At 58.1% G+C, this 90262-nt stretch carries 82 protein-coding genes, 2 tRNA genes and 6 pseudogenes (1 of these 90 only partly in view); 54 read left to right on the top strand and 36 right to left on the bottom strand.

The genetic code is table 11. The annotated features are described in order from the left end of the window. Positions 1 to 96: transposase domain-containing protein (locus F8N96_RS19800; protein WP_150799222.1), on the top strand; the 96-nt coding region annotated here is incomplete at its 5' end. A 456-nt stretch (positions 97 to 552) separates the two neighbouring features. On the opposite strand, the gene F8N96_RS19795 is transcribed toward F8N96_RS19800, so the two are convergent. Further along, the gene (locus F8N96_RS19795; RefSeq protein ID WP_150799221.1) at positions 553 to 1608 is read right to left on the bottom strand and encodes an AraC family transcriptional regulator; all 1056 of its coding nucleotides are present in this window, start codon (positions 1606 to 1608) and stop codon (positions 553 to 555) included. A gap of 32 nt (positions 1609 to 1640) precedes the next feature. Here F8N96_RS19795 and F8N96_RS35085 point away from each other — a divergent pair, with 32 nt between their 5' ends. The 3 genes from F8N96_RS35085 to F8N96_RS19775 all read left to right on the top strand — a co-directional run bounded on the left by F8N96_RS35085 (position 1641) and on the right by F8N96_RS19775 (position 3336). After that, positions 1641 to 2261, top strand: a complete 621-nt coding sequence (locus tag F8N96_RS35085; RefSeq protein ID WP_191635373.1) for a hypothetical protein — start codon at positions 1641 to 1643, stop codon at positions 2259 to 2261. 220 nt (positions 2262 to 2481) lie between these two features. Next, a complete protein-coding gene (locus tag F8N96_RS19780; protein ID WP_150799219.1) occupies positions 2482 to 2790 on the top strand; it encodes a hypothetical protein in 309 nt (102 codons plus the stop codon). 306 nt (positions 2791 to 3096) lie between these two features. After that, positions 3097 to 3336 (top strand): hypothetical protein, encoded by a 240-nt coding sequence (locus F8N96_RS19775; protein ID WP_150799218.1) that lies wholly within the window; start codon positions 3097 to 3099, stop codon positions 3334 to 3336. Between the two features lie 391 nt (positions 3337 to 3727). On the opposite strand, the gene F8N96_RS19765 is transcribed toward F8N96_RS19775, so the two are convergent. After that, positions 3728 to 4549, bottom strand: coding sequence for a DUF1206 domain-containing protein (locus tag F8N96_RS19765; protein WP_150799216.1), 822 nt, complete (start codon positions 4547 to 4549; stop codon positions 3728 to 3730). A 411-nt stretch (positions 4550 to 4960) separates the two neighbouring features. Between F8N96_RS19765 and F8N96_RS19760 the strand changes: the two are divergent. Then, positions 4961 to 5656, top strand: a pseudogene (locus F8N96_RS19760) (transposase); the annotation flags it as partial. A gap of 536 nt (positions 5657 to 6192) precedes the next feature. On the opposite strand, the pseudogene yejK reads toward F8N96_RS19760, so the two are convergent. After that, positions 6193 to 7199 (bottom strand): annotated as a pseudogene (gene yejK / locus F8N96_RS19755) (nucleoid-associated protein YejK). Between the two features lie 109 nt (positions 7200 to 7308). Between yejK and F8N96_RS19750 the strand changes: the two are divergent. Further along, entirely contained in the window at positions 7309 to 8064 is a 756-nt protein-coding gene (locus tag F8N96_RS19750; RefSeq protein ID WP_150799215.1) for a DUF4145 domain-containing protein, read from the top strand. Here F8N96_RS19750 and F8N96_RS19745 read toward each other — a convergent pair whose 3' ends face one another. After that, positions 8065 to 8328 carry a hypothetical protein gene (locus tag F8N96_RS19745; protein ID WP_412071817.1) on the bottom strand — a complete coding sequence of 88 codons (264 nt, stop codon included), beginning with the start codon at positions 8326 to 8328 and terminating at the stop codon, positions 8065 to 8067. It lies immediately after the preceding gene. 305 nt (positions 8329 to 8633) lie between these two features. Between F8N96_RS19745 and F8N96_RS19740 the strand changes: the two genes are divergently transcribed. After that, entirely contained in the window at positions 8634 to 8777 is a 144-nt protein-coding gene (locus F8N96_RS19740; protein WP_224794112.1) for a hypothetical protein, read from the top strand. A gap of 1095 nt (positions 8778 to 9872) precedes the next feature. On the opposite strand, the gene F8N96_RS19735 is transcribed toward F8N96_RS19740, so the two are convergent. Beyond that, positions 9873 to 10232: a DUF6124 family protein gene (locus tag F8N96_RS19735; RefSeq protein ID WP_150799214.1), complete on the bottom strand. Its 360-nt coding sequence runs from the start codon at positions 10230 to 10232 to the stop codon at positions 9873 to 9875. Between the two features lie 496 nt (positions 10233 to 10728). Between F8N96_RS19735 and F8N96_RS35465 the strand changes: the two genes are divergently transcribed. The 3 genes from F8N96_RS35465 to F8N96_RS35455 are packed head-to-tail and all read left to right on the top strand — an operon-like array spanning position 10729 to position 11744. After that, positions 10729 to 11313, top strand: coding sequence for an IS110 family transposase (locus F8N96_RS35465; protein WP_224789542.1), 585 nt, complete (start codon positions 10729 to 10731; stop codon positions 11311 to 11313). Next, a complete protein-coding gene (locus tag F8N96_RS35790) occupies positions 11267 to 11599 on the top strand; it encodes an IS110 family transposase (protein WP_224794111.1) in 333 nt (110 codons plus the stop codon). The genes F8N96_RS35465 and F8N96_RS35790 overlap by 47 nt, the downstream gene beginning before the upstream one ends. Continuing rightward, on the top strand, positions 11502 to 11744 hold the full coding sequence (locus F8N96_RS35455; protein WP_224789550.1) for a hypothetical protein: 243 nt from the start codon (positions 11502 to 11504) through the stop codon (positions 11742 to 11744). The genes F8N96_RS35790 and F8N96_RS35455 overlap by 98 nt, the downstream gene beginning before the upstream one ends. A gap of 606 nt (positions 11745 to 12350) precedes the next feature. Here the strand turns inward: F8N96_RS35455 and F8N96_RS19725 are convergent. Then, a complete protein-coding gene (locus F8N96_RS19725; protein WP_150799213.1) occupies positions 12351 to 13115 on the bottom strand; it encodes a hypothetical protein in 765 nt (254 codons plus the stop codon). 1035 nt (positions 13116 to 14150) lie between these two features. Between F8N96_RS19725 and F8N96_RS19720 the strand changes: the two genes are divergently transcribed. Beyond that, positions 14151 to 14225, top strand: a tRNA-Gln gene (locus F8N96_RS19720). A gap of 325 nt (positions 14226 to 14550) precedes the next feature. On the opposite strand, the gene F8N96_RS19710 is transcribed toward F8N96_RS19720, so the two are convergent. Further along, positions 14551 to 14727 (bottom strand): DUF3606 domain-containing protein, encoded by a 177-nt coding sequence (locus tag F8N96_RS19710; RefSeq protein ID WP_150799212.1) that lies wholly within the window; start codon positions 14725 to 14727, stop codon positions 14551 to 14553. A 592-nt stretch (positions 14728 to 15319) separates the two neighbouring features. Between F8N96_RS19710 and F8N96_RS19705 the strand changes: the two genes are divergently transcribed. The 7 genes from F8N96_RS19705 to F8N96_RS19675 all read left to right on the top strand — a co-directional run bounded on the left by F8N96_RS19705 (position 15320) and on the right by F8N96_RS19675 (position 24490). After that, the gene (locus tag F8N96_RS19705; RefSeq protein WP_150799211.1) at positions 15320 to 16009 is read left to right on the top strand and encodes an SGNH/GDSL hydrolase family protein; all 690 of its coding nucleotides are present in this window, start codon (positions 15320 to 15322) and stop codon (positions 16007 to 16009) included. Positions 16010 to 16279: 270 nt separating this feature from the next. Next, entirely contained in the window at positions 16280 to 19279 is a 3000-nt protein-coding gene (locus F8N96_RS19700) for a xanthine dehydrogenase family protein molybdopterin-binding subunit (protein ID WP_150799210.1), read from the top strand. Next, a complete protein-coding gene (locus F8N96_RS19695; RefSeq protein ID WP_150799209.1) occupies positions 19276 to 20082 on the top strand; it encodes an FAD binding domain-containing protein in 807 nt (268 codons plus the stop codon). Before F8N96_RS19700 ends, F8N96_RS19695 begins: the two co-directional genes overlap by 4 nt. 2 nt (positions 20083 to 20084) lie before the next feature. Then, a complete protein-coding gene (locus F8N96_RS19690; protein ID WP_150799208.1) occupies positions 20085 to 20585 on the top strand; it encodes a (2Fe-2S)-binding protein in 501 nt (166 codons plus the stop codon). 5 nt (positions 20586 to 20590) lie between these two features. Then, positions 20591 to 22129: an AMP-binding protein gene (locus F8N96_RS19685; protein ID WP_150799207.1), complete on the top strand. Its 1539-nt coding sequence runs from the start codon at positions 20591 to 20593 to the stop codon at positions 22127 to 22129. A 19-nt stretch (positions 22130 to 22148) separates the two neighbouring features. Beyond that, positions 22149 to 22952 (top strand): enoyl-CoA hydratase/isomerase family protein, encoded by an 804-nt coding sequence (locus F8N96_RS19680; protein WP_150799206.1) that lies wholly within the window; start codon positions 22149 to 22151, stop codon positions 22950 to 22952. A 185-nt stretch (positions 22953 to 23137) separates the two neighbouring features. Next, entirely contained in the window at positions 23138 to 24490 is a 1353-nt protein-coding gene (locus F8N96_RS19675) for an MFS transporter (protein WP_150799205.1), read from the top strand. Here F8N96_RS19675 and F8N96_RS19670 read toward each other — a convergent pair. Then, the gene (locus tag F8N96_RS19670) at positions 24483 to 25268 is read right to left on the bottom strand and encodes an alpha/beta fold hydrolase (protein WP_150799204.1); all 786 of its coding nucleotides are present in this window, start codon (positions 25266 to 25268) and stop codon (positions 24483 to 24485) included. The two genes, F8N96_RS19675 and F8N96_RS19670, sit on opposite strands and share 8 nt — an antisense overlap. A gap of 88 nt (positions 25269 to 25356) precedes the next feature. Here F8N96_RS19670 and F8N96_RS19665 point away from each other — a divergent pair, with 88 nt between their 5' ends. The 7 genes and pseudogenes from F8N96_RS19665 to F8N96_RS19635 all read left to right on the top strand — a co-directional run bounded on the left by F8N96_RS19665 (position 25357) and on the right by F8N96_RS19635 (position 32614). Continuing rightward, positions 25357 to 26328, top strand: coding sequence for an XdhC family protein (locus tag F8N96_RS19665; RefSeq protein WP_150799203.1), 972 nt, complete (start codon positions 25357 to 25359; stop codon positions 26326 to 26328). Positions 26329 to 26517: 189 nt separating this feature from the next. Next, positions 26518 to 27372 (top strand): helix-turn-helix transcriptional regulator, encoded by an 855-nt coding sequence (locus tag F8N96_RS19660; protein WP_150799202.1) that lies wholly within the window; start codon positions 26518 to 26520, stop codon positions 27370 to 27372. Between the two features lie 347 nt (positions 27373 to 27719). Then, complete coding sequence (locus F8N96_RS19655; RefSeq protein WP_150799201.1) at positions 27720 to 28499, top strand: ABC transporter ATP-binding protein; 780 nt, start codon at positions 27720 to 27722, stop codon at positions 28497 to 28499. Position 28500: 1 nt separating this feature from the next. Further along, positions 28501 to 29211, top strand: a complete 711-nt coding sequence (locus F8N96_RS19650) for an ABC transporter ATP-binding protein (protein ID WP_150799200.1) — start codon at positions 28501 to 28503, stop codon at positions 29209 to 29211. 173 nt (positions 29212 to 29384) lie between these two features. Continuing rightward, complete coding sequence (locus F8N96_RS19645; protein ID WP_150799199.1) at positions 29385 to 30272, top strand: branched-chain amino acid ABC transporter permease; 888 nt, start codon at positions 29385 to 29387, stop codon at positions 30270 to 30272. 1 nt (position 30273) lies between these two features. Further along, a pseudogene (locus tag F8N96_RS19640) lies at positions 30274 to 31170 on the top strand (branched-chain amino acid ABC transporter permease); the annotation flags it as partial. 217 nt (positions 31171 to 31387) lie between these two features. Next, on the top strand, positions 31388 to 32614 hold the full coding sequence (locus F8N96_RS19635; RefSeq protein WP_150799197.1) for an ABC transporter substrate-binding protein: 1227 nt from the start codon (positions 31388 to 31390) through the stop codon (positions 32612 to 32614). Positions 32615 to 32914: 300 nt separating this feature from the next. Here the strand turns inward: F8N96_RS19635 and F8N96_RS19630 are convergent, their stop codons facing one another. Then, positions 32915 to 33817 (bottom strand): LysR substrate-binding domain-containing protein, encoded by a 903-nt coding sequence (locus tag F8N96_RS19630; protein ID WP_150799196.1) that lies wholly within the window; start codon positions 33815 to 33817, stop codon positions 32915 to 32917. Between the two features lie 109 nt (positions 33818 to 33926). On the opposite strand from F8N96_RS19630, the gene F8N96_RS19625 reads away from it, so the two are divergent. From F8N96_RS19625 to F8N96_RS19590, 8 genes are all read left to right on the top strand, one after another. Then, positions 33927 to 35111: a glycoside hydrolase family 88 protein gene (locus tag F8N96_RS19625; protein ID WP_224794110.1), complete on the top strand. Its 1185-nt coding sequence runs from the start codon at positions 33927 to 33929 to the stop codon at positions 35109 to 35111. 29 nt (positions 35112 to 35140) lie between these two features. Continuing rightward, the gene (locus F8N96_RS19620) at positions 35141 to 35581 is read left to right on the top strand and encodes a MaoC family dehydratase (RefSeq protein WP_150799195.1); all 441 of its coding nucleotides are present in this window, start codon (positions 35141 to 35143) and stop codon (positions 35579 to 35581) included. 36 nt (positions 35582 to 35617) lie between these two features. Further along, positions 35618 to 37186, top strand: a complete 1569-nt coding sequence (locus F8N96_RS19615) for an acyl CoA:acetate/3-ketoacid CoA transferase (RefSeq protein ID WP_150799194.1) — start codon at positions 35618 to 35620, stop codon at positions 37184 to 37186. Positions 37187 to 37227: 41 nt separating this feature from the next. Continuing rightward, positions 37228 to 38355, top strand: a complete 1128-nt coding sequence (locus tag F8N96_RS19610) for an iron-containing alcohol dehydrogenase (protein WP_150799193.1) — start codon at positions 37228 to 37230, stop codon at positions 38353 to 38355. Further along, on the top strand, positions 38355 to 39488 hold the full coding sequence (locus F8N96_RS19605; protein WP_224789544.1) for an acyl-CoA dehydrogenase family protein: 1134 nt from the start codon (positions 38355 to 38357) through the stop codon (positions 39486 to 39488). The genes F8N96_RS19610 and F8N96_RS19605 overlap by 1 nt, the downstream gene beginning before the upstream one ends. A 69-nt stretch (positions 39489 to 39557) precedes the next feature. Further along, positions 39558 to 41216, top strand: coding sequence for an acyl-CoA synthetase (locus tag F8N96_RS19600; protein WP_150799192.1), 1659 nt, complete (start codon positions 39558 to 39560; stop codon positions 41214 to 41216). 178 nt (positions 41217 to 41394) lie between these two features. Then, the gene (locus F8N96_RS19595) at positions 41395 to 42663 is read left to right on the top strand and encodes an OprD family porin (RefSeq protein WP_150799191.1); all 1269 of its coding nucleotides are present in this window, start codon (positions 41395 to 41397) and stop codon (positions 42661 to 42663) included. A gap of 375 nt (positions 42664 to 43038) precedes the next feature. Further along, positions 43039 to 43113: transfer RNA gene (locus tag F8N96_RS19590), tRNA-Gln, on the top strand. 290 nt (positions 43114 to 43403) lie between these two features. On the opposite strand, the gene F8N96_RS35700 is transcribed toward F8N96_RS19590, so the two are convergent. Next, positions 43404 to 43529, bottom strand: coding sequence for a hypothetical protein (locus tag F8N96_RS35700; RefSeq protein WP_263596456.1), 126 nt, complete (start codon positions 43527 to 43529; stop codon positions 43404 to 43406). A gap of 102 nt (positions 43530 to 43631) precedes the next feature. Here F8N96_RS35700 and F8N96_RS35695 point away from each other — a divergent pair, with 102 nt between their 5' ends. Further along, positions 43632 to 43763, top strand: coding sequence for a hypothetical protein (locus tag F8N96_RS35695; protein ID WP_263596455.1), 132 nt, complete (start codon positions 43632 to 43634; stop codon positions 43761 to 43763). A 102-nt stretch (positions 43764 to 43865) separates the two neighbouring features. Here the strand turns inward: F8N96_RS35695 and F8N96_RS19585 are convergent, their stop codons facing one another. The 4 genes from F8N96_RS19585 to F8N96_RS19570 all read right to left on the bottom strand — a co-directional run bounded on the left by F8N96_RS19585 (position 43866) and on the right by F8N96_RS19570 (position 47898). Then, a complete protein-coding gene (locus F8N96_RS19585) occupies positions 43866 to 44888 on the bottom strand; it encodes a transketolase family protein (protein ID WP_150799190.1) in 1023 nt (340 codons plus the stop codon). Beyond that, positions 44885 to 45733, bottom strand: a complete 849-nt coding sequence (locus F8N96_RS19580; protein ID WP_150799189.1) for a transketolase — start codon at positions 45731 to 45733, stop codon at positions 44885 to 44887. Before F8N96_RS19580 ends, F8N96_RS19585 begins: the two co-directional genes overlap by 4 nt. 16 nt (positions 45734 to 45749) lie before the next feature. Further along, a complete protein-coding gene (locus tag F8N96_RS19575) occupies positions 45750 to 47048 on the bottom strand; it encodes an MFS transporter (RefSeq protein ID WP_150799188.1) in 1299 nt (432 codons plus the stop codon). Between the two features lie 100 nt (positions 47049 to 47148). Then, complete coding sequence (locus tag F8N96_RS19570) at positions 47149 to 47898, bottom strand: SDR family NAD(P)-dependent oxidoreductase (RefSeq protein ID WP_150799187.1); 750 nt, start codon at positions 47896 to 47898, stop codon at positions 47149 to 47151. A 198-nt stretch (positions 47899 to 48096) separates the two neighbouring features. On the opposite strand from F8N96_RS19570, the gene F8N96_RS19565 reads away from it, so the two are divergent. From F8N96_RS19565 to F8N96_RS19555, 3 genes are all read left to right on the top strand, one after another. Next, a complete protein-coding gene (locus F8N96_RS19565) occupies positions 48097 to 49011 on the top strand; it encodes a LysR substrate-binding domain-containing protein (RefSeq protein WP_150799233.1) in 915 nt (304 codons plus the stop codon). Between the two features lie 159 nt (positions 49012 to 49170). Then, on the top strand, positions 49171 to 49311 hold the full coding sequence (locus F8N96_RS35080; protein WP_191630767.1) for a hypothetical protein: 141 nt from the start codon (positions 49171 to 49173) through the stop codon (positions 49309 to 49311). Between the two features lie 417 nt (positions 49312 to 49728). Then, on the top strand, positions 49729 to 50118 hold the full coding sequence (locus F8N96_RS19555; RefSeq protein ID WP_224789545.1) for a hypothetical protein: 390 nt from the start codon (positions 49729 to 49731) through the stop codon (positions 50116 to 50118). A 72-nt stretch (positions 50119 to 50190) separates the two neighbouring features. On the opposite strand, the gene F8N96_RS19550 is transcribed toward F8N96_RS19555, so the two are convergent. After that, positions 50191 to 50889 carry an SOS response-associated peptidase family protein gene (locus F8N96_RS19550; protein ID WP_150799185.1) on the bottom strand — a complete coding sequence of 233 codons (699 nt, stop codon included), beginning with the start codon at positions 50887 to 50889 and terminating at the stop codon, positions 50191 to 50193. A gap of 180 nt (positions 50890 to 51069) precedes the next feature. Here F8N96_RS19550 and F8N96_RS19545 point away from each other — a divergent pair, with 180 nt between their 5' ends. Then, a complete protein-coding gene (locus F8N96_RS19545) occupies positions 51070 to 52074 on the top strand; it encodes an ArsJ-associated glyceraldehyde-3-phosphate dehydrogenase (protein ID WP_150799184.1) in 1005 nt (334 codons plus the stop codon). Positions 52075 to 52083: 9 nt separating this feature from the next. Further along, on the top strand, positions 52084 to 53304 hold the full coding sequence (gene arsJ / locus F8N96_RS19540; RefSeq protein WP_150799183.1) for an organoarsenical effux MFS transporter ArsJ: 1221 nt from the start codon (positions 52084 to 52086) through the stop codon (positions 53302 to 53304). A 182-nt stretch (positions 53305 to 53486) separates the two neighbouring features. On the opposite strand, the gene pcaG is transcribed toward arsJ, so the two are convergent. The 6 genes and pseudogenes from pcaG to F8N96_RS19510 all read right to left on the bottom strand — a co-directional run bounded on the left by pcaG (position 53487) and on the right by F8N96_RS19510 (position 58844). Continuing rightward, positions 53487 to 54089 carry a protocatechuate 3,4-dioxygenase subunit alpha gene (gene pcaG, locus F8N96_RS19535; RefSeq protein WP_150799182.1) on the bottom strand — a complete coding sequence of 201 codons (603 nt, stop codon included), beginning with the start codon at positions 54087 to 54089 and terminating at the stop codon, positions 53487 to 53489. Positions 54090 to 54101: 12 nt separating this feature from the next. After that, positions 54102 to 54821: a protocatechuate 3,4-dioxygenase subunit beta gene (pcaH, locus tag F8N96_RS19530; RefSeq protein ID WP_150799181.1), complete on the bottom strand. Its 720-nt coding sequence runs from the start codon at positions 54819 to 54821 to the stop codon at positions 54102 to 54104. Positions 54822 to 54946: 125 nt separating this feature from the next. Then, positions 54947 to 55876: a pca operon transcription factor PcaQ gene (pcaQ, locus tag F8N96_RS19525; protein WP_150799180.1), complete on the bottom strand. Its 930-nt coding sequence runs from the start codon at positions 55874 to 55876 to the stop codon at positions 54947 to 54949. Between the two features lie 100 nt (positions 55877 to 55976). After that, positions 55977 to 56090, bottom strand: a pseudogene (locus F8N96_RS19520) (copper resistance protein CopC); the annotation flags it as partial. Positions 56091 to 56179: 89 nt separating this feature from the next. After that, positions 56180 to 57067 (bottom strand): copper resistance protein B, encoded by an 888-nt coding sequence (locus F8N96_RS19515; RefSeq protein ID WP_150799179.1) that lies wholly within the window; start codon positions 57065 to 57067, stop codon positions 56180 to 56182. A 10-nt stretch (positions 57068 to 57077) separates the two neighbouring features. Further along, positions 57078 to 58844 carry a copper resistance system multicopper oxidase gene (locus F8N96_RS19510; protein ID WP_150799178.1) on the bottom strand — a complete coding sequence of 589 codons (1767 nt, stop codon included), beginning with the start codon at positions 58842 to 58844 and terminating at the stop codon, positions 57078 to 57080. Between the two features lie 379 nt (positions 58845 to 59223). Here F8N96_RS19510 and F8N96_RS19505 point away from each other — a divergent pair, with 379 nt between their 5' ends. Beyond that, complete coding sequence (locus F8N96_RS19505) at positions 59224 to 60480, top strand: gallate dioxygenase (RefSeq protein WP_150799177.1); 1257 nt, start codon at positions 59224 to 59226, stop codon at positions 60478 to 60480. Here the strand turns inward: F8N96_RS19505 and F8N96_RS19500 are convergent. After that, the gene (locus F8N96_RS19500; protein ID WP_150799176.1) at positions 60452 to 61684 is read right to left on the bottom strand and encodes a LysR family transcriptional regulator; all 1233 of its coding nucleotides are present in this window, start codon (positions 61682 to 61684) and stop codon (positions 60452 to 60454) included. The genes F8N96_RS19505 and F8N96_RS19500 overlap by 29 nt on opposite strands. 135 nt (positions 61685 to 61819) lie before the next feature. Here F8N96_RS19500 and galB point away from each other — a divergent pair, with 135 nt between their 5' ends. Genes galB through F8N96_RS19485 form a run of 3 tightly spaced genes read left to right on the top strand, consistent with a single transcriptional unit; the run spans position 61820 to position 64364 of the window. Beyond that, positions 61820 to 62557, top strand: a complete 738-nt coding sequence (galB, locus tag F8N96_RS19495) for a 4-oxalmesaconate hydratase (protein ID WP_150799175.1) — start codon at positions 61820 to 61822, stop codon at positions 62555 to 62557. Further along, positions 62554 to 63267 (top strand): 4-carboxy-4-hydroxy-2-oxoadipate aldolase/oxaloacetate decarboxylase, encoded by a 714-nt coding sequence (locus tag F8N96_RS19490; protein WP_150799174.1) that lies wholly within the window; start codon positions 62554 to 62556, stop codon positions 63265 to 63267. Before galB ends, F8N96_RS19490 begins: the two co-directional genes overlap by 4 nt. A gap of 2 nt (positions 63268 to 63269) precedes the next feature. Further along, positions 63270 to 64364, top strand: coding sequence for a 4-oxalomesaconate tautomerase (locus F8N96_RS19485; protein WP_150799173.1), 1095 nt, complete (start codon positions 63270 to 63272; stop codon positions 64362 to 64364). A gap of 206 nt (positions 64365 to 64570) precedes the next feature. Here F8N96_RS19485 and hxsA read toward each other — a convergent pair whose 3' ends face one another. The 13 genes and pseudogenes from hxsA to F8N96_RS19410 all read right to left on the bottom strand — a co-directional run bounded on the left by hxsA (position 64571) and on the right by F8N96_RS19410 (position 76301). Then, the gene (gene hxsA / locus F8N96_RS19480) at positions 64571 to 65200 is read right to left on the bottom strand and encodes a His-Xaa-Ser repeat protein HxsA (RefSeq protein WP_150799172.1); all 630 of its coding nucleotides are present in this window, start codon (positions 65198 to 65200) and stop codon (positions 64571 to 64573) included. After that, a pseudogene (locus F8N96_RS19475) lies at positions 65187 to 65666 on the bottom strand (His-Xaa-Ser system radical SAM maturase HxsC); the annotation flags it as partial. The gene hxsA and the pseudogene F8N96_RS19475, both read right to left, overlap by 14 nt. After that, a pseudogene (locus tag F8N96_RS19470) lies at positions 65651 to 66289 on the bottom strand (His-Xaa-Ser system radical SAM maturase HxsB); the annotation flags it as partial. The pseudogenes F8N96_RS19475 and F8N96_RS19470, both read right to left, overlap by 16 nt. Positions 66290 to 66454: 165 nt before the next feature. Beyond that, entirely contained in the window at positions 66455 to 66760 is a 306-nt protein-coding gene (locus tag F8N96_RS19465; RefSeq protein ID WP_150799171.1) for a His-Xaa-Ser system protein HxsD, read from the bottom strand. A 486-nt stretch (positions 66761 to 67246) separates the two neighbouring features. Further along, positions 67247 to 67516 (bottom strand): DUF2934 domain-containing protein, encoded by a 270-nt coding sequence (locus F8N96_RS19455; protein WP_224789546.1) that lies wholly within the window; start codon positions 67514 to 67516, stop codon positions 67247 to 67249. A 144-nt stretch (positions 67517 to 67660) separates the two neighbouring features. Continuing rightward, positions 67661 to 68407: a glycosyltransferase family 25 protein gene (locus F8N96_RS19450; RefSeq protein WP_150799169.1), complete on the bottom strand. Its 747-nt coding sequence runs from the start codon at positions 68405 to 68407 to the stop codon at positions 67661 to 67663. 51 nt (positions 68408 to 68458) lie between these two features. Then, positions 68459 to 68935, bottom strand: a complete 477-nt coding sequence (locus F8N96_RS19445) for a MarR family winged helix-turn-helix transcriptional regulator (protein WP_150799168.1) — start codon at positions 68933 to 68935, stop codon at positions 68459 to 68461. A gap of 277 nt (positions 68936 to 69212) precedes the next feature. After that, positions 69213 to 69962, bottom strand: a complete 750-nt coding sequence (locus F8N96_RS19440; protein WP_263596454.1) for a class II aldolase/adducin family protein — start codon at positions 69960 to 69962, stop codon at positions 69213 to 69215. 38 nt (positions 69963 to 70000) lie between these two features. Next, complete coding sequence (locus tag F8N96_RS19435; RefSeq protein ID WP_150799166.1) at positions 70001 to 70987, bottom strand: ketopantoate reductase family protein; 987 nt, start codon at positions 70985 to 70987, stop codon at positions 70001 to 70003. 428 nt (positions 70988 to 71415) lie between these two features. After that, positions 71416 to 72210, bottom strand: coding sequence for an ABC transporter ATP-binding protein (locus F8N96_RS19425; protein WP_191635372.1), 795 nt, complete (start codon positions 72208 to 72210; stop codon positions 71416 to 71418). Continuing rightward, entirely contained in the window at positions 72207 to 74009 is a 1803-nt protein-coding gene (locus F8N96_RS19420; RefSeq protein ID WP_150799164.1) for an ABC transporter permease subunit, read from the bottom strand. Before F8N96_RS19420 ends, F8N96_RS19425 begins: the two co-directional genes overlap by 4 nt. Next, entirely contained in the window at positions 74006 to 75043 is a 1038-nt protein-coding gene (locus tag F8N96_RS19415) for a branched-chain amino acid ABC transporter permease (protein WP_138965554.1), read from the bottom strand. Before F8N96_RS19415 ends, F8N96_RS19420 begins: the two co-directional genes overlap by 4 nt. A gap of 106 nt (positions 75044 to 75149) precedes the next feature. Further along, positions 75150 to 76301, bottom strand: a complete 1152-nt coding sequence (locus tag F8N96_RS19410) for an ABC transporter substrate-binding protein (protein WP_150799163.1) — start codon at positions 76299 to 76301, stop codon at positions 75150 to 75152. Positions 76302 to 77092: 791 nt separating this feature from the next. Between F8N96_RS19410 and F8N96_RS19405 the strand changes: the two genes are divergently transcribed. The 11 genes from F8N96_RS19405 to F8N96_RS19355 all read left to right on the top strand — a co-directional run bounded on the left by F8N96_RS19405 (position 77093) and on the right by F8N96_RS19355 (position 87342). Then, positions 77093 to 78205 carry an amidase gene (locus F8N96_RS19405; protein WP_150799162.1) on the top strand — a complete coding sequence of 371 codons (1113 nt, stop codon included), beginning with the start codon at positions 77093 to 77095 and terminating at the stop codon, positions 78203 to 78205. 26 nt (positions 78206 to 78231) lie between these two features. Continuing rightward, positions 78232 to 79404 carry an acyl-CoA dehydrogenase family protein gene (locus F8N96_RS19400; RefSeq protein ID WP_150799161.1) on the top strand — a complete coding sequence of 391 codons (1173 nt, stop codon included), beginning with the start codon at positions 78232 to 78234 and terminating at the stop codon, positions 79402 to 79404. Between the two features lie 26 nt (positions 79405 to 79430). Next, positions 79431 to 79790 (top strand): IacB protein, encoded by a 360-nt coding sequence (locus F8N96_RS19395; RefSeq protein ID WP_138965562.1) that lies wholly within the window; start codon positions 79431 to 79433, stop codon positions 79788 to 79790. 16 nt (positions 79791 to 79806) lie between these two features. Then, positions 79807 to 80367, top strand: coding sequence for a nuclear transport factor 2 family protein (locus F8N96_RS19390; RefSeq protein ID WP_150799160.1), 561 nt, complete (start codon positions 79807 to 79809; stop codon positions 80365 to 80367). 64 nt (positions 80368 to 80431) lie between these two features. Then, positions 80432 to 81706, top strand: a complete 1275-nt coding sequence (locus F8N96_RS19385; RefSeq protein ID WP_150799159.1) for an aromatic ring-hydroxylating oxygenase subunit alpha — start codon at positions 80432 to 80434, stop codon at positions 81704 to 81706. A gap of 19 nt (positions 81707 to 81725) precedes the next feature. Beyond that, the gene (locus F8N96_RS19380) at positions 81726 to 82202 is read left to right on the top strand and encodes an aromatic-ring-hydroxylating dioxygenase subunit beta (RefSeq protein WP_150799230.1); all 477 of its coding nucleotides are present in this window, start codon (positions 81726 to 81728) and stop codon (positions 82200 to 82202) included. 10 nt (positions 82203 to 82212) lie between these two features. Then, positions 82213 to 82953, top strand: a complete 741-nt coding sequence (locus F8N96_RS19375; protein WP_150799158.1) for an SDR family NAD(P)-dependent oxidoreductase — start codon at positions 82213 to 82215, stop codon at positions 82951 to 82953. A 78-nt stretch (positions 82954 to 83031) separates the two neighbouring features. Continuing rightward, on the top strand, positions 83032 to 83991 hold the full coding sequence (locus F8N96_RS19370; protein ID WP_150799157.1) for a PDR/VanB family oxidoreductase: 960 nt from the start codon (positions 83032 to 83034) through the stop codon (positions 83989 to 83991). Between the two features lie 19 nt (positions 83992 to 84010). Then, positions 84011 to 84511 carry a flavin reductase gene (locus tag F8N96_RS19365; protein WP_150799156.1) on the top strand — a complete coding sequence of 167 codons (501 nt, stop codon included), beginning with the start codon at positions 84011 to 84013 and terminating at the stop codon, positions 84509 to 84511. Positions 84512 to 84737: 226 nt separating this feature from the next. Beyond that, a complete protein-coding gene (locus F8N96_RS19360) occupies positions 84738 to 86015 on the top strand; it encodes an OprD family porin (protein ID WP_150799155.1) in 1278 nt (425 codons plus the stop codon). Positions 86016 to 86160: 145 nt separating this feature from the next. Continuing rightward, complete coding sequence (locus tag F8N96_RS19355; RefSeq protein WP_150799154.1) at positions 86161 to 87342, top strand: alpha-hydroxy acid oxidase; 1182 nt, start codon at positions 86161 to 86163, stop codon at positions 87340 to 87342. A gap of 1897 nt (positions 87343 to 89239) precedes the next feature. Here F8N96_RS19355 and F8N96_RS19350 read toward each other — a convergent pair. Beyond that, on the bottom strand, positions 89240 to 90262 hold the 3' portion of the coding sequence (locus tag F8N96_RS19350; RefSeq protein WP_150799153.1) for a GTP-binding protein. Its footprint extends 201 nt past the window's final position; the window shows 1023 of its 1224 coding nt (coding positions 202–1224); its start codon lies beyond the right edge, outside the window; its stop codon occupies positions 89240 to 89242.

The following is a 90262-nucleotide window of genomic DNA, read 5'->3' as shown; positions in this document are numbered from 1 at the left end:
CCGTATGCTTACTTGAAGGATGTTCTTACACGCCTGCCGACGCAGCGTGCGAGTGAGATAACCGAGCTGTTGCCGCACAGGTGGGCGCCCGTTTAATCACACAAGGTGTGTTGGGCGGACGCTTACTGTAAAACTGCGACAGTAGGCTTTAATCTATACGACAACGAGAAAAAGCTGCGGCTGCAGACTACTTATCAGACCCGAGCAGAGGCGGAGTATGTGTGCCAGCGGCACAACATGGAACGGCTTCAAATCATCCATTCAGAACGGGAGGCGCAGTTCTGTCGATTGGCGCCCAATCGGGTTTCATAGACCCGTTCCCGAGCCGAAGAATGGAGTAGCTGGGACGGGGCTCGATGATTATCCTGGCTTAAAAGAAGCAGGCACCCCCACCTAATCAATGGTGATTTTCCCGATACCTACGCGCATGTGTACGAAAAAACCTGACGTGAATACTGCAAAGACTGGCCTTGGAGTTTCCGGCCAGATGACTTGGCCTTGGCTAAACCAAAATGAGCACCAAGGCGTTCATCCCACGGCATAATACCTCCCTTAACGGGCTAGAAGAATCTTGTTTCCCTTGGCCTCGAGCGATTCTTGACAGGCTCGATACTGGCCGGGCGTCATGCCGAACCAACGCAGGCAAGCCTTGTGAAAACTGCTGTGGTCGTGGAAGCCGAGCAGGTAGGTCACGTGTTGCATATTGAAATGGGAATGGCGCAGATAAAAGTCTGCCAGTTGCTGACGCATATGGTTCAGGATATTCGTGAACTGCGTGCCTGCCTTCTCCAGCGCCCGCTGCAACGTTCGTTTGCTGATGCTCAGCGCGGCTGCAATCGATTCCATATTACATTGCCCCTGTGGTTGCGCCTGGCTCAGGCGTTCGGCAATCAGCGCACGAATCCTGCACACCACCGTAGAGTCATTCAGCAGGTCGAGCTGACCGTTGGCATAGCTTTCATGGAGCTTGGCCAATGCTTCGTTGGCCATGCGCAACGGACGCAGTAGCTCCTCGCCGTCGAACAGGATGCTGTCATAGGCTGCCCCGAAACGCAGCTCGCAGCCAAACAGCTGTTGATGCTCATGGATGTCTTTCGGTTGGGGATAGCTGAACTCCACACTCAGTGGTCTCAGCGATTTGCTACCACTCAGCCAGCGGTAGACACCCAGCAGGGCTGCGAGGCTGGCATCGGTGTACTGGCGGGGCTTGATCGAGCCGCGTTGATGGTGATCGAACGTGGCCAGGCGGTAATGCTGTTGTTCCTGGACAACCAACATGGTGAAACCTGTGCCGATCAACGGGCTGAAATGAGTCAGTCGTTCGAATGCATTTTTCAGGTTCGAACTGGACATCATGGTATAGCCGACGATCTGAAACATGCCTGGATGGAAATGCTCGGCCGATCTCAAACCGATGTTTGGATCGCCGGACGCCTGGGCCGCCAGATCCAGCAGGCGGTAGATAGTGCTTCGTTCGCAAAATGATCCCGGTATGGCTGCGAGCTGCCTATCAAGCCCAGACTCCTGGCACAGACGGTCAACATCCAATCCTTGCGCCGAAAGCATTTTCATCAGCACGCAGGCATAACCTGCACTCATTCTATACATAACGATTCATCTCCCTGTTGAATCCGCCATCCATGGCTATTCAAGGCGTCCTTAAGTTATCGGAAATGCTGGATGTGCGGGGGAAGCTGGTATTTCGTCATCAACGATCGCAGGTGCTCAATGGCATCATCATATTTAAGATCGGCATGCCGTCGCTTTTCCTGGTACTGGCTGAAAGCGCTCGTGTCCAGGTAGGGCCGATCAAGAATATCCAGCGCGGCGCAGCGCAAGCTTTGTGCTTCGCTGAAAAGCTGGTGGTTACGTTCAAGAGCCTGGTTGAGACAGGCTATGGGTTGATGAGACTTTCGTGTGTCGTTCATTGCAGAACCCTTTTGATCGATCTGTTTTTATTTTTTCAGCTCAACCTGCTATGTCACGTTGGCAGGCCGGCTCGGGTCAGTAACGTCACCACACCGCTAGAATATTTCACGGCAATTATTGCCAGCAAACCTTCCTATGGCGATGTCGTTGGGCAAATCGGCTCTCGCGACGAGCTGATGGCTGAAATAGAGTTCAGGCCCTTAGGTAGTTTTTGCTCTGTTGAAAGTCATAGGGTCAGTGCCCCATTTCTTCTATCAGCAATCGTAGCTGAAATTGCGCTGCAGGCAGGTTTCGAAGGAGACATCGAATGTCAAAAATGCACCATGTGGTGATCACCCTGACGATGATGACCTGCCTATGTGAATTATTTGTGTAACGGAGAATCGGGCAGGCGATGCTGCTGTAGGAAAAAAATACGCCTTACGGGATCGACTCGAACGAGGCCGACCTTCCGCTGAGTGTTGGATCTCAAATATTGAGCCTTCACACTTAATGGCGCTCCGATCTGTTTTGCTGGGCCCCCACCTCTGCGCTGAGCATTTGATTCCGGGTATGTTCGTGCTTTTGGACAAGGGAGAGATACTCATCAACGTCTTCCTGCGTCCGATGCTCCTGCCCCAAGAGCGACTCGCTCAAAAAATTGAATCGCATGGATTCCTCGAGCGTCAGGCCAGTAAAGACTTCGTTGCCCTGATGGTCTTCGCTGAGGGCTCGTATTTTCCTGAGGTACGCACGCTGCATGTCCGTGAGCACAAGCATTTGGATCTCCTGTCAATTGCCACTGCGGAGCTGTGCCGCAATGCGCAGAGTTGCTCACCCGATCATTTTGAGGGCCTTTTGTATGGGGTCGGCCGCGCTTGAAAGTTCCACCAGGATTTCATCGGTGCAGAGGCGCGTATCCGAACGGGACTTGCAACGGCGAATGGCTTGTTTCTGGCTGCCTCTGTCGGGCATCCACGCACAATCGTAGACAACTTTTGGAACCTTTACTGAACGTAGGGGTGAGATGTTGCGCAGGCGCTTGATAGAAAACGATGCATTCACCTTTTTAAGGTGCTGCCTGCCCCCTAAAGGTCGCTCGTGCTTCTCATCGGAAACTACTGAAGATTGTTTGCTGTGGTGGCCAATTGCCGCTAATAGTGATGAAGGCTTGGAGAGGGCGTCTAAATGACTGCGAGATTTGTTGTTGTTCCTGCGATCCCAACAGAAACTGGCTGGATGCGTAACGGGGCGCGTTACTACTGCCAGACCGCATCGATAGGCTTCAACCTCTATGACAATGAGGAAAAGCTACGGCTGAAGCCAACCTATCAGACCCGAGAAGAAGTTGAGCGTGAGTGCCAGCGGGTTAACCTGGAGCGGTTACAAAGCGTCCTGTCAGAGAGCGGATCCATTCCGATCCTCTAGACGTTCACCAATGCCAGACGGTTACTCGACGTTAGGGCGACCAGCAGATCAGCGGGGGTTAAGCGGTGCGGTAACGTACTCTCGTTTTCCGTGGATGCTCAGCATTCAATAATGCGCAAACAGCCTCTGCATCAGCCCTGACTTCGAATACGCCATGCTTGCTAGCTGAGCCTCCCTCGACGAGACAATTTATGACAGCGCGTCGTGCTTTCCCCGTGAGAAGGACGGCGCATCGGTGAGTTAGGGCTTCGCATTTCTTCATTACAAAGAATGTCTATCAGAGGTTGTTAAAAAGGCTCCAGCTGCTCACGCTCCCAAGGAAGCGCCATAGCGCTGCCAGCTTTCAAGAGACCCGACACACCCCTCAGGCAACCTGCAGTCCACGCCTTGATCAGTGGCCTGTGCTCGGCATTCCAGGCACATCCATGTTGATCTTGCGCCAAGCCGCTTCGGAAAAGCTGTAAACCGAAAAGGCTATCATCCCCAAGGCCATCACCATCAAAATCAAACCTCCCGCCGGTAGATTCTGGAGAGCATCGAGGGCCTCCTTCATGCCTGGCGGATTCATGGCTTTGTAATTCGAGCCGCTGATCATCAGCAGCAGGGCGATCTCGATAAAGACGACACCACGGGCGATCAGACCGAATTGAGAAACCGGACGGACGTACCGCATAACGTCTTCGTCCGCTTCAAAGTATTGCTCAAATGTGGCTTTCCACCCCTTGATGATGTGAGCAATGCCTACGCCAAGTGGTACGAGTGCGACGAGGTACACCAGTAAATTTGAGTGTTCCCAGGACAATAGATGCGCCAGTAAATCCTTGGTTTGCTCACCTCCGGAATTGCCCGAGCTTCTGATGCCAGTGATGAGCAGGCCCAAAGCAAAAAACGCCAGCGCGCCGTTGACTACACCACCCGCCAACAAACCTGCACGGATTACCAACCCCTTCATTTCTTTACCGTGATGATCAACGTCGCGTATTGCCTGCAACACTCGCCAAGCGGCGAAGGCGAGCAGACCAGCCACCACCAGTCCGACCAAAACGTAACCGAACGGCTGGCTCAGCAACGCTTCCAAGCTCCGGTGACTATCCTTCGGTTTCGTCGAGTCGATAGCCGCCAGCAGAGCGAAAATACCTATGATCAGATAAAGAGCGCCTCGAGCGGCATATCCACCTCGTGCGACTACGACAAGGCTTTGTTGCACGGACATAGGATCTAATTCCAAAGAAGTTATACAGGAGCAGACCTATCTAGTCGGGAGGGGTTCGATTGCAGGTGGCGCGATTCTCAAGCCATCGACAGGCATGAGGCCGTGATCGATTCAACCGTTTCGATCTGTCGGATGGGCTTTATCAGTCGAAGGGCACGAAACACGTCCTGCGATACCATGCGAACCTTCAGCATCTGCGCTACCTCATCTGCTTGGCTTGTTCGATTGAAAACATCGTTCCTCCTGTAGTCGAGGCATTTTGGCGCTCGCGTTGCCAAACCTCGACTCTCAAGAGATGCGACAGGATTTGGAAAAAGAAGAAATGCTTTCACCTTTCCTTTCGTAATCGAGCGGCGGGCAGCATCGGCCCGAGCTGATAATACCCAGCCACCCCTGGTACGGAAGTTCGGCATGGACGCAGGGTTGGTCAAGGGCGAAGACTTCGCCGTGGACGCCAGCATCATCAAAGCGGATGCGAGTCGGCAGCGCGGCGTACCGGGTGATGAACAGGTCAACTGGAGCGATCCGACCCTGAGCACCCGCGCCGTGCGTGAGTACCGTGAAGCCCTCGATGAAGAGGCTTTGGCCGAAACGCTACCAAAGCGCCTGCCGCTGACGGATCCTCAGGCCCGCTGGACCGCTGGACCGCTGCTCCAGGCGGCCCAGCTTTCTACGCTTACTCTACGAATTATCTCATCGATACCGAGCACGGCGTGATCATGGATGTGGAACCCACACTGGCTCATCGAACCGCAGAAGTCGAGAGCACCAAGACGATGATTGATCGGGTCGAAGCGCGGTTCGACATCAAGCCGGAACGCCTCATTGGCGACACCGCTTACGGAACAGCGCCGATGCTGGCCTGGATGGTGGGGGGAAAAGACATCGAACCGCATGTGCCGGTATGGGACAAACCGAGCGCAAGAACGACAGTTTCTCGAGCAACGATTTCCACTGGAATGAAGAGACTGAGGAATACCGCTGCCCGGCCGGTAACGTATTACGCAGCGAATGGCGTGCCTTCAAGAACGAGCGTTCGCACGTCACAAAAGCCAGCACCATCATCTTCCGACCAGACAGACCGACTGCGCGACAATGATCATGAAGCATTAGTTAAACAGTTCAATGATTCAGTAGTGTCCTCAAAGTTAGACTATGACCGTTTGTGGGGTATGTTAATGCTCCTTCTTACCTCATTAGGTGCGGCTGTAGTGGTGTTATCTGGGTGGGCTTTAAAGAGTGTTTTTTCAAAGACTGATACTCAAGTTGCTGGAAACGGCCCAACTCGCTGATTTTGATCAGCTTGCACCTGATGGCGTGATTCGTTGAAGTGGGGTATCCGGACAGGCGGGGCGTGGGTGCACGTCTGCGATGGCCTACTCTTGACGGGCAGTTCCCATTACCGAGGAGATCATCATGTCCAAAGGCGGAAGTGGTAAAAGCTCAAGCGGTTCTGGTGGATCGAGCAAAGGAGCCGGCGGCTCATCGCGCGGCCCTTCGAGTCATCCAGGCCCAGGGGGTAATTGGCCAAGCACAACTCCAGGCCCTTCGGGTGTAAATCGGGGTAATGCTCAGCCAGGCAAGAAAGGCTGATGTCGGACGGCGCGCTGTCTGCCGGATCTAAGCGCAATAGGTGGGGCGGCTTAGGCGACAGCGCGCCGCAACTGACCGGTGAGTTGGGTTGGAAGACCCCGCAACGTCAGGGTGCCGCCGGCTTCGTCGAACTCGACCTTGTCGCCCAGCAGGTGCAGTTCGAAGCTGATCGACATGCCTTCTGAGCGACCGGTGAAGCGCCGGAATTTGTTCAGGGTCTTCTTGTCAGCGGGGATGGTCGGTGACAGCCCATATTCCTTGTCGCGGATGAAGCCGGCGAAATTGTAGGGATTGTCCTCGTCAATCAGCTCAGAAAGTTCTTCCAGGCTCACCGGCTCGCCCAGCTTGGCCTGAGCCATCGCATAGCCGGCCAATGTATTGGTCTTTTCGCGAGCCGAGTCCTCGCCAAAGTCTTCGTTTTCAACGAAATCGCTGAACGCCTTGAGCAGCATGCGGGTTTCTCCTGAGCCGTCGACACCTTCTTGGCAGCCGATGAAGTTGCGGAAGTACTCGTTTGCCCGGCGGCCATTTTTACACTTGATAAATGAAATGTACTGACGAGACTTGGGATTGTTCTTCCATTCGCTGAGGTTGATGCGCGCGGCCAACTGGATGTGATCCAGATCCAGGCGCCGGATCGGCATCAGCGTGAGGCCATCAGTCATGATCACCGCTTCGGTTTCCTGCACAAGGGCAATGACCAGGTAGTCGGTCATTCCTTACAGGTAGTGGCAGAAGAGGGCGTTCCCGCCGATCGACAGGTTGGATTCCTCCATGAGCCTTGTCAGGTGCTCGACGGCGATGTTGCTGAACTCCATGAAGTCTACGGTGCGGCCAGGTACTTGCCGAGCCAGCCACTGAAAGGGTGGTCGCCCGATTCGGCGTGGAAAAAGCCCCAGGCCTTGCCGGACTTGGCGTTGTAGCTTTCATTGAACTGGCTGATCAGATCATCGCGAGCTTGGCTCTCGACCAGTTCGCCGGCGCTCCGGTGCAGGATGGCCGGGCTACCGTCGGGCTTTTTGTCGATCTTATGGATGATGCTATGGCGAACGGGCATTGCGGTTACCTCGGGTAGGCGCCGCCCTCTGTGACCGGTGCGGCAGGGTGGTTATATGCCTAAGTTTGTGATCTATTTCACGCTCTGAACTAGAAGGGCGTGTCGAGAAATGCAACTGAAACGGAATCAGCTGGAATATGCCTTCACCGCTTCCAATGTCCCACCCTACGCCTGCCCGCACTGCGAAGCGGGCATCCTCCAAGTCGAGGGCAAGCTGGATAGCCAAGTGACCGAGGCATCAAAAAAAGATCAGGATTACGGCTTCGATCCTGACCTTGTAGTTCTGAACTTTCACGGGAAGTTGGTGTGCACGACCTGCTCCGATATCGTTTCCGTTGTCGGGACTGGCGGCGTTGAAATAGAGCATGAAATTGACGAAAACGGTGATTGGTCTTCCGAGTGGGTGGAATACTTCAACCCCCGATTTTTCCACCCGCCGCTTAAGCTCGTGAACTGCCCAGAAAAAACCCCTTACACGGTAAAGGAGAAGATCTGGGCGGCATGTGAGGCGTACTTCTGCCTGCCGGATTCATGCTGCAATAGCCTTCGTGCGGCGGCCGAGGAAATTCTTACGGACCTGAAGATCGACCTCAAAAAAGCTGATGGTGGTTATCTCAGCTTTTCTTCGCGAATCAATCAGCTCCCCCCTGAAAGGGAGGCGGTTAAGGCGCTTTTCGACGCTATCCGGTGGCTCGGTAACCATGGGAGCCATTCTGATTCTTCGCTTTCTAGGTCTGACGCACTGGACGCATTTGATGTCATGAATTTGTTGCTAGAGGAGTTGTACAGCGAGACCCGGCTGAAAGCGCGGGAGCTGGCAAAGCGGATCAACGAAGCCAAAGGACCTGTCGGCCGGCATAGCTAACTAGCTGTCGGGATCAATATTGTCCAGGTCGTCGCCGAGCATCACTCCAGGCGAACGCAGCTCCCGACTAATGTGGAACTGCTCAAGCTCCCGCGCCACAGTCGGCGAAACCGTGATTTCGTGTCGCGGAGGTTTCAATAAGGGGAGTGCGCCGACGGGGCCAAGCCGGTGCAGATGGTGAATCATCGGCGTGATGGCCTCGCCCTGTTCCTCGATGCCGCTCCAGGCCATCAGCTCAGCCAGGGCCTGGTGAGTACCGGCCATGCAGTGCAGCCTGATTTCTTGCTCGCCGCGAGTCTTTGCCGATCAATCTTTCTGCGCGACAGCCATGGGATACCTCTTCAATGCCGCTGGCCGGCAAATCCAGCCAGGCTTGTCGTTTGCGTTGTTGCACTCGTGCCATCCTGCGCATCAGACTGATGCCGGGAAGTCGAGGGCGAAGTCGTTGATCAGGCGTCGGCACAATGTCTCGCTGATCTCCAAATGCCTGCTCACCTTGTAGCGAGACATGCCGGGCGGCCGAGTGGGGGCCGGCCAGAGTCGCCGCCGAGATGAAGGTGTTTTGCGGCGTGACAATCGATCCGAAGAACTGGACACGCGATTGGCTTGATCTGTGGGAATCCCTGAAAGAAGTGATAGCGGAAGTGGATATTCAGGAACAACAGCCTGTCTGGCACGTGATACACGCGGAAAAAGATGAAGAGGCGGCATAAACATATTGATGTGACGGGGGGCGTACTTTTCCCATAGTGCGCAATTCACGCAACACGCGCACGAATAGCTAGACCAGGCAAGTGCAGGGTTTTTTCATTGCAATGTTTAGATTGCTCTAAACCCCTTGTACAATCCAGTTTCAGCCAGGCTTCTGTCTTGGCTCCCAGTTTCTGGGGCTTTCGGGTGCGACACCCGTGGCGATGGCAATCTCAACCCTCGGAGTAATGTGTTTGGCTGCTGTAAAAACTGTTGTTCTTAGCCACGCGATGCCGGTCGCAGCGGATTCATCTGCGAAAGGGGATAGTAAAATGGGAAAAATCTTCGGAAGCGCTGTACTCGAAACGATTCATTCCCTGGGTTCAAGTTGCCTCGCAGCCAGCGCTAGCTTCACCGTTATTTGAGCGAAATGCTCACCGACACCCGGCCATCGCGCCGGGTTTTTTATTGTCTGAAATTCACCTGTGTCCAGGACAGCCCTCGGGAACGTCTGGACGTCGATAGCCGGACTGTGCGACGTACGGAATCAACACCGGCAGTCCGCGTACCCTCACCATCAATGCTCACAGGGTGGCGCGAGACTGGATCAGCGAGATCGATGCAATACGGCGTGGACGCAGTGAAGGTCTCTGGTGGACAGCGGGAAGACTGCGCATCTATTCACACCAGAGCGAGGCTTTCCACAGGTTTTCCAGTTATCGGATCTGTCATAGACGAGCGACGGAAACGACCGGTTGCCACTATCTGGTCAAGGACGGCGTCTACCGCTTGCATCGTGTTTGGCTGGCGTGCATAGCGTGTGCGCAGGACGGAAAAGGTGACGGACGGAAAAGGTGACCGGACGGAAAAGGTGACGGATCTATTTTTTCGGAAAGGTGACAGACAAAAATGTGGCATACGTATGTTCAGCCCTGCGGAAAAAGGTATTGCCCTAAAATAAAATCGTCCTTTTGGTTAGTCCCTTCGTTCAGCCCCTCATTCGGTTCGCGAGCGAAGCCTGGGTGCCGCGGCTACCCGTCATAGGGTTTGCAGCGTTCCCTAAGAAAGAGACCGCTGCGGCCCAAAGAGCTTACTCATTCGACCTCAGTCAACCGCACCTACTTGGATGGATCGATCTTATCCAGCACCCGGTTCGCCGTAATTTCGGCCAGCATAATGCTGTTGGAAATACCCAACAAGGCGTGACGCGACCCACCGTCCAGATGATCCACCAGGTGATGAACCATCACATCGACCGAGGCCAGCGTTTCGACCAGATAAACCACAAGGGTTTCGGTCGTGGTCTCTGGGTCGACGGTGAACAGGGTGCTGGGTGTACGAGGCGTGGCTTTGATGTCGGCAATCGACGGAACGTGAAAATAAGCAGCCCGCTCGGCAGACTCGTTGGACGTGTTTGCATCGGATTCGTGTAGAGACGCAGAATCGGTGTCTGGCGGATTGGGTGAAGGTTTCTTCATATGCTGAGTTTCCTGATTGAGTGCCAACCCTTTAGCGACTAAACAAAAGGGAGGCAGCTGTACGCAGGTTAGTCGACCGGGAAACTCAGAAATCCGGCGCGCCCGAAGGCGCCCTACGTACAGCCACCATCAAGTACAGGCAATAAAAGACCTGCATGACAGATGCACGCACAACCGAGTTAACGCGGGCGACTAAACCCGATCACTGATGGGCAGTGACGCGAATCAAGTTACCTAGCGGCCCCAAGGCGCACAAGCCGGCGGATTCTGGCGTACCCGTAGGCAACGGCGCAAGGTGTTGTAGCTTTCAGGAGGTCAGCAATAGGGCGTTTAAACACGCGCCATGCGCGGATGTTTAATTTGCGAGCTCACGACAGCTAGCCTGACTTCTTCGCTTGAAAATAAATCTTAGAATCATCTAGCCGGCCTCCCCACCTCACGGAGGTGGCGCAAAATTCAAGGTGCGAACTTAGACTTTTGCTGTGAGGAGGCCGTGATGAAATTCTGTGGCATAGACCTGCATTCAAACAACAGCGTTGTGGTGGTTACCGACGAAACGGACCAGATCCTGCTCAGTCGGCGCTGCCCTAATGAGTTGACGAAAATCCTCCCGCTGCTCGAACCGCATCGTGCCGAATTGCTCGGTGTCGTGGTCGAGTCGACCTACAACTGGTATTGGCTGGTCGATGGTCTGAAGGCGGCAGGGTTCGAGGTAAAGCTGGCCAACCCCGTGGCGACGCAACGCTACAACGGTTTAAAGCATTCTGACGATAAGGATGATGCAGCGTTCCTGGCGCATTTATTGCGACTCGGTATATTGCCGACTGGCTATATCCATCCGCCGCAAGAACGGGCACTGCGCGATTTGGCACGTAAACGTATTCAGTTGGTCCGCAGTAGGACGCAGCACATTCTGGCGGTGGAGAACATCATGGCGCGCCAGTTTGGCCACGGGATGAGTTGCAATGAAGTCAAAGGCCTGTCAGCTACCTCCGTGGACAGGCTCGGCCTGACCACGGATTGTAGCTCTGGCGATGAAAGCCAATATCGCGATCATCCAGGCAGTGCAGGCTCAGATTGACATCCTTGAGGATCGCTTACTGCATGAAGCTCGCCTGCGGCCGGAGTTCTGTTTGTTAAAAACGATGCCTGGAATCGGCGAAGTGCTGGCCACGGTCATCATGCTGGAAACTGGCGATATCGAGCGCTTTGCCGACGTGGGCAACTTCGCCTCTTATGCCCGGTGCATAAAGAGTGCGCACTACTCCAATGGTAAGAAAAAGGGGCGAAGGCAACACCAAGAACGGCAACGCTTACTTGATCTGGGCGTTTATCGAAGCGGCGAATTTTGCTCGGCGTTTCAGTGAAGAAGCCAAACGTTTTTTCGAGAAAAAGAAAGCCAAGACCAATGCCGTGGTCGCCACCAAAGCGCTGGCGCACAAACTGGCGCGGGCGAGTTATCACATCCTGAAGGAGAAACAGCCATTTGATGCCAAGCGCTGTTTCGCCTGAAGAGGCGGGTTAAGGTGATGGCCGATCAACCAAAAAGGGACTGGGCGTGAACCATGAAATCTGAGTGGCGACCGGCTGTCACCGCCTGAGTGTGTTGTAACCGGGTCGTCCGCCATGTGAGCCCGCTGAGACTGGACGTGTTTTTGCACGAGCCACAGTTCTGTGACATGTTTTTGGCCACATTGGCGGCACCAACGTTTCTCTGGGGCAGTTGACTGCCAGGGCGGTGCTCGCCGTATCGCTACCGCTTGATCAACATGGGTGTCAGGCACGACTCGGTCGTAGCCAATGAAGAGGAAACGGGTTCGACGGGGTCAACCGACCAGGTTCAGTTAAAGAGCAACCCCTGCAGTTAAAAACTGCAGGGCGCGGTGGCTTTTAACCTTGACTTGAGACCGGCTAATGGGCGTCCCCGTTCCTGCCACCCATTCCTGCCGTCCCCGTTCCTGCCGATTGACCTCGGCGTTCGTCACTGGTGCCCAGGCTGTCGAGCGGGAGTTGTCGTGCTGAGGGTTGCCTCACCTATGTCGATGAACACTGACTGATATTGCTCGCCGCCTGCAAGCCCGCTCAAGAAACAAACGTGCAGAGAGTTAGCATTGAGGTTTATTTGTCTGCCTCTGCTTTTGCCTCTTGGATTAATTCGAGTAGAGGATTCAGTAAGATTGCTTCGCGAGTTCTATCGGCCGACTCGACTAGTATTTTTAGGTCGCAATTAAGCGGTGGACCAAAATTACTTACGGTTGCTGTCATTTCTTCTCCAACTTTACCAATAATCATTTCTTTACCATGCTCCCCCAGCTTGTATTGGGTATTTCCTACAGATAATATTAGATTAGATGATCTGCTTGGGTCAGTAGTTCTATACAATGCATCGCTTGAATTTCTACAGAATACATTGTAGTCGATAAAATCTCCGCCATAGAGGACTAGCGGTTTGTTGGTCTTTCCGGAGGTAATTACTAGTTGGCTATTTTTTTGTATGTGAGGAGTGGCAAAATCAGTTTCTCGTCTAATCCCGGTTGTAGTTGTAACTATTGCCTGTAATATGCGCGGCTCTAAAGACGAGAGTTTCAGTCTGGTATTACTTAACTCTAAAGCAACTTTTTGTAGCTGTTCTCTCGATTTTCTGAGGTCTTCCTCTGAGTTTTTTCTTGCAATTATAGATTCTGCAAGTGCGTCGGAGTTCATGCGTTCTTTATATATTCCCAGTCCAAGTGTTGAAATTATGCAAATAAGTGCTACCCAGCCTCGGAGAGTGATTCGACGTAAAAGGGGGTCGTTGGTTTTTCTCCAGGTTTCTCCGCCAAATGCTGCGAGAGTACCCAATGTTCCGAGTATAAGAAGAGAAAGATTGATAGCGAATGCCATCATAACCTCCATTTGAGGTTTATTTCAGGGGTGGGAGATTTCATCTGTCCTAAATTCTAGTCGTTATTCTTCAGAATAAAATGAGGCTCTTGATTCGAGCGACCATGAGAGAAAGGGGCGTGGCGCGGCCATGGAAGGATATCTCGTTTCACCTTGCCGATCCGTGGCGACATCAATATCCGAAATCAGATGTATCGGTAGCGGGCAGCGTCAAGGGCGAGCAGGTTTTCGTTGAGCTTGAACAGCAGGGAAGGGTGCAGGTCTGAAATCGGCATAGGCGATTCATCCATGAATGAGGGCAGCGTAGCAGTGCAGTTCGGGTTCGCTAGGAGTGGTGTACGATCGCAGGACGCCGGGGGAGGGGCGTGACTTTTACGTGACTTTCTCACGCACTTGTAAGCTCTCGTGAGCAGTCGATTGCAGCGAGCGCCAAATAAAACAGCCAGTTAACATGGTCTTACAGCGATACTGCGTGCATGGGGTGTTAGAGGTCGAGTGTTCGGATCACTCCGTCCCGACCATATTTTTCAATGACTTAACCCGATCTGAAAAGGTCGGGCTTTTCAGTTCTGCATTGGGGTAAACAAGGGTTAAATACATTCACATCTTGCTAGCCGTTACGTAGATACTATGTATTTACACTAATTATTTTAGCTGAAAATAAATTCGTCCCTTTTTCCCTTTTTCCACTTCTTTTTCCACTTTTTCCATATCGAAAATGACTATCTCGATTTTCCATTCGCAACCTGATGGTTGACATGCCGGGGCCGGAACTGTCACCGGCAACCTTCGTGGTACTGCTGGAAGACTCAAAAGCCCTGGAGAGGATTGGATCTAGCTTGGATCAACACTAAGTGACTGTTTTAAGGCAAATTTTTTGTTTTTGGTCTTCCCAGGCGAAGCGAAAGTTGATAAATTCCCGCGCATCTTGCAGAGGCCCTTACAGGGCTTATAGCGTAAGGCAGCAGCATCTCGATTTTGCTCACAAGCTGCAAAATCAGGAAGAGAGTGCCGGGCACTCGTAGCAACAAATAAAGGGGCGTCGCCAAGCGGTAAGGCAGCAGGTTTTGATCCTGCCATGCGTTGGTTCGAATCCAGCCGCCCCTGCCATTTCCTTTATACTCATTCAGGTATAACTCAGCCGGCATGCTCGACAGCATGCCCGGATGCACCGCGGTCAACGTCTGGCCGTTGTCGGAATCCTTCCACCGATTAACAGATTCTGTCCGGTCAGATCGCCAGCGTGACTGCTGCAGACAAAGGCGCAAAGCCCATCGAATTCCTCGGGAGTACCGAATCGCTTTGCAGGGATTTCGCTCGCTTTCACCTCATCAGTTCCCTTTTTGGTCCCGGTTTCGGGGCACTTTGACATGGTGGTGGTCCAACATGCGGCTTTCAAGAAGCCCTACGGTTGTACCGCAGGGCTACTAAAGCGTTACTTGCCGAGCTTTTTACGAACGTCTACTACCATCGGACCAACCGCTAACACAGCAGCTTTAAGCTGAGCATCAGTGACTCCAAATTCCTTTGTCCAATATTTCAACTCCCAAGCTTCAGAAGTGTTCACGCGGGCTCTGTCTTTCGGACCACGGTTGCTTAAATCATCAGCCATTATCAATTCCCTGTTGGTAGGCCTGGGCAGTCCAGGCCACCCCAGCATAGACCATTGAGGCGCGCACGCTTTATGACGCGCCTACCCTGCGCAAAACCATCGCTGTGGGCCACGGTTTACCGTTTGCGTAAGCATAAAAAAGCGGATGTTTTGCCACCCTGTATAGGGCATTAATTCTTTATAGAACGATAGGTTAGATCGCTTCAGGTCCAAGCATGGGGTGCAAGGGTTCGAGTGTTCGAATCACTCCGTCCCGACCATATTTCGTAAGGGGATCAAGTACTTAGTGGCTTGATCCCCATTCTCGTTTCAGGTCTGCGCAAACTCGCGCAAAACTACCCCGGTGATTTCGCTGATATTCGAGCCAGGAATCGCCTCGGAGCAGACGACTTTCCTGGTCCTGCCGGTAGTTTTTTGACCATGCTTTCGTTCGCAAGCTCTGCAATTTTCTGCCCATCCTTTCCGGACAATAACCGAGAAATCCTCGCCCGCACCTTACGGGATGACAACCAATGCCACCCGCCCAAATCTGTTGGACGCCTCAAGCTCGCAGGTTCATCCTTCCCACCTGTGAAAAGATCGGGACAGTCGAATGAATTATTTGTGGGCCAAGGCTCTGTTTGCTGGGATATTACTTTCGTTTAGCGCGGCCAGCTTTGCTGGTCAACAAAGCGCTCTCTATTCAAACCTTGATGCGGGCAAGGCGCAGACCGTCGTAGCATATGGTACGAGCTTGACGGCCTTTGGCGCCTGGGTGCAGCAGCTTGGGGATGATCTGAATCAGCGTTACCCTGGACGTGCCACGGTTATAAACAGTGGCAAGGGTTCGATGTGGTCGGGATGGGGTGTTGAAAATCTCGACAGTCGAGTTATCTCCAAAAGCCCGGATACGGTGTTTATCGAATTCGCGGTCAACGACGCTTTCGTTCCCAACAACACCTCTGTGGAACAAGCACGGAAAAACCTTGAGCTAATGATTGACCGGATCAAGGCTGCCAAGTCATCGACGGAAATCATTTTAACGGTGACGAATCCAGTGATTGGACCCTCAGCGGTGCAGAGACCGAAGTTAAGGGATTACTTCCAGATGTACCGGGATGTCGCAAAAGCCAGGGGCCTGCGTCTGATCGACAATTACCCAAGGTGGGAGGCGGTGTTGAAATCAAATCCCGACCTGTTTAAGCAGTATGTACCGGATGGATTGCACCCAAATGCTGATGGATATCGCGCAGTGGTGACCCCGTCATTGATTGAAAATTTGAGTGGCGCCTCGCCAGATTGACCAGGGACGTAGATGAAAACCCGCTTCGGCGGGTTTTTTTCGCCTGGAGGTCTGGAGAAAAGCAGCAGTGTGACCCGTATCGCCATAGCACCGCATCCCATCCCTGACCGGCCATTCTGTCCGGTCCCAGTCCTGAAAATCAGACGCTAAGGCAAATTTCCAGACTCCAGCGCAGAACTCCCTCTCCCCAGGCAAGGCGCTCCCTGCGCCTTTCTCACACACTTGGCTCTAACGCTATCGCGCTGCATAACAACAAGAGCCGCGAAAAAAATGACCAGTTTCCAACCTGCTACCAAAAGCCAGACCGGCCACATCGGCGCCCGTCAGGTCCGTGTCGAGGACGCCGCCTTGTTGCGCGGCCTCGGCTGCTATGCCGATGACGCTGCGATCCCTCCGGGTACGCTACATGCGGCGATCATCCGTTCACCCCACGCTCATGCGCGGATCACCTCGGTGGACTTTTCCAAAGCGCTGCTGATGAAAGGCGTGCACGGCGTGCTGGTCGGCGAAGACGTCAAACGCTGGGCGCTGCCGTTTCCGGTGGGGGTGCGTCAGCCGATGGAGCACTGGTGCGTCGCCGTCGACAAGGTGCGCTACGTTGGAGAGCCGGTGGCCGTGGTGATCGCGCAGAGCCGCTATCTGGCCGAAGACGCCATTGAAGGTGTGCGCGTTGAATACGAGCCGCTGCCCCCGATCATCGATCCCGAACTGGCCACTGCCGAGCAGGCGCCGATCCTGCACGAAGCCGTCGGCAGCAACGTGGTCAACGAACGGCGTTTTCGTTATGGCGAGCCGGAGCAGGCGTTCGAGCAGGCGCCGCACAAGGTTTCGCTCAAAGTGCAGTTTCCGCGCAGTTCCTGCACACCCATTGAATGCTACGTGGTGCTGGCTCAGTACGAGCGCGCCACCGGCATTTATGACGTGCTGGCCAATTTCCAGGGCCCCTATGCGTTGCACACGGTCATGGCCCGTGCACTGAATGTGCCCGGCAACCGCTTGCGTTTGCGCACCCCGAAAGATTCCGGCGGCAGCTTTGGCATCAAGCAAGGGGTGTTCCCTTACGTGGTGATGATGGGCCTGGCGTCACGCAAGGTCGGTGCACCGGTGAAGTGGGTCGAGGACCGTCTGGAACATCTTCAGGGGGCTTCTTCGGCGACCAATCGGGTGACCGAAATTGAAGCGGCGGTCGAAGCGGATGGCCGCATCACCGCGTTGCGTTATGACCAGATCGACGATTGTGGTGCCTATCTGAGAGCGCCAGAACCTGCAACTTTCTACCGCATGCACGGCAATCTGACGGGTGCCTACGCCATCCGTAATTTGCAAGTGCGCAACCGAGTGGTGCTGACCAACAAAACCCCTTCCGGCCTGAACCGTGGTTTCGGTGGCCCGCAGGTGTATTTCGCCCTGGAGCGGCTGCTGCAACACATCGCCGTGCAGTTGAAGCTCGATCCGTTGGACGTGATCCGCCGCAACCTGGTGCCGGCCGATGCCTTCCCTTATCAAGCGGCCGCCGGCGCGTTGCTCGATTCCGGCAACTACCAGGCAGGCATCGCCTTGGCGGTGGCTGACGGTGGTCTCGACGAGTTGCTCAAACGTCGTGATCAGGCGCGTGCCGAAGGCCGGATCTATGGCATTGGTTATGCCGCAGTCATCGAACCATCGATTTCCAACATGGGTTACATCACCACCGCGATGACGCCCGAAGAGCGGCGCAAGGCCGGTCCGAAAAACGGCGCTGTCGCCACCGCAACCATCAACGTCGGCCCGCTGGGTGACGTCAGTGTGCACGTGTCCTCGGCACCGCAAGGGCAGGGCCATCAAACCACTGTCGCGCAGGTCGTCGCCGAGGTGCTTGGGGTTGCGCTGGAATCCATCGTGGTCAACGTCGAGCTGGATACCCAAAAGGATGCCTGGTCGATTGCCTCGGGCAACTATTCCAGCCGCTTCGCCGGTGCCGTGGCCGGTGCCGTCTACAAGGCGGCGCTGAAGATCCGCGATCGCCTCGCCGCGATTGCCGCCGAGCAATTGCAGGCCAGTCCCGAAGATATTCGTTTCGCCGGCGGCAAGATTTTTGTCGTCAATGGCGGGGCGGTGGCGCCATTCCATCGGATTGCCGGTGCGACCCACTGGTCGCCGGGCCTGCTGCCGGAAGGTGAAAGCGGCGGTCTGCGCGAAACCGCCTTCTGGAGCCCGCCGCAATTGGTGGCACCGGACGACCAGGATCAGGTCAATAGCTCGCTGTGCTACGGCTTTGTCTTCGACATCTGTGGTCTGGAAATCGACCGCATGACCGGCGAGATCCACATCGATCGCTACGTCACCTGCCATGACGCCGGCCGCCTGCTCAACCCGGCACTGGTCGATGGCCAGATTCGTGGTGGCTTCACCCAAGGCCTCGGCGCGGCACTGATGGAAGAGTTCGCCTATGGCGAGGACGGCAGCTTCCTCTCCGGGACCTTCGCCGACTATCTGGTACCGACCGCACCGGAAGTGATCGAACCGGTGATCCTGCACATGGAAACGCCATCGCCATTCACCCCGCTGGGCGCCAAAGGGGTGGGCGAGGGCAACAATATGAGCACGCCGGTGTGCATCGCCAACGCGGTGGCCGACGCCCTCGGTCGCCCGGACATCCGTCTGCCACTGACGCCCTCGAAAGTACGCACGCTCATCGGGATCGACGAGCCGCCACGGCCCGCCGGTATGGAACCCGATGAAAACCTGGACGCAGCACCTGCCGGTGGCCCGGCACTGCGGGCCAACGACTCGGTGGTGATTCCTGCCCCGCCGCAACAGGTCTTCGATACCTTGCTCGACCCGCAGACGCTGGCGGCGATCATTCCCGGTTGCCACGACCTCGTGCTTGAAGGCGAAAACCGTTACCGCGCAGACGTCACCGTCGGCGTCGGCATGATCCGTGCGCGCTTCGAGGCCAAGGTTGCCCTGAGTGATCTGGACCCGCCGCATTCATTGCGTCTGTCCGGTTCCGGCAGCAGTTCGATGGGCTCGGCCCAAGGCCAGGCCAAGGTGCGTTTCGTCGAACTGGAAAATGGCCACACACGCCTGGAATACCAATACCAGGTGGCGGTCAGCGGCAAAGTCGCCGCGGTCGGCGGCCGTATGCTGCAAGGGGCCTCGAAAGTGATTATCGGACAAATCTTTACTCGCCTGTCGCAACGGGTCAGCGGCCAAGCCATCTCCACCGGTTGGTGGGCGCGACTGCGTGCCTCGCTTGGCGCGCTGTTTGGCAAGGGAGGTGCGCAATGAAACCGGCTGCTTTCGATTACGTTCGGGCTGACACCCGGCGTCAGGTGGTTGAGCTGCTCGCCGAGTACGGCCAGGAGGCTCGCATCATCGCCGGTGGCCAATCGCTGATGGCGGTGCTGAACATGCGCCTGGCTCAACCCAAGCTGCTGATCGATATCAATCATGTGGCCGAGCTGGCCTATATCGAACTGCGCAAGGATTGCCTGGCGGTAGGTGCCGGGGTGCGACAGGCGCAGTTGCTGGCGCGTTCGACCCTGATGGACGAGGTGCCTTTATTGGCACTGGCGATGCCCTGGATCGGCCACTTCCAGACGCGCAATCGCGGCACGGTCTGCGGTTCGGTGGCTCATGCCGACCCCAGCGCCGAGTTGCCGCTGTGCCTGGTGACGCTGGGCGGCGAGATCGTTCTCGAGTCGAAAAAAGGCCAGCGCATCGTCAAGGCTGCCGACTTCTTCCAAGGCATTCTCACCACCGACAAGCGTGCGGATGAACTGGTCGTCGAGGTGCGTTTTCCGCTCAAGCGCGAAGGCATCACTTATCGCTTCCGCGAAATCGCCATGCGCCACGGCGACTTTGCAATTGTTTCCCTGGCCGCGGCCATCGGCACGGACCAGGTCGAACTCGGCATCGGCGGGGTCGCCGACCGTCCGCAACGTCGCAGCCTGCCACGGGGTGCGGGGCTGCCAGACGCACTCAATCAAACCGCCTGGTCGCTCGATGCACAAGACGACGTGCACGCCAGCGCCGCCTATCGCCGCCAACTGATTCGCGAGCTGGGTCATCAGCTGATCGAAGGAGTCTGAATATGCGTGTAAACGCCGAACAAACCTTTGCCATTCGCCTGGAACTCAATGGCCGCGCCCGCGAAGCGCTGGCCGAACCGCGGACCCAACTCTGCGACTTCCTGCGCCACGACCTCGGTGCCACCGGTGTCCATGTCGGTTGCGAACACGGTGTCTGCGGCGCCTGCACGGTGCTGGTGGACGGGGTCGCCATGCGTTCCTGCCTGATGCTCGCGGTACAGGGGCACGAGCGGCGTATCGAGACCGTCGAGTCCCTGGCCGACGACGACACACTGAGCGACCTGCAACAGGCCTTTCGCCGTCATCACGCCTTGCAGTGCGGCTTTTGCACTGCGGGCATTCTCATGTCCTGCGTGGATTTCCTCGAACGGGTACCCAACCCGGACGAGACCCAGGTACGCGACATGCTTTCGGGGCATCTATGTCGCTGCACGGGCTACACCGGCATCGTCCAGGCCGTGCTCGAAGTGGCTGCCCAGCGCCAAACGAACACAGGGGTATAACAATAATGTTCGATCTCGGACGCAGTTTCCTCGCTGCCGTTGAACGCCGACCGCACGCCGTGGCGGTCAGTGACGGTGCGTTGAAGAAAACCTATGAAGACTGGTTCGTCGATATCCAGAGCGCCGTCTGGGGCTTGCAATGCCTTGGGCTGCAACGCGGTGACCGACTGCTGGTAGCGATGCAGAACCGCTGGCAGATGGCGACCCTGCATTGGGCCTGTCAGTTTGCGGGCGTCGTCATGACCCCGTTGAACTGGCGTTCGACTGCCGATGAACTGGGCTACTGCATCGAAGATGCGCAAATCCGTGCAGTGGCTTACGACGACGCTACCGTGACCGCCGTGGCCGGTTGCAGCGCCGCCACCAGGCTGCCACGGATCGCCGCCGGTCTCCGTGCCGCCAACACCGACCTGAGTTTCGAGGAACTGTGTTCGCAGACCCCATCCGGCATCATTTTGCAGGCCGACGCCGAAGACTTTTCACTGCTGCTGTACACCTCCGGAACCACCAGCAAGCCCAAGGGGGTGCCCCGTCGGCACCGTTCCGAACGCGCCGCGGCGGTGGCCCACGTCGCGCAAAACCTCTACCGCCAGAGCGAGTGCACGCTGGGTGTCATGCCGCTTTACCACACCATGGGCGTGCGTTCGTTGCTGTCCATGGCGCTGATCGACGGGCATTTCGTCTGTGTGCCGAAGTTCGATGTGGAGGCCACGCTGCAGGCCATCGAGCGGGAGAAGGTCAGCAATCTGTACCTGGTGCCGACGCTCTACCACATGCTCATCGAACACCCGGCCTTTGCCCGCGAGCGAGTCGCCAGTGTGGAGAAAATCGGCTTTGCCGGCGCGCCGATGAGCGACGGTTTGATGCGTCGCGTCGAGCAGGCGTTCCAGCCGCAATTGTTCGTCAACCATTACGGCAGCTCGGAAATCTACACCTTCACCATCGACCAGCAGGCCAGTCGCAAACCCGGCTCGTCAGGGCGCAGTGCAATGAACCAGCGAGTGCGCGTGGTGCCGATCGATGCGGAAACGGTGGACGTGCTGGCCAAGCCATATGAGGAGGGCCAGATCATCGCCGACCTGGCCAGCGACGAAGCGTTCGAAGGCTACCTGAACCGCCCAGAAGCGACCGCCAAGGCGTTACGCGACGGCTGGTATTTCACCGGTGACATCGGCTACTTCGATCTGGAGGGCGATCTGTTCGTCACGGGGCGCGTCGATGACTTGATCATCACCGGCGGCGAAAACGTCAGCCCGGCGGAAATCGAAAACATGCTCTCGCTGCACCCGGCGGTGGAAGAAGTGGTGGTGGTCGGTCTGCCGGACGAGCAGTGGGGCAAGATCATCGCTGCGTTTATCAAGCTGCGCGCCGAGGTTTCGGAATGCGACCTCGATGCCCATTGCATCGCTTCGGGCCTGGCCAAATTCAAGCGGCCACGGCGTTACCAGTTCATCGATCAGATTCCCAAATCTCCAGTGGGCAAGGTGCTGCGGCGCGTGCTGCTGGCCGAATTTCAGGAACAGGCCTTGAAGGCCATCAGCTAATCATCCAGAGGACACTCCCATGCAACAACAAGCGATCCAGCAATTTCTCGACACTCGGTTCGATGGCTTCCAGGTTGAAGTCGACCTGTTCCGCGAGCGCGCCGACATCATCCTCGACCGGGCGCCGTTGAACGTCATTTCCATGGGCCAGCGCGATCAACTGCGCCTGGTCTTCGAAGCCCTCGATGCACACAAGGGGGTGCGCGTCATCGTGCTGCGCTCGGTGGGTGAACACTTCTCCAGCGGCGGCGACATCAAGGGCTTCCTCGAAGCGTCGCCGGAGCACGTTTCGAAGCTGGCCTGGAACGTCGCGGCACCGGCACGTTGCGAAAAACCGGTGATCGTGGCCAACCGTGGTTACACCTTCGGCGTCGGTTTCGAACTGTCCCTGGCCTGCGATTTCCGCATTGCTTCGCAAACCACGCGCTACGCCTTGCCTGAGCAGAACCTGGGGCAGATCCCGGGCTCGGGTGGCTCTGCACGCCTGCAGAAAATCATCGGTATCACCCGCACCAAGCACATGGTGATGCGCGCCAAACGCATCACGGGCGACCAGGCCTATGCCTGGGGTATCGCGACCGAGGTCGTGCCGGATGCCGAACTGGAAAGCACCGTCGATGCGCTGGTCGATGAACTGCGGCGCTTCTCGCCGCTGGCTCAGCGCACGGCGAAAAAACTGATCAACGACAACGAAGATGCGCCGCTGACCGTCGCGATCGAAATGGAAGGTCACTGCTACAGCCGTCTGCGCAGTTCCAGGGACTTCAAGGAAGGCGTCGAAGCGTTTCACAGCAAGCGTGTGGCCGTGTTCACCGGCGAGTAAATGCGTACCGGCGAGCAGGCCCGGGAGCATGTCGGCAACGGCGTGCGCCCCTACGGAGCAGGGCCTGCCGCCCCTTCAATGCAACTGATAGGGCACATCAAGGTATCACCGCTGACCTGCTGATTACCCGCAACCCGCGCAACGGGGTGCAGAACGTTTCGATTCACCGTTTGTGTGAGGCAACCATGACTACGACAACAACAATAACTGCATCACCCACCAGCGACGCTATCGATACACCGCAGATTCCACCGGGCAAGGCCTTGCTCGCGGCATTTGCCTCGACATTCGGCTGGGCGCTGGATTTATTTGACCTGTTCATTCTGCTCTACGTGGCGCCGATCATCGGCCGCCTGTTCTTCCCCTCGGACACCCCGACACTGTCGCTGGCCGCGGTGTATGCCTCGTTCGCCGTGGCCTTGCTGGTGCGTCCGCTGGGCTCGGCGATTTTCGGCGCGTATGCCGACAAACATGGGCGCAAGCGTGCGTTGATGGTGTCGATGGTCGGCGTGGGTATTTCCACGGCACTGTTTGGCGCCTTGCCGACCATTCACCAGGTCGGGGTGTTGGCCCCGATACTGTTTTTGCTCTTGCGGGTCATTCAGGGCATTTTCGTTGGCGGCATCGTCGCTTCCACTCACACCATCGGCACCGAATCCATCTCGCCGCGCTATCGCGGCCTGATGTCCGGGTTGATCGGTGGCGCCGGTGCCGGCATGGGCGCGCTGTTGGCGTCATTCACTTATCTGGTGTTGTCGGAGATCTTTCCCGGGGAAGAATTCGACGTCTGGGGCTGGCGCTTCATGTTCTTCTGCGGCTTGCTCAGCACGTTTTTCGGTCTGGTGATGTTCCGTTACCTGGAAGAAACCCCGGTCTGGCAGCAACTGCAACAAGCCCGCAAAACCAAGGGTCCGGCGGTAGTGGTCGTGTCGCCACTCAAGCGTCTGTTCGGTCGCGAGTACCGCAGCGTGATGCTGGTCAACCTGCTGATTACGTTTGGCGGCGGTGCCACGTATTACCTGGCCTGCGGTTATCTGCCGACCTTGCTCAACGTGGTCGCCAAAGTGCCCCATACCCAGACTTCCCAGATGCTCATGTATGGGTCGGCGGCAACCATTGTCGGCGCACTGGCCTTCGGTTACCTGAGCGACCTGATCGGTCGCAAGAAGACCTTCATGCTGCTGGGTGTGATCAACCTGGTGAGCCTGCCAATGATGTTCCTTGGTGTCGCCGAGCCGGGTTCGCTGACCCGCACTGCGCTGTATTGCGTGGGCATCGGCTTCATGGGCGGGGCGATCATCGCGCCGATCCTGATTTTCCTCAACGAACGCTTTGCCACCGAGTTGCGCGCCAGCGGCACCGGGTTGTCCTGGAACATCGGTTTCGCCCTCGGCGGAACCATGCCGACCTTTGTGTCCCTGGTCAGCAGCAGCCCGGCGCAGATTCCCATGGTGCTGGCGATTTTCGCCGCGGGCCTGTCGGTGATCTACCTGATCGGCAGCGTGGTGATTCCTGAAACCCAAGGCAACTTCAAATAAAGGCGGGGAGGCGCCCAAGGAATTCGCAGATCAGCTGCAAGGTCCGCTCGGTCGCTTCGGTCTGGGGAAAGTGCCGGCAGTCATCCAGCAACACACAGCGGCAGGGCCCAGGCACCTGTCGCTGGATGACCACCAGTTGCTCGGGCGTGGCGTAGTGGTCTTCGCGACCCTGAATGACCAGCAGCGGCTTTTCGATATAAGCCAACTGCGCTTCAAGATCGTCCAGGGAAAAGTCCGGGTGCAACCAGCTGTCGCTCCAGCCGTGAAAAGCGCCGTCGACATTGGTCCCATGGTGGCGTGCCAGGCGTTCGCGCAAGTCACCCTGATGCCACACCTCGGTGGTGTGGCGAATGCCATCGAGGCTCTCGGTCTCGACAATCACGTGAGGCGCCAGCGCAATGCTGCCCAACACCCGTGGATCGTTGGCGGCGGCGTAGGCAAGGACGATGGATGCGCCGTCACTGTGACCGAGCAAGACCACGTGCGGCAGTTGCAAGGCATCGAGCAATTGGCGCAGTTCCCGTGGGCCGTCGCTGCTCAGGTAGTTCAGCGGACGCGGCAGGGTTACGGGGCTCGATTGCCCGTAACCCTGACGGCTGTAAGTGACCACACCGCAACCGCTGGCCTGGGCCAGGCGCAGGGGGAAGTCTTTCCATTGGTCGGCGCTTCCGAGGCCTTCGTGCAACAACACAAGGGTCGGTCGCGATGGGTCAGCCGCAGGCAGGTGGCGATATTCCAAACGCAGCGGCCCAAGTTGCAAAAATTGTTGTGGCGACATGTTGAATCAACGATTGGACAAGGTTGCTCGCAGGTTACCGTAAACGTAACCCTGCAGGCAGCACCACGCTTTGCTTGAGGTACAAAACATGCGTCATCTCGATGTTCAGGTGATCGACCAGGCACTGCAATGGGCTCGCGCCGGGCAGGCCCAGTGGCTGTGCACGGTGCTCTCCACCTATGGCTCGGCGCCGCGTGCGCCGGGCGCGATGCTGGTGACCAATGGCTCGGGCGAGCACGTTGGCTCGCTGTCGGGTGGCTGCGTCGAAGAGGCGTTTCTCGAAAGCCTGGCGCGCGGTGAATTACGCGAACCGGCGCAGATCGTCAGTTATGGCGACAGCGTCGAGCAACGCCACCGCCTGCGATTGCCCTGTGGCGGCGTGCTGATCGTGCTGGTCGAGCACCGCGCTGCCAGTCTCGAATGGATCGCGCACCTGGAGAGTCTGCAAGCGGCGTTACTGGGTCAGCGCCGTCTGCTGCGTCACGTCGAGCTGAGCAGCGGTGCCTTGCGCCTGGACCCGGACACCGGGCATGGCAGCGAGCGGGTGCAAGTCGTCGACGAGAGGGTGTGCATCAGCGTTGGCCCGGCGCTGCGACTGATTCTGGCAGGGCTCTCGCCGGTCGCGGAAGTCTGCGCCAGTTTTGCCCGCGCCATCGGCTGCGAAGTCGTCGCCTGCGACCCCCGGGAAGAGATGCTGCATGTCCAGCTCGAAGGCGTGGAGATGCAACGCGTGCTGCCCTCGATGTTCATTGCCGCCGGAGGTTGCCACGCGGCGACCGCGGTGGTGGCGCTGACTCACGACCCGCGAATCGATGATCTGGCGCTGATGGAAGCGGTTCACACCCCGGCGTTTTACATCGGCGCCATGGGTTCTCAGGCAACCTCGGCCAAGCGCGCCGAGCGGCTCAAACGCATCGGTGGTCTGACGGATGAACAGATCGCCCGTTTGCACATGCCCATCGGCCTCGATCTGGGCAGCAAGGCCCCGGCGGAAATCGCTCTGGCGGTGGTGGCCGATATCCTGCGCGTTTATCACGGGAAAGAACGCCATGCCTTGTAAGGCGGTTTTTCCGACGAGCGTGGGGGCTGCGAAAGTCGAGGTAGACGCTCGGCCATTCGCGCGCGATAGTGGCCAGCAACGTGCTGCTGAACCATTGAGCAATCGCCGGGGTCCAGCAACAGATAGACGCCGCGATAATCCTTCATTGTGGCCGATAACAATATCGCTTCAAGCGAGCGGAGGAATCTGATGTCGATTGCCCAACGGGTATTCCACGGCAGGTTTGGTCGGGTCGCCTTGCTGAACATGGATCGTTCGCTGGTTACCCACACCCATTCCGAATGCCATGTGCTGGTCAAAGTGTCCGGTGAAGACACTTACTTCAACGTCAACGGGCGGCGGGTGCCGCTCAGCGATCGTACGGCGGTGCTGGTCAACGCCTGGGAGCCGCATTTCTACGATCCGCAGCCGGGTGCCGCTGCTACCGTAATCCTGGCGCTCTACATCGAGCCCGCCTGGCTGGCCACTGCCCAGCAGTCGCTGGCGCTTAGCGGTCGGCCGGACTTTTTTGCCCAGTCGTGCATCGAGCTGTCGAGCCGTAATCGCACCTTGGCCGACATCCTGGTCGCCGAAGCACATGGCTGCGGGATCGTGCCGAAAGAACGCATGGAGTTCATGCTGTTCGACTTCCTGATCGAACTGATCGAGGACTTTTCCAGCTGGCGGCATTTGTCGCTACTGGGCGCGCCGAACTCAGGCGAGTTCCGGGACGCGCGCGTGCGCCGTGGCACCGCCTGGTTGCTTGAGCACCTCGATGATCCGAACCCGATCGACAACGCCGCGCGGGCTTGTGGTCTGTCCCGGGCGCACTTCTTTGCGCTGTTCAAGAAAGATACCGGCATGACGCCGACCCTGTTGCTCAACGACGCGCGCATGCGCCGGGCTTTTGCCTGGTTGGAGCGTGAGCGCAGTGGAACCTTGGGCCTGTTGTCGGAGAACCTCGGGTTCTCCGAGCAAGGTCATTTCACGCGGTTTTTTCAGCAACACATCGGCGCCTCTCCCAGCCAGTACCGGAGGGTAGTGGATAGCTATGCGGGGGGGTGAATATCGCCTCAGCTGAATCCTGGTCTGCTCAGGTTCTTTCCTGAAATTCAGACGCCAAGGCAAACTTGCAGACGGCCGCGCAAAACTCCATCGCTCAAGGCAAGGCACTCCCCGTGCCTTTCTCCCACACTCGGTTCTAATGCCAGGGGCCGGGTGTGGTTGGCAAAAGCGTTGGCTATGTCTATAGCCGCTTAACCATCCCCGGTCACAATACTGAAAAATGGCTGGATTCGAGAAAATAAAGACTTTTTACGTATAAATGGTTCCTTAAAATAATATTGGACCCGTATTAGTCGACGACTTAGATTCACCTTACAAGAAAAGCAAGAACGTGAGTTGAAAATAATATGGCTAATGATGCGATTCTGGAAACTGTTGGTTTGACCAAAGAGTTCAAAGGATTTACCGCTGTTGAAAGTGTAAACTTGCGTGTAAAGCGTGGCTCTATCCATGCCCTGATCGGTCCAAACGGTGCCGGCAAGACGACATGTTTTAACTTGCTCACCAAGTTTCTCGATCCTACCCAAGGGACTATTCGCTTCAACGGCCAGGACATCACTCGTGAACACCCAGCTGCAGTAGCGCGCAGAGGGATGATTCGCTCTTTCCAGATATCGGCTGTATTTCCTCGCCTTACCGTGCGAGAAAACATCTATATTCCGCTACAGCGAAGCCTGGGGGCTTCCTTCCATTTCTGGAAGTCGCGCGCTGCGCTTGCCGCTCTTGACGATAGAGCGATGGCGTTGCTCGCCCAAGTGGGGTTGGAGTCATTCGCCGATCTAACAGCAATGGAACTTTCTTATGGCCGCAAGCGAGCGCTGGAGATAGCCACCACTTTAGCGCTGGACCCTGAGTTGATGTTGCTCGATGAACCCACCCAGGGCATGGGGCATGAAGATGTCGATTGGGTCATGGAGCTGATCAAGAATGTCGCCGCCAACCGCACTGTCCTGATGGTCGAGCACAACATGAAGGTTGTGGAGGGGATTTGCGACACTATCACGGTACTTGCTCGCGGCAGTGTGCTCGCCGAGGGTAGTTATTCTGAAGTTTCAGTCAATCCACTCGTGGTCGAAGCCTATATGGGGAGTGCCGACAGTGAGCTGCGCTCTCCAGGGAGCCATTGATATGACCGATGCTACCGAATACATGCGAGTTACAAACTTGCAAGCCTTCTACGGTGAGTCTCACGTTCTCCACGGCATTGACTTCACTGTGAAACAGGGTGAATGCGTTACTTTGTTAGGTCGCAATGGCGCAGGCCGCACCACCACCTTGCGAGCCATTATGGGGCTCACGGGGAAGCGCCAGGGGTCGATCATAATAGACGGTACTGAAACCATCGATCTATCGCCACATAAGATTGCGCGCCTGGGTGTGGGTTATTGCCCAGAGGAAAGAGGTATCTATGCCAGTCTTTCGTGTGAGGAAAATCTGCTGTTGCTGCCGCGTTTGGGAAACAATGGAATGTGCCTGGAGGAAATCTATGAGATGTTCCCCAACCTCTACGAGCGTCGTCACAGCCAAGGTACCCGCATGTCGGGTGGTGAACAGCAAATGCTGGCCCTGGCGCGAGTCCTGCGCACTGGTGCGCGCCTTCTACTGCTTGACGAGATATCCGAGGGACTTGCACCGGTCATCGTCCAGCGGCTCGCCGAAATCATCCGCCAGCTCAAGAGCAAGGGCTTCACAATCCTTCTGGTCGAACAGAATTCACGTTTTGCCGCCCCCCTCGCGGATCGCATGTATATCGTCGAGCACGGCAAGATCATCGCTGAGATTCACCAGCACGAAGTTGGGCAAAAAAGCGATCTGCTTCAAGAGTATTTGGGGATCTAATATCGGCTAAAGCACTTGTCTGGTTTAGATAGTGCCAGTGGCAAGCCCAGGGATTTAAAGCCCGCAACACCTATACGCACCTTCTGGGTGTAAGGCTGAAGCGTGTGACTCTATAAGTATTCCAAGCTCTTCGGCGAATATCCTACTAATAACAAATCGTCAGGATAAACAATATGGCAACACTCTTCGATGTTCCATTGTCGGCCTTGACAGGCCAACTTATGCTAGGACTGGTTAACGGCTCGTTTTACGCGATCCTCAGCCTGGGCCTGGCGGTTATATTTGGCATGCTTCGCATCATCAATTTCGCGCACGGTGCGTTTTTCATGATGGGAGCGTTTTTTTCATGGATGTGTCTCAATTATTTTGGCGTCAATTATTGGTGGTCACTGTTGCTTGTACCACTCACGGTGGGGATAGTCGGCGTTGTGATCGAACGCGCTCTGCTGCAGTGGTTGTATAAGCTCGATCATCTATACGGCTTATTGCTGACGTTTGGGTTGGCGCTCATCATCGAGGGCGTTTTCCGTAATGAATTTGGTGTTTCCGGTCAACCCTACGCAGTCCCTGATGCACTGAAAGGGGCAATGAATCTAGGCTTCATGTTTCTACCCGTCTACCGAGGCTGGGTGATTGTTGCCTCACTTGCCGTATGCGCCCTGACGTGGTTCATGATCGAAAGGACACGCTTGGGGTCATATTTGCGTGCTGCCACTGAAAACCCGGCTTTAACTCAGGCCTTCGGCATTAATGTACCTGTCATGGTGATGCTGACTTATGGTTTCGGTGTCGCGCTGGCCAGTTTTGCCGGGGTGCTGGCTGCGCCAGTGTTACAAGTCAGTCCCATGATGGGCTCGCAGTTGATTATTGTGGTATTTGCGGTAGTGGTGATTGGCGGGATGGGCTCAATTTTTGGCGCCATTATTACCGGCCTTTCACTCGGCGTGATTGAGGGTTTGGCCAAACTGTTCTATCCGGAAGTTTCCGCAACCATTGTTTTTATTATCATGGCGATCGTCCTGTTATTTCGGCCGGCCGGTCTATTTGGGAGGGCTGAGTAACATGTCATCGAGAACGCGCATATTAGGGTGTATTCTGCTGCTCATCTGCGGCGCTATTGTCCCCTTCGCCATATACCCGATACTGGCCATGAAGGTGCTTTGTTTTGCGCTGTTTGCCTGTGCATTCAATCTTTTGCTTGGTTATACCGGCTTGCTTTCGTTCGGTCATGCCGTCTTTTTCGGCGCAGCCGCTTATGTGAGTGCCTACAGCATCAAGGTGTGGGGCTTCCCGCCCGAGCTGGGGATCCTTACAGCGGTTGTGGCTGCCGCCGTGCTGGGGTTGGGGTTCGGCCTGTTGGCGATACGGTGCTCAGGCATCTACTTTGCGATGATCACATTGGCGTTGGCGCAGATGATGTATTTCGTCTTCCTGCAATCGCCGTTCACCGGAGGGGAGGACGGTTTACAAGGTGTGCAGCGCGGGCTGTTATTTGGGTTTGTCGACCTCAGCAACGACGTACATCTGTACTACCTGGTGTTTACCATCTTTGTTTTTGGCTTCTGGTTGATTCATCGCGTTATCCAGTCTCCTTTTGGCCAGATTCTCAAAGCCATTCGAGAAAACGAGTCGAGGGTGATTTCCCTGGGCTATCAGGCAGCCCGATACAAATTGTTGGCCTTCGTTCTTTCGGCTGCTCTGGCGGGGCTCGCTGGCGGCACCAAAGCCGTGGTGTTTCAGTTCGCGACCTTGAGCGACGCCCATTGGCAGACCTCGGGCGAAGTGGTGCTGATGACACTGCTCGGAGGGCTGGGCACCGTCTTCGGCCCACTGATAGGGGCCGCCGTCGTTGTGACTCTGCAGAACGCATTGGCTGATAAGGTAGGCGCGCTCTTGCCAGTCATCATGGGCGTCATTTTCATCGTTTGCGTGCTGCTCTTTCGCCGCGGTATTGCCGGGGAGTTTGCGGCTTTCTACCAAAGCAGGCTGGCGGCAAGGCGCGCTGATGCAAACCGCCGAAAGTCTCTTGGGGCCTCTCGCAAAGGGGGTGGTGCAAGGGGAGCGGATGGTTCGGCGAGGAAGGCGAACCCGTGACGCGGATGTCGAGCAGTCAAGTTCGAAAAATATAAAAAAAACCGTACTAAACACCCGAATGAACGAGTAGGAGAAAATAATAATGATCAAACAACTGAATACTCATCTGCGCAAGATCTGCTTCGGGCTGTTGGTAGCCGCTCCGGCCGTGCAAGCCCAGGTTACAGATGGTGTAGTGCGTATCGGCGTGTTGAATGATTTGTCAGGTACCTATGCGGGGCTTTCCGGTCCGGGCTCGGTTTGGGCGGCAAAGCAGGCAGTGGCCGACTTCGAGCCTGAAAAACATGGCCTGAAGGTCGAGGTCGTGGCGGCTGATCACCAGAACAAGCCAGATGTTGGGGCCAGTGTGGCCCGTCGTTGGTTCGATGTGGATAAGGTGGATGTGATCGTCGACGTGCCGACTTCGTCGGTCATCCTGGCCGTCAATGAAGTGGTGAGGGAAAAAAACAAGGTGCTCCTGGTCTCCGGGGGCGGCAGTTCCGATCTGACCGGTAGGGCGTGCAGCCCGAACACCATTCATTGGACCTACGATACATGGGCGCTTGCCAACGGTACCGGTAAAGCGGTGGTGGGGAGTGGCGGCAAAAGCTGGTTTTTCATGACGGCGGATTACGCCTTTGGCCATGCATTGGAGCGTGATACGGCGTCGGTCGTTGAAAAAAGTGGCGGAACAGTGCTGGGCAAGGTTCGCCATCCGTTCCCGGGCACCGACTTTTCGTCTTACTTGTTGCAGGCCCAGGCTTCCGGGGCGCAGATAATCGGGTTGGCAAATGCCGGCGGGGATACCATTGTCGCCGTCAAGCAAGCGTCTGAATTTGGCATCACCGCTGGTGGCCAGAAGCTCGCCGGTTTGTTGGTGTTCATCAGCGACGTGCAAGCGTTGGGACTGGAGGCGGCACAAGGGTTGATGCTGACTGCAGCCTGGTACTGGGACATGAATGACGCGAGCCGTGAATTCGGTAGAGCATTCGCTGCTGCCAACGGCGGAAAATTTCCCACTATGGCGCAGGCGGGTGTTTACTCCGCCGTCACGAACTACCTGCGAGCAGTTGCCGTCAACAATGACGATGGGAATGGTGCCGCAGTAGTCGCCCGGATGAAGGCGGTCAAAACCGAGGATAAGCTCTTCGGCGAGGGAAGTATTCGTGCCGATGGTCGCAAGATCCACCCGCTTTATCTCTTCGAAGTGAAAAAGCCCTCCGAGTCCAAGTACCCTGGCGACTATTATAAGTTGCTGTCCACAATACCTGCCGATGAAGCGTTTCGGCCGATGTCCGCAGGCGGTTGCTCGCTTGTTACTTTGAAATAAGCACTGGGGTTTCAAACCGGTCGAGCATTGGCTTGGCCGGTTGAGAGCAACGACGATGGAGGACTATATTGCTATTCGCGGTAGCGATACGGGGAGATTGTATATAAGGGTTAAAACATTCTTCTTGCAAACTATGGCGCCACAAAGGGCCAATGCAAGTCAGTTAAGCGAATGCGGCCCCTGTAGGGGCGAGCTTGCTCGCGATGGACTCAAGAGCGCCGCGTTTAACCAGCAAACATGCGTTATCGTTAACGACCATCGCGAGCAAGCTCGCTCCTACAATTTCCTTGCGCCTTTTTATTAAGGTCGCTCGTGCTCGAAGGCCGTCATCACTTCTTTTGCGGTATCAATAAACGACTGTAACAGCGGTGAAGTGTTACTGGTGCGCCATCCAAGCATCACTTTTACCAAGGGCATCTGCCCCTGAATAGGCCGGTATGTAAGGTGCTCAAGGTGAATGCGCTGAACAGAACTCGGTACCAGGGCCAGGCCTACGCCTGAGCTGACGAGGCCCAGGCAGGCATAAATCTGGCCGACCTCCAGTGCCGCGTTGGGCGTGAAGCCTGCTTCTGCGCAAAGGCGATAAATCATGGTATGAAAATCGGGAGCCAGTTTGGGCGCGTACAGGACAAAGCGCTCGGTGGCGCACTGACTCAGCGCCACGCTGTCCTGGGACGCCAGCGGGTGGTGCTCCGGGATAGCAAGTACGAAGGGTTCTGTCAGCAGCGTCTCGGTGCTGATTCCGTCGAATTGCGATGTGGGGCGCATGAAGGCGATATCGACATCGCCTCGCAGGAGCGCATCGGCCTGGTCCACCACAGGGAACCAGCGCAGGACCACTTCCACATCCGGAAAGCGTTCGCAAAAGGCGCGGTAAATCGGCGGCAGCAGGGTATAGGACATATGTTCGAAGAAGCCCACGGACAGCCGGCCAATCTCTCCGCGTTCGGCACGTTGAGCCTCCAGTGCCGCGACATCCGTGGCCCGTAGAATCTGCTTGGCATGAATATAAAATACCTGGCCGGCATCTGTAAGTTGCACATGGCGCTTGGTCCGTTGAAATAACGTTACGCCGAGCTCCTCTTCTAATTGACGAATCTGTTGACTCAGTGGCGGCTGGGCAATGTGCAGTCGTACAGCGGCCTGAGTAAAACTCAGCTCCTCCGCAACTGCAATAAAATAGCGCATGTGCCGCAGGTTCATATTAATACCTTTTTAATATTATTCTTGGTCAAATTATATATTGGAAGTCTCGGAAGTCAACTCGTAACATGTCTTCCGCGGCATCAAGACAGTTGCTCAATACATTATTTTGGCTCTTCTCGGAAGACATTTTTCTGCCATTTCCGAACGGCGCAACTATAGGAGAGATAAGTTGGATAACAAGATTCTCAAGCGCGCAATCGATAGAGTGTTGACACGCATTGACGCGACCCTCGATCAGCCCGGCCAAGGATTTCCCCATTACGCCGACCAAAACACGGGTGAATGGACTCGTAGTCCGGCAGGTGACTGGACGGGGGGATTTTGGGTGGGCATGCTTTGGCTTGCCGCCTGGCACACAAAAGAGCCGCGTTACCACGAACAAGCGCGGATCTGGGCCGAGCGCCTTGGGCCGCGCGCTTCATCCCAATCGGCGTTCAAGGGCTTTCTCTTCTGGTATGGCGCCGAGCTGGGCGCTGAGCTTCTGAAAGACGAAACGGCGCGCAATTTGTCGTTGGCAGGCACTCGCGGGTTGCTCGACATGTACAACCCCCAAGCGCAATTGATTCCCTTGGGCAAAGAGGCCGAGGAGGCCTCGGATGTCGGCAGCAACGAGGCAAACATCGATGCGCTGCCAGGGCCGATTCCTCTATTGATCAAGCATGCGGCAGCGCTTGACTCCCTCGAGATTGCTCGCAATCACCTTCGCCAACATATCGCACTCTGCGTGCGCGATGACGGATCTGTCTGTCAGTCCGCCAGTTTCGATCCGCAAACCGGGGCATTACTGCGCCGCTACACCCACAAGGGCATTCACGGCGAAAGCACGTGGACTCGTGCCCAGGCGTGGGCGATGGTTTCCCTCGCTCAGGCGCTCAATCGCGGAGAAATGGAATTCCGAGACGTCGCCATTCAGGTTGCTGACTGGTGGTTGGAACATCAGCCCAAGGACCATGTGGCGTACTGGGACTTCGATGATCCGGCAATTCCCGATACCAGTCGCGACACCTCGGGTGCTGCCATCGCCGCCGCTGCATTGTTAAAGCTTGCTGTCTGCCTGCCGGAGAGACGTGAGCGTTATCGGCAGTCCGCAGAGACGATCGTTGAGGCATTGGTGCTTCGCTATCAGACCCCGGTCGATGCCAGCGACTCCCGTCCCGTCGGCATCCTCACCCATGGTTGTTTCAATCGAAAGCTCGGTGTCGCAATGGAAAACGAGCTGATCTGGGGTGACTACTTTCTTTTCGAAGCACTGTTGGTGCTCGACGGTCGCCTGGCTTCGGAGCGGGTATGAGCACACAAATCAGTCACAAGGAGACAACCATGCCTGAGTTCAATAGTCCTCGTCGCGGAGCGGTTTCGTCCCTCATCGGCACGCAGACCAGCTACACCCGCACAGTCAGTGAATACGATATCTACGCGTTTGCCGGGATCAGCGGTGACAACCATCCCAATCATGTCGACGAGGAGTATTGCAAGCGCGTCGGCTTGGGGGCTCGGGTGGCCCAGGGTGCGATGTTGGTGGGTTACATCGCTGGCGCCGTCACCAAGTACCTGGGGCTGATCGACCGACCTGCCGTTTCCTACGGATACGACCGGGTACGTTTCACACAGTCCGTATTCATTGGTGACACCTTGACCGTGAGCTACCGCATTGCCCGTGCCGATGATGAGAAGAAGCGGCTTTGGGCAGAGGCGGTGCTGACCAACCAGCACGGCGACACCGTGTGCGTCGGCACCCACATCATTCACTTCCAAGAGTAACGCCCTCGGCACTCATAAAAACAAGAGGAGAGTGTAATGAACAAAATATGCTCGGCTGCCGAGGCCGTGGCCGATATTCAGTCTGGCCAGACGGTTGGCTGTGTCGGTGTTATCGGATGGCTCACGCCGGATACCTTGCTGCAGGCGCTGGCGCAGCGTTTCGAGGAGAGTGCCTCGCCCCGGGATCTGACCTTTTTCTTTCCGGTCAGCGTTGGCGACGCGATGGACATCCGCGGGATGGATCATGTCGCGATAGAAGGCTTGATGAAGCGCGTCATCTCGGGCAACTACATCAATACGCTGGATCCGAAGACCGGAAAACGTCCGCAAATGATGCGCCTGATCCGCGAGAACAAGGTCCAAGCCTATTGCTGGCCCATCGGCGCGACCATGCATTGGCTCCGGGAAGTGGCGCGCCGCGGTCCGGGTTATCTCACGCGCATCGGCCTGGGTAGTTACATCGACCCGCGCCAGCAAGGGGGTAAGTATACGGCGTGCGCTGAGGAGGACCTGGTCAAGCTGGTGGAGTTCGAAGGCCAGGAATATCTGTTTTATCCCGCTCGGCCGGTGGACGTAGCCTTGCTGCGCGCAAGCAGTGCCGATGAGTATGGCAACCTCAGCTTCGAAGACGAGCCGATCACCTCCAGCGCCTTGGCCATGGCGCTCGCGGTAAAGGCCTGTGGCGGCACAGTGATCGCGCAGGTCCGCAAGATCGTCCCCCGCCAAGCGCGGCCGGTGCACGCTGTGCGTGTTCCCGGCGAACTGGTGGATCGTGTTGTCGTTGCCCCTCAAGCCATGATGACCACCGAGGTCGTGTATGACGACAGCTACCTGGGGGGGCAGCTCTTTCCTGGTGCCTGCTCGGAAGTACTGCCGGCCGGTGCCGACAAGATTATCGCCCGGCGGGCGGCTTGCGAGATTCGTCCGGGCGTGCCCAGCATCTTTGGCTTCGGCGCATCTTCCGATATCCCGGGCGTGATGATGGAAGATGGCGCCTTCGATGGCGACGGACTCCTGCGTCACCGCTTTACGACAGAGCACGGTCCTTTCGGTGGCATCGTCATGAGCGGCTGGCAGTTCTCCGCCAATAAGTATCCGGAGGCGCTGCTCGATGGCCCAGCCCAGTTCGACTTCATCAATGGCGGCAACTGCAAGGTCGCAGCGCTGGCGTTCGCCCAGTTCGATGAAAACGGCAACGTCAACGTCAGCCGATTTGGCGCTGCGAACCCGGGGCCTGGCGGGTTCATCGATATCGCCTACAACGCTGAAACCTTGATTTTCACCGGCACCTTCACGACCGGTGGGCTGGAGGTGGCGTACGAGGGCGGCGAGTTGCGCATCGTGCGTGAAGGATCGGTACGCAAGTTCGCCCGCCACGTGCAGGAAATTACCTATCCGGTGCGCCTCAACGTCGCCACGCGCGGCCAGCGCGCCATGCTCATCACCGAGCGGGCGGTGTTTGCCATCGAGCCCGATGGGCTGGTGCTGACGGAAATCGCTCCCGGGATCGACCTGCAAAGCCAGGTACTCGATCTGATGGACTATGCCCCGGTGCGCATAGCCAACCCCTTGCCCCTGATGAATGCGGCCGTGTTCAAGTCCTGAGCACGCCATCGTCGCGCCAATAAACGAGGAGATTCCACGCTATGGCTGTTATCAACTATTTGACCACCATCCAATTCGAACAGGGCGCAATCGAGCTATTGCCGTCCGAGCTTGATCGCCTGGGCATTCGGCGGCCCTTGATCGTCACCGACCAAGGCGTGCGCGCTGCCGGGCTGCTTGATCGCGTACTCGGGACCCTGGCCTCGCCTCCCGGCGCGATCTTCGACGAGACGCCAGCCAATCCCACCGAGGAGGCGGTCATCGCCGCTACTGCGATGTTCAAGGACAATGACTGCGATGGCATCGTTGCCCTGGGTGGCGGATCGCCGATCGATCTGGGCAAAGCGACTGCGCTTCTGGCCACCCATCCTGCGCCGCTGCAGCAGTACTCGGTGGTGGATGGCGGTGTCGGGCGAATCACCGATAAAGTCGCGCCACTGGTGGCGATTCCCACGACGGCAGGGACCGGCAGCGAAGTAGGGCGGGCCAGCGTTATCGTGATGAAGTCCGGGCGCAAGCTTGGCCTGTTGAGCCCTTATCTGCTGCCTAAAGTGGCCATTTGCGACCCGGATCTGACGCTGGGCCTGCCGCCGATGTTGACAGCGGCTACCGGCATGGATGCGATCGCCCACTGCATCGAGACCTTCCTGGCGCCTGCCATCAACCCACCGGCCGAGGCCATCGCCCTGGATGGTTTGCGTCGGGGCATGGCCAATATCGAGCGCGCGACGATCGACGGCAGTGACCGGGAGGCGCGCTGGAACATGATGATGGCGGCGACTGAAGGCGCGATGGCGTTTCAGAAAGGACTGGGAGCGGTGCATGCCCTGTCCCATCCCCTGGGGGCCGTGCCCGGCATTTCCTTGCACCATGGCACCCTCAATGCGGTGCTGCTGCCGGCAGTCATGCGTTTCAACCGGCCAGTCGTCGGTGCCAAGTACGAGGCGTTGGCCCAAGCCATGGGACTGAGTGCAGGCGTCGCCCCGGATGAAGCCATTGCCCGGTTGACCGCCCGCCTGGGCCTGCCCGTGAGTCTGGGCGCGATGGGCCTGAACCGGGCTGCGCTGCCTGAGATTGCCCAGGCCGCCCTCAAAGACCACTGCCACGCCACCAACCCCCGTCCTGCCACCGCAGAGGACTACTTGCGGATGCTCGAGGAGTCTTATTGATGAATGAGCAACATGTAATGATTCGCGATGCCGTCAGGCGGTTCGCCGAGCAGGAGATTGCACCGGTCTCCGAACGCCTTTGGGAGGAGCAGGATTTTGCCTATCAGGTCTGGAAGCAGGCCGGAGAGTTGGGCTTCCTCGGCCTTCCCTACCCGCAGGAGCATGGTGGCGGTGACGGGGATTGGCTTGGCTTTACCATTGTGCTGGAGGAAATCGCCCGGGTAGACGCGGCTGTGGCGTCGTCCATGATGGCCAATTCCACGCCCGCCAGCCTGATCAACAACTATGGCACTCCTACGCAGAAGGAGCGTTACTTGCGCCCCATCCTCGACGGGACGCAGGTCGGCTGCATTGGGCTGACCGAGCCGAATGCAGGCTCGGACGCCGCCAATATCCAGACCCGCGCCGTTCTGCGAGACGGTCAGTGGATCATCAATGGTTCCAAGACCTTCATCACCAATTCGGGTACCGACATCACCGGTCCGATCGTGATCGCAGCCGTTACCGGCACGCGGGACGACGGGCGCAAGGAAATCTCCAACTTTATCCTGCCGTCCGATACCGCCGGTTTCAGTCTGGGGCGCAAGCTGCAGAAGATCGGTTGGCGTGGATCGACCACTTATGAACTGTTCTTCGAAGATTGCGTGCTGCCGGCCGACCATCTACTCGGCGAACAAGGCGCGGGGCTCAAGCAGACCCTGGGCAACATAAGCACCGGACGTATCCTGATCGGTGCGCTGGGGCTGGGTATTCTGCAAGGCTCCATGGAGCGCTCGGTCGCCTACTTGAAGGATCGCAGCGCCTTCGGCAAGCGGCTCGAACATTTTCAGGCGCTGCAGTTCAAGGTCGCCGACATGGCCACCCATGCCCACGCCGCCCGACTGATGCTCTACGACGCGGCCTCGCGCAAGGACGCCGGTTTGTCATGTGACGTCGAGGCGTCCATGGCCAAGCTCTTCGCTACCGAGAGGGCGATGGAGGCGGCTCACCAGGCGATCCAGATCCATGGCGGTAACGGCATCATGACGGAATACCCGGTCGCGCGCGCTTTCGGCGACGCCAAGGTATTGGAGATCGTCGAAGGCACTTCCGAAATCCAACGCATGATCATTTCCAGGCAAGTGCTGAGCTAAACGCGTCCTGCAGCCTGTGCCGGTTCCGTTGGGGGGCCGGTCGTTCAGCTTTCTTCGGGGTAAATCAGCATGCCAGGCTCCAATCCTTATGACCTCGGCCTTGAACAAAGTCCGGTCAACTACCGGCCTCTCACGCCGCTGGGCTTCATCGCCCGCACCGCCCAGGTATATCCGCAGCGGCTGGCGGTTATCCATGGTGCGCGTCGATACAACTGGTCCGAGACCTACGATCGGGTCTGCCGCCTGTCATCTGCGCTCAAGGCCGCGGGCATTGGCCGTGGCGATACGGTGGTATTGATCGCCGCCAACACGCCGGAGATGATCGAAGCGCATTTCGGCGTACCGATGTGTGGCGCGGTCTTGTGCACGGTCAACACCCGGCTCGATCCTGCGGCAATCGCCTATATCCTGATGCATTGCGAAGCCCGGCTCGTGATCAGCGACACGGAGTACGCGAGCACCATCGGGCAGGCGCTGGCACTTTTGGAGCACCGGCCAAGGGTGATCGACATCGATGACACCGAGGGGCCAGGCGGCGAGCGCCTGGGTGAGCTCGACTATGAGGCGTTCATCGGCGCGGCTTCTACAGACGGGCATTGGCAGGAACCCGTGGACGAGTGGCAGCCGATTGCCCTGAACTACACCTCGGGCACCACAGGGCGCCCCAAGGGGGTGGTTTATCACCATCGGGGGGCTTATCTGGCGGCGCTTTCAAATATGCTCGACTGGCAAATGCCGCGGCACTCCATCTTCTTGTGGACCCTGCCCATGTTCCATTGCAATGGCTGGGGCTTCGTCTGGACTATGGCGGTCAACGCCGGCACTCACGTGTGTCTTCGCCGCTGTGAACCGCAACGCGTGCTGTCGATGATTCGACAACACGGTGTTACCCATTACTGCGGCGCGCCGGTGGTGCACGCCATGCTGGCTCATGCGCCAAAGGAGTGGAAAGCCGGGATCAGCCACCGTGTTCATGGCCTGATCGGTGGCGCTCCGCCCCAACTGCCGGTGATCGCGGCATTGCATCGCATGGGCATCGATCTTTTGCAGATATACGGTCTGACAGAGGTCTACGGTCCCGCTGCGGTATGTGCCGAGCACCAGGAATGGAGCGAGCTTTCCACCGACTTGCTGACCGAACGCAAAGGTCGACAAGGCGTGCGTTATACGGCTCAGGAAGATATGGCGGTCCTGGACCCCGAGGACTTCACGCCGGTGCCGCGCGATGGCCACAGCATTGGCGAAGTGATGTTCCGCGGCAACATGACGATGATGGGCTACCTGAAGGATCCGCAGGCCACCGCCGAGGCCTTTTCGGGTGGCTGGTTTCATTCCGGCGATCTTGCGGTGGTGCATGAGGACGGCTACATCCAGATCAGAGACCGGGCTAAGGACATCATCATTTCAGGTGGTGAGAACATCAGTTCGGTCGAGGTCGAGGAAGTGCTTTACCGCCATCCGGCTGTCCGTACCGCGGCGGTGGTTGCCATGCCCCATGCCAAGTGGGGCGAGACCCCCTGTGCCTTTGTCGAGATGAGCCCTGACGTGAGCATCGGCGAAGCGGAACTCATCGCCCATTGCCGTTCCTGCCTGGCTCATTACAAGGTGCCGGCGCGGGTCATCGTGGGGGATTTGAGCAAGACGGCAACTGGCAAGGTGCGCAAGGTCGAGCTGCGTGAGCATGCCTTGCGGCTGGCTTCGAAAGATGCGGCCACCCCGATCGATTGAAGGAAGTTTGAGACTCAAATTCCGGTTTCCGTAGGCCTGTTCTGGCTTGCGCGATGTTGTGTAGAAAAATTCAACTGGATGCCTCATCCGCAGATGCTGATGCCTGTCGGTTCGCCGGGTATCTCGACGTAGTGCCGTTTGGGATCGCCGATTTACCACCTAACAAGAAGAGAGAGCTATGCACGTACTTCGTCCCACCCAAGCTTTTCTGCTGTCCGGCCTTACTGGGGCTTTCGGCGTTTGTTCACCCGCTTCGGCTGAGTTCCTTGCGGACAGCAAGGCCAGTCTGGACATGCGCAATTTCTATATGAACCGAGACTTCCGCCAGCCAGCGGCCCCACAAAACAAAGGCGAGGAGTGGGCGCAGGGCTTCCTGTTGCGCTACGAATCCGGCTACACCGAAGGACCGGTAGGCGTGGGGGTCGATGCGCTTGGTCTGCTCGGCATCAAGCTGGATTCGAGCCCGGAGCGCGCGGGCGCCACCGGTCTGCTACCGCGTGGCGCCGAGTCGAGGAGGGCACCCGATGACAACAGTGAGCTTGGCCTGACTGCCAAGCTACGGGTCTTCAAGTCCACCCTCAAGGCAGGGACCCTGATTCCCAAGCTGCCGGTATTGCAACCCAACGATACACGGCTGCTGCCGCAGACCTTCCAGGGTGGCTGGCTGAACTCGACGGACCTCGCTGGTCTGACCTTCGACGCCGGTCGCCTCACCCAGGTGAACCAGCGCGACTCGACCAACCGCGAAGACATGACAGTCATGAAAGGCCCCAGGCGCAACATCGTGACCGGGGCGAGGGCCACCACCGACCAGTTCGACTTTCTCGGTGGCAATTACCTGTGGAGCAAGACGCTGAGTACCGGCTACCACTACGCGCAGTTGGACGACCTGTACAAGCAGCATTATCTGACGGTGATGCATGTGTTGCCCATTGCCGAGGGGCAGGCGCTGAAATCCGATCTGCGTTGGGCCCGTTCGACCGATGACGGCAGCAGCAATGTCGACAACCAAATGCTCGGCGCCATGTTCACCTATTCACTGGGTGCGCACGCCTTCGGTCTCAGCTACCAGAAAATGAGCGGCGACACCGGTTTTGCCAACGTTCAGGGCACCGATCCGTACCTGGTCAACCTCCTGCAAATCAACGACTTCGGCAATCAGGACGAGCGCTCCCTGCAAGCCCGTTACGATTTCAACTTCGCCGGCCTCGGCATTCCCGGCCTGACCTTTATGACCCGCTATGTAAAAGGCGACGAGGTCGACCTGGGAGTAGCTTCGGGAACCGGCAAGGAGTGGGAACGTAATACCGACATCGGCTATGTGATCCAGAGTGGCGCGTTGAAAAACGTCGGCATCAAATGGCGCAACGCGACCTATCGCTCGAGCTTTGCCAGTGACATCGACGAGAATCGCCTGATCGTCAGCTACAGCCTGCCGCTCTGGTAAGGCTGTTGCGTCGATGTCCATGCCGGGCGCCGCCGCGGTTATCGGTTGATGCCGTAACCGCGGTTGTGGCGTGTCGGATGTTCTTGATGCCTAAAAGCGAAACGTGGAGCGCAGCACCAGTATTTGCGAGTTGTTGCCACCGGCGCTTTTGATCGCCGATTTCCCCCAGCCAATAAGGCCCAGATCAACAGTAAGTAGCTGTTTTAAGGCAAATTTTTTGTTTTTGGTCTTCCCAGGCGAAGCGAAAGTTGATAAATTTCCGTACCTCTTGCAGAGGCCCTTACAGGGCTTATAGCGTGAGGAGGCAGCATTTCGAGGTTGCTCGCAAGCTGCAAAATCAGGAAGAGAGTGCTGGGCACTCGTAGCAACAGATACAGGGGCGTCGCCAAGCGGTAAGGCAGCAGGTTTTGATCCTGCCATGCGTTGGTTCGAATCCAGCCGCCCCTGCCATTTCCCTTATACTTATTCAGGTATAACTCAGCCGGCATGCTCGAAAGTATGCCCGGACGCACCACGGTCAACGTCTGGCCGTTGTCGGAATCCTTCCGTTATTTTCCCACCTGGCTGGTATGGCGCAGAAGTACTGTGTCGCAGAGCCTGACCATGTTTGTGCGCTTGCTCATTTCAGAGGCATCCAGTGAACACAATAAGGCAAATAGCTAGAAAGCCATAAAATAGGATGTGTTTCATGACTTGATCATCTGAAATGAGAATCAATGAGTTTAAGTCATATGCGCAATTCAGGTGAGAACGGGTGCCCAACGGTTGCTTACAGCTGGATCAAATCTCCGTAGCTGGCTGGCGATTGCCTGATTGACCTGCTCGCAGCGCTGGCGCTGCGAGGCGAGTTTGTTTTCTTTGGGCATGGGGCGTCCTATGCCGGGTCATGCCGGGGCGTTGGAGTATTGAAATGCGGAACTGCCGGTCCTGCAAACTGCCCAAATAGCTACCACTTGGAGGATCTGGCAATGACCGAAGAGAAGAAGAAAGAGCCCGAGGATGAAGCGCCGAAGGATCAGACGCCTGCGCATTCCACTGAGGAAGAGCAAAAACGACTGAAGAATTTCAACAAGGATGGCATTCCGCCTGGAAGCTGCTGAGCGCTGGTCTCTCAGCAATCTCCAGAGCGGTCGCTATTGCTGCAGGTTCAGGTTCACATTGTTCGATTTAGCCTGAGGCTGTGGAGGCGGCCGGGCCTTCGGTCAAAGCCAGGCCTTGATCTGGGCTCTGACAGCCTGAGTCGAAATGCCGTAACGATCATGCAGTGTCGGTAAGGCACCAGCATCCAGGAAGGCATCGGGCAATGCGATCTGCCTGAAAGTTGGCGTTACCCCGTTGCGCAGTAACACGCCGGCAACGGCTTCGCCCAGTCCACCGATAATGGAGCTGTTTTCCGCGGTGACCACCAGGCGACCCGGTTTGCGGGCTTCAGCCAGAATGGTTTGTTCATCCAGGGGCTTGATCGTCGGCACATGTAGCACGGCCACATCAACGCCATCTGCTTGAAGTTCTTTGGCCGCTTCCAACGCGCGCATCGTCATTAAACCGGTGGAGATGATCAAGACATCGTTACCGGTGCGCAGGGTTTTGGCTTTGCCGATCTCGAACTTGTAGCCGTATTCGTCCAGCACCAGCGGCACATTTCCGCGCAGCAGGCGCATGTAGACCGGCCCTTGGTGAGCAGCGATGGCAGGCACTGCCTGTTCGATTTCCAGTGCATCGCACGGATCGACGATCATCAGGTTCGGCATCGCGCGAAAGATTGCCAGGTCGTCGGTGGCCTGGTGGCTAGGGCCATAGCCGGTGGTGAGGCCGGGTAAGCCACAGACGATCTTGACGTTGAGGTTTTCCTCGGCAATCGCCATGCAGATGAAGTCATAGGCGCGACGGGAAGCGAATACCGCGTAGGTGGTGGCGAAGGGGACGAAGCCTTCTCGAGCCATTCCCGCCGCCGCACTCATCAGCAGTTGTTCAGCCATGCCCATTTGATAGAACCGGTCAGGGTGGGCCTTGGCGAAAATGTGCAGATCGGTGTATTTGGACAAATCGGCAGACAGTCCGACGATATCCGGACGTTGATCCGCCAACGCGGCCAGTGCATGTCCGAAGGGCGCTGATTTCGTGGCTTGGCCTTCAGAGGCAATCGAAGCGATCATCGCCGAGGTCGTCAGGCGTTTTTTTGCTGGCTCGACAATTGAAGCCGGGTGGTTGGCTGCGTTGTTCATTGATTTTTCCCTTCTTCAAGATTGTTCAGTGCCAGATCCCATTCGTGTTCTTCCACGCGAATGAAATGGGTTTTTTCGCGGGTTTCCAGGAAGGGCACGCCTTTACCCATTTTGGTATCGCAGATGATCACGCGTGGCTGGCTGCCCGGATGGTTGCGCGCGGCGTCGAACGCTGTGACCAGCGCATCCAGATCATTGCCATCGACACGCTGGGTGAACCAGCCAAACGCCTGCCAGCGATCAACGATCGGTTCGAACGACAGGATCTCACTTGAATAACCATCGGCTTGCTGATTGTTGACGTCGACAATGGCGATCAGGTTGTCGAGTTTCCAATGCGATGCCGACATCACGGCTTCCCAGGTCGAGCCTTCATTCAGTTCACCGTCCGACAGCAGGTTGTAGACGAAGGAGGCCGAGTCTTTGCGCTTGAGGCCGAGACAGGCACCCACCGCGATACCCAGGCCCTGACCCAGAGAGCCCCCGGTGATTTCCATGCCCGGGGTGTAGGCGGCCATGCCCGACATTGGCAGGCGGCTGTCATCCGCGCCGTAGGTTTCCAGCTCATCGAGCGGGATGATTTCGGCTTCGATCAATGCGGCGTACAGCGCAATGGCGTAGTGACCGATGGAGAGGTAGAAGCGATCTCGTTCCTCCCACTCCGGATTTTCCGGCCGATAGTTCAGGGCATGAAAATAGGACACTGCGAGTAGGTCGGCGGCACCGAGAGCCTGGCCGACGTAACCTTGTCCCTGAACTTGACCCATGCGCAGCGCATGGTGGCGAATGTTATGCGCGCGCTCCACCAGGGTTTTGGATGTAGCGTATGAAGAATTGATTGTCATGGTGAAACTCCGTTAATCAACGATTGACCAGGGCGGCGGGAATGCGCAGTACCAACAGGGCTCCGCCTACCAGTACGCCGGTGATCAGATACATGCCGATGGCGCTGGATCCGGTTAGCGTGGTAATCCAGCCAATCAGGTAAGGCGAGCAGAAGCCGGCGAGGTTGGCGAAGCTGTTGACCGCCGCGATGCCTGCGGCGGCAGACACGCCACCGAGCAACGTGGTGGGTAACATCCAGAACATCGATGTCGCGGACAGAATTCCGGATGCGGCCAGGCAAAGACTCAGAATAGAGAGCATCACATTTGCGCCCATCATTGCCGCCAGAGTGAGTCCGATAGCACCCGCGATCATCGGTATGACGAGGTGCCAGCGGCGCTCGCGATGTTTGTCGCCACTGCGTCCGGCGTACAGCATGGCCACAATTGCACAGAGGTAGGGCAGGCTGGTCAGTACGCCGATTTTCATCGGGTCGGACACCCCTGCGTTACGCACCAGTGTCGGCAGCCAGAAGGTGATTGCGTACTGGCCCATCACGACACAGAAGTAGATGGCGGCCAATAACCAGAGACGACGGTCGCGGATGAATTCACCTACAGAGGCGTGTGTGACTTTTTTCTGGTCATCCTCAGCCAGCTCCCGGGTGATCAGCGCTTTTTCGTCGTCGTTGAGCCAGCTGGCTTGATGCACGCCATCCTTGAGATAGCTCAACACCAGGAGTCCAACCACGACTGTGGGCACGGCCTCCAGCACGAACATCCATTGCCATCCTGCCCAGCCATGCATACCGGCGAAGTGGGTCATGATCCAACCGGAAAGGGGGCCACCCACCATGCCCGACAGCGGAATGGCGATAAACCACAACACGGTCATGCGAGCACGACGGTAGGACGGAAACCAGTAGGTCAGGTACAACAACAGTCCCGGTGCCAGGCCTGCTTCGGCAATGCCAAGCAGAAAACGCAACGCATAGAATTGCCACGCGGTTTCGACGAAGGCGAACAGGGCTGAAACGATGCCCCAAGTGATCATGATGCGCGCGATCCAGACCCGCGCACCGACCTTGTGCAGGATGATGTTGCTGGGGACTTCGCAAAGAAAGTAGCCAATGAAGAACATGCCCGCGCCCAGCCCGTAGACCGTTTCGCTGAGCGCCAGATCGTTCATCATTTGCAGCTTGGCAAAGCCGACGTTGACCCGATCGAGATAGGCGCACAGGTAGCACAGCATCAGGAACGGCATCAGGCGCCATGCGGTTTTCCGGTAGGCGTTGGAGCGCACGGTCGAAACCGCTTCGAGCGACAGGGTAGTCATGATGGTCCGATCTCTTGTTTTTATTGACCGCCAGGTCATAAGGCCTGGCTGAGTCGTCGATCCAGAACCGCACGGGCCACGCAGGCCCGCCCAGGTGTCATCAGTGAATCAGCATGCCGCCGTTCACATCCAGCGTGATGCCAGTCATATAGGAGGAAAGGTCGCTGGCCAGGAACAGAGCCGCATTCGCCACATCCTGGGCTTCACCCAGACGCCCTAGCGGGATGCCGTCGATGATCGCGTGCCGACGCTCGTCCTGCATGAGGCCGCCGGTGATGTCGGTGTGAATCAAACCGGGGGCGATGGAGTTCACACGCACTTTGTCCGGCCCCAATTCGCGAGCCATGGCCTTGGCCAGGCCCAATACGCCAGCCTTGGCGGCGCTGTAATGAGGGCCACCGAAAATGCCGCCGCCGCGCTGAGCGGAGACCGATGACATGCACACGATGCTGCCGCCAGACTGCTGGCGCATCATCGGTATCACCGCCTGCGACATGAGCAGGGTGCCGCGCAGGCTGACGTCCAGTACCTTGTCGTAATCGCAGGGGCGGATGTCCAGGGTCTTGAGGGGTTGGGTGATGCCGGCGTTGTTGACCAGAATGTCGATGCGACCCAAGTGCTCGATGATTTTCGCCACAGCCTGCTGAACTTGAGACTCGTCGGCGACGTTGGCTGCAAGACCCAGATGGCCTTCGCCCAGGGACGCGGCAGCGTCGCGTGCGGCGGATTCGTCCAGATCGAGGATCACGACGCGAGCGCCTTGTTGCGCAAAGGTGGTCGCTGTAGCGCGGCCAATGCCACGTGCGGAGGCTGCACCGGTGATGATCGCGACTTTGCCTTGAAGAAGCATGGAAGAGTACCTCTGATTGTTGTTATTGGGTCGGTCCGCAATGAACCGATGACTCAGCTTGTTCTTCAGGGCAACCCTGAGCAATAACGCGAATGTCACTCGATGCTGAAAAAAATTCAGCACTCGCCAAGCAAATGCTCGAATGGTTGAATGGCTAAACGCCCGGCTTATGCCTCCTGCAAGGGAATAACAACAATCATGCGTTCACCCGGTGATGCACCTCCGATACTGCCACCCCTGAAAGCCATTCAGGCCTTTGAGCAAACGGCACGTTTTGGCAGCGTCGCGCGAGCGGCGGAAGTACTTGATCTGACGCCTTCGGCGGTCAGTCACCAGTTGGCCAAACTGGAGGCGATGATTGGTCGACAGCTGTTTCTCAGAACGGCCAGGGGGGTGACATTGACGCCGGTAGGTGAGCAATATCTCACTGAGGTTTCCGGCGTCCTGCACAGCCTCGCAGTGGCAACCGAACGCGCCACCAGTGATGTCAGCCTCGATTGTCTACGGTTGCACTCATCCCCCAGTTTCGGCCTGTTGTGGCTGATGCCGCGTCTGGAGCAGTTTCGCCAGAGCCATCCCGATATTCAGCTCAACCTCTCGTGTTCCTACGAGTCGCTGCATTTCAGTCGTGACAAGATCGACGTGGATATCCGCCACGGCATGCCCAACTGGCCGAGTTTCGAGGTGCGCACCGTGCGCAATGAAAACATCGCGGTCATGGCGTCACCCAAGCTCCTGGAAAAACGCCCCGTCCGGACTGTCGCGGATTTGCTTGATTGCAATCTGATCTTGTCGGAGGCAACGCTGGTCAAGTGGCCACAGTTGTTCGCACAACATGGCCTGTCGCGACCTGAACAGCCTTACACGCTGAGTTTTGACCGCTCTTACATGACGCTGGAAGCAGCCAGTCACGGGCTTGGATTTGCCTTGGAAAGCACGCTGCTTGCGCAGGACTATCTGGCGCGTGGTGCTTTGGTCGAGGTAGCCCCGCAATTAAGCGCCCCAATTACCGCGCATCACCTGGTCTTTCCCAGAGCCCACTCAAACTTCCCCCGCGTGAGGCGTTTTCTGGAATGGATGCAGAAAGAACTCGGGCATGATTTCACTTACTGACTGTATTTCGCCAATGAATCATTGAGTTACCTCATGGTCATAGCACTGACTTTTTCCATCAGGATTTTTCAATGAAGCGCGCGGTAATGGTTTTATTAGCTGTATCAGGCTCTATCCTGCTTGTCGGCTGCGGGCATCACCGTGACGGTGGAGACAGGCATGATCGGGGCCACCAGGGTCGTGGCTACGAACGAGGTCATGATGATCGCGGGAATGATCGATACGATCGTCGCGATGATTATCATCGGCATGATCGTGATCGTGATCGTGATCGTGATCGTGGAGACGACTGAGTCCTGAAGGCTGACTGAAGGTCTGCAGAGCTGAGGGAGGGGTGCAGGCGCCCGGCACTAGCCGGGACGTATCGAGTGGCCAGCTATTGCCCGTTGGGGTAGAGCCCGCTCATCCATTCGAATGCACCTCTGCAAGATGCGTGATTCCAACCTGTACGGTCCCAAAAAAATTGGACCTTGATAGCGAGGTGGATATGTCTATCGATTCGAGTTTCGAAGATCAAACCCAAGGCTCTGTTCCCTCCAAGCCTGAGCCCGGTTCAGAAGAGCCGCAGCGCCCCGACGATCCCGGCCAAACCGATCCCTTGAAAAGCCCACAGGACTATCACCATCGAGCATGAATGTGATGAGCGTTCGAATGACAGCTATCCTCTCAATCAGGGTGAACATTCACTGACGAATTGCCTCGTCGAAGGGAGTGGATATGCAGAAGAAGACGGTCGTTGGGATGCTTGCAATGCTCAGCTTTTGCACCTCTGTGCACGCTCATAATTTCTCGAACATCGAGATATGCAAGGCAGCGATTGCGGTAGAGATGGGACGAGATGCGAAAACAATGAAAACCCGGCAATCCGACCCGGTGCCTGAGATCTCGTACCAGCGTGACGACGGAGATACGTTCCTTTACCGATGCAACATCACAGACAGGCAGGTCGTTTGGTCAACATTTCTTAAAGATACAAACGAATGGGGCCGGTGGCGAAACTCTTACGAGGCGGGAGATGCTACGACAACCTTTTTCGTGACCAAAGGCGTCCTGAGAATAGTCAATGATCAAGCGGGCGAAGAGCCGTTTTCGAAAAAAGATTTCTGAGTACAAATGACTAATCGTAAACATCGTATCCCGCATCAATGGCGCAATCAGTGTGGCGGGAATGCCTTGTAGTCACCTTATGTGCTTTTGTTTTTTCAACGGTTCAATCACTTCGGACCCTTGGTTCCGCACGTTGCCTACGGCGCAGTCGACCTTGAACCATTCGAAAGCCTCGGTCGGCTCGCCTTGAAGCAACACCATCTGCTCGGCGCGCCCCTTGGGCGTGGCTGGGTCCAGCCATTCCCGGGCCAGTTCCGGCGATAGCGCCACGGGCCTCCGGTCGTGGATATCCACCATGCCCCCGGCGCTGTCGGCGGTGATGATGACGAAACCGTCATGCTCTCCTGGTTCATGTTCGCCGATCGGGTATTGGCCAATTGCCGCGCAGAAGATTGGCGACCGGTCACGATGGCGAATCAGGTAGGGCTGTTTTTTAGGGCCGCCTTCATAAACCCATTCAAACCAATTGTCGATTGCGATGATCGCCCGATGTGGCCAGATGGCTTTAAAGAATGGTCCGTGGGCGACTTTCTCAACCCGGGCGTTGATCGGCGCTACGCGATCTTTGGCCCATTGTGGCCGCCATCCCCAGCGAACCCTGTCAGCGCGCAGGTATTCCCCATCGCGGTGAAAGAGGGCGAGCTGCGTGGTCGGCGCGGCGTTATAGCACGCCAAAGGCTGGTCGCCGGCATAGTTGATCAGCGCGTTGGGAATGCTGAGCGCCGCGACAAAGTCGTGAATGCCGTGGTACTGGGAAAGGCGTCCGCACATGGTCAGGTTCTCCTGGTGTGTCTTCAGAATAGACCTGCACAGTTCAATCGCTTTGATGGGCTGATCTGCCGATGACTCTTTACACTGTATACGGTAAAACATATATTCGTTAAACCGTATATGATCTGAAACTTCACGATGACCGGCAAAGCCCGTGTCCTGTTCACAGAGCACAACAACATGACTATCAAAGTTGGCATCAATGGTTTTGGTCGGATTGGTCGCCTCGCCCTGCGAGCAGCCTGGAGCTGGCCAGAATTCGAGTTCGTTCAGATCAACGATCCAGCGGGCGACGCGGCGACTCATGCGCACCTGCTGAACTTCGACTCGGTGCATGGCCGTTGGAACAACGAAGCCAGCCCCGAAGGCGATAGCGTGGTCATCGACGGTAAGCGGATCAAGGTAACGGCCAACAAGGCGATTGCCGACACTGATTGGTCGGGCTGCGATCTGGTGATTGAAGCCAGCGGCAGGATGAAGACCGTCGCCGTGCTTCAGGCTTACCTCGACCAAGGCGTGAAGCGCGTAGTAGTCAGCGCCCCCGTGAAGGAAAAAGGCGCGCTGAACATCGTCATGGGCGTCAACCATCAGCTGTTCGACCCTGCGCAGCACCGCATCGTCACCGCCGCCTCCTGCACCACCAATTGCCTGGCCCCGGTCGTCAAAGTCATCCACGAAAAGCTGGGCATTCGTCACGGTTCGATTACTACGATCCACGACCTGACCAACACCCAGAGCATCCTCGATCAGCCGCACAAGGATCTGCGCCGTGCGCGTGCTTCGGGGATGAGCCTGATTCCCACCAGCACCGGCTCGGCCACAGCCATTGCCGAAATTTTCCCCGAGCTGCGTGGACGCCTGAATGGTCACGCCGTACGCGTGCCGCTGGCCAACGCTTCGCTGACTGACTGTGTCTTTGAAGTCGAGCGGGCCACCACTGTCGAAGAGGTCAATCAGTTCCTCAAGGACGCTTCCGAGAGCGAGCTGAAAGACATTCTCGGATTCGAGGAGCGGCCACTGGTGTCGATCGACTACCGTACCGACCCGCGCTCATCGATTATCGATGCGCTGTCGACCATGGTCATCAACGGCACCCAGGTCAAACTCTATGCCTGGTACGACAACGAATGGGGCTACGCCAATCGCACCGTCGAACTGGCCAGAATGGTCGGTCTGGCCGTCTGAGGAGCGATCATGAAAGCCTTGTCAGCCCTCGCGCCGCAAGTGCGGCAGTACCTGCTCGTGACGGGCAACTACTGGGCCTTCACCCTCACTGACGGCGCTTTGCGGATGTTGGTGGTGTTGCACTTTCACGCGTTGGGCTACAGCCCACTGCAAATTGCGGCGTTGTTTCTGTTCTACGAATTGTTTGGCGTGATCACCAACCTGGTGGGTGGCTACCTCGGCGCCCGGTTGGGTCTGAACCGCACCATGAACATCGGGCTGGGCATGCAGGTCGCGGCGTTGTTGATGCTGACAGTACCCTCGGCCTGGTTGACCATCCCCTGGGTGATGGGCGCTCAGGCGTTGTCCGGGATCGCCAAAGACCTGAACAAGATGAGTGCCAAAAGCTCTATCAAGCTCCTGGTCCCCGATGGGCAGCAGGGCAAGCTCTACCAATGGGTGGCGATCCTCACCGGCTCGAAGAACGCACTCAAGGGCGTCGGCTTCTTTCTTGGTGGAGCCTTGCTGGCCTTGATCGGCTTCAAAGGCGCCATGTTGGCCATGGCGGGTGTTCTGGCGTTGATCTGGATCAGCAGCTTGATCCTGTTGAAGAAGGACCTGGGCAAAGCGAAAGCCCAGCCAAAGTTTCGCGACATCCTGTCCAAGAGTCGGGCGATCAATATCCTCTCGGCGGCACGGATGTTCCTGTTCGGCGCCCGCGATGTCTGGTTTGTGGTGGCCTTGCCGGTGTACTTGAGCAGTGTCTTCGGCTGGGACTTCTGGCAGGTTGGCGGCTTCCTGGCGGCGTGGGTGATTGGCTACGGCATCGTGCAGTCCTTGGCGCCCGGCATCACGGGAAAGAAACGTGGTCATGTACCGGATGGTCGCGCGGCATTTCTGTGGGCACTTGCACTGGCTGGCCTCCCGGCGGCGATCGCTCTCGGGCTGAACACCGAGCTGTCGCCACAGGTGGTGCTGCTCGGCGGACTAATGGTCTTTGGTGTGTTGTTCGCGGTGAACTCCTCGCTGCACAGCTACCTGATCGTGTCCTACGCCAAGGAAGATGGCGTGTCGCTGGATGTGGGTTTTTATTACATGTCGAATGCCATGGGACGGTTGATAGGCACGGTGCTCTCCGGCTGGGTTTACCAGGTGCATGGGCTGGGGGCGTGCTTGTGGATATCGAGTGCATTCGTGCTGCTCGCAGCATTGATTTCTATCGGGTTGCCGAGGCATGCCGAAGGTGCGTGACACTTTGTTCCAGGCATCGAGCCGCGGTAGCAAAGTGTCGAGCAATGGCCTTGCTGCCTCGGATAGCGTCAGTTGAGCGATTGGAATTGGCCTGCCGATCTACGCGAGCGTGGCTGACGTCAAACGGGAGATAAGCGTTCTTGTCGCTGAAGCAGCCTCCCTGCAGAGGGAGGCTTTGATCGTTAGAAGTCGAAGAACACTGTTTCCGATTCGCCTTGAAGATGAATATCGAACCGGTAGGCCAACTTCCCGTCAACCCTGCAGCGCTTGGCAATCAGGGATTCGCGTCGATGTGGCTGTTCAATCAGATTCAATACGGGATCCGCTGCATTCGCCTCGGTTTCGTCGTCGAAATACAGCCGGGTCTGCAAGTGAATGTTGATGCCTCGAGCGAACACCGACACATTGATATGCCCCGCCATGGGGAAACCCAAGGCGTTTTTCACCACGCCAGGCTTGACGGTGTTGATTGTCCACTCACCGACATCCGTAGTGGCGGTGCGGCCAAAACAGTTGAATGATTTTTCCAGAGCGTAACCGGTGTCGTAGACGCCTTCGTGATTCGCCTGCCAGAACTCTAGAAACGCATCACGAATCAGCTGGCCATTACCGTCATAAAGGTGACCCATCAGTAAAATATGCTCACCCGGCGCACCAGGTTTAGCCATTACATGGCAGATTTCCTGCTCACGCGGCGGGTTGCCCGCCGCCTCCAGTGCCAAGCCGATATGCACATAAGGGCCGGCTGTTTGCGATGGGGTTTCAGGCAGCAGTTGAACGGGCATACACGGCCCTCCTCAGCAGTTTTCGAAGTGGGTCTTGCGCTGACCGCGCAGGACGATATCAAAACGATAAGCCAGGCAATCCATGGGATTGGCCATGCTCATATCGAGCTTGGCGATCAAACTCTGCACCGCTTCCTGGCTCGAGATCGACTTGACTATCGGGCACATGGGGATCAGCGGATCACCTTCGAAATACAGCTGGGTAATCAAGCGCGTGGCAATTGACGGGCCACTGATGGAGACATGGATATGGGCCGGTCGCCAATCATTGGGACCGTTGCGCCAGGGGTATGGGCCGGGTTTGACGGTGCGAAAGCTGTAGTTGCCATCCCGGTCGGTCAACGTGCGGCCGACGCCGCCGAAATTCGGGTCAAGGGGCGCCAGGTAGCTGTCTTTTTTATGCCGGTAACGACCACCGGCGTTGGCCTGCCACATCTCCACCAGGGTGTGGGGAATCGGCTTGCCGTACTGATCGCACACCCGACCCGCGACAATGATGCGTTCGCCGATAGGCAAGCCGCCCTGATTGAAATTCAACAGCAGGTCGTTATCGTGCCGGCCCATCTTCAGATGGGAAAAATCCGGGCCGCTGGTTTCGGATAAAGACTGGGGAATGCTCACCAGTGCCTGGCGCGGGGATCGCAAGACCGAAGTCTTGTAGTCGGGTGTCAGGGCTTTGGGATGCCAATTACGGTCACGAATGACGAAGCGGCTTTCATGCGCATCAGACATGTCGATCTTCCTGTCGGTATGGTTAGTCAGAGGCAGCGCTGCATTGGCGGCTACCTGTGGCTCAGTCTCCCTTGTTGCGCCCTGACCCAAAATTGAAAAAACCGACTTTATCCATATCCAGATGGTTATGGATATGTGCCCTCGCGATATTCTTGCCCAACCTCGCGCAGTGCCTCCACGCACCACTGCGCTGCGGGTGTCACAGGCCTCGTAGGGTTGGTGCATAGCCCTACAGAACCGCCAGGTTCGCGCATCCCCAAGTCCAATTCCACCAACTCACCTTGCCTCAAGTCCTGTCGGACAGCGTCGAAAGGCGCGACCCAGATGGCCTGGCTGCATTGCACGTAGCGCCGACTCAGGGTCACCGACAGGGTTTCCAGACGTTGGCGTGACGGGGTCATTCCGTGCTGCACAAACAGGCCGTCGGCGAATTTGCGGATCGTTGTCCCCGCCAACGGTAATACCACTGGATAATCTTCGAGGTTTTTATGCCTCAGCGGATCAGTCAGCAACGGGTGGCCGTTGCGTACCACCAGGGTCATGGACTCGCTGTACAGGTGCTCGAACGTCAACCCGAGGATCGAGGGGCTATCGGTCATTCTGCCCACCACCAGGTCCAGCTCACCGACACGCAGTTGGGCCAGCAGGTAGGCGCTTGGCCCGGTCACGACACTGACCGCCAACCCGGGATGTCGGTCGTGTAAACGCCGGACCACTTCAGGAACCAGCAGGCTTTCAACGGTGGACAGGACGCCCAGGCGAACGGTAATTGGCTCGTGTACACCGGAACGCAAACTGTTGACCCCCTCGCGCAGGGATTGCACGCTCGGTCCCGCATATCGCAAAAAGGCCACGCCAGCCTCGGTCAGCGTCGAACCCTTTTTGCTGCGCTCAAACAGCTTGGCAGCGAGCAGTACTTCCAATTCCTTCAGCGTCTTGGAAAGGGCTGGCTGGCTGATTGCCAATTTGTCGCAAGCCTGTGCCAGGCTTCCCTGGCGCGCCACCTCGAGAAAACACACCAGATGACGGAATTTGATTCGGGTATCGATGTTCAATCGGGATTTCCTGGTTTGTGCGGCGGAGCTCACCATTCGTCTGCCGAGTAGCTTACCCCTTCCAGTCAGCTCTGTTATTCCTGACCCAATCGCTCATCAATCACTTCACTTTGAACGTAACGTTGCCGGTGATCGGATGAGTGTCCGAGGACACCGCGCGCCATTCAACTTTATAGCTACCGGCGGGCAAAGAAGAGAGCGGCGTGATCACCATGCGATGGCAACAGCGGTGGTTTTGATCAAGCGCATACAAGGCCTCCAACCGCTTTCAGCGGTATTTTTTGATTGTTGAGTTGACGCGTTTCAGAACCACAGCCGAACACCGAGGACCAGACGTGCTTCGCTGCGGTCCTCGCCGTCGTCCTTGGCATAATCGGCGGTGTTGCCGTAGGTGCGGTTCCAGGTCACGCCAATGTAAGGCGCAAACTCCCGGCGGATTTCATAACGCAGGCGCAGGCCCGCTTCGGTATTGGACAGGCCGGAACCGATGCCTCGTTGCGGGTCGTTTTTGCCGTAGAAATTAAGTTCGGCGGTTGGCTGCAGAATCAGCCGATTGGTCAGCAGGATGTCGTAGTCGCCTTCCAGTCGAGCGGCGGTTTGGCCGCCTTCACCGATGAACGCCGTAGCTTCGGTTTCGACGTTGTACAGCGCCATGCCTTGCACCCCGAATGCCGCCCAGGTTTGCGGGGCTGCGGGTTTGAAATCCTGCCGAACGCCGGTCACCACGTCCCACCACGGGGAGATGGCGTGGCCCCAGAGAGCCTGGATTTGCGCATCTTCGGTCTTGCCGTTGGTGCGTTCACCTTCGGAGCGCAGCCACAGACGGTCGATGTCGCCCCCGATCCAGCCGGAGATATCCCAGGCCAGGGTACTGCCGCCATCGGCGTCCTGCCATTCAAGTTTGTCAGCGAGGAAGTACGTATTGAGGGCGGAGTCGTGCACGTTATGCCCACCCGGGCTGGCGAACACGGCAGCGCGATCGGCATCGGTCAATGCCGGAATCGGCGTGCGACTTTCGGTCGGCGCGGCGGGCTGCATTTGGCCATCACCTATGCTTTGCATCGGGCTGTGGTCCATGCCCTGCATCTGGCCATGGTCCATGTTCTGCATGTCGCCCGTGGCCGCCATTGCCGAAGAAAGTGTCAGGCTCGCTGCCACGAGCGCCAAAGAAATCGGAGTGATCCTGGTCATGGGTAGCGCCTCATTCTTCCACTCGAACTTCACGGAACATGCCCATTTCCATGTGGTACAGGAGGTGGCAGTGATAGGCCCAGCGGCCGAGCGCGTCGGCGGTCACCCGATAACTGCGCCGTGAGCCGGGCGGCATGTCGATGGTGTGTTTGCGCACCATGAACTGGCCGTTTTCGTCTTCGAGATCGCTCCACATGCCGTGCAAGTGAATGGGGTGAGTCATCATCGTGTCGTTGACCAGCACTACCCGAACCCGCTCGCCATACTTGAGGCGCAGGGGTTCGGCATCGGAGAACTTCACGCCGTTGAATGACCAGGCGAACTTTTCCATGTGACCAGTGAGGTGCAGTTCTATGGTGCGGCTGGGGTCTCGGCCGTCCGGGTCGTCGAAGGTGCTGCGCAGGTCGGAATAGGTCAGGACGCGACGGCCGTTGTCACGCAGGCCGAGGCCTGGGTCATCAAGCTTGGGTGAGGTGGTCATGGCTTGCATGTCCACCAGCGGATTGTTGCTTTCCGTCGCGGGGTGGGACTGCATTTCGCCCATTCCAGCCATACCGCCGTGATCCATGCTGTCCATGCGTTGCATCGAGCTGTGGTCCATACCCGTCATCTGGCTGTGATTCATGCCCGCCATGTCGCCGCCCATGCCACCGTGATCCATACCGCCCATACCCATGTCATCCATGGTCACCAGCGGCCTCGGGTTCAGTGGTGGTATCGGCGCGGACACACCCATCTTCACCGCCAGCGTGCCACAGGCATAGCCAGTGCGATCCATCGACTGGGCGAACAAGGTGTAGGCATCCCGGGTCGGCTCGACGATCACATCGAACGTCTCCGCCACCGCGATGCGAAACTCGTCGACGCTCACCGGCTTGACGTGCAGACCGTCTGCGGCGACCACCGTCATTTTCAGACCGGGAATACGGACGTCGAAGTAGGTCATGGCGGAGCCGTTGATAAAGCGCAGGCGCAGTTTCTCGCCGGGCCGGAATACCCCCGTCCAGTTCATGTCAGGCGACTGGCCGTTCATCAAGTAGGTGTAAGTCGCGCCGCTGATGTCGGCCAGGTCCGTGGGATTCATCTTCATTTCAGCCCACATCTTTCGATCTGCGATCGTGGAGCCCCAACCTTTTTCACTGACGTCGTGGATGAAGTCGCCCACGGTGCGCTTGTTGTAGTTGTAGTAATCCGACTGTTTTTTCAACGTCTTCATCAAGCCGACCGCGTCTTCGTCGGTCCAGTCGGTCAGCATCACCACGTAGTCCCGGGCGTACTGGAACGGCTCCGGCTCCTTCGCATCGATCACCAACGGGCCGTAGACGCCGGACTGTTCCTGAAACCCCGAATGACTGTGATACCAGTAAGTGCCGTTCTGGCGGACCTTGAATTGATAGACATACATCCCACCCGGTTCAATGCCATGAAAGCTCAGGCCCGGCACACCGTCCATGTTGGCCGGTAGCAGAATGCCGTGCCAGTGAATGGAGGTGTCCGCGTTGAGTCTGTTCCTCACCCGCAACGTGACCGTGTCGCCTTCGCGCCAGCGCAACAGGGGGCCGGGAATGCCGCCGTTGATGGTCATCGCGGTGCGCGGGTTGCCGGTGATGTTGATTGGGGTTTCGCCGATGAACAGGTCGAAATCGGTACCGGCCAGGACATTCGCCTCGCCGGGGCTGGTGATCGCCCAGACAGGTGTGCGCCATAGCCCGAGGCCACCGAGAGTCCCGGCGGCGGCGAGCCCCTTCACAAAGGTTCGTCTTGATAATGGGTGCATGCGCTTTGTTCCCAGTCAGTCGGATGACAGAGCAAACAGGAGATGCTGCCAAGTTCGATGAAGAGGGTAAGGGGGGCAACCTTTCAGAAGGCTGAGTAAAAGATTACGGTTTTGTCAGCTTCACCCGCAGATTTGGCCGTGACCCCGAAGCTCACGCTCCTGTCCACGTCGTCAGCTTGCGCAGCACCTTCCGTTAATGAAGATAAATAAAAACGATACCTGCTTAAGGATTTCGCAGTCGGGCAGGCATCTGGCTGGAATATGATGAAACACCGCCTGTGCTTCCCTTGAGACGGACAGGGGCTCTTAACCGATAAAAATAAAAGGTCCCATCCGGTGGGCCCGGTCGGTAGTCATCAAATTGTCTGGAGAAGTGCACATGGCTCGCATCATCGGTGGCCTCGCCGTATCACATACGCCCACTATCGGTTTCGCTGTCGACCACGACAAACAGGGTGACGCGGCCTGGGCGCCGATTTTCAAGAGCTTCGAGCCCATCAAGACGTGGCTCGCCGAGAACAAGCCGGATGTGCTGTTCTATATTTTCAATGACCATGTAACGTCGTTTTTCTTCGATCACTATTCTGCCTTCGCCCTTGGCGTGGACGATCATTACGACGTCGCCGACGAGGGCGGTGGCAAGCGCGACCTGCCTTCGATCAAGGGTCATGCGGCGCTGTCCCGGCACATCGGCAACAGCCTGGTGGCTGATGAATTCGATATGTCGTTTTTCCGTGACAAGCCTATTGATCATGGGCTGTTCTCACCGATGTCGGCCTTGTTGCCATTCAAGGATGGCTGGCCGGTCGAGATCGTACCCTTGCAAGTCGGCGTGCTGCAGTTTCCGATCCCCAGCGCCAAACGCTGCTACAAATTAGGCCAGGCGCTACGTCGCGCCATTGAAAGCTATCCGCAAGATATCAAGGTTGCCATCGTTGCCACCGGTGGTGTTTCCCATCAGGTCCATGGGGAGCGCTGCGGTTTCAACAATCCTGAGTGGGACGAGCAATTTGTTGACCTGTTCGTCAACGATCCCGAGCGCCTGACCGAAATGACCCTGGCTGAATACGCCACCCTCGGTGGCATGGAAGGTTCCGAGGTGATCACCTGGCTGATCATGCGCGGAGCGCTGTCAGCCAACGTCAACAAGCTGCACCAGGATTATTACCTGCCTTCAATGACAGGTATCGCCACACTGCTCCTGGAAAACCAGGCCAGGGAGGTACCGGTCGACGTTCTCGAACGCCACCGTAAGCACATCAATCATCAGTTGGCCGGTATCGAAAAACTGCAAGGCACTTACCCCTTCACCCTGGAGCGCAGCCATAAGGGTTACCGGCTCAACCGCTTCCTGCACAACCTGATCGATCCGCTCTGGCGTGCGCGTTTCCTCGAGGTGCAGGACCAGCTTTTCGATGAACACCAGCTTACCCCCCAGGAACGCGACATGGTTCGTCGCCGCGATTGGCAGGCACTGATTCAATACGGCGCGATTTTCTTTCTGCTGGAGAAGCTGGGTGCGGTGACAGGGGTGTCCAACCTGCACATTTACGCCGCCATGAAAGGGTTGTCGTTGGAAGCGTTTCAACAGACGCGCAATCAGCAAGTCACGTATTCGGTGGCGGGCAAGCAGTGATTGAAGTGCTTTGCCCGACCACCTCGCGGATCTGCTCGATCAACGCCTGCGCCGCCGGGGAGTGCAGGCCGTTGGTTCGGTAGATAAGGCCGATGGGGCGGTGAGTGTCGTGCAGTTGCAGCGCCAGGCGTTGCAACTCGCCGCAAGCGATTTCGTGTTCAAGCTGATGCTGCGAGACCACCGCGAGCATGTCCGAGCGCAACAGTATTCCGCGAATGATCGCCAGGTCACCCGTTTCGACGACCGGCTCGGGAGATTTTTGGCCCAAGTGCTCGAAATGCGCATCCATGATCAGCCGGGCGGGGGATCCGGCCCTGGGTAATACCCATTGGGCGTTGCTCAGGTCATTCGCCGTGACGGCCTTGCCTGCCAATGGGTGGCCGCTTCGCACGAGCACGACCATTTCTTCGGTCAACAATTGCTCGCCATGCAGATCACTGGCATAGCCTGCTGGCCTCAAGGCGCCGAACACAAAATCGACATCCCCGGCACGCAGTTCCAGGGCCAGTAGATTGAACGGGCTTTCGTTGGTCGCGACCCGAACGCCAGGATGGTTGCTGATCAACTGCACGATGGCTTCAGGAAGGATCCGGGTACGCCCCAACGGCAGGGCACCCACGGTCACGGTTCCTTGCAGGGAGCCCTTGAGTGCGGCGATATCGGCATCGATATGCCGCAGCTCATTGAGGGCTCGCCGAATCGGGTAAAGGATTTCCTGGCTCGCCTGGGTCGGTCGCAAACCGCGGGCGGTGCGCTCGAACAGGACCTTGCCGGTACCGCTCTCGAGTACTTTCAGTGCGCTGCTGATCGCGGGTTGGGACAGCCCGAAGGCGTTGGCTACGGTCTGCATGTGCTGCGTTTCACACAGCTTGACGAAAATTTCCAGGCGCCGGGTATAGAGCAGGTAAAGCTTTTCGTGCACGGTCACCGGCGGCTGGCCGAGCATCGCGGGAATCACCGCCAGCTCAGCGAGGATCCGTCGTGCACGGGGCAGGATGCATTTTCCGTAAGGCGTCAACAGCATGCCATTGGCATGTCGCTCGAACAGTTGCACACCCAATCGCGTTTCCAGATCGTGGACGGCTCGAGTCACCACCGATTGGGCTCGCAACAAGACTTCCGAGGCTCGAGAAACGCTTCCATGATCGGCCACCCGAATGAATGTCCGGATTTGCATCAAATGGGGCAGTTCACTGGCGGGCATCAGGAAAACTCTTGTGGGTCAGGCAGGCATTCGAAAGCGCCGATAAGTAAAAAGTATAGCATTGTGATTCGAACGCATTAGTCGCCCTCGACGGGCTATGCCAGCATTCCCTTAAAGAAGAGAGGGAGTCCCAACATGAGTCACACTAATCCAAAAACGGCTTTGGTCGTCAGCGCTCACTCCGCTGACTTTGTCTGGCGTGCTGGCGGTTCCATCGCGCTGCATGCGCGGCAGGGTTACGGGGTGCATATCGTTTGCCTGTCCTTCGGCGAGCGAGGAGAGTCCGCCAAGCTGTGGCGCAAGGGCGAAATGACCGAGGGCAAGGTCAAGGCCGCCCGGCGTGAAGAGGCACAGGCCGCCGCCGATATCCTCGGTGCCACGGTCGAATTCTTCGATATCGGCGACTACCCGATGCGCGCCGACAAAGACACGCTGTTTCGCCTGGCCGACGTGTTCCGTCGTGTCCAGCCAGAGTTTGTGTTGAGCCACTCCCTGAAAGACCCTTACAACTACGACCATCCCCTGGCCATCCATCTGACCCAGGAAGCACGCATCATCGCCCAGGCCGAAGGCTACAAGCCGGGCGAGAAGATTGTTGGCGCGCCACCGGTGTATAGCTTTGAACCGCATCAGCCGGAACAGTGCGAATGGAAACCTGATGTGCTGTTGGACATCACTGAGGTCTGGGACAAAAAATACGCCGCCATTCAGTGCATGGCAGGTCAGGAACACCTGTGGGAGTACTACACCCGTGTCGCCTTGCAGCGTGGCGTGCAGGCAAAGCGCAACATCGGCATCACCTCGAAGAAGGACATCGTCTACGCCGAGGGCTACCAGAGCATCTTTCCACGCGTCACGGAGAATCTGGGATGAGCATGGTCGGGAAGACGGGTGTCGTGGTGCGCAACATCGAGCGCGCCGACAGTGGGCTGATCGATGAGTTGACCCGATACGGCGTGGCTACGGTTCACGAGTCTCAAGGTCGCAAAGGGCTGCTGTCGTCATCGATACGGCCGATTCAGCAGGATATTGCCATCAGTGGTTCGGCCGTCACGGTGTTGGTCGCGCCCGGCGATAACTGGATGTTCCATGTGGCAGTGGAGCAATGCAAACCTGGCGACATTCTGGTGGTTGCCCCCAGCTCGCCCTGCAGCGACGGTTTTTTTGGCGACCTGCTGGCAACTTCGCTGAAGGCTCGTGGGGTGCGTGGCCTGGTGCTGGACGCTGGGGTGCGAGATACCGGAACCCTGCGGGAAATGGGTTTTTGGGTCTGGTCCCGCGCCGTGCATGCCCAAGGCACGATCAAGGAAACCCTGGGCTCGGTGAACATCCCTGTGGTGTGTGCCGGGCAACTGGTCAATCCCGATGACGTCGTGCTGGCCGATGACGACGGCATCGTGATTGTGCGGCGTGAAGAGTTGCCGGCAGTGATCGAGGCCAGTCGCAAGCGCGCCGACCTCGAAGAACAGAAGCGGCTGCGCCTGGCGAGCGGCGAGTTGGGCCTGGATATCTACAACATGCGCCCGCGCCTGGAAGAAAAGGGCCTGAAGTACTACGACAGCCTCGAACAACTGGAGGGCTGAACATGAGCCAGACCCGTATTCCTTGCCTGTTGATGCGCGGGGGCACCTCCAAGGGTGCTTATTTCCTGGCCGAGGATTTGCCGAGTGAACCGGACCTGCGCGATAAGGTTTTACTCGCCGCCATGGGCTCGCCCGATTCGCGGCAGATCGATGGTATCGGTGGTGCGGATTCGTTGACCAGTAAAGTGGCGATCATTCGTCGCTCGGAGCGTCCAGGCGTTGATGTCGACTATCTGTTTGCCCAGGTCGTAGTGGATCAGCCACGAGTGGATTACGGCCAGAACTGCGGCAACATTCTGGCCGGGGTGGGTCCCTTTGCCCTCGAGCGCGGACTGGTTCCGGCCCAGGGCGAAGTGACGCGGGTCAGGATATTCATGGAGAACACCGGCCAGACAGCCACGGCTATCGTCCAGACGCCACAGGGCGAAGTTCATTATCAGGGGGCGGCCGGCATCGATGGTGTACCTGGCACCGCAGCGCCAGTGATCGTCGAGTTCGACGACATCGCCGGCTCCAGTTGCGGGGCCTTGTTGCCCACCGGCAACGTACTCGACCTGTTTGATGGCATCGAGGTGACCTGCATCGACAACGGCATGCCGGTGGCGCTGATGCGCGCTGCCGACCTGGGATGCACTGGCTATGAAAGCCGCGAACAATTAGAGGGCGATGAAGCACTCAAGGCCAGGATCGAGTCGATTCGTTTGCAAGCCGGCCCCTTGATGAACCTGGGGGACGTGACCCGGCGAAGCGTCCCGAAAATGTGCCTGGTCTCCGAACCCGCGGCCGGCGGCGCCATCAACAGTCGTAGCTTCATCCCCCACACCTGTCATGCCTCGATCGGCGTGTTTGGCGCCGTCAGTGTGGCCTCGGCGTGTTTGATCAGCGGTTCCGTGGCGCAAGGCCTGGCCCGTGTTCGGCCCGGAAGGCTTTTGCACTTGTCGGTGGAACATCCAACCGGCGAGTTCACTGTGGAGCTGCAAACAGACAATGGCGCGCTGGTTGGCTGTGGGCTGCTGCGCACTGCCAGGCTGCTGTTTGATGGTCATGTCCATGTGCCGGGGTTTATTTGGTCGGGGAAGAATTTCGGTATTCGATAAACCCCGATACACCGTCATTGCCGAGCAATACGAAAAAAGCCCGATCGTTCCAGCGTCGGCGAGCTGAAACCGAGGTTATTTGGGGCGGAAAAGGTGACGGCGGAAAAGGTGAGGAAAAGGTGACAGATCTATTTACAGGCGGGTACAGAAGGAGATCTGACGCCTTTATGTCTACGCCACACCGGCTTCCGGGATTGCCGATGACGTTACGGAATAGCAATGCCCAATGCATTCAGCGTCGGTGTATCCATCTTGCCGCTGCTACTAATGGCAGAGTCCACCTGGAAGGCCATCAACGATCCACGGGTGCTGTTACCAAGGATCCCGTCAATCGGTCCTGAATAATATTTTTTGATCATCAAGGCCAACTGGACACGTCGAACAAGCATCGATAGATCGTTGGTTGTGGGTTTTGCAGGTGTAGTGGCGTACGCATTTGATCCCGTAGTCGATCCAGTTCCAGATGGAACTGTTGCCGTGCTTGGATTGCTGGTGGCTGAACGATAAGTGCTGCCCGTGCTAGCTGGTGGGGTGTAGTAGTTTGTGCTGGGAGCCGTGTAGGCCCGCGGCGCGCTGTAGCCACTAGAACCGCTGTAGTGAGAGCTGTGCGAGCTATGCGATCGGTGAGAACTGTGAGAACGATGGGCTGCATAGACGTTAATCGCGTCTTGCGCGTTGAGCGTGTTCTTGAATGCAGGCGGAGTACTGTTTGGATTTGGCAGCCAATCATCTGATGCCAGTTGAGCCTGATTGGCGTCTGCCATCGGACTGCCGATAATAGGCATCATGACGATAGATTGGCCTATCAGAAGCTTCCAGCGATCAAGCAGTTTCATAAGGTGCTCCTTGCATGTGTTTCAGGTCGTCAGCGGAGAGCGGATGGATATTGCGGCTCTGCCATTTTGTTGAATGGGATTTGAAAAAACCTGCGCAAGCGTGGGTAGCCGAGCAAGTCTGGCAGGCATCGATAAACAAGTTTTTCCAGTCGGAAATGCTCTGGCGATAGAAACGTCCCAACACCGGATCCAATACGCAAAGTGGCAGGTTGTAAATTGAAACTGCGATGCCGCGGATATCGAGGAAAAATGTGGCTTGGCTCAGGTTTTTTTGATAGTCCGCCGGATCCATCCAAAGCTGTTCGTAGTTCTTTTTGGCAAGCCCCGTGCTTTCAATCCCCATGAGGGCAACGTGGTGCACGAAAGGCAAATTTCGAAAAAGGAAATGCGCCCATTCCGGAAGGCGGGCAGTGGTCAATTTACTGAGAACCATGCGGATTTCTATTTTCTGTCCCGCTCGCAGAAGCTGCTGAACGAGCGGTGACCAATGGGATCTCCTTGGCGGGCGAAATGCTCAATCGGATCAGCTCCGCAGAAGGGAACTAACGCGCAATCGGAGCACCCAGGTAATGCTTCTGCCACACCCGCAGAAAGCAACATATCGATCACTGGTGATTGGAGCAGCTCCTTTAGAGGTTGGCTTACGCTCCCGAGCATCAGGCCATCCTCGCCCATTTCAAGGAGCATGCGTGCTTCATCAGAGGGATAGACGTCGCCGTCGTAGTTGTAGACGAGAGTCCCCAACCCTGCGCCAAGGGGCGAGCGCAGGTCCACATACCCGGAGGCAAACGGTGTGAGTATGTTGGTCAGCAGGAGTGATGCGTAGCTTTCTGAAATGTAGGTCCCTTGAGCATTCAGCTTCATCAAATATGACAATGCTTTCATATAGAAACCAATGAACTCGTTCATCGAATAGTCCAAGCGTTTTTCGGATGTCTTGGCGAATCCATAGGGGCTCAAAGGACGCAGAGAGATGCTGTTAAACCCCCGAGCTACGTACTCATCAATGATTGCCTCCGGGTATTCCAGGCTTTTTGATGTGATGGTTGTCAATGCGGATACGGCATCGTGACCAAGTCTTGCTCGGACTCGGTCAGGACTTGCTAACAAGATCCTTCAACTGCTTTTCCGAGACGAAAAGGTATTCGCCTGTTTCAGCTGTCAGCAGGATACTTTCGCTGTCATGGTCATCGATACGTGCAAATCGAAACGGAAGCAGTCGATAGCTCGCCTCCTTGGCTATCAGCATTGTGCTCAAACGCCCGCACCGCGAAGGGCCGCAGTCGCGATTATCTCCCGCAATCCTGACGTTTCTTGCTGAATTTGTGCACGCAATGCAAAGTCATTGAGGTTTCGTAAAAGCAGCCAGCGGGCCTCTTGCACGGATATAACTGACCCAGTTCCCCCTGCCAGCAGGATCGGAGCGGCGTCGAGATAGATTAAGTTTTCTGCTTGTCTGATTTGGATCATCAGTACGCGAGCGAGTGCATAGGACGCTTTTTGCACAACGCCAAGCGGATAAATCACGCTATCGACGCAAACCGTGACTTCCCAGCTCATTATTCCACTCCATTCATTGAAGATGTGCTGGATAATGATCGCCTGGGCGGCGAAATGCCATTAGTTGTAACCAAATAAAATAGGCGTCTGGATATTGCTCTTGGGGTGTCCCCAGTCAGGCGCCGCCCTCCGTGGCCGCACGCGCAGCACTATGTATCGCCAGGTTTGGGAATTCAGGGAGGATTTTGATGTTTTGGTACGGCAGTATAAAAGACAGATTCCGGGTCCAGCGGCGGATTTCAATCATCGTGCTGTGTGTAGGAGCACTTTTTTTGATATCGGGTATATATCAGTACGTTTCATGCCAGGGGCCTGGGTACCCTATATTCAAGGCGTTCGTCCTGATGGGTGTCGGAAGTGTCATGTTTTACATTTCTGACAAATGGTGATGATGGCCATGAGTGTTGTGATAGCGCACTGGGATAAATCAAGAAGCTCTTCATTCCCTCGCCTGAATGAAGAGCCTGGTGATCATCAGCGCACCCACTACGCGCCTGAGTAGCGGGCGGCTTCACCTTTTGCCGGCCAGTCATCCTCGTCAGCCTTTTCGCCACCTTCAGCCGGCTGCGTGGGTTCGTCCGAGCCGCTTTCCCATTCGCCAGAGACGGGGTCAACAGAGCCGGCAGCAGACGGCTGCCCCTCTTTCTCAAGCTGTTCTCGAGCGAGCAGCCAATAATGTACTTCAGCGCCATCGGGACGAGCATCCCTTTCCCACAATTCATAAGCTCTTTGCCGGATTTTCGATTCGTCAATCATGGTCATTCCTCCTGTGAGCGAGCGTTTCCATTTCTCAGAATGCGTGGCAATGTTCCATAGCTTAGGGGCTACATCAGGTCGTAAAGGTTCAAAAAAAAACCGCCAGGGATTGGCGGTTTTCAGGTGGGGCCGTTTCACACAGGCTCAAAGGTCCCGAAGCAACACAGTCTTGCCGAGATTCTTGAATACTTGTACATATTGCCTGCGCCAGTTGTCCCGCCAATACGCCGCATCAGGAAAGGTCCCGTCTGACGACCTGGCCGCCAGGACGTCGCTTGCAACGACTTCCTCGGGCTGTTGCTGGCTCAGCATGGGAAAGGCCATGTAGGCTTTGAAATGCTTTGAATAAACCTTGTCGATGGCGATGCCGGTGTAGGGGGCATGCGCCAGCAGTTGTTCGCACGCGTTACTGGACAGAATGTAGGCATGGGTGCCCTTGGCACGTACCCGGGCTATTCCCCTGTGCCAGGTCAACCAGACTTTCCCCAGGTTTGCTCCCAGGTAGAACAGTCCCGGTTCTTGCCGGTTCATGAAGGCATTCATTTGATGCAGCTGGTCCTGTTTGAATGCAACCAGGGTGGCGTCATCTTCAAGGACCAGAATACGTCGATAGTTGCGCTCCAGGGCCATCTTCGCGCATTTGACGTGGGAGTCGAAACAGCCTCGTTCGGGGCTCTCGTTGTCGCGGTCCACTATCAGAAACTCGATGTTCAGCCCACTGCCTTCGAACTCACGGGTCAAAAGCTCCCGGCGGTCAGTCCGACCCCGGAGACTGATGCAGAAAACACCATCGATCTGTAACTGGCTCATATCCTTTTTCTTTGACAACTCATTCTCCAGAGCTTCGTGGAACGGAAAGTTAGACTGTCTTGCCGCCCAGCCGGCAAGCATATCCCCATCCGTCGTCAAGCACTGAAAAAGAAGCTCAATGGTAGTTGCGGGTCAGTCTTCCGGCAGGTTGTTGAATATTTTTTCCAGTGTGCTGTTCAGCTTGGTGATCTGGGCCTCGGTCAGGCCTTTGAAGCTGGTGCGGAAGATATCGCTGGTGCCCCGCTGGATTTCTTCGATGGTATGGCGGCCGGTCTCGGTGAGAGAGACCTGGGTCACCCGCCCGTCGCTGGCGCTGGTGTTGGTCTCTACCAAGCCGTCGGCTTTCATGCGATAGACGATCTTGGTGATGGTCGAAAGCTTGGCGATGGCATGGATGGAGATTTCCGAAATGCTCGACTCGCCGTTTTCCTTGAGGATGAACAGAATCCGCCAGCGCGGGATGTCCATGTCGATTTTTTTCAGCGCTTTCTCCATGGCCATGGAGTAGCGGCCGTGCAGGCGAGCCAGCCAGTAGAAGGGAAACTCTTCCTTCTTGAAGTCTTCGCTGGCGGGGTTGTATCGGCTCAGGCGCTTTTTCGGGGTGGTCATAAAGGTCGGCGTAGTCTTTCTGTGAGCTGGGTTTGATAGCGGGCGTCATTGTCGCGCCGCCGGCTGCAAAAAACCAGCGGACACGCCGGAGCGTGCCTCAGGTAAGGCCTTTGTGTTCGAGACTTCTACGAAAGTCCGCAAGAGATACGGCTGCCTGCCGTCCGAGACTCTGCGACGTCAGGCCTGATGCTCGAAGCTCGATAAACTCAGCCCTGAACAAAGCGCTGGGCCAGGTCCAGTTGGGAGTTGGCCAGTTAGCCACGCAACGCTCCTGCGATTACCAGCACTGGCCGCGTTCGGCGCGCATTTTGCGAACCATGGCGTCGAAGAATTTCACCGCGAAGCCACTGTCCCGGATGAGCATGGCCGTGAGTTCGGCGCACTTTTGGCTGATCGCCTCAGGCAGCGGATTGTCTTCACCACCCAGCGCGCCGGCCTGGCACTGGATTTCGGCGGCGCGCTGCACCGTCCACAGCAGGAAGAATGCCTTGGCGATGCTGCTTTCACCGACGGCAATGCCGTGGTTGCGCAGCACCAGGATGTGTTTGTCGCCGAGGCTGTCGATCATCCGGGCTTTTTCGTCATCGAACAGCGTGATGCCTTCGAAGGTGTGGTAGCCGATGCGTCCGTAGAGTTGCGCACCGTAAAAGTCGTGGTGGGCAAAGCCGGCCTTTTTCATGACGATGGCCGAAATCGGCGTGGTGTGCGTGTGGATCAGGCACTGGATGTCCGCACGGGCACCGTGCACCGCGCTGTGCAGGGCGAAACCGGCCGGGTTGCCGTCGTAGGGCGAGTCTTCGAGCTTCTTGCCGTGCAGGTCGACCTTGAGCAGGTTGGCCGGCGTCACTTCGGTGTAATTGAGGCCGAAGGGGTTGACCAGATAATGGTGCGCCGGGCCGGGCAGGCGTGCGGAAATATGGTTGAAGATGGTTTCGGTCCAGCCGAAGAAATCCACCAGGTGGTAGCAATGCGCAAGTTGCACGCGCAGTGCCCATTCTTCGTCGCTGTACGCGTGGGGTTTTGTCATTGGGCTGTGGTCCATGTCTAAGTCCTTGTGGTAGTGAGTCAGTGGCGGGCCTGTTCGCCGCGAAAGCGCGCCAGGGCAATCAGGTGCCTGGTGACGGGCATCGGGATCGCCATGTAATCGGCCAGCTCCAGCACCGCGTCGCCGATGGCGGCCAGCTCCAGGGGACGGCCTTTCTCATAGTCCTGCAGCATCGAGGTGCGCACCGCGCCCATGCCGGCACCCAGCTCAAGAAAGGTCCGTGGGTCGATGCTCACGCGCGCGCCATAAGCGGCGGCGGTCAGCAGCGCTTCATGCAGGCAGCTGCTGACCAGGTCGCGCAGCTCCGGCAGGCTGTAAAGCTGCTCGAGGGTGGCGCCCGTGATCACCGAGAGTGGGTTGGAGGTGATGTTGGCGATGATCTTGGTCCACAGGTTGTCGCGGATGCGGTCGGTGGCCCGTGCTTCGATCCCGACACTTTCGATCAGTGCGCGCACACGCTCCAGGCGCGGGCTGAGGCAGTTGTCCGGCTCGCCGAAAATCATCAGGTGCGGGGTGTGCGATTCGGCCACGGCGTTGGCCGGGCAGTGCGCGGTGATGAACACCACGCAGCCGATCACGTGGCGCAGGTCCAGGGCCTGGCTGAGAATCGACTGCGGATCGACCGCGTTCACCCGTTGCCCGTCGTAGCGTCCGCCTTCGCCGTGGAAGTACCACCACGGCACGCCGTTGACCACCGGGATCACCACGGTCTCGGCACCGATCATCGGCTGTAGTTGCGGCAGCAGAGTGGCCAGGGCCTGGGCCTTGGCGCAGAGAAAAATCAGGTCCTGCTCGCCAAGGCTGGCGGCGTCGTCGCTGGCCTCGACGCGCACATGGTGCTGGCCGTCGAGGTCGGACAGGTGGATGCCGTCACGGCGGATGACGGACAGGGTTTCACCTCGGGCCAGTACCTTGACCTTGTGGCCGCTGACAGCCAGGCGTGCTGCCAGGGTGCAGCCGATGGCACCGGCACCGGCGATGCCGATGCGCAAGGGGGAAGCGTTCATCGTAGCTCCGGATTATTCAGAAGGGCCTCGCAAGGCGGTAATGCTGTTCATGACGATAGGATGTTTATGCCTTCCGCACATGCCACCGATCCCCTGTGTAGGAGCCAGCTTGCTGGCGAAAGCATCCGACCAGTCAATAAATACATCGACTGACCCACCGCAATCGCCCTGTAGGAGCCGGCTTGCCGGCGAAGGCGTCCGACCAGTCAATAAACATGTCGACTGACCCACCGCAATCGCCCTGTAGGAGCCGGCTTGCCGGCGAAAGCGTCCGACCAGTCAATAAACATGTCGACTGACCCACCGCAATCGCCCTGTAGGAGCCGGCTTGCCGGCGAAAGCGGCGGCACATTCAACTGAGATGTTGACTGATAGAACGCCTTCGCTGGCAAGCCAGCTCCTACAGGGGGCGGTGTCGTGCTGGAGTATCAGGTGGCCAGCATTTCCTGGTGCTTGCTGGCCAGGCCCAGATACGCTTCGATCACACGCGGATCGTCAGCCAGTTGCCGGGCCGGGCCCTGCATGGCGATCTGCCCGGTTTCCAGCACATAGGCGTAATCGGCCACCCGCAAGGCGGCGCGCGCGTTTTGCTCCACCAGCAGGATCGACACCCCTTGCTCGCGCAGGGCGGTGATGATGCGGAAAATCTCCCGGGTAATCAGCGGCGCCAGGCCCAGGCTCGGCTCGTCGAGCATCAGCAACTTGGGCTTGGCCATCAGCGCCCGGCCCACGGCGAGCATCTGCCGTTCCCCACCGGACAACGTCGCCGCCAGTTGCTCGCGGCGTTCCCACAGGCGCGGGAACAGTTCATAGACTTCGCCCAGCGTCTCGCTGTAGCGCCGGTCCCCCCGGCGATGGCGTTGAAAGGCGCCTAACAGCAAATTGTCGGCCACGCTCATGCTGGTAAACAGCTCGCGTTTTTCCGGCACCAGGCCCAGGCCCCGGGAGACCATCACTTCGACTTCGGGCAGGCTTTCCAGGCTGCCGTCGAAATGCACCTGACCCCGGGAGCCGAGCACGCCCATGATGGCCGACAGCAGGGTGGTCTTGCCGGCGCCATTGGGGCCGATTACCGTCACGATCTGACCCTTGCCGACCGTCAGGCTGGCGTCGCTCAGCGCTTCGACTTTGCCATAGGCCACGCTCAGGCCCTTGATCTGCAGCACGGCGTCGTCGACCTGGTTGCGCGGTGCGAGGTGCGGTTCCACTTGCATGTTCATCATTCAACTCCTCCCAGGTAGGCTTCCAGCACCGCCGGATCCTTCTGTACGTCTTCGGGCAGGCCTTGGGCGATCCGCTGCCCGAACTCCATGACCACCACGCGATCGACCAGGCCCATGACGAAGTCCATGTCGTGCTCGACCAGCAGGATCGCCATGCCTTCGCTGCGCAGCCGGCTGAGCAGGACGCCCAGGGCTTCCTTTTCTTTCAGGCGCAAACCGGCCGCCGGTTCGTCGAGCAACAGCAGGCACGGATCGGCGCACAAGGCCCGGGCGATTTCCAGGATCCGCTGTTGGCCCAGGGCCAGGCTCCCGGCCTCTTCATACAGGTAGTCACCGAGGCCTACGCGCTCCAGCTGACGCCTGGCCTCGCCGAGCAACTCGGCTTCTTCGCGTCGATCCAGGTGCAGGGCCGCCGACAGCACGCCTTGCTGGCCACGCAAGTGCGCGCCGATGGCGACGTTCTCCAGCACGCTCATGTTGCCCAGCAGCTTCACGTGCTGAAAGGTGCGGCTCATGCCCATGCGGGCCACTTGCCGCGAGTTCATGCCGTTGATCTTTCGACCCATGAACAGCACTTCGCCGCTGCTCGGGGTATCGACACCGGAGAGCTGGTTGAACATGGTGCTCTTGCCGGCGCCGTTGGGGCCGATCAGCGCGAGGATTTCGCCGGAGCGGATTTCCAGGCTCATGTCGTTGTTGGCCACCAGCCCGCCGAAGCGCTTGGTCACCTGCCGAGCCTCAAGGATCAGCTCACCATGCTTGGGCAGTTGCCGGCGTGGCAGGGGCGCAGCCTTGGCGTCGACATTCCGGACCTTGGCCCGCACCCTGAAGCGGGCGGGCACCAGGCGTGTCAGCAGTGGCCACAACCCCCCGGGCGCACGCTGCATCAGGATCACGATCAGGATACCGAACACGATGATTTCGTAGTTGCCGGTGTTACCCAGCAGGTGCGGCAACCAGTCCTGCAGCCATTGCTTGAGCAGGGTCAGGATGCCCGCGCCGAGCAGGGCGCCCCAGACACTGCCGACTCCGCCGATCAAGGCCATGAACAGGTAGTCGATGCCCATGTTCAAGCCGAAGGGTGTCGGGTTGACGAAGCGTTGGGTGTGCGCATAGAGCCAGCCGGAAATCGCCGCGAACACCGCCGAGATCACGAAAATCACCATCTTCGAACGGAAGGTGTTGACCCCCATCGACTCGGCCATCACCTGGCCGCCCTTGAGTGCACGTATGGCACGACCTTCGCGGGAACTCAGGAGGTTCTGGGTGATGACGATTGCCAGCAACAGCAGAGTCCAGATCAGGTAGTAGATGTTCTCGCCTTTATCCAGCTTCAGCCCGAACAACGAAATCGAGGGCAAGCCGCCGACGCCGGTGTGGCCGCCCAGGGATTCCAGGGTGCCGAACAGGTAGTACAGCGAAAGACCCCAGGCGATCGTACCCAGGGGCAGGTAGTGTCCGGACAGCTTGAGCGTCAGCGCGCCGAGAATCAGCGCCACCGAGGCGGTGAGCGCCACGCCGACCAGCAGCGTCAGCCAGGGAGACGTACCGGCCCAGGCCAGCCACGCCGGCAATTGTTCGGTGGTGGTCAGATAGGCTGAGGTGTAGGCGCCCAGGCCGACGAACGCAGCCTGGCCGAAACTGGTCATGCCGCCGACACCGGTGAGCAGCACCAGCCCCAACACCACCATGGCGTACATGCCGATGTAGTTGAGCAGGGTGACGTAGTACGGCGGCAACAGCAGCGGCGCGACGCCCACCACCAGCAACAGGGCAAGCAACAGATAGCGCGGGTTCATTCTTCTTCCTCCACATGACGACTGGTGAGCGAACGCCAAAGCAGGAACGGAATGATCAGGGTGAACACGATGATTTCTTTATAGGTGCTGGCCCAGAACATCGAGAATGCTTCGATCAGGCCCACCGCCAGGGCGCCGAGCGCGGCGACCGGATAGCTGACCAGCCCGCCGATGATCGCGCCGACGAAGCCTTTGAGGCTGATGACGAAGCCGGAATCGAAATACAGCGTGGTGATCGGTGCGATCAGGATCCCCGAAAGCGTGCCGATCAGGGCCGCGAGCACGAAGGTCGACTTGCCCGCGAGGGTCGGTGAAATGCCCATCAGCCTGGCGCCCATGCGGTTGACCGCGGTGGCGCGCAAAGCCTTACCATACAGCGTGCGCTCGAAGAACAGATACAGGCCGACGATCAGCCCCAGGGACACTGCCAGCACCCAGAGTGTCTGGCTGTTGAAGGTCACCGGGCCCAGTTCCAGGCCGGCTTCGGAAAACGGCCGGGTGCGTGCGCCTTCAGGCCCGAACAGCAACAGCGCGATACCGACCATGCTGACGTGCACGGCGATCGACACAATCAGCAGGACCAGCGAACTGGCCGAGGCGATCGGCTGGAACACCAGGCGGTAGATCTGCGGCCCCAGCGGAACCACCAGCGCCAGGGTCAGCAAGGCTTGGACCGCCATCGGCAACTCGGCCAGCGGCAAGGTGTTGATCAGTACCGCCAGCAGCCCTGCATAGCCGAGCTTGAAGAGAATGCGTACGGGGAACCGAAAGGCTTGGCTCGAACGCGCCGCGCCCCACAGATCGAGTGCGCAATCGATCAGTGTCAGACCGAGCAGCAACCAGACCAGAGCAGTCGGGTGACCACTCTGCAAAGTGGCCATGGTCAAGGCGCCATAGGTCACGAATTCACCCTGGGGGATCAACAGGATCCGGGTCACGGTGAACACCAGGAGGATCGACAGGGCCAACAGTGCATAGATCGCGCCGTTGGTCATGCCGTCCTGGCCCAGCAGCATGGCTATCTGGAAATTCATAATGAGAGCTCTTTTCTACAGATGAATATCAGGCCCGCCTGCCGACGCAGGTCGACTCGTCGGCAATCGGGCAGGGCGCGCAGCGGGCTGTGCGCCCGGGTTTCGATCAGTTGTCGTGCAACAGCGTCCAGTTGCCGTTCTTGACCACGATCAGTTCGCGACCGCGCTCGTCGAAGCCGCTGTGGTCTTGCAGCGTCATGTTGTAAACACCTTGGGTGCCGGCCAGCTCGTGACTTTGCTCGAGCGCATCACGCAGGGCCGCACGAAACTCGGGGGTGCCTGGTGCCGCTTTCTTTGCCGCAATCGGGATCGCCTGCTGCAGCAACAGGCCGGCGTCGAAGGTGTTGCCGCCGAAGGTCGCCGGTTTGCTGCCGTTGAGCTTTTCGTAGGCGGCGGTGTAGTCGCTGGCGATCTTCTTCGAAGGGTGGCTGTCCGGGATTTCATCGAGTACCAGCATCAGGCTGGCGGCCAGGACGGTGCCCTCGACTTTTTTGCCGCCCAGCTTGAGGAAGTCTGGCAGTGCCGCGCCGTGGGTCTGGTAGACCTGGCCGCGATAGCCCTGGTCGAACAGTGTGGTCTGCGGCATCACGGCCGAGCTGCCCGGCGCTGCGACCAGCACCGCGTCGGGACGGGTAGCGAGTAGTTTCAGGCTCTGTCCGGTGACCGAAGTGTCCTGGCGCTGGAAGCGCTCGTTGGCCACCACCTTGATGTTCTGCTGCGCTGCAAGGCCGGCCATGACCTTGGCCCAGTTCTCGCCATACGGGTCGCCGGTGCCGATAAAGCCGAGGGTCTTCACGCCTTTTCTGGCCATGTGTTCGAACAGTGCCTTGGCGATCAGGTCATCGTTCTGTGTGGTCTTGAACACCCATTTCTTCTGCTCGGTCATCGGCAATACCACGGCAGCCGTGCCAACCGGCGCCAGTAACGGCACGCCTGCCTCGGCGGCGAACTGGATCACGCCCATGGCGTTGGGCGAACCGCTCGGGCCGATGATGGCATCGACATTTTCTTCGTCGATCAGTTTCTTCAGCGCCTTCACCGTCGCGGTCGGGTCGCTCGCGTCATCCAGGGAAATGTACTTCACCACCTGGTCGCCGGCCTGGGTCGGCAGCAAGGGCACGGTGTTTTTCTGTGGTAGCCCGACCAGCGCGATCGGCCCGGTGGAGGAGGTAATGACACCGACTTTCACTTCCGCCTGTGCGGCGGCGGCGCAGGCGGCACTCAACAACAACGTGGACACGGCTTTTCTGAAAAGCATGACTTTCTCCGAAGAGTTGCAACGCTGCAAAAGGCTGATGGCCGGCCGCCCCGACCACCACGTGGTGCGAGTACGGCCCAAGGTACGGCCCTGTTTTTTTTTGGCGAACTGCTGTGGCACCCAGGGTCTGTTACCGAGCCATCCGGGTGCCGGTCGACCATGGGCAATCGGTCGAGGGCGATGAGGGCAAAAGCAGATTGCATGCCAGAAATTTTTTGGTGCGTGGCGCAAAGCCGCTACTGCGATCTCCGCCAGGCACGCTTCGCAGCAGTCGGGCCCGGACATTCTGAGGGTGTGTCGGAGGACCATCCGGGGGCGGCGGAAATCGGCACCACACCATGTCGAACAAGGCTTTGATCTGGATCAAGGCAGCCTTGAAAAGGCTGAAAAACTACAACAATAAATACGCAAAAAACGATGATTTTATAGGTCTTTTTTCATGAGCGTTTTTGGCTCGGATTATTTTTTGTAGAGGGTTTTCGGCGGGTGAGCCGGTAGGGATATTTTTCCAGATGTTTCGTTGCCGCTGTCACGCAAAAAACGAAATAACACTATGTTTTATAACGATAAAAACTGAAAATTTAGGATTGCTGAGGCTTTTTTCAGGTGTTACCAAAGTGCACGTCATTGGGGCGAGATGCGAAAATATGCACCGAAAATACACACTCTTTTATTTGGTAAAATTCAATTGACATTTCACGTAAATATTACGATTTTAGATTTAAGCATTTACCCCGGCCCTGGTGCCGAGGTCATCCGTTCCGGTGACACATAACGAGCAGGTAAAGAGCATGTCGATCGTTGTCGAGGATTTAGCCTTAGGAGGGAGCGGCCTTTCGGTCATGGTGAAAGACACCATCGATATCGCTGGCTACCCGACCCGCGCTTCAAGCAGCGCACTGGCCGATGCTCCCGCGGCCGGCAAGCATGCCCAGGTCGTCCAGGCGCTCCTGGATGCGGGCTGCCGGATCAGCGGAAAAACCAGCCTGCATGAATTGGCATTCGGCACCACCGGCCTCAACGCCTGGACGGGCACTGCGGCCAATCCGCGCTATCCGGGCTATATACCGGGCGGTTCTTCCAGTGGTTCGGCGGCCGCGGTGGCGGCGGGCCTTTGCGACTTCGCGCTGGGCACCGATACCGGAGGTTCGGTGCGGATTCCAGCGGCGTGCTGTGGTGTATTCGGCCTCAAGCCAACCTTCGGCCGTGTCAGCCGCGAGGGCGTCATGCCAGCGCACAGCACCCTCGATTGTGTGGGGCCGCTTGCACGGGACATGGACTGTCTTATCGACGCGATGCACGCCATCGACCCGACGTTCAAGTCGGTATCGATGCCTGAAAACCTGTCCATCGGGGTCGTCGCCGTACAAGCCGACGAACACGTCAGTGCGGTGGTGAGCCAGGCCCTGGGTCGTTCGCGCTTCGCGCTGGTCGAGCAATCGCTGCCCGGCATGCTGGCGGCTTATGGCGCGGGAATGGCGATCATCAACGCCGAAACCTGGGCCGCATGCGGCCATCTTCTGCAAACCGGCCGGGTCGGCAACGATGTCGCCGACCGGCTGCGCGCGGCCAGCCTGACCTCTGCCGAGGCCGTTGAAAAAGCCGAAATCATCCGTCGCGCGTTTATCGCAGAAGTGGACGCAGCCCTGGCCATCACCCCGATCCTGGCCATGCCGACCATGCCCGACTTCCCGTTGCTGGTCGCCGATGCGGCCGACACTCGCGCCGCCCTGGGCATGACCTCCCTGGTGCGCGCTTTCAATCTGTCCGGTCACCCGGCTCTGAGCATTCCTCTGGAAAGCGCTTCGGGACTTCCGGTCGGCCTTCAACTCATTGCCGCCCATGGCGCGGACGAACTGCTGTGTGCAGTCGCCCGCGAGCTGGTCCGGCGCCTGGAAGAGTAATCGTCATGCTTACTGTGGAGAAACCCATGACTGCGCCAAGCGAACTGCATCAACAGCGCTGCGTGCCGATCACGGCAAATGAAGCCTTTCAGAAGCTGCTGGTCGAGATTCGTGCGCGTGCCCGGAGCGAAGAATTCGACCAACAGAAATTCATCTCGCAGGATGTCATCGAACAGTTCCGCGAGCTTGGCGTTTATCGGGCCCTGGTGCCCAAGCGTTTTGGCGGTGACGAGCGTTCGCCGGCCGAGTTTTGCCAGATGGTGGAGGACATCTCCATCGCCGATGGGTCCGCCGGTTGGGTCGCCAGCTTCGGCATGAGCCCGGTTTACCTGGCGGCGCTGCCACTGGAAACCATCAAGAAAATTTATGCCGACTCGCCTGACGTGGTATTCGCCGGCGGGATCTTCCCGCCGCAGCCGGCGTCCTTTGTCGACGGTGGCCTGGAGGTCAACGGACGCTGGAAATTTTCCAGCGGTTGCATGGGGGCGTCGCTGATCGGCGTGGGCATCAGCCCGAAAAACGGCGAGATGCTCGGCCTGCCACGGCTGGCGGTGATGCCTCGGGAAAAAGTACGGATCGAGGAAACCTGGAACGTCGTCGGCCTGGTCGGCACCGGCAGCCATGACGTCGTCGTCGAAGGCGTGGTGGTGCCGGAAGAGTGGACCTTCGTGCGCGGTGGTCCGTCGAATCTTGACGAACCGTTCTTCCGCTATCCGTCACTGTCGTTCGCCACGCAGGTGTTGTCGGTGGTCGGCCTGGGCGTTGCCCGCGCGGCACTCGATGAGCTGAGCGGCATGGCCAGTGGACGAATCTCCGTGACCGGTGCGCCATCGTTGTCCGACCGGCCGCTGGCCCAGGTCGAGATGGCCAAGGCCGAAGCGTCGCTGCGCGCTGCGCGTTCGTGGTTCTACCAAGCCATCGACGATGCCTGGGACAGCGTGCTGGCCGGCGTTGCGGTGAGCGTCGAACAGACCAACATGCTGCGCTTGTCTTCGACCCACGCCACACGCGTCGCGGCCGATGTCGCGCGCACCGCGCAAATGCTGTCGGGCATGAGCGGGGTCTACCGCACCAGCCCTCTGTCGCGTTTCGTCAACGACACCCAAGTCATTACACAGCACGCCTTCATGGGCGATATGACCTACCAGAACGCCGGCGCGATCTTCTTCGGCAACAAACCTCTGCCTGGCTACCTGTAAATTTTTCCTACTGATTGGTGAATCCCATGACTGATAAAAAAGCGTTGCGAGTCCTGTTCTGCATCGGCATCAACCAAAACTTCTTCGATGCTCCGCGCCCCGAAGCGCTGGAAGTCTGGGCCGCGTTCGGCGCCATGTGGAACGGCATCGCCGACCTGCCGGGCGTCACTGTGCTGGGCAACATGGACGACGACCAGAGCATGGTCGGCCCGTCCGCTGGCTGGCCCTGGACCACATACCTGCTGGCCGATGTGCCAGACATCGAAACCGTCCACGCCGCCTGCAATCTGTTTCGCACCACAGAGGTCGGCGATGGCCCATACAAACTCTGGAAGTATTGCAAGGTCGAGGCCCGTACCGGGCGCGAACTGATCATCCAGCGCTGAGTCGAGAGAGGACGCCATGTCATCACAAGAGCATTTGCGCGCGCTGGAGCAGCGGCTCGAACAGCTGGAGAGCGAGAACGCGATCCGGGCCTGCATGAACCGCTACATGGTTCTGTGCGACGGGCTTGGCGTGGATTCGCCACTCGAGGAGCTGGCCGGTTTGTTTACTGCGCAGGCGGTCTGGGAAGGCAAGGGTGCCAAGTACCAGGACAGCTTCGGCGGTTATCAGGGGCGCGAGGCGATCAAAGCGATGTTTGCCACCTACATGGTCGAACCGGCGCATTTCTCGCTGAACGTGCACTTCCTGACTTCGGAACTTATCCGTGTCACTGGCGATGCCGCAGATGCCAGTTGGGTGATGTTGCAGACCTCGACCTTCGCCTCGGGTGCCTCGCACCTCAATAGCGCCCGCCTGACCGTGCGGTTCGCCCAGGAGCAAGGGCAGTGGCGCATGGCGCACTTTCAGACCGAGAACCTGTTCAGCCGTCCGGTTGACACCTGGAACAGCGCCGCGCACCTGCCCGTACCCGGCAAGTCCGGCAAGTCCGGCAAGTCCGGCAAGTCCGGCCAGTCCTGAACGGTCCTGAACAGCAACGCCCAGAATTCTTATAGTCGGCAAGTCATGCCGACGAGGAGTGATCGTGAATAACCTGATAAACACCGTAACGCTGGACGCGAGCCCGTCCGACCTGGTCCTGCATGACCGCGTTCACACGTCGCTGTACACCGATGGCAAGATCTTCGATCAGGAACTGGACAAGATTTTCTACAGCACCTGGATCTGGGTCGCCCATGCCAGCGAGATCCCCGAGTCCGGCAGCTACAAGAGCACCTACGTCGGCAAGCAGCCGGTGATCGTCGTGCGCGACCGCAAGAAAGAGGTGCATGTGTTGCTCAACCGCTGCCGCCATCGTGGCGCAACGGTGTGTGAACACAAGAAGGGCAAGACCAACAGTTTCGTCTGCCCTTATCACGGCTGGAGCTATGCCCTCGACGGCAGCCTGCGCGGTGTGCCGCACCCGGAAAGCTACGCCGATTGCCTGGACAAGGCCGAGTTGCCTTTGGTCAGCCTGCGTGTCGAGCAGTACAACGGCATGATTTTCGCCACTTTCAAGGATGACATCGAGCCCCTCGTCGACTTCCTCGGCCCGGCAAAGAAGTGGATCGACCTGTTCATGAAGCAGGGCGCCGGTTACCCGGTCAAGGTGGGTGGCGAGCATCGTTTCCGCTTCCCCGGCAACTGGAAAATCCAGCTGGAAAACACCACCGACGCCTATCACTTCCCGCTGGTTCACAAGTCGTTCCTGTCGTCCGTGGATGAACAGACCCTGGAGTTGTTCGATTTCGTCAAAGGGCCGGGCTATGTCGAAGACCTCGGCAACGGCCACAGCGTGATGGTGATGATCCCCGACCTGGTCGATCTGGAAGCCAATCTCGACCTGCCGATCCCGGAGCGTTTCGAAGACCTGGCCGTGCAGCTGCGCGCCGAAGGCCAGGACGAACAATCGGTACGCCGCATCGTGCGTGCGGTCGGCGGTTCGGGCTTCAACCTCAACCTGTTCCCGAACATCGCCTGTTCCATGGCGTTCTTCCGGGTACTGCAACCGATCGCAGTCAACGAAACCGAGATCCATCACGCGGTGATCACCATGGACGGTGGTCCGGCCGTGGCCAACCGTTATCGCCTGCGCCTGCATGAGCACTTCCAGGGCCCGATGGGTTTTGGCACCCCGGACGATTCCGAAGCCTGGGAACGCGTACAGCGCGGTGCCAGCGCCGGTACCGATCTGTGGATCATGCTCAACCGCGGCTTGCCGGGTGAAAGAGCGTCCGAAGACGGGCTGGTGAGCGATGTGAGCGCCGAGACCGGCATGCGCGCTGGCTACCAGCAGTGGAAAAAGATGATGTCGGCCTGAATCGACGGAGAACACCATGATTAATCTGCAATTGCTCAACCAGGTCAGCGCTTTCATCTGGCAGGAAGCGGACATGCTCGACCACGGCGATTTCGTCGAATGGCTGGATCTGTGGACCGCGAACGCGACCTACATCATCCCGATCGATCCGCTGGAAACCGATTTCGAGAACACCCTGAACTACGCCTACGACGATCACCACATGCGTCAGTTGCGCGTGACCCGACTGACCAGTGGCGAGTCGATTTCGACCACCCCGCGGGCACGCACCGTGCGCAGTCAGTCGCGCTTTCGCCTGTTGTCGGATGAAGACGGGGTTGTCACCGTGCGGTGCGCGCAGAACCTGCGCGAGTTCCGCAAGGATGTGCTCAAGCAGTACACCGCCGATGTCACGTTTGAACTGGTGCGCAGCGGTGACAGTTTCAAGATTCAGCGCAAGCTGATTCAGCTGATCAACTCCACCGATACCCTCGCCGGTATCGGCTACATCCTCTGAGGACGTTGCCATGACACAGGTTGCATTGGTCACCGGCGCGGCCCAGGGGCTGGGCAAGAGCATCGCCGAACAACTGTTGAACGCCGGTTATCGGGTGGTCATCAGCGACCGTTCGCTGGAGTCGGCACAGGCCGCCGCCGCTGAACTCGACGGCACTGGCGAGCGGGTGCTGGCGCTCAAGCTCGACGTCTCGAGCAAAGCCGATTTCGAAGACGCGCTGGCGGCCGTCGTGGCGCATTGGGGCGAATTGCAGGTGGTGGTGAACAACGCCGCGATGACCATGACCACACCGGTGATGCAGATCAGCCCGGAAGAGTTCGACCGTGTCGTGAGCGTCAATCAGCGCGGCACCTTTGTCGGCTGCCAGGTGTTCGGCAGTTATCTGGCGACCCGGGGCTACGGGAGGATCATCAACATGGCATCCCTGGCCGGGCAGAACGGCGGCACTGCGACCGGCGCGCATTACGCCGCCTCCAAGGGCGCCATCATCACCTTGACCAAGATCTTTGCCAAGGAACTGGCGGCGTCCGGCGTCACGGTCAACGCCATCGCCCCGGGCCCTATCGAATCACCGGCGGTGCGCGCCGCCGTACCGCCCGAGCGCCTGGAAAAACTGATCGAGGCGATCCCCGTCAGGCAACTGGGCAACGCCGCGTTCATCGGCAAGCTGATCGTGCAACTGGCCAGCGAAGACGCCTACTTCACCACCGGGGCGACCTGGGATGTGAACGGCGGGATCTTCATGCGCTGAGTCCATTGGTTTTACGGTTTGGAAAAGCAGCGGGGGCGTGCAGATGCGCTCCCTTACAACACATTCGGGATGGCCTGTATGAGCGATCAATTATTGAAAGTCGTCGTGCGCAAGCGCGAAGAGCAGGGCGAAGGTGTCGTCGTACTGGATCTGAGCGATCCGTCGGGACAGCCTTTGCCCGCCTTCGAGGCGGGCGCGCATGTCGATATCCACCTCAAGACCGGGCTGGTTCGCCAGTATTCGCTGTGTGGCAATCCGGCCAGCGCCGACGCCTATCGCTTGGGCGTACTCAAGGATCCCGCCTCGCGGGGCGGTTCGTTGGCGGTGCATGAGTTACTGCAAGAAGGTCGCGAGATCGAGATCAGCCTGCCGCGCAATCATTTTCCGCTGGCCAGCGATGCCCGCCGCTCGATCCTGATCGGCGGCGGTATCGGCATCACCCCGATGGTCGCCATGGCCTACGCGCTGAATGCCCGCGACAGTGATTTCGAACTGCATTATTGCGGCCGTTCGCGTAGCCGCAGCGCCTTTCTGGAAGAGCTGGGCAGCGCTGCGTTCGCTTCGCGGTTGCGCACTCATTTCGACGACGAAGCAGCCGAACAGAAACTCGACCTGCACACCGTGCTGGGCACCCCGCAGGCCGGCGTACATGTGTATGTCTGCGGACCGGCCGGTTTCATGGACTGGGTGATTGCCCAGGCCCTGGAAGCGGGGTACGCCGACGATCATGTGCACCGCGAATACTTCCAGGTCGAAGTGGACGCCTCGGGCGCCGGTTTCGAAGTGGTTGCCCGGCGCAGCGGCAAGACCGTACAGGTTGCCGAGGGCCAGAGCATCGTCGAGGCGCTGACTGCCGTGGGCATCAAGATTGAAGTGTCCTGCGAGCAGGGCGTTTGTGGCACTTGCTTGTGCGACGTCATCGAAGGCGAACCGGATCATCGCGACGTCTATCTCACGGACGACGAAAAATCTGCCAATGACCAGATTCTGGTGTGCTGTTCCCGGGCCAAGTCCAGGAAACTGGTGCTGGATATCTGATAGACCGGAGGGTAAGACCATGGTCGATACAACTGGATTTCGTAACTCAATGGCAATGCTTGGTGGCGCGGTTTCGGTCATCACCACCGATGGCCCCGCGGGTCGTTTCGGCTTTACCGCTTCGGCGGTGTGCAGCGTGACCGACCAGCCGCCGACGCTGTTGGTCTGCATGAATCGCTCGTCGTTTTCCAATGTGCATTTCAAGAGCAACGGAGTGCTGAGCGTGAACGTGCTGACCCCGGGTCACCAGGAGGTGTCGGGGGCGTTCTCCAACCGCCACCTCGATACCGAGCAGCGCTTTTCCTGCGCATCCTGGAGCACCCTGGAAAGCGGTGCGCCGCTGCTGGATGAGGCACTGGTCAGTTTTGACTGCCGAATCGCCCAGGCTCATGAAGTGGGATCGCACACGATTTTCTATTGCGAAGTCCTGGGTATTCGTAATGGCGAAAGCCAGGAAGGCCTGGTGTATTTCAATCGCGCCTATCACTGTTTGGGAGATGCCTCGAAAGCAACTTCCTGACATTGTTGTCACCCCAAAAATACGATAAGACTTTCCACCATCGTTGAGTTTGATAATAACTAGAAAGCGGTTGTCGCTGTGCTGGCGAATGACTGTGTTACGACTTTTTTGCAGTAAGTGGTTATAAAAACAATACTGCGGATTGACTGCCAAAGTTGCACTTTTGCTGAATTGATCTGCTTCCACTAGCCGTGCCTTTGTGCATGTAAAAAAGAAGGAAAGTTTGATGTTCCAGAAGAGCTGGGTAAGCCGTGGCGTCGCCACTGCGGCCGTGATGGGGATCTTCACACCGGTGGTTGCGCATGCCGATTTCGTCGACGACAGCCAGGTCAGCCTGGGGATGCGGAATTTCTATATCGACCGCGATTTCAAACAGCATGACGCCCCGCAATCACGGGTCGGCAGTTGGACCCAAGGCTTCGATTTTCGCGCAATCTCGGGTTACACCGAGGGCACGCTACAGTTTGGCCTGGATCTCTCGGCGCAGTACGCCTATCGCCTGGACGGCGGTGGCGGCCGTGGGCCGGACACCATCATTCCGTATGACACCAGCAAGGGCGAGCAAGTCCGGGACTATGGCCGGGCGGCGCTGACCGGGAAGGTTCGTTACAACAAGACCGAACTCAAGATCGGTGAACTTCGTCCGACATTGCCGGTGGCTTACATCGACGACTCGCGGCAATTGATCACCACGTATCACGGGGTGCAGATCGAATCCAAAGAAGTCGACAAGCTGACACTGACCGGTGGCCGTTTTACCGAAATCAGTTCCCGGGAGTCTTCCAATACCGAGAAGATGTACTTGTTCAATGGGCCCAACATTAAACGTCGCAGTGACGGCCTGAACTTCGGTGGCGCCACCTATGCGTTTACCCCGAACTTGTCCGGTACGTATTTCTTCGGTCAGCTGGAGGATATCTATAAGCAACACTATCTGGGCCTGACCTACAACCATGACCTGGGTGCCGGTTATGGCCTGAAGACAGACCTTCGTTACTTCAATAACAGTGAAGACGGTAAGGCACTGTATGGCGATATCGACAACAGGTCCTATGGGGTCATGACCACGTTGAAAAAGGGCGCCCATGCCGTCGGTGTCGGCTACCAGCGCATGCTCGGCGAATCGACATTCCCGACGCTCAACGGTTATGCGCCGCAGCCTTACCTGGTGAACTGGTCGACAGTGGCGTTCGTCAAGCCGAACGAAAGCTCCTGGCAGCTGCGTTATGACTACAACTTTGCGGGCATCGGTTTACCGGGGCTGAAATTGATGACGCGCTACATGCGCGGCACCGGTATCGACCGGGGGAGCAATGCCCTCGACCAGAACGTCGAAAGCGAACGCAACATCGTGCTCGGCTATGTGGTGCAAAGCGGGCCGCTCAAGGACGTGGGTTTCGAATGGCGCCGCATCGACGTCAAGACGCGCTATGGCAATGGCAATGCATCGGGAGCGGACTATCAGGAAAACCGCCTGGTCACCACTTACACCTGGAAGTTCTGAAGTTCCCCGCGAGCCGTTCGCGGCTTGCGGGCCTGCCCGCGCATCCGGGCAATGTTGAAGTTCAACACTGTTTTTCCTTGGCCCGGATCGCTCCTCCCGGGCTTTTTTTTGCAGCGGTTTTTAGCCCGCCCTTCAAGGATTGCCTATGCGTCGTTTCTATACCGGCTCCGACTTGAATCGTGTGCACAGCATTGCCGAACTGGCCGACATGGCCCGGCGACGCTTGCCGTACTTTGCCTGGGAATACCTCAGCGGCGGTGCGGAGGCCGAACTGACGCTCAAGGATAATCTCGAGGCGTTCCGTGCTTATGGCCTGCACGCCAGAGCCATGGTGCCGTGCCATGCTCCCGACACCTCTCGGGTCTTGCTCGGCCGGGTGCTGCCCTTGCCGATGCTGATCGGGCCGACGGGCTACAACGGCCTGCTGCACCGCGATGCCGACATTCACCTGGCCAGGGCCGCGACGGCGCGTGGTTTGCCTTTCAGCCTGAGTACCGCGTCCAACACCTCACTGGAAGAGCTTGTCGCGGCGGCGCCCGGCGTCGACCTGTGGTTCCAGCTGTACGCCATGCGCGATCCTCGGGTGCAGAACGATTTGCTGCAGCGGGCCGCCGCCGTAGGTTGCCGGACCCTGGTGTTGACCTGTGATGCGATGGTGCTGGGCAACCGCGAATGGGATCGGCGCAACTTCGCCAGGCCGCGGCAGCTGGCATGGCGCAACACGTTCGACGTGCTCCGCCACCCGCGCTGGCTCAAGCAGGTGATGTGGCCATCCGGGCTGCCGGGCATGGGTAACCTCGAACCTTACTTGCCACCGGGCGAGCGTAATCCCCTGGGGTCGATGGCGTTTATCGGCAAGCAGATGGATACCTTGCTCGACTGGGACATGCTGGCGCGTTTGCGTGACCGATGGGGCGAGCGACTATTGCTCAAGGGCGTGTTGCATCCGGCGGATGTGAAGCGCGCCATCGCCCTGGGGCTCGATGGTGTGGTGGTGTCCAATCACGGCGGCCGCCAATTGGACGGCGCCCTCGGCAGTCTCGACGCACTGGCGGCCATCGCCCCCCACGCAAAGGGCAAGCTCAGCCTGCTGCTCGACGGCGGGATCCGGCGTGGCAGCGATATCGTCAAGGCACTCGCCCTTGGGGCCGATGCCGTGCTGCTGGGGCGTTCCACGCTTTACGGTGTCGCGGTGGCGGGTGAAGCCGGTGTGGGCAAGGCGCTGGACGTGTTGACGAATGAACTGGCGCTGACCCTGAACCTGATGGGCTGCACCCACCTCAACCATCTCGGCCATGACAGCGTGTTCGAGCGTCGACGCGCATAAATCCCTGTAGGAGCTGGCTTGCCAGCGAAAGCGGAGTGTCAGGCGATGCACATGTTGAATGTGCCGGCCTCTTCGCTGGCAAGCCAGCTCCTACAGGGTTCGGCGGTGCCTGCACCATCGCGTGAACACCGCAAACCCCTGTGGGAGCTGGCTTGCCAGCGAAGGCGGAGTGTCAGGCGAAGCAGATGTTGAATGTACCGGCCTCTTCGCTGGCAAGCCAGCTCCTACAGGGTTCGGCGGTGCCTGCACCATCGCGTGAACACCGCAAACCCCTGTGGGAGCTGGCTTGCCAGCGAAGGCGGAGTGTCAGGCGAAGCAGATGTTGAATGTACCGGCCTCTTCGCTGGCAAGCCAGCTCCTACAGGGTTCGGCGGTGCCTGCACCATCGCGTGAACACCGCAAACCCCTGTGGGAGCTGGCTTGCCAGCGAAGGCGGAGTGTCAGGCGAAGCAGATGTTGAATGTACCGGCCTCTTCGCTGGCAAGCCAGCTCCTACAGGGTTCGGCGGTGCCTGCACCATCGCGTGAACACCGCAAACCCCTGTGGGAGCTGGCTTGCCAGCGAAGGCGGAGTGTCAGGCGAAGCAGATGTTGAATGTACCGGCCTCTTCGCTGGCAAGCCAGCTCCTACAGGGTTCGGCGGTGCCTGCACCATCGCGTGAACACCGCAAACCCCTGTGGGAGCTGGCTTGCCAGCGAAGGCGGAGTGTCAGGCGAAGCAGATGTTGAATGTACCGGCCTCTTCGCTGGCAAGCCAGCTCCTACAGGGTTCGGCGGTGCCTGCACCATCGCGTGAACACCGCAAACCCCTGTGGGAGCTGGCTTGCCAGCGAAGGCGGAGTGTCAGGCGAAGCAGATGTTGAATGTACCGACCTCTTCGCTGGCAAGCCAGCTCCTACAGGGTTCGGCGGTGCCTGCACCATCGCGTGAACACCGCAAATCCCTGTAGGAGCTGGCTTGCCAGCGAAAGCGGAGTGTCAGGCGATGCACATGTTGAATGTGCCGGCCTCTTCGCTGGCAAGCCAGCTCCTACAGGGTTCGGCGGTGCCTGCACCATCGCGTGAACACCGCAAATCCCTGTAGGAGCTGGCTTGCCAGCGAAGGCGGAGTGTCAGGCGAAGCAGATGTTGAATGTACCGACCTCTTCGCTGGCAAGCCAGCTCCTACAGGGTTCGGCGCTGCCTGCACCATCGCGTGAACACCGCAAATCCCTGTAGGAGCTGGCTTGCCAGCGAAAGCGGAGTGTCAGGCGATGCACATGTTGAATGTGCCGGCCTCTTCGCTGGCAAGCCAGCTCCTACAGGGTTCGGCGGTGCCTGCACCATCGCGTGAACACCGCAAATCCCTGTAGGAGCTGGCTTGCCAGCGAAGGCGGAGTGTCAGGCGAAGCAGATGTTGAATGTACCGACCTCTTCGCTGGCAAGCCAGCTCCTACAGGGTTCGGCGCTGCCTGCACCATCGCGTGAACACCGCAAATCCCTGTAGGAGCTGGCTTGCCAGCGAAAGCGGAGTGTCAGGCGATGCACATGTTGAATGTGCCGGCCTCTTCGCTGGCAAGCCAGCTCCTACAGGGTTCGGCGGTGCCTGCACCATCGCGTGACCCTGATTGTAGTAACGAATGTAATCGTCCAGCGGCGTTTACACCTCTGTATCAAACCGTTTTTCGGGCTGGCGAGATTGTCCAAGTTCTTGTCAGCGCCAGGCAAGTATCGCGGGCTGCCACGCGCTTTAATTGAAGCCATCAAGGCCCGCGCCCATGTAGCGCGGGCTACCCTGCGAACCTTACCGACCGGGAGCCTGAAATGAGCGCAGCATTCGACTATATCGTGGTGGGGGCCGGCTCTGCTGGCTGCGTGGTGGCGGCGCGGCTGATCCAGGCCAAGGCCGGCAAAGGATGATCAGGGTGACAATGCCTTGAGGTCGAAGGCTGTTGCGCCTGGCAAGGTTGGCCACGTCTGTGGACCTTCCATGATCTCTTGTGGGGTCATCAGGCAGGCATCCAATTGCCGCCTCAAAATATCCAGGTCGATACCCTGGCCGATGAAGACGATTTCCTGTCGGCAATCCCCGGTGATCTCGTCCCATTTAGCCATTATCCCTTCGCGGCGATAGTCATCCTGAGGCCATTGCGATTGCGCTATGAATGTCCACCAGCGCCCGACGTAGTCCCAACGAAATTGCCCGCCACTTTGCACCAGCATGCCGATGTCCAGATGCCGACTGGCAACCCAGAAGTAGCCTTTGCAACGCAGTAGCCGCCCGTTTTGCCAAGGCCGCTGCAGGAACTCCAGCAGACGTTGCGGATGGAATGGCGCACGCTCCTGATACACCCACGAAGCAATGCCATAGGTGTCCGACTCGGGAGGACGATCGTCACTGGCCTCCAGGCTTTTCATCCAGCCGGGTGATTGCACCAGACTTGGCAAATCGAAGCGCCCGGTGTCGAGGATCTTCGACAGATCGACGGCACCGTGGGCCATGGGCAGGATTTCGGCCTGCGGATTGAGGCCCGCGAGGACGGCGCTCAGCTCCAGAAAGCCTTTCTCGCCGATCAGGTCCAGCCGGCTGACGAGGATGACGTTGGCGTACTCCACTTGTTCGATCAGCAGGTCGGACAAGTGGCGTAATGGCGTGCCCGTTTCGTCCTCGTCGCCGACCGTGTCCCGCGAGGCCAATAGCGACTGGAAGTTGCTGCCGTCGACAACGGTGACCAAGGTGTCGAGCCGCGCCAGTTCGCTCAGGCTGAAGCCTTGCGAATCGAGGAAGGCGAACGTCTCGGCAACCGGCATCGGTTCAGAGATCCCGGTGGACTCGATCAGCAGGTAATCGAAGCGCTGCTGACGCGCCAGCAGGCTGATCTGCTCAAGCAGATCAGCGCGCAGCGTGCAGCAGATGCAGCCGTTGCTCATCTCGACCAGTTC

The organism is Pseudomonas fluorescens (assembly GCF_902497855.1).
Lineage (GTDB): Bacteria > Pseudomonadota > Gammaproteobacteria > Pseudomonadales > Pseudomonadaceae > Aquipseudomonas > Aquipseudomonas fluorescens_BI.
The sequence above is the reverse complement of the archived record's forward strand: the minus strand, read 5'-3'. Positions and strand labels throughout refer to the sequence as shown.

Bases quoted from the DNA above. Each gene is read 5' to 3' on its own strand.
- F8N96_RS19450 (WP_150799169.1), bottom strand. From the start codon at position 68,407: ATGCTTGCCGGCTGGGCGGCAAGACAGTCTAACTTTCCGTTCCACGAA.
- F8N96_RS19710 (WP_150799212.1), bottom strand. From the start codon at position 14,727: ATGGCTGATGATTTAAGCAACCGTGGTCCGAAAGACAGAGCCCGCGTG.
- F8N96_RS19490 (WP_150799174.1), top strand. From the start codon at position 62,554: ATGAGCATGGTCGGGAAGACGGGTGTCGTGGTGCGCAACATCGAGCGC.
- F8N96_RS19390 (WP_150799160.1), top strand. From the start codon at position 79,807: ATGTCATCACAAGAGCATTTGCGCGCGCTGGAGCAGCGGCTCGAACAG.
- F8N96_RS19665 (WP_150799203.1), top strand. From the start codon at position 25,357: ATGCGTCATCTCGATGTTCAGGTGATCGACCAGGCACTGCAATGGGCT.
- F8N96_RS19420 (WP_150799164.1), bottom strand. From the start codon at position 74,009: ATGAACCCGCGCTATCTGTTGCTTGCCCTGTTGCTGGTGGTGGGCGTC.
- F8N96_RS19650 (WP_150799200.1), top strand. From the start codon at position 28,501: ATGACCGATGCTACCGAATACATGCGAGTTACAAACTTGCAAGCCTTC.
- F8N96_RS19405 (WP_150799162.1), top strand. From the start codon at position 77,093: ATGTCGATCGTTGTCGAGGATTTAGCCTTAGGAGGGAGCGGCCTTTCG.
- F8N96_RS19610 (WP_150799193.1), top strand. From the start codon at position 37,228: ATGGCTGTTATCAACTATTTGACCACCATCCAATTCGAACAGGGCGCA.
- F8N96_RS19435 (WP_150799166.1), bottom strand. From the start codon at position 70,987: ATGAACGCTTCCCCCTTGCGCATCGGCATCGCCGGTGCCGGTGCCATC.
- F8N96_RS19795 (WP_150799221.1), bottom strand. From the start codon at position 1,608: ATGTATAGAATGAGTGCAGGTTATGCCTGCGTGCTGATGAAAATGCTT.
- F8N96_RS19570 (WP_150799187.1), bottom strand. From the start codon at position 47,898: ATGCTTCTTCAAGGCAAAGTCGCGATCATCACCGGTGCAGCCTCCGCA.
- F8N96_RS19465 (WP_150799171.1), bottom strand. From the start codon at position 66,760: ATGAGCTGGGAAGTCACGGTTTGCGTCGATAGCGTGATTTATCCGCTT.
- F8N96_RS35085 (WP_191635373.1), top strand. From the start codon at position 1,641: ATGGCTATTCAAGGCGTCCTTAAGTTATCGGAAATGCTGGATGTGCGG.
- F8N96_RS19415 (WP_138965554.1), bottom strand. From the start codon at position 75,043: ATGAATTTCCAGATAGCCATGCTGCTGGGCCAGGACGGCATGACCAAC.
- F8N96_RS19660 (WP_150799202.1), top strand. From the start codon at position 26,518: ATGTCGATTGCCCAACGGGTATTCCACGGCAGGTTTGGTCGGGTCGCC.
- F8N96_RS19600 (WP_150799192.1), top strand. From the start codon at position 39,558: ATGCCAGGCTCCAATCCTTATGACCTCGGCCTTGAACAAAGTCCGGTC.
- F8N96_RS19485 (WP_150799173.1), top strand. From the start codon at position 63,270: ATGAGCCAGACCCGTATTCCTTGCCTGTTGATGCGCGGGGGCACCTCC.
- F8N96_RS19675 (WP_150799205.1), top strand. From the start codon at position 23,138: ATGACTACGACAACAACAATAACTGCATCACCCACCAGCGACGCTATC.
- F8N96_RS19595 (WP_150799191.1), top strand. From the start codon at position 41,395: ATGCACGTACTTCGTCCCACCCAAGCTTTTCTGCTGTCCGGCCTTACT.
- F8N96_RS19515 (WP_150799179.1), bottom strand. From the start codon at position 57,067: ATGACCAGGATCACTCCGATTTCTTTGGCGCTCGTGGCAGCGAGCCTG.
- F8N96_RS35700 (WP_263596456.1), bottom strand. From the start codon at position 43,529: ATGCCCAAAGAAAACAAACTCGCCTCGCAGCGCCAGCGCTGCGAGCAG.
- F8N96_RS19565 (WP_150799233.1), top strand. From the start codon at position 48,097: ATGCGTTCACCCGGTGATGCACCTCCGATACTGCCACCCCTGAAAGCC.
- F8N96_RS19580 (WP_150799189.1), bottom strand. From the start codon at position 45,733: ATGACAATCAATTCTTCATACGCTACATCCAAAACCCTGGTGGAGCGC.
- F8N96_RS19725 (WP_150799213.1), bottom strand. From the start codon at position 13,115: ATGGCATTCGCTATCAATCTTTCTCTTCTTATACTCGGAACATTGGGT.
- F8N96_RS19705 (WP_150799211.1), top strand. From the start codon at position 15,320: ATGAATTATTTGTGGGCCAAGGCTCTGTTTGCTGGGATATTACTTTCG.
- F8N96_RS19455 (WP_224789546.1), bottom strand. From the start codon at position 67,516: ATGATTGACGAATCGAAAATCCGGCAAAGAGCTTATGAATTGTGGGAA.
- F8N96_RS35080 (WP_191630767.1), top strand. From the start codon at position 49,171: ATGATCGGGGCCACCAGGGTCGTGGCTACGAACGAGGTCATGATGATC.
- F8N96_RS19375 (WP_150799158.1), top strand. From the start codon at position 82,213: ATGACACAGGTTGCATTGGTCACCGGCGCGGCCCAGGGGCTGGGCAAG.
- F8N96_RS19425 (WP_191635372.1), bottom strand. From the start codon at position 72,210: ATGATGAACATGCAAGTGGAACCGCACCTCGCACCGCGCAACCAGGTC.
- F8N96_RS19620 (WP_150799195.1), top strand. From the start codon at position 35,141: ATGCCTGAGTTCAATAGTCCTCGTCGCGGAGCGGTTTCGTCCCTCATC.
- arsJ (WP_150799183.1), top strand. From the start codon at position 52,084: ATGAAAGCCTTGTCAGCCCTCGCGCCGCAAGTGCGGCAGTACCTGCTC.
- F8N96_RS19510 (WP_150799178.1), bottom strand. From the start codon at position 58,844: ATGCACCCATTATCAAGACGAACCTTTGTGAAGGGGCTCGCCGCCGCC.
- F8N96_RS19750 (WP_150799215.1), top strand. From the start codon at position 7,309: ATGCAACTGAAACGGAATCAGCTGGAATATGCCTTCACCGCTTCCAAT.
- F8N96_RS19630 (WP_150799196.1), bottom strand. From the start codon at position 33,817: ATGAACCTGCGGCACATGCGCTATTTTATTGCAGTTGCGGAGGAGCTG.
- F8N96_RS19545 (WP_150799184.1), top strand. From the start codon at position 51,070: ATGACTATCAAAGTTGGCATCAATGGTTTTGGTCGGATTGGTCGCCTC.
- F8N96_RS19395 (WP_138965562.1), top strand. From the start codon at position 79,431: ATGACTGATAAAAAAGCGTTGCGAGTCCTGTTCTGCATCGGCATCAAC.
- F8N96_RS19685 (WP_150799207.1), top strand. From the start codon at position 20,591: ATGTTCGATCTCGGACGCAGTTTCCTCGCTGCCGTTGAACGCCGACCG.
- F8N96_RS19695 (WP_150799209.1), top strand. From the start codon at position 19,276: ATGAAACCGGCTGCTTTCGATTACGTTCGGGCTGACACCCGGCGTCAG.
- pcaH (WP_150799181.1), bottom strand. From the start codon at position 54,821: ATGTCTGATGCGCATGAAAGCCGCTTCGTCATTCGTGACCGTAATTGG.
- pcaG (WP_150799182.1), bottom strand. From the start codon at position 54,089: ATGCCCGTTCAACTGCTGCCTGAAACCCCATCGCAAACAGCCGGCCCT.
- F8N96_RS19645 (WP_150799199.1), top strand. From the start codon at position 29,385: ATGGCAACACTCTTCGATGTTCCATTGTCGGCCTTGACAGGCCAACTT.
- F8N96_RS19655 (WP_150799201.1), top strand. From the start codon at position 27,720: ATGGCTAATGATGCGATTCTGGAAACTGTTGGTTTGACCAAAGAGTTC.
- F8N96_RS19370 (WP_150799157.1), top strand. From the start codon at position 83,032: ATGAGCGATCAATTATTGAAAGTCGTCGTGCGCAAGCGCGAAGAGCAG.
- F8N96_RS19680 (WP_150799206.1), top strand. From the start codon at position 22,149: ATGCAACAACAAGCGATCCAGCAATTTCTCGACACTCGGTTCGATGGC.
- F8N96_RS19745 (WP_412071817.1), bottom strand. From the start codon at position 8,328: ATGGCCGGTACTCACCAGGCCCTGGCTGAGCTGATGGCCTGGAGCGGC.
- galB (WP_150799175.1), top strand. From the start codon at position 61,820: ATGAGTCACACTAATCCAAAAACGGCTTTGGTCGTCAGCGCTCACTCC.
- hxsA (WP_150799172.1), bottom strand. From the start codon at position 65,200: ATGAAACTGCTTGATCGCTGGAAGCTTCTGATAGGCCAATCTATCGTC.
- F8N96_RS35790 (WP_224794111.1), top strand. From the start codon at position 11,267: ATGAAAGCCAATATCGCGATCATCCAGGCAGTGCAGGCTCAGATTGAC.
- F8N96_RS19500 (WP_150799176.1), bottom strand. From the start codon at position 61,684: ATGCCCGCCAGTGAACTGCCCCATTTGATGCAAATCCGGACATTCATT.
- F8N96_RS35455 (WP_224789550.1), top strand. From the start codon at position 11,502: ATGGTAAGAAAAAGGGGCGAAGGCAACACCAAGAACGGCAACGCTTAC.
- F8N96_RS19555 (WP_224789545.1), top strand. From the start codon at position 49,729: ATGCAGAAGAAGACGGTCGTTGGGATGCTTGCAATGCTCAGCTTTTGC.
- F8N96_RS19765 (WP_150799216.1), bottom strand. From the start codon at position 4,549: ATGTCCGTGCAACAAAGCCTTGTCGTAGTCGCACGAGGTGGATATGCC.
- F8N96_RS19355 (WP_150799154.1), top strand. From the start codon at position 86,161: ATGCGTCGTTTCTATACCGGCTCCGACTTGAATCGTGTGCACAGCATT.
- F8N96_RS19670 (WP_150799204.1), bottom strand. From the start codon at position 25,268: ATGTCGCCACAACAATTTTTGCAACTTGGGCCGCTGCGTTTGGAATAT.
- F8N96_RS19410 (WP_150799163.1), bottom strand. From the start codon at position 76,301: ATGCTTTTCAGAAAAGCCGTGTCCACGTTGTTGTTGAGTGCCGCCTGC.
- F8N96_RS19615 (WP_150799194.1), top strand. From the start codon at position 35,618: ATGAACAAAATATGCTCGGCTGCCGAGGCCGTGGCCGATATTCAGTCT.
- F8N96_RS19360 (WP_150799155.1), top strand. From the start codon at position 84,738: ATGTTCCAGAAGAGCTGGGTAAGCCGTGGCGTCGCCACTGCGGCCGTG.
- F8N96_RS19440 (WP_263596454.1), bottom strand. From the start codon at position 69,962: ATGACAAAACCCCACGCGTACAGCGACGAAGAATGGGCACTGCGCGTG.
- F8N96_RS19575 (WP_150799188.1), bottom strand. From the start codon at position 47,048: ATGACTACCCTGTCGCTCGAAGCGGTTTCGACCGTGCGCTCCAACGCC.
- F8N96_RS19735 (WP_150799214.1), bottom strand. From the start codon at position 10,232: ATGAAGAAACCTTCACCCAATCCGCCAGACACCGATTCTGCGTCTCTA.
- F8N96_RS35695 (WP_263596455.1), top strand. From the start codon at position 43,632: ATGACCGAAGAGAAGAAGAAAGAGCCCGAGGATGAAGCGCCGAAGGAT.
- F8N96_RS19635 (WP_150799197.1), top strand. From the start codon at position 31,388: ATGATCAAACAACTGAATACTCATCTGCGCAAGATCTGCTTCGGGCTG.
- F8N96_RS19445 (WP_150799168.1), bottom strand. From the start codon at position 68,935: ATGACCACCCCGAAAAAGCGCCTGAGCCGATACAACCCCGCCAGCGAA.
- F8N96_RS19605 (WP_224789544.1), top strand. From the start codon at position 38,355: ATGAATGAGCAACATGTAATGATTCGCGATGCCGTCAGGCGGTTCGCC.
- F8N96_RS19365 (WP_150799156.1), top strand. From the start codon at position 84,011: ATGGTCGATACAACTGGATTTCGTAACTCAATGGCAATGCTTGGTGGC.
- F8N96_RS19775 (WP_150799218.1), top strand. From the start codon at position 3,097: ATGACTGCGAGATTTGTTGTTGTTCCTGCGATCCCAACAGAAACTGGC.
- F8N96_RS19585 (WP_150799190.1), bottom strand. From the start codon at position 44,888: ATGAACAACGCAGCCAACCACCCGGCTTCAATTGTCGAGCCAGCAAAA.
- F8N96_RS19400 (WP_150799161.1), top strand. From the start codon at position 78,232: ATGACTGCGCCAAGCGAACTGCATCAACAGCGCTGCGTGCCGATCACG.
- F8N96_RS19690 (WP_150799208.1), top strand. From the start codon at position 20,085: ATGCGTGTAAACGCCGAACAAACCTTTGCCATTCGCCTGGAACTCAAT.
- F8N96_RS35465 (WP_224789542.1), top strand. From the start codon at position 10,729: ATGAAATTCTGTGGCATAGACCTGCATTCAAACAACAGCGTTGTGGTG.
- F8N96_RS19780 (WP_150799219.1), top strand. From the start codon at position 2,482: ATGTTCGTGCTTTTGGACAAGGGAGAGATACTCATCAACGTCTTCCTG.
- F8N96_RS19505 (WP_150799177.1), top strand. From the start codon at position 59,224: ATGGCTCGCATCATCGGTGGCCTCGCCGTATCACATACGCCCACTATC.
- F8N96_RS19700 (WP_150799210.1), top strand. From the start codon at position 16,280: ATGACCAGTTTCCAACCTGCTACCAAAAGCCAGACCGGCCACATCGGC.
- F8N96_RS19550 (WP_150799185.1), bottom strand. From the start codon at position 50,889: ATGTGCGGACGCCTTTCCCAGTACCACGGCATTCACGACTTTGTCGCG.